This window comes from Roseococcus sp. YIM B11640 (assembly GCF_049727625.1).
In the GTDB taxonomy this organism is placed as follows: domain Bacteria; phylum Pseudomonadota; class Alphaproteobacteria; order Acetobacterales; family Acetobacteraceae; genus Roseococcus.
Genome location: NZ_JBBJOZ010000005.1, coordinates 113,768 through 222,387 on the forward strand (window position 1 = coordinate 113,768; position 108,620 = coordinate 222,387).

Consider the following 108,620-nt stretch of genomic DNA (forward strand, 5'->3'; position numbering starts at 1 on the left):
CAGCATCAGCTCGCGCGCATTGCCGTAGCGGACGGTGGTGTTGCCGCCCGCATTGGTGGAAAGCAGGCCGCCGATCATGGCCGTCCCCTCGGCGCCGAGGCTGAGGGGGAAGAGCGCGCCGTGCTCGGCCGCCACCTGCTGCGCGCGCGCCAGGACCAGCCCGGCCTCGACCGTCATGGTCATGTCGGCCGTATCCACATCCAACACGCGGTTCATGCGCGCGAGGCTCAGGATGACCTGGTTCGGCTTCGCCTCGGGCGTCGCGCCGCCGACCATGGAGGTGTTGCCGCCCTGGGGAATGATGGTGATCCCGCGCTCGGCGCAGAGCTTCACGCAGGCCGAGACCTCCTCCGTGCTCGCGGGCCGCAGCACGGCCATGGCCTCGCCGCGATAGAGCGCGCGCCAATCGGCGAGATACGGTTCGAGGTCCGAGGCCTCGGTCAGCAGACCATGGGGGCCGAGAATCTGGCGCAATGCATCGAGCAGGCCAGGATGCGGACCAGGGGAGCGGAGATCGTCGGGCATGGCGTTTTATAGCCGGGCGCGGGGATAGCTCCATCCTCCCCGTGCGCCGGGCATCAGATTACTGATTTGCGGTATCGCAACGGCTTGCTAAAAACATGTCCGGCACATCAATTTCGGAACATCGCGCCCATGTCTCTTGGCCGCCTCCTCGGCATGATCGTCCTTGTCGTGATCTTCGCGGCCGGCGGTTTCGCGGTCGTGAACTGGTGGCAGAAGCCCCGCGTGGCGACCGGTTCCGGCAGCCAGGAGGTGGCCGCCGGCTCCTCGGGAGTCGTCATCAACCGGCTCGAGGGCTGCGAGGGCTTCAACCAGTCTCTGGACGAGGCCATCGCCCTGCAGAACCGCATCGGCCACACCCATAATTCCGAGCGCCTGCGCGGCCTGAAGCGCGACTGCCGCGGCGAGCGCCAGGAAGAATACCGCGCGGCGCCGAGATAATTCCGCCCTCGGGCGCCGGCCGCGCTAGCCCCTCGGGGCGGCGGCCCGGTCCAGGCGGTCGCGGATGGCCGGGCCGAGGCCCTCGCCCGGAATGGGCATGGCGGCGATACCCCGCAGGCCGGGGCGGTCCAGCGCCCTGAGCCCCGAGAAGAGCCGTGCCGCCGCCTCACGTAAATCGCGAGTTTCCGACAATTGGTAGACTTGCGCCGCGCCCGGCAAGGGCGACCCGAAGGCGAGCAGCGCCTCGTCCGGCGCCACCTCCACCGCGTCCAGCCGGAGCGGCAGGCTCGGCGCGTAGTGGGAAAGCATCAGGCCGGGGCTCCGCAGGGTGGGTTCCGGCGCCGCGCTGATGGGCAGGGCGCGGCCCACCGGGCCGATGACGGCCTCGATCGCCTCCACCGGCACGCCGCCGGGGCGCAGCAGCGCCGCCCCCCCGGCCGCGAGGTCCAGCACGGTGGATTCCACACCCACCTCGCAATCTCCGCCCTCCAGTACCGCCGCTATGCGGCCGGACAGCTCCTCCAGCACATGAGCGGTCGTGGTGGGGCTCACCCGGCCGGAGCGGTTGGCGGAGGGCGCCGCGACCGGTGTTCCCGCCAGCCGCAGCAGCTCCAGCGCGCCTGGATGGCCGGGCACGCGCACCGCCAGCGTATCCAGCCCGGCGCCGGCCAGCAGGTCCACCCGGCAATCCGCCCGGCGGGGCAGTACGAGCGTCAGGGGGCCGGGCCAGAAGGCGGCAGCCAGCTTCCGCGCGCGCTCGTCCGGCCGCACCTCGGCCCAGGCGGCCTCGGCATCGGGGAAATGGCAGATCAGCGGGTTGAAGTGCGGCCGCCCCTTGGCCTCGAAGATGCCCGCGACGGCCCGGCCGTTCCGCGCATCCGCCCCCAGGCCGTAGACCGTCTCGGTGGCGAAGGCGACCAGTTCGCCCGCCCGCAGCAGCGCCGCGGCGTCGGCCGGATCGTCGAGCAGGATGGTCATGTGCCGCCCCAGGCGACGAAGCCCGGGTTGCGATAGCCCGGCTTGCCGTAGGTGAGCGGCGCGCCCTTGGCGTCCAGCACCCGCCCGCCCGCGGCCTCCAGCACGGCCTGCCCCGCCGCCGTGTCCCATTCCATGATGGTGCTCGACAGGCGCGGCATCACATCCGCCCGGCCCGCCGCGATCCATCCGAATTTGAGTGCCGAGCCCATGCGCGTCGTTTCCGCGACCCGAAGGTCCGCGCAGAAGCTCGCCGTGGCCGCGCCGTCGCGATGGGACTGGCTGTCGAGCACATGGACACCTCCGGCCGGCAGCGGCCGCACGGCGATGGGACGGCGCTGCCCGTCCTTCTCCATCCAGGCGCCCTCGCCCACGATGCCGGCATAGATCTCCCCATGCGCGGGCGCGTCGAGCACGCCCAGGATGGGGCGGCCGTTCTCGATCAGGGCGATGCAGGCCACGTAGTCGTCGCGGCCGGCGGCGAATTCGCGGGTGCCGTCCAGCGGGTCCACCAGCCAGAAGCGCTCCGTCGGCGCGGGGATGCGGCCATCGGCGCAGGCTTCCTCGGCCACCACGGGCCAATCCGGCGTCGCCTCGCGCAGCCCCTCGGTGATGATGCCCTCGGCGAGGCGGTCGGCGGCGGTCACGGGGCTCGCATCGCCCTTGCGTTCCACCGCGAAGCCCGCGCGCCGCACGGCCTGGATGGCATCGCCCGCCTCCCGCGCGAGCCGCACGGCGAGGTCGAGCAGTTCGGCCCTGGTCATGGCTCCGGGTCTATGCCCGGCGCCGGGATGACGCAAGGCGAGGCAGCGCCTATTCTCCGGGCAACATCACACGCACGGGACCGTCATGCTCGACATCAGCTTCGCCAAATCCGCCCTGCCCAAATCCGGTGCCGTCGTGATCCTGGCGGGCGAGGGCGCCCTCGGCGGCCTCGCGGCGGAGCTGGACACGGCGATGCAGGGCGGCCTCGCCCGCGCGCTGGAGGCCGCGGGCTTCAAGGGCCGGGCGGGCCAGTCCGCCGCACTCTGGGCGCCTTTGCCGGGACTGACGAAGGTGCTGGTGCTGGGCACCGGCCCGACCCTGGACGCCGAGAAGCTCGGCGGCGGCCTCGTGCCGCAGCTGTCCAAGGAAGCGGAGTGCACCGTGCTCGCCGATGCGCTGAGCGCGGGCCAGGCCGCCAGCTTGGCCATGGGGGCCACGCTGCGGAGCTACCGCTTCGACCGCTACCGCACCACGGAGAAGGCCGAGGACAAGCCGAAGCTGAAGAAGCTCAGCATCGCCACGGCCGACGCCTCCGCCGCCAAGGCTGCCTTCGCGCCGATGAAGGCGGTGGCGCAGGGCGTCTTCCTGACGCGCGACCTCGTCTCCGAGCCCGCGAACATCCTCAACCCCGCCGAATTCGCCGACCGCTGCAAGGAGCTGACCAAGCTCGGGCTGGACGTGGACGTGCTGGGCCCCAAGGAGATGAAGAAGCTCGGCTTCGGCGCGCTGCTGGGCGTGGCGCAGGGCAGTGCGAACGAGCCGCGCATGGTGGTGATGCGCTGGAACGGGCTGAGCGGCGGCAAGAAGAAGGCCGACAAGCCCGTGTGCTTCATCGGCAAGGGCGTGACCTTCGACACCGGCGGCATCTCCATCAAGCCCGCGGGCGGCATGGAGGACATGAAGTGGGACATGGCGGGCGCGGGCACGGTGACGGGCCTCATGGCCGCGCTCGCGGGGCGCAAGGCGAAGGTGGACGCGGTCGGCATCATCGGCCTCGTCGAGAACATGCCGGGCGACAATGCGCAGCGCCCCGGCGACGTCGTGACCTCCGCCTCCGGCCAGACCATCGAGGTGATCAACACCGATGCGGAAGGCCGCCTCGTGCTGGCGGACGTGATCCACTACGCGATCGAGAAGTTCGACCCGAAATTCATGGTGGACCTCGCGACGCTGACGGGCGCCATCATCATCGCCCTCGGCCACGAGCATGCGGGCCTGTTCAGCAATGACGACGAGCTGGCGGCGCGGATCGCGGCGGCGGGCGTCTCCACCGGAGAGCTCGCCTGGCGCATGCCGCTGGGCGATGCCTACGACAAGCAGATCAAGTCCGACATTGCGGACATGAAGAATGTCGGCGGCCGGCCCGGCGGCTCCATCACCGCCGCGCAGTTCATCCAGCGCTTCGTGCAGGGCAAGCCCTGGGCGCATCTCGACATCGCCGGCACTGCCTGGAGCGGCAAGGACACGGCCACCGTCCCCAAGGGCGCCACGGCCTATGGCGTGCGCCTGCTCGACCGCCTCGTGGCCGAGCACTACGAGGGCTGAGCTTGCTCAAGCTCCGGCGTGAGCCACCCCGGGGCGCGGTCATCCTGCGCCCCGTGCCGGAGGGCGCCTCCCACGCCTCGGGCTTCGCCGGGCATCTCGGCGAGGTGTTCGACCTTTCGCCCTCCGAACGCTGGGTCGGCGCCGGCCATGCCGCGGGCGCGACCGAGTGGGAGCGCATCGGCGTCGCCTGCACCGCGGCCGCCGGCGCTGCGCCGCGCGTCGCGATCGATGCGCGCGGCCTTTCGGCCCAGGCCGCCGTGGCGCTGGGCTTCGGCGCCGTGCTGCGCGCCTGGCGCTTCGAGCGGCTGAAGTCGATCCGCTCGCCCGGGCCGCGGCACATCGCCCTGGTCCATGAGGCGCCGGATGCGCTCCGTCCGCTCTGGACGCGCGCCGAAGCGAGCCTCGCCGGTATCCTCCTGGCGCGGGAGCTGGTGGCCGAGCCCGCCAACCGCCTCACGCCCCGCGAATTCGCCCACCGCCTGCGCGAGCTGGAGCGCGAGGGCATCGAGGTCGAGGAGCTGGGGCGCGGCGCGCTGCGCAAGCTGGGTGCGGGCGGCATCCTGGCCGTGGGCGCGGGCAGCGCCGTCCCGCCGCGCATCGTGATCCTGCGCTGGAAGGGCGGCTTCGCCGCGCCGCCCGTCGCCTTCGTGGGCAAGGGCATCTGCTTCGACACGGGCGGCATCTCCATCAAGCCCGCCGCGGGCATGGAGGCGATGCGCGCCGACATGGCGGGCGCCGCCGCCTGCGCGGGCGCCATGCTCGCCCTGGCGCGGCGGAACTCCCCCTGCCCCGCCGTCGCCGTGCTCGCCATCGCCGAGAACGCGACGGGCGCGGCCAGCTACCGCCCCGGCGACGTGCTGCGGATGATGAGCGGCCGCACGGTGGAGGTGGTGGATACCGACGCCGAAGGGCGGCTCGTGCTGGCCGATGCGCTGCACCTCGCCGCCACGCACTTCCGGCCCCAGGCGGTGATCGACCTCGCGACACTCACCGGCAGCGTCATCACCGCGCTCGGCCATCACCGGGCGGGGCTCTTCGGCAATGACGCGGCGCTGGGCGCCGCCATCGCCGCGGCGGGCGAGGCGGTGGCCGAGCGGCTCTGGCCGCTGCCCATCGGCACGCGGCATCGCGAGGATCTGAAGAGCGACATCGCCGATCTCCGCCAATGCATGCCGGCCGGAACGCGCCTCGTCTCCGACGCTTGCCACGCGGCGGCCTTCCTGCGCGAATTCGTCGGCACGCTGCCCTGGGCGCATCTGGACATCGCGGGCGTGGAAACGGCCGAAAGCCCCGAGCTGCCCGCCGCGCGCGGCGTTCCCACCGGCTTCGGCGCCCGCCTGCTGGACGCGCTGGTGGAACGGCATTTCGAGGATCCGCACCGGATCTGATACCGAGGGAGGCTGCCATGAAGGCCATCTGGTACGAGCGCAACGGCCCCGCGCGCGATGTGCTCGTCCTCGGCGAGATGCCGAAGCCCGAGCCCGCGACCGGCGAAGTGCTGGTGCGCCTCCATGCCTCGGGCGTGAACCCGTCCGATTGGAAGACGCGCTCCGGCTCGCGCCCGATGGTCGCGCCGCGCGTCATCCCGCACAGCGACGGCGCGGGCGTGATCGAGGCGGTGGGCGCGGGCGTCGATGCGTCGCGCATCGGCGAGCGCGTCTGGATCTGGAACGGCGCCTGGAAGCGCCCCTTCGGCACCGCCGCCGAATACATCGCGCTCCCCTCCCCCCAGGCCGTGACGCTGCCGGAGGCGGTGAGCTTCGAGGCCGGCGCCTGCTTTGGCATCCCGGCGCTGACCGCGCTGCGCGCCGTCTCCTGCGATGGCGGCGTCGCGGGGAAATCGGTGCTGGTGGCGGGAGGCGCGGGCTCGGTCGGGCACTATGCCATCCAGTTCGCCAAGCGCCTCGGCGCCAGCCAGGTGATCGCGACCGTCAGCTCCGGCGCCAAGGCCGAGCACGCCCGCGCCGCCGGGGCCGACGCCGCCATCGACTACCGACAGGAGGACGTCGCCGCGCGCGTGAAGGAGCTGACCGGCGGGCGCGGCGTGGACCGCGTGGTGGAGGTGGATCTCTCCGCCAATATCGAGCTGCTGCCGAAGCTGCTGGCGACGGACGGCATCTGCGTCGCCTACGGCTCGACCGAGCGCGAGGTCGATGTGGATTTCGGCGCCATGCTGCTGCTGGGCGGCGCCATCCGCTTCTTCATCGTCTACGAGCTCTCGGCCGCCGCACGCGCGGAATGCGAGGTGCTGCTGGCGCGCTTCCTCGGCGACGGCACGCTGATCCACAAGGTGGCGCTCACCATGCCGCTGGAGGAATGCGCCGCGGCGCATGACCTGGTCCAGTCGGGCCAGGTCATGGGCAATGTGGTACTCTCCATCGGGTGAGGAGGCCGCCATGCACCGCCTGATCGCCCTGCTGTTGCTCCTTCTGCCCGGCCTCGCCGCCGCGCAGGGCGCGGTCACGTGCGAGCGCATCGAGGGCACCGAGCGTTCCAACATCATTCCCGCGACGCGCCACGAGGCGGTGATCGAGGGCGGCAGCGTACGCCGCATCATGCTGACGCTGACCAATGGCCGGCAGACGACGACCGAGCTGACGCCCATGCAGGGCGGCGTTTCCGTGCGCCTGACCACCTTCGCCGACCCACGCGACGCGGCGCAGGTGACGGCGGTCTTCAACCGCGCCGTGCTCGGCGCCGATGGCGTGGTGCTGCTGGAGACCTGGCTGCGCCGCACCGGCGAGACGGAGCCCAGCTACAACTTCTACCGCATGCGCTGCGGCGCCTCCGGCGGAACCGCGAAGCAGCGCCTGTGACCGAGATCGGCTTCTACCACCTGACCCGCAGCACGCTGGAGCAGGCGTTGCCCCGGCTGCTCGGCCGCGTGCTGTCCCTCTCCGAGCGGGCGCAGGTGCTGTGCGCGAGCCCGGAGCGCATGAAGTCGCTGGATGATGCCCTCTGGATCTGCCCCGACCCGGACTGGCTGCCGCACGGCACGCGCGACCCGGCGGACCAACCCATCTTCCTGACCACGCAGGACACGCCGCCCGCCAATGGCGCGAAGCACCTCTTTCTGACCGAGGGCGCGGAGAGCATGCATCTCCGCGACTTCACGCGCGCCTTCGACCTGTTCGATGGTGGCGACGACAAGGCGGTCGCCGCCGCGCGGGTGCGATGGAAGGCGGCGAAGGAAGCCGGGCACGTGCTGACCTATTGGCAGCAGACGGAACGCGGCTGGGAAAAGAAGGCGTGACGCTTACCGTTTCCCGGCCGCAAGGAAACTAGCTCTCCATCATGATGCCGGTGAGCACCGCCATCTCCTGCCAGCGCCGCACCTCGGCGGCCTGGAAGATGGTGAAATCCGCCGGGCCCATGGGCGCCGCGTTCAGCCCCGCCTGCACCGCACGCGCCGCCACCTCGGGCTGGGACAGCGCATCCAGGAAGGCGGCGGACAGCGCATCCACCCGGGCCGCCTCGACGCCGCGCGGCGCGAAGAGGCCGAACCAGGCATCCACCTGCATGAAGGGCACGCCCGCCTCGCGCACCGTGGGCAGGTCGGGGAAATCGGGCAGGCGGCGGGGCGCGCCGATGGAGAGTGCGCGCAGCCGCCCCTCGCGCACCAGCGAGACCACGCCGGGCCAGGTCGAGACATAGAAGTCCACGACGCCCGCCACCGTATCCGTCGTGGCCGGGCCGCCGCCGCGATAGGGGACGTGCACCGCATCCATGCCGGCGCGCCGCACGAAGGTCTCGGCGATCACATGGCTCGCCGAGCCTGCCTGCGAGGAGGCATAGGAAACACGCCGGCCGCCGCGCCCCATCTCGATCAGCGCGGCCATGCTCCGCGCGCGTGAATTGGCGGGAACCACCGTCGCGTGATGCACCGTCGCCAGCCGCGCCACGGGGGTGAAGCTGTCCACCACATGATAGGGCAGGCCGCGCGCCATGAACTGGTTGGAGGCGTGGGTCTGGTTGTGGCCGAGGATGATGGTCTGCCCATCCGCCGCCGCGCGCGCCGCGGCCTCGGTGCCGATGATGCCGCCGGCGCCGCCGCGATTGTCCACCACCACCGGCTGGTCGAGCAGCGCGCCCGCCCGGTCGAGCAGGATGCGCGCGAGGATGTCGGTGCTGCCCCCCGGCGGCGCGGGCACGATCAGCCGCAACGGCGAGGCCGCGCGCGCGAGCGCTGGGGCGGCGAGAAGGCTGGCGGCAAACAGGCGGCGCTTCATGGCGACGGGCTTCTTCCGGACGGTTCCGCGCGTTCTATAGGAGGAAATCGCGCGCCCGTCAGGACTCCCGCACCGGGGCATAGAAGCGCGCGGCGGGCTCGGCGCCCATCGCCACGGCCTCGCCCAGCAGCAAGAGGATGGGGCCGTCGCCGGCCCAGCCATGCGCCTGCTCCACCACCTCGGCCAGGGAGCCGCGCAATTCCCGCTGGCGCGGCGATCCGCCGCTCTCGATCAGGGCGGCCGGGGTGCGGAGGTCGAAGCCCTCGCGCGCCAGGCCGTCGCGCAACGCCGCCAGCGTGGTGAGGCCCATATAGACCGCGAGCGTCTGCCGGGACCGCGCGAGGGCCGCGAAGTCCAGGTCCAGCCTGCCCTCGCGCGTGTGGCCGGTGACGAAGGTCAGGATCTGGCCCGCGTCCCGATGGGTCAGCGGAATGCCGGCCTGCGCGGCGCAGCCCAGGGCGGCCGTGACGCCGGGCACGACCTCGAAGGGAATGCCGGCGGCGGCGAGCGCCTGCGCCTCCTCGCCGCCCCGGCCGAAGACGAAGGGATCGCCGCCCTTGAGGCGCACGACGCGCAGCCCCTCGCGCGCCAGTTCCACGAGCAGCGTGTTGATGCCCCCCTGCGGCACGCAATGCGCCGAGCGCTTCTTGCCCACGAAGATGCGGCGCGCGTCGCGGCGCGCGAGGTCGAGCACCTCCGCGCTCACCAGGCGGTCATGGACGATGACATCCGCCTCGCCCAGCGCGCGCAGGGCGCGCAGCGTCAGCAGGTCGGCCGCGCCAGGCCCGGCGCCGACGAGCTGGACGAAGCCCACAGGGCGGGCGTCGGCGGCTTCGAGCAGGCTGGCGAAGGCGCTCTCGGCCTCCTGCTGGCGGCCGCTCAGCGCCAGCTCGGCGGGCGTTCCGGTCAGCGCGCGCTCCATGAAGGCGCGGCGGGCCGGCAGGTTGGGCAGGCGGGTGCGGACCGCCTGCTGGAAGCGGCGGCCGAGCGCCGCGACGCGCCCGATGAGCGGCGGCAGCGCGGCCTCCACCCGCTGGCGGATCAGCCGCGCCAGCACGGGCGCGGCGCCCCCGGTGGAGATGCCGATCGTGATGTCCTCGCGGCTCACGATCGCGGGGGTGATGAAGCTGCAGAGCTCCGGCCGGTCCACCACGTTCACAGGGATGCCCCGGCGCAGGCAGGCCGCGTGAAGGGCGCGCAGGTCCTCCTCCGGCGCGCCGGCGGCGACGGCAATCGCGCAGCCGTCCAGCAGCGCCTCCTCGAAGCGCGCGGCCTCGCGCAGCACGGCGCCGGCGTCGCGCAGCAGGGCGGATTTCGCGGCCAGCGCCTCGCCCGCGCCGAGCAGCAGGACGGGCCGGCCCGCGAGGTCCAGGAAGGCGGGAAAGTGGCGCATCAGGCGGCGATTTTCCCCCGCGCGAGCAGCGCGGTCAATTCGGGCTTGCAGGAGCCGCAGCCGGTGCCCGCGCAGGTGGCGGCTCCGATCGCGGCGATATCCGCGGCGCCGGCGGCGATCGCGTCGGCGATGCGCGCGGCGCTGACGCCGTGGCAGACGCAGATGGTGGGCGACGGCGCGGGCCCGTCGGGCAGCACGCCGGCCAGCAGCGCGCGCCGGGCCGCGCTGCCGATGGCCTCCGCGCCGAAGAGCGAGAGCAGCCATTCGCGCGGCGGCAGGCGATGGTCCGGGCCGAGGAAGAGCACCGCGATCAGCTGCCCATCGCGCAGCCAGGCCGCCCGCTCCTCGACCCCCGCCCGGAGGGTGATGGTGGCCGGCCCCTCCCCCAGCGCGGCGGAGAGGAACGCGAAAGGGGCGGCCTCGTCGCCCGCGAATTCGTGGCGCCAGACGCCATCGCCGGCGGGCGCGACGGCGCTCCAATCCGCCAGCGCGGGGCCGAGGTTCTTGCGGGCCAGCAGGAAGCCATGCCAGCGCGGCGCATGGGCGTGCAGCGTGACGGGCGTATGCTTCAGCTCCGGCTGGCCGCTGACGGGATCCACCGCCGGGTTCACCGCGCCGTTCACCCGCGCGGCGGGCGCGAAGCCGTCGGTCCAGTGCATGGGCGCGAAGCAGGTGCCGGACGCGATGCCCGGATCATGCGCCACGCGGAAGATGGCGCTGCCCCAGGCGCTCTCGACGCGGGCCAGCGCGCCTTCCTCCAGCCCCGCCATGGGGTTCACGGTGAGCAAGGGTTCCGGCTGGTGGGACATGAGGCGCGGCACGGGGCCGGTGCGCGTCATGGTATGCCACTGGTCGCGCAGGCGGCCCGTCATCAGGATCATGGCGCCAGGATTCGCCGGCGCGCGATAGGGCGTCGGCACGATGCGCTGGACCGGCGGCGCGATGCGGCCGCCGCGCGCGCCCCCGCGCGGCACCGGCCATTGGGTCGGCGCCATCAGCGCGTATTCCTCGTCGGCCATCTCCGCCAGGCCGGAGATGTCGAAGACGCGCGAGGAGGGCCGTGCCAGCGCCGTGACCGAAGCGTGCTCGCGAAAGATCTCGGCGGGCTTCGCCCAGGCGAAATGCTCGCCCCAGCCCAGGCGCTTCGCCACCTGCGAGACGATCCACCAATCGGGCCTCGCCTCGCCGGGATGGGGCAGGAAGCCGCGCTGGCGGCTGATCATGCGCTCGCTGTTGGTGACGGTGCCGTCCTTCTCGCCCCAGCCGAGGGCGGGCAGCAGCACATGCGCGAACTCGCCCGTGTCGGTGCCCGCATGGCTGTCGGAAAGCGCCAGCATGGGAACGCGGCCCAGCGCGCGCCGCACCTCGCCCGCATCGGGCATGGAGACGGCCGGATTGGTCGCCATCACCCAGAGCGCGCCCATGCGGCCCTCGCCCGCCGCGCGGAACAGATCCACGGCCTTCAGGCCCGGCCTTGTCGCGAGGTTCGGCGCCCGCCAGAAATCCCGCAGCGCCTCGACTTCCGCCGGGTTCTCCGCATCGAGGTGCCCGGCCAGCATGTTCGCCAGCGCGCCCACCTCGCGCCCGCCCATGGCATTGGGCTGGCCGGTGATGCTGAAGGGCCCCATGCCGGGGCGCCCGATGCGGCCGGTGACGAGGTGGCAGTTGATGATGGCATTGGCCTTGTCGGCGCCCGCGCTCGACTGGTTGGCGCCCTGGCTCCACAGCGTCACCACGCGCTCGGTCGCCGCGAAATCCGCGTAGAACCCGGCGAGCGTCGCGGCATCGATGCCGGTGAGCACGGGCACGTCCACCGCGCAAGCCTCGTCCCGCAGATGCGCGAGCAGACCCAGGAACAGCGCCACGTCGCTGCCGGGGCGCAGCGGCAGGTGCAGCTCCGCGCCCTCGCAGCTCGCGGTGCGGCGCGGGTCGACGACGACGATGCGCATCGCGGGCCGCGAGGCCTTCGCGGCCACGAGACGCTGGTACAGGACGGGATGGCACCAGGCGAGGTTGCTGCCCACCAGCACCACGAGATCCGCCTGCTCCAGGTCGTCATAGACGCCGGGCACGATATCCTCGCCGAAGGCGCGGCGATGGCCGGCCACGGCGCTCGCCATGCAGAGGCGCGAATTGCTGTCGATGTTGCCGGTGCCGAGGAAGCCCTTCGCCAGCTTGTTCGCGGCGTAATAGTCCTCGGTCAGCAACTGGCCCGAGACATAGAGCGCGACGCCTTCCGGCCCATGCTGCGCGAGCGCGCGGCGGAAGCCCTCCGCGACCTCGTCCAGCGCGGCCTCCCAGCTGGCGCGCCTGCCGCGCACCATGGGGTGCAGCAGCCGGTTCTCCAGGCCGATGGTCTCGCCCAGCGCGGTGCCCTTGCTGCAGAGGCGCCCCTGGTTCGCGGGGTGCTGCGGGTCGCCGCGCACCTCGCCCTCGGGCGTCGCGAGCACGCCGCAGCCCACGCCGCAATAGGGGCAGGTGGTGCGCGTCGGGCGCTGCATCTCAGTAGACGTCGCGCTGGTAGCGGCCCTGCTTCGCAAGCGCCACGATCCAGTCGCGCGCCTGCTCCGCATCCATGCCGCCTTCGCGCATCGCCACCTGGCGCAGCGCCGCGTCCACATCCTTCGCCATGCGGCTGGCATCGCCGCAGACGTAGAAATGCGCGCCATCCTGCAGCCAGCGCCAGAGGTCCACGGATTCCTCCAGCATGCGGTGCTGCACGTAGTCCTTCGCCTTGCCGTCTCGCGACCAGGCGAGCGAGAGTCGCGCCAGCGTGCCGTCCCGTTTCCAGGCCTCGATCTCGTCGCGGAAGAGGAAGTCCGTCGCCACGTGGCGATCGCCGAAGAAGAGCCAGCTCCGGCCTTTCAGTCCGCGCGCCTCGCGCTCCTGCAGGAAGGCGCGGAAGGGCGCGATGCCGGTGCCCGGGCCCACCATGATGACCGGCGTCTCCGCGCGGTCCGGCAGGCGGAAATGCGACGTCTGGCCGTAGGTCCGCACCGTCTCGGCGCGAAAGGCGAGATGGCAGGAAGCGACGCCGTCGCGGCAGCGCCCGCGGCGTTCCTCGCGCACAACGCCGACGCAGAGCTCCACGCGGCCAGGCGTCGCGCGCGGCGAGGAGGCGATGGAGTAGAGCCGCGGCTTCAGAGTCGGCAGCGAGGCCACGAGATCCGCCACCGGCGGCCGCGCGGAGGGGAAGGCGCGCAGCAGGTCCAGCAGATCGGCGGCATCGGGCTCCGCGCCGTCGTCGCCATCGGCCAGGGCGCGGAGCGCGGCCGCCTGCTTGGGCTCCTTAGCCGCACCGGCCAGCAGGTCGAGCGTGCGATCCAGCGGGCGGGCGATGTCGCGCTCGGCCGAGAGCGTCTCGCGCAGCGCCTCGTCTCCCGTGGCGCCCAGCTCGGCCAGCACCGCCTCCACCAGCGCGGGGTCGTGGCGCACCACGACGCCGAGGGAATCGCCGGGCTCGTAGGCGACGGAAGTGCCGCTGAGGTCGATGACGATGCGGCGCACATCCTTGCCGCTGCCCTCGCCGGTCAGGCGCTCAGAGAGCAGCACGCGCGCGGGCTCGCCCAGCGGCTTCGCCACGGGCGCGGCGGCAGGGGCCGCGTCCGCGGGCTTTTCCGCCATCAGCGCCTTCAGCGCCTCGCGCGTCGGCTTGCCGCCGGGCTGGCAGAGGGCCAGCGAGGCCTCGCTGCCACTGGCCAGCGCCTCCGCGTAGGTCTTGCAGACATAGCCGCACTGCCCGCAGTCGAGCTGCGCCATCGCGGACATCAGGCGGCGCGGCAGCGCGCGCCCCTCGGCCATCGCCAGCCGCTCCGGCAACTCCAGCGAGGGATCGTGCCAGGGGAAATCCTCGGCCGGCGCGGGGGGAGCACCCGAGGCATGGGCAGGCGCCGAGGACGCGCCGCCATAGAGCCCGGCCAGGAAGCCGTTGAGCCAGGCGCGCTGGTCGGCCGTGAAGGGCGCGCTCTCCGGAATCAGCGGGACCGGCGCGGGGCCGAAGCTCTGGGTGATGGCGTTCATGCGTCGAGCATCGCGTTCAGCGCCGCGTCGTCATGGCGCGCGCAGAAGGGCTGGAACCCCTCCCCTTCCTCGCGCAGGCCCAGGTAGCGGCGCAGCAGGTTGAGCAGGAGCGGCGGCACGTCATCCGCCAGCACGGCAGGGCGGATCAGGCGCCCGATCTTCGCATCCGGGCCGGAACCGCCGCCCAGATGCAGGTCGTAGCCGGGCAGCATGTCCTCGCCGCTCTCCACCTTCGCGCCGATCAGCCCGATATCGGCGATGAAGTGCTGCGCGCAGGAATTGTGGCAGCCGGTGAGATGGATGTTCAGCGGCACGTCGAGCGCGATCCGCGATTCCAGATGCGCCAGGATCTCCTGCCCGTTGCGCTTGGTGTCGGCGGCCGCGAACTTGCAGCCCGCACTGCCCGTGCAGGCGACGAGGCCCGCGCGCAGGCTCGACGCATCCGTGGTCAGCCCTAGCTCCGCCAGCGCGGCCTGCGCGGCGGCGGCATCGGCGACATTCGGGATGAGCAGGTTCTGCCACACCGTCAGCCGCAGCTCCCCAGTCCCGTGCCGATCCGCGATGGCGGCGAGGCCGCGCAACTGCGCGGCCGAAAGGCGCGCCGCGGGCACCACCACGCCGAGCCACGACAGCCCCTCCTGCCGCTGCGGCTGCACGCCCAGATGAGCATGGCGGTCGAAGGCGGGCGGGCGTTCCATCTCCGCCGCGTCGAAACGCGGCAGGGGCTTGCCCATCAGCGTCTCGACCTCCTCGAGGAACCGGGCGTGGCCCCATTTGTCGAGCAGGTATTTCAGCCGCGCCTTCTTGCGGTCCGTACGGTCGCCATGCGCGATGAAGACGCGCAGGATCGCGTCGCAGACCTTCACCACCTCGCCGGGCAGCAGGGCGACATCGCTCGCCGTCGCGAAATCCTTGTGGCCCGTGATGCCGCCCAGGCCGAGACGGAAGCGGAACTCCCCGCCGATCCGCACCACGCTGAGCGCGATGTCGTTGGTCTCCTCCAGCACGGCGATCGTGCCGCCCCCGTCGAGGCTGATATTGAACTTGCGCGGCAGGCCGAAGAGGTCGCGCGAGTTCAGGATGTGATGATGCAGCGCCCGCACGATGGGGCGCGTATCCACCCATTCGCGCGGGTCGATGCCGACGGTGGGCGAGGCCGTGATGTTGCGGATGTTGTCCGCGCCCGTGCCGCGCGGCAGCAGGCCGACCTCGCCGAGGCGCATCACCACCTCCGGCCCCTTCGCCGCCGGGATCAGGCGGATCTGCAGGTTGGCGCGCGTCGTCACGTCCACGTAGCCGCCGCCGCATTCCTCCGCGATGCAAGCCACCTCGCGCGCCTGATGCGCGGAGAGGATGCCGCCCGGAATCCGCAGCCGGCACATGAAGGCATCCTGCGCCGGGCCGACGAAGAACAGGCCGTGATAGCGCGAGACGAAGTCGTCGATGGGCTTGGGGAACTGGCCCGCTTCCGCGCGCGCCGTCAGCTCATCCCAGCGGTCGAGCGGATGCTTCTCGCGCTTCGCCTCTTCCTGCGGTACCAGCGTGCCGCCCCCGGCGATGGTGCGGTCCTGCGCGGCGCGCAGCGCGTCCGGCGGCGCGCCGCCCTCGCCTGGCGGCGCCAGCGAGCCGCGCCGCGCTTCCACGCCGGCCATGAAGCCCTTGAGGTAGTTCTGCTGCTCGGGCGAGAAGCCGGGGCCTTCCATCACTCGGCTCCCGCGAAGGCCGGACCCAGCGCCAGCGCCGTGCCCGAGCCCACCTCCCGCCGCGAGGCGATGAGGTCGAGGTAGAAGCCGCTATCCGCCACGTCGCCATAGAGCACCGCGCCCACCAGCCGGCCATCGCGGACCGTCAGGCGGCGATAGGAATCCTCCTCTTCGTCGCGCAGGGTGATGGCCTCGCCCTCGCCGATCTCGCCCGCTGACCAGACGGCCGTGCCCGAGACCTTCAGCGCCGCGACATCCGCCCGCGCCGCCCAGGAGGCGGCCTCGCCCGCCAGCGTCGCGACGGCCGTCTCCGCCTGTTCCAGGGCCGGCGCGACGAGGCCGATGGTGCGCCCGTCTACCTCGGCGCATTCGCCGATGGCGAGGATGCGCGGGTCGGAGCTCCGCATCGAGGCATCCACCACGATGCCGCGGTTGACCGCCAGCCCCGAGGCGGCGGCGAGCGTCGTTTCCGGCCGGATGCCGACCGCCATCACCACGATATCCGCCGGGATGCGCCTGCCATCGGCCAGGCGCACGGCGCTCACGCGCTCCTCGCCCTCGATGGCCGCGAGCTGCGCGGGCATGGCGAAGGCAATCCCGCGCGCGCCCATGCGCCGCGCCACCAGCGCGCCCGCGCCGGCATCGAGCTGGCGTTCCATCACCCAGTCCATGACATGCAGCACCGTGACGTTCATGCCACGCAGCGCGAGGCCGGCCGCGGCTTCCAGCCCCAGCAGCCCGCCGCCCACCACCACCGCGCGCCCGCCCCGGCGCGCGGCGGCGAGCATGGCGCGTACATCCTCCATGCTGCGGTAGGCGAGGACCCCGGGAAGCGCCGCTCCCGCCACCGGAAGGCGCACGGCGCGCGAGCCGGTGGCGATCACCGCGCGGTCGAAGCCGATGCGTTCGCCGCGCGCCGTCACCGCCTGGCCCGCCGCGCCATCGAGCGTGGAGATGGCGGTGGCTGCCCGGAAGCGGATGCCGCGCCCGCGCAGCGCCAGGACGGGATGGGTAATGAGGTCCGGAACCTCCTTCTCGCCGGCCAGCAGGTTCGAGAGGCCCACGCGGTCATAGGGCAGCGCCGCCTCGGCCCCGACGAGCGTGACCTGCGCGCCCGGCAGGCGTTCAGCCGCGCGCCAGGCGCAGCGCGTGCCTGCGGGCCCCGCGCCTATGACCAGGATCCGCATCAGAGCGCCGGCTGCGCGTGCCGCGCATGCAGGAACTCGAGCACCGAGGCGCGGTACTCGATGAAGCGCACGTCGTGCGCCATCTTCAGGCGGTCGCGCGGACGCTCCAAGTCCACCTCCAGGATCTCGCCGATCGTCGCATTGGGGCCGTTCGTCATCATCACGATGCGGTCGGAGAGCAGCACGGCCTCGTCCACGTCATGCGTGATCATGACGATGGTGGTGCCGAGCGCGGCATGGATGCGCATCACCTCGTCCTGCAGATGCGCGCGGGTCAGGGCGTCGAGCGCACCGAAGGGCTCGTCCAGCAGCAGGACCTTGGGCTTCATCGCCAGCGCGCGGGCGATGCCCACGCGCTGCTTCATGCCGCCCGAGATTTCGTTGGGCCGCTTGTCCTTCGCATGGTCCATGCGGACCAGCGAGAGGTTGTGCAGCGTCCAGTCGTGCCGCTCCGCGCGCGTCATGGCCTTGGAGAGCGTCTGGTCCACGGCGAGGCGGATATTCTCGTAGGCCGTGAGCCAGGGGAGCAGCGAGTGGTTCTGGAAGACCACGGCGCGGTCGGGCCCCGGCTCCGTCACCTCGCGGCCCTCCAGCATCACGCCGCCCAGCGTCGCGGGCAGCAGCCCTGCGATGACGTTGAGCAGCGTGGACTTGCCGCAGCCGGAATGGCCGATAACGGAGATGTATTCGCCCTCGCCGATCCGCAGCTCCACGCCGTTCAGCACGGGCAGCGGCGCGCGCGGGAAGGCGACGGAGAGCTGGGAGATCTCGAGGAAGGGGTTGGCGGTCTGCATGGCGGTCTTCCTCAGGCCGCCGCCGTGCCGCGCGTCACCAGCTTGCCCACCACCGCCACCAGGCGGTCGAGCACGAAGCCGGTCACGCCGACATAGATCAGCGCCACGATGATGTCGGAGAGGTTGGAGCTGTTCCAGGCATCCCAGATGAAGAAACCGATGCCCACGCCGCCGATCAGCATCTCGGCCGCCACGATCGCGAGCCAGGAGAGGCCGACGCCGATGCGAAGCCCGGTGAAGATGAAGGGCGCGGCCGCCGGCAGCACGATGCGCAGGAAGTAGGCCGGGCCCTTGAGCCGGATGACGGCCGCGACGTTGCGGTAGTCCTGCGGCACGTTCCGCACGCCGACGGCCGTGTTGATGATGATGGGCCAGACGCTGGTGATGAAGATCACGAAAATCGCCGAGGGCTGCGCCTCGCGGAAGGCGGCCAGCGAGAGCGGCAGCCAGGCCAGCGGCGGCACCGTGCGCAGCACCTGGAAGATCGGATCCAGCCCGCGCATGGCGAGCTGCGAGGTGCCGATCAGAAGCCCCACCAGCACGCCCGCGACGGCAGCGAGCGCGAAGCCCAGCGCCACGCGCGAAAGCGAGGCGGCGAGATGCCAGAACAGCCCCTTGTCGAGGCCGCCATTGTCGAAGAACGGATCGAGGATCAGCTCGCGCGCATCCTCCCACACCCTCGTGGGCGGCGGCAGCGCGGCCCCCGGCATGCTCATCACCACCTGCCAGATCACGCCGAGGCCGAGGATGACGAGGAGCGGCGGCAGTACGTTGCGCGCGGCGCGGGCAAGCGGGCCGTCCTCGCGGATGAGGACGGGCGCCGGACGCGAAACGGCGGGCGGCGCGACGATGGGCTTGGCTCCGGCATTCATGATCATGCTCCACCCATGCGCTTGATGCTCTGGCTCTGCAGGTAGGCTTGCGGGTTCTCTGGGTCGAAGACCTTGCCGTCGAAGAAGGTCTCGCGGCCGCGGCTGGTGCCGCGCGGCATGTCGCCCTGCGCCACGCCGGCGCGCGCCGCCGCCTCGCGCCAGATGGCCTCCTTGTTGACCTGCTGGACGAGCGCCGCGGTGTCCGTGTCCGGCGGCAGCACGCCCCAGCGGATATCCTCCGTGAGGAACCACAGGTCGTGGCTCATGAAGGGGTAGCTGGCATGGTCGCGCCAGAACTTCATGGTCAGGTCGGTGTTGGTGATGGTGCGGCCATCGCCGAAATCGACGATGCCCTGCATGCGCGGCAGGATGTCGGCCGGGGGCACGTTGAACCAGGCGCGGCGGCCCAGGATGGCCGCCAGTTCCGGCTGGTTGGCCGCGACGTCGCACCACTGCGCCGCCTCGATCACCGCCGCCAGCATGGCGCGCGTGGCGTTCGGGTTGCGCTCGACGAAATCGGCGCGCAGCGCGAAGCACTTCTCCGGATGGTCCTTCCAGAGCTCGCCCGTGATCAGCGCGGAATAACCGAGGCGCTGGTTGATGAGCTGCGCGTTCCACGGCTCGCCCACGCAGAAGGCGTCCATGGTGCCGACACGCATGTTCGCCACCATCTGCGGCGGCGGGACCACGATGGTGGAGACGTCGCGGTCCGGATCGATGCCGGCGGCGGCCATCCAGTAGCGAATCCACAGGTCATGCGTGCCGCCGCGGAAGGTCATGGCGACCTTGCTCTCCGGCGTGAAGACCCGGCGCAGCGGCGAGGCATCGAGCCGCGCGCCCAGCGCCTTGTGCTTCTCCGCGACCGAGATCGCCTGCCCGTTGGTGTTGAGCCGCGCCAACAGCGCCATCGGCACCGGCGTGTTGTTCTGCACGATGCGGCCCGTGTGGATGAGGTAGGCCATGGGCGTGAGCAGATGCGCGCCGTCGATGCCGCCGGCGCCGCCGCCCAGCACCAGGTTGTCGCGCGTGGCGCCCCAGCTCGCCTGCTTGGCGACCTCGACATCCGGCATGCCGTACTTGGCGAAGAGACCCTTCTCCTTCGCCACGATCAGCGGCGCGGCGTCGGTGAGCGCGATGTAGCCGAGGGTCGCCTTGCGCACCTCCGGCGTGGTGGAGCCCTGGGCAAAAATGCCGCGAGGCGCTGCGGCCAGCAGGCTGGCGGCCGCGAGGGTGGAACGGCGGGTGACGCTCATGGGAGGGGCTCCAGGGCAGGTTCGGGTTCGTCGACACGGGCGGCAGCGGCCTTCCAGAGGGCGTCGCCAAAGGGTGCGAGGGCCCGCGCGTCGGAAATGGTCGCCGGGATGTGGCCGAGAGCGCGCATCTCGCCGAGCCACCAGGCCGCTTCCTCGCGGCGGGGCATGGTGGCGGCGCGGAAGCGCATGCGATGCATGGCGTCGAAAGCGGAGGCGACGGTGCCGCGGTCCAGGTCCCACATCTCGCGCCGGGAGAGCATGTTCAGCGCCTCCTCCCGGTTCGCGGGCTCGTCCAGCCAGCGGGCGGCGGCGATGACGGCGGCCGTCGCGGCGATCACCTCCTCGCGATGGGCGGCGAGGTAGTCCTCGCCGAAGCCGAAGAGCTTCTCGGGATGGTTCGGCCAGACCTCGGCCGTGCCGGCGACGACGCGGCCCGCGCCCATCATGGTCGCGGCCGCGCCCCAGGGGGCACCCGCGCAGAAGCCGTCGATCTCGCCTTCCTTGAGGCGGGCGGCCATGCCCGGCGGCGGGATCACGGTGAAGCGGACATCGGCCTCGGCATCGACGCCCTGGCCCATCAGCCAGCGCCGCAGCAGGTAGAAATGCGCCGAGTAGGAAAAGACCACCGCAAAGGTCGCCGGCCGGCCGGCCGCGGCCCGGGCCCGCAGCGCGGCGGCGAGGTCGGGCTCGGCGGCCAGCGCATGGGACAGCGTGATCCCGTTGCCGTTGCGCGAGAGGCCGCAGGCAACATGCACCCGCGCCTCCACCCCGCCCAGCCCGGCCGCCAGGGCGATGGGCATGGGGCTCAGCAATTGCGCGCCGTCCAGGGCGCCGAAGGCCAGCTTGTCCCGCACCGCGGCCCAGGAGCGCTCCGGCGCCACGGCCACGCGGACGCCGACGGCATCGAAGAGGCCGAGTTCGTCCGCCACCACCAGCGGCGCGGCGTCGAAGAGCCGCACGAAGCCCAGTCGCATGACGCGGGCGGGGGGGCGAAGCCGCGGGGCGGGGATTTCGGGCTGGGGCAAGCGGGAATCCACGGCTCGGACGGGCCGTCATGGACCGTCGGGAGAGGAGTGGGCTTGCCTGGGATGCGCCATTGCATCCCGCCCGTGGAGCCGAGTTACCCCGATCCCAGGGCGACGATCAAGCTAAATTTTGCATGATGATTAGGCATAAAGAATCGGTTCTGCGATTCAGTTATACCTAATGCCTATTTTCTGTTCAGAAATGCATCGGCAGTCGCGCCCAATTTCAGACGATGCTCCATCGCCATTCTCTGCAGGCGCCGGTGCGCCTCCGGCTCGGAAAGGCCCTCGTCGCGCATCAGCCGGCGCTTGGCGCGGGCGATGAGGTCGCGCTCCTCCAGCGTGGCGCGGGCCTCGGCCAGCTGGCTCCTGAGGGCCTCGTGGGCCCGGAAGCGCCGGATCGCGACCTCCAGCACCGGCCGCACCCGGGCCGGCGCCAGCCCCTCCACCACATAGGCCGCGACACCCGCCTCCAGGGCGGCCTCGATCTGCTCGGGATCACCACGCTCGGCGAAGAGGACGACGGGCCGGGGCTCGTCGCGGTTCAGGGCACGCATGGATTCCAGGGCGTCGCGCTGCGGGTCGTCGAGGTCGCAGACGATGACGTCCGCCTGGCTGGCCCGGACGCGCGCCGTCAGATCCGCCACATCGGGCGCGATCGCCACGACGGTGCAGCCAGCCGCCTCGAGGCCGAGCCGCACCGCTTCCGCGCGCTCCGCCTCGTGATCCACCAACAAGACTCGCAGCGGTCGCTCCCATCCGAAAGCTGGCCGCGACGGCATTCTCCTCGGGGCCCAGCATGCAATGCCGGTGCCAGGGATTGAAGGGGGAGCTACTCCCCGCCCAGCCGGCGCAGTCGGCGGCGAAGCTCGTAGACCTGATCCAGCAGCGAGAGAACGACGGGCAGCGCCTCCTCGTTCACCTGCATGTCGTCGCGCAGCTCCAGGATCAGCCGCACGCGCTCGGCGTCTATCTCCTGGAAGACGAGCTCGCTGCCACGCCGATCCGCGCGGACATGGCCCGCGCAGATCCAGCGCTCCAGATCGCCCTCCGACAACGTGCGGTAGCGGGCGCAGAGGATGTCGATGGTGATCATGCACCGGCCTCCAGCCCCGCGCGCGGGTCGGTCGTGTCCTCCGGCGTCCAGTTGCGCAGGAATTCCTGCAAGGCGGCGTCGGGCTTGCCGACCTGCACGCGCAGCGTCAGGAACAGGTCGCCCGCCTCGCGCTTGCCATGGGCGGCCACGCCCTTGCCGCGCAGGCGGATCACGCGGCCGCTATCGCTGCCGGCCGGCAGATTCACGCGCAGCTTGCCCGAAGGCGTCGGCACCTCGACCGGCCCGCCCAGCACCGCTTCCTTCAGCGTCACCGGAAGCTCCATCCGCAGGTCGTTGCCGTCGCGGTGATAGAGCGGATGCCCCGCCACCTCGACCTCGATCAGCGCGTCGCCGTCCGGCCCGCCATTGCGGCCGGGTTCGCCCTGGCCGCGCAGGCGCAGGACCTGGCCGCTGACCACGCCGGGTGGGATCTTCACGCTGAGCTGCCGGCCATCCGGCAGCGTCAACTGCCGCGTCGCACCCTGAACGGCGTCAAGGAAATCAACGTTCAGCCGATAGGTCTCGTCATGGCCCCGGCGCGGCGCGGATTCGGCACGGCGGCGTGCCTCGAAGATGTCGGCGAAGAGGTCCTCGAAGGCCCCGCTGTCCTGGCCCGCGCCGTAGCGCGCGCCGAAGGGCTCTTCGGCATAGCGGCGATAACCGCCGAAGCCGCTATCCGCCCCCGCACCGGGCCCGGCGCCATAGCCGGGCGGCGCCTTCTCCTGGCCCTCGGCATCGATCTCGCCGCGGTCGAAGCGCCCGCGCTTCTCGGGATCCGAGAGCAGGTCATGCGCCGCCGAGACCGCCTTGAACCTGGCCTCCGCCTCGGGCTTGCCGGGGTTGAGGTCCGGGTGGTGCTGCCGGGCGAGCTTGCGATAGGCCGATTTGATGGCCTCCGGCGTCGCGTCACGCGCGACGCCGAGGACTTTGTAAGGATCTTCAGCCATGCGCCCCCTCAGCCATCCGAGCGAGGCACCCAGGGCAGCCGCGCGACGTCGATGCCGTCGTCGCGCAGGGCCTCGGCCTCCTCGTCGCTGGCCTCGCCGTAGATGCCGCGGGCCTCGGCCTCGCCCTCATGGATGCGGCGGGCCTCCTTGGCGAAGTCCTCGCCCACATAGTCGCAGCTCTTCTCGACCTCGGCGCGCATGCGCTGAAGGAGGGCGATCATCTGCGCGGGCATGGGGCCGGCGGCATGGCGCGGGCCATCGGCAGCCGGCGCGGGGGCCGGCGCCGCCTTGGCGGGGACGGCCGCCTCTGCGCGCCCCTTCACGCCCGGCACCTTCGCCACGGCCGGCGTCATCAGGGCCTTGCTGACATCCGTGCCGCCACAGACCGGGCATTCGACCAGCCCATGCTGGGCCATGCGGTCATAGGCGGCGCTGTCCTTGAACCAGCTGTCGAATTCGTGGTCGTTCTGGCAGCGAAGAGAAAAGCGGATCATTCCTAGGAACCTCGACCGGAACTGCCGGGATGGCAACCGGTCACTCTTCCTTCACATAGGAACCTGGCGGGGCCGTTGCGAGTCCGCCTCAGGCGGCGAGCAGCGCGTCCAGCTTGCCCGCGCGCTCGAGCGCCGCGAGATCGTCCGAGCCGCCGACCGACTGCCCGTTGATGAAGATCTGCGGAACCGTCGTTCGCCCGCCGGACCGCGCGATGGCGTCCTTCCGGGCCTGGCTGCCATTCGGCGCGTCATGCTCGGTGAAGGCAACGCCCTTGCGCTCCAGCAGCGCGCGGGCGCGGTCGCAGAAGGGGCAGAAGGGCTGGGTGTAGATCTCGATCTGGGCCATGGGGGAAATAAGTGGCCGGTGACCGGCCGCGTCAAGGACCGGCTGGGCGCGGCCCTACTCCACGACCCAGGCATAGGCCGCCAGCAACCCCGCCATCAGGAGGAGGGCCAGCAGGCACAGGACCTCGACATGCCGCTCCCGGGCGGGGGGCGGGGCGGGTCTTTCGCGCTCCGGCTGCTGGCCGGGGCGGCGCGGCGGAGGGTTGTCGAACGGCATGGGCAGGCGTCGTGTCCAGGATTCCCCGCTTTCTGGCCCGACGGTCGTTTCCCAAGCGTGAACTCAGGCCGCTTCCAGCCGGGGATCCGGCACGCGCGCCGCCGCCAGCACGCCCACCCAGGCCGCGCCGCCCGCCAGCAGGCAGCGCGCGCAGGCCTCGGCCGTGGCGCCGCTCGTCATCACGTCATCCACCAGCAGGATGCGCCTCCCCGCGATCCGCCTCTCCGCGCCGGGCGCGAGGGCGAAGGCGCCCGCCAGCGCCGCCTCGCGGTCGCGCGCGCCGAGCTCCCCCAGCGGACGGGTGGCGCGGCGGCGGCGCAGCAGCATCGGCTCGAACCGGCAGCCCGAAAGGCGCGCGAGCTCGGCGGCCAGCAGCCCCGCCTGGTTGTGCCGCCGGGCGAAGAGCCGCCAGCGGTGCAGCGGCACGGGCACGAGCATCTCGGCCTCGCGCAGCAGGCCGGCGCCCGCGCGCGCCATGTGCCGGGCCAGCGGCCGGGCGAGCTCCGTCCTGTCGCGATGCTTGAACGGGAGGATGAGCGCCTTGGCGCCCTCGTCGTAGCGCAGCGCGGCTCGGGCCGCGTCGAAGGCGGGGGGGCGGGCGATGCAGCCTTCGCAGCGCAGGCCCTCGGGCACGCGCTGGCCCAGCCCCTCATGCGGGAACGGCACGCCGCAGCGGTCGCAATGCGGCGTGCTGATGAAGGAGAGCCGCGCGAAGCAGGCGGCGCAGAGGGCGCCCTGCTCGCCGACCGCCTCCTCGCAGGTGAGGCAGGCAGGCGGCAGCAGGGCGTCGAGAAGGGAGAGCCCGATCGCCCGGAGGGCTACCAGTTCCCGAAACGCGCGTCGCCGTCGCGCTCCACCTCGTGCACGAGGTCGATCTCCCAGGAGAGGTATTCATGCATCGCCGCCTCGATGCCGGAATTCCGGTCATAGGGGCGGAGGTACCAGTCCACGCAGGCCTCGTCCGGCGGGTTCTGGCGGTCGGCGGCGATGGGCAGGCCGGCGGCCTTCCAGGCGGCCACGCCGCCCTCCAGCACGCGCGCGCCGGGGATCTCCGCCGCCGCGAGCCTCGCCAGGAGCGGGTCCGGCGCGGTCACCACCACGGGCCCGCCGATCTTCGGCACGCGCCCGCGCACCGCCCAGACGGAGCCCGGGATATGCCCGCCGCGGAAGTCGATGGAGCGCGCGAGGTCCACCACGGTCACGCCCTTCTCCGCCGCCAGCGCCTGTGGCGCGATGGAGGGCACGGCGGCCACTTCCGGCGCCTCGGGCTTCCAGGGGCCGGTCGCCAGCGTGCCGTTCAGGGCGCCCTGCACGACATGGACCTCCCAGCCGCCGAGCTGGCGCAGCCAGGCGCCGGTCATGCGCGCGCGCACCGTGTCGTCATCGGCCAGGATCACGCGCGCGCCGCGCACCGCGATCCACTGGTCCGTCGCCTGCACCAGCTGCCCGCCCGGCGCGTGGCGGAAGCCGGGGATGTGGCCCGCCGCGTATTCCTCCGCCGCGCGGACGTCGAGCGCATAGGTGGTGCGGCTGTCATCCGCCAGCATCGCCTCGGCCGCGGCGCGCGTGGTGACGCGCACGCCGTTCTCGGCCGCGAAGGCAGTCGCGCGGCGCAGCGCGAGATCGGCGCTGGAAGGCGTTCCCGGCGCGTAGGTGCGGGTCTGGCCGCGCTCGCAGGTGAAGCCCGCGAGTTCCCAGCCCATGGTGCCGTTGCGCAGCGCGACGATGCGGTTGGGCACGCCCGCGCGGCGCAGGCTCTCGGCGCCCATGATGCTGCGCGTGCGGCCGGCGCAGTTCACGACGATGGTGGTCTCCGGCCGGGGCGCGATGTCGCCGATGCGGTAGGCGAGCTCGCCGCCCGGGACGTTCACGGCGCCCGGGATGGTCATCTTCACGAACTCGTCCATCGGGCGGCTGTCGAGGATGACCATGTCCGTGCCCGCATCCACCAGGGCCTGCAGCTCGGGCGGGTCCAGGCTCTCGGTGCCGTAGTGGTGCTCCACCCATTCGCCGAAGGCCTTGGAGGGAACGTGGACGCCGGTGAAGACGACGTAGCCCGCCGCCTTCCAGGCCGGCGTGCCGCCCTTCAGCACATGCACGTCGCCATAGCCGATGCCGGCCAGGTACTGCGCGAGCTTCTCGGCATGGCCTTCGCCGCCATCGACGCAGACCACGCGCGTCTCCCGGCGCGGCAGCAGCGCGCGGGCGCGCAGCTCCTTCTTCGAGAGCGGGCAGGGAACCGCCCAGAAGAGGTGGCCGTGCCCGAACTCGCCTTCCTCGCGCGCGTCGAGGATGGCGAGCTCGCGGCCCGCGGAAATCCAGGCCTTGAGGTCGGCCGCAGAGACGAGGCGCATCAGCGGTCGGCGCCGGCCGTCGGCTTCATGAAGTTCTTGTTGTAGTAGGAGACGATGCCGGTCTGGTCGTCGAAGGCGCGGCGGGCATCGAGCTTCTCCAGCGCCAGGCCGTACATGTGCAGATGCCGCGTCGGCTTCGTGCCCATGGTATGGATGGAGTGGATGTCATCCGGCATCAGGCAGATGCCGCGGCCGGGCTCGACCATGACCTCCTCGGCCACGCGCATCTCGCAGCGCTCGGGGTCCGAGCCGTCGTCCATGCGCTCGTAGACCTTGTTCAGCTCCTGCCCGTCGACGGCGACGACCACGGCCCAGGTGGTGTGGTCGTGCGGCTTGGTCGAATTGCCGGGGTTGAGCGAGTTCAGGTAGAGCGCGAAGCGGTTGTCGGCGTCCTCGCGCAGCAGGTAGCGGTGGCTGCCCTTCTCGCCATTCGGCGGCGGCGGGAACTCGCCGGCCGGGAAGAGGTGTTCCTGCGCGGCCAGCGCCATCAGCTCGTCGCGGATCTTCTCGAGCGCCGGGCGGGTCACGCCCATGCTGGTCTCGATCTCGCGGATGCGGTCGATCGTGGCGGCGACGGCGGCCGTGCGGGCGGCCTTCACATCGATCGTGTTCATGGCAGAGGCTCCTCCTGATCCGCCAGACGATAGAGAAGCTTGCGCCGGGGCGCCACCGGCCGCAGATGAAGCCCGTGCAAACCCCACCCGACATCTTCGACCGCGCCCTGGTGGCCCTGAGGCGCGAGCGCGCCGCCTCCCGGGTCGAGCAGGTCGCGCCCATCCTGGACGCCGCCGCCGCGGCCGTGCTGGACCGGCTGGACGACACCACCCGCCGCTTCACCCGCGCGCTGGACCTGGGCGGGCGCGGCGCCGTGGCGCCGGCTCTCCGCGCGCGCGGCATTCCCTTCGTGGTCTCCATGGACCTCGCCCCCGGCATGGCCGCGCGCGCGGGCGGCATGCCCGTCGCGGGCGACGAGGAATGGCTGCCCTTCGCCCCCGGCAGCTTCGACCTGATCGTCGCCAGCCTCAGCCTGCACTGGGTGAACGACCTGCCCGGGGCGCTGATCCAGATGCGCCAGGCGCTGGCGCCGGACGGGCTGTTCCTGGCCTCGCTGCCCGGCCTGGGCACGCTGCAGGAGCTGCGCGAGGCATTGGGCGCGGCCGAATCCGAGACGCGCGGGGGCATCTCCCCCCGCGTCTCGCCCTTCCCGGAGCTGCGGGACCTCGCGGGCCTGCTGCAGCGGGCGGGCTTCGCCCTGCCCGTGGCGGACCATGCGCGCCTGCCGCTGGCCTATCGCACGCCGATGGGCCTGATCCGGGACCTGCGCGCGGCGGGAGAGAGCAATGCGGTCCGCGCAAGGGACCGGCGCGTCCCCCCGCGCGACCTCTTTCCCCTCGCCTTCGCCCGCCTTCCCCTGGAAACCGAGCTTCGACTGATGGTCATGACCGGCTGGGCCCCGCATGAGAGCCAGCAGAAACCGGCCCGCCCGGGCAGCGCCACGGCCAGGCTGGCGGACGCGCTCGGGACCACCGAGCTCAAGGCCGGGGACAAAGCGGGTTGAACCCGCCGTTCTCCGCGCGCATCTTGGGGTTGCACCTTTTCACGACTGACGCGCCGGACCCGAGGACAGATGGATAAGCAGGGCGGCGAATCCCGCCGGATCATTCTTCACACGCCCGAGGATTTCGAGGGCATGCGCCGCGCGGGCGCCCTCGCCGCGGCTTGTCTCGACATGATCACCGAGCATGTGAGGCCGGGCGTGACCACGGGTCACCTCGACCAGCTCTGCCATGACTTCATGGTGGAGCGCGGCGCCGTGCCCGCGACGCTCGGCTATCGCGGCTACACCAAGTCCTCCTGCATCTCGATCAACCATGTCGTCTGCCACGGCATCCCGGGCGAGCGCGTGCTGCTGGACGGCGACATCCTGAACATCGACGTGACCGCGCTGCTCGACGGCTGGCACGGCGATTCAAGCCGCATGTACGTGGCGGGCACGCCCAGCACCAAGGCGCGGCTGCTGATGGACGTGACCTACGAGTCGCTGATGCGCGGCATCGCCATGGCGAAGCCCGGCAACACCTTCGGCGACATCGGCCACGCCATCCAGACCTATGTCGAGAAGCACCGCTTCACCGTGGTGCGCGACTTCTGCGGCCACGGCATCGGCCGCAAGTTCCACGCGCCGCCGAACGTGCTGCATTTCGGCCGCCCCGGCGAAGGCGCGAAGCTGGCGCCGGGCATGTTCTTCACCATCGAGCCGATGGTGAATGCCGGCCGCTACGAGGTGAAGATCCTCGACGACGGCTGGACCGCCGTGACGCGCGACCGCAGCCTCTCCGCGCAGTTCGAGCACATGATCGGCATCACCGAGACGGGTTGCGAGATCTTCACCCTCTCGCCCGCCGGCCTGCACAAGCCGCCCTACGCGGCCTGACCGTGCGGCCCAAGGGTCTGTCCGAGGCGTCGGCGCTCTTTCCCGTCGAGACCGGCGGCCGCAGCGCACCGGCCGCGCCCGTCGGGGCCGAGGGCCATCGCGGGCGGATGCGGCAGAAGCTGCTGGAGGCCGGGCCCGACGGCGTCACGCTGACCGACCGCGACCTGATCGAGATGGTGCTGTTCCTCGCCCTGCCCCGGCGCGACACGCGGTCCATCGCCCTCGCGCTGCTGAACCGCTTCGGCAGCTTCGCCGAGGCGCTGAGCGCGCCGGCGCAGGAACTCCGTCAGGTCGAAGGCATGGGCGATGCCGCGATCGCCGCGCTCAGGACCGTGCAGGTCGCGGCCATCCGCCTCGCCGCGGCCCCCGTCCGCAACCAGGAGGTCCTGAACAGCTGGGCGAAGCTGATGGACTACCTGAACACGCTCCTGGCCCGCGAGCGGGTGGAGCATTTCCGCGTGCTGTTCCTTGATTCGAAGAACCGCCTCATCGCCGACGAGCAGCAGGGGAAGGGCACGGTGAACCACACGCCCGCCTATCCGCGCGAGATCGTGAAGCGCGCGCTGGAGCTGCATGCGACCGCGGTGATCCTGGTGCACAACCACCCCTCCGGCGATCCGCAGCCCTCACGCGGGGATATCGAGATGACGGCGGAGGTGCGCGCGGCCGCGCAGGCGCTGGGCATCACCCTGCACGACCACCTCATCATCGGGCGCGGCGAGCCCTATTCCTTCCGCCGCGAGGGGCTGATCTAGCCCGCCTGCGCGGGCCTCGCGCCCAGGATATGCGCGATGGCGTAGGTCAGGTCGGCGCGGTTCAGCGTGTAGAAGTGGAACTCGTCCACGCCGTTGGCCTGCAGGATGCGGACCTGTTCCGCCGCCACGGTGGCAGCCACCAGCCGGCGCGTCGCCTCGTCCTCGTCCAGCCCCTCGAACAGGCTCTCCAGCCAGGACGGCACCGAGGCACCGCACATGGCCGAGAAGCGCTTCACGCTCGCGAAGTTCGTCACCGGCATGATCCCGGGCACGATCGGCAGCGTGATACCCGCCGCGTGGCAGCGGTCGAGGAAGCGCAGGTAGACGTCGGTGTCGAAGAAGTACTGCGTGATGGCGCGGTTCGCGCCCGCATCCATCTTGCGCTTGAGGAAATCCAGGTCCGCCTGGGGCGAGAGGGCGGCCGGATGCGTCTCGGGGTAGGCGCCGACGCTGATGTCGAAATCGCCGATCCTCCGCAGGCCCCGCACCAGGTCCTCGGCCTGGGCGTAGCCGCCCGGATGCGGCTCGTAGACCGAGGCGCCGGCCGGGGGGTCGCCGCGCAGCGCCACGATATGGCGGACGCCCGCGTCCCAATAGGCGCGGGCCACCTCGTCCACTTCCTCCCGGGTGGCGCCCACGCAGGTCAGGTGGGCGGCCGGGGTCAGGGTGGTTTCGCCGGCCAGCCTTGCCACTGTGTCATGGGTACGCGCGCGGGTGGACCCGCCAGCGCCGTACGTCACCGAAACGAAGCGCGGGGCCAGAGGCTCCAGCCGGCGGATGCAGGCCCAGAGGTCGGCTTCGAGCTTTTCGTTCTTGGGCGGGAAAAACTCGAAGGAGAGCTTCGGCGCAGGCAGGCTCGCAGGCGAAGGCAGGCTGCCGACACGCGGCCCCGTCAGCCAGCGTTCGAGCGTGTTGGGGGAGGGCTGGTCCATGCCGACTCCTTTGGCGTCTCGGTCCGTCCGAGGCAAGTGGTTACAAGTTTCTTGCCTCGCGAAACCTTGCTGGATCACGGATAAATGTGCATCTACTTGAAACGGCACCCCTTCGCTGACGTTCCGGCGTTGCTCAGAAAGGTTATATTCGCCCATGCGCCTCGCTCCTGTCCTGGCCGCCGCCGTTATGCTCGTCGGCTTGGCCGGATGCGCGACACGACCGCCCGCGTCGGACCCTGAGGCGCTGGAGGAATTCCGGCAGAACAACGACCCCATCGAGCCGTTCAACCGCGCCATGTATTCGGTGAACGACGCGATCGACACCGTGGCCCTGCGCCCCGCCGCCCAGGTCTATCGCTTCGTGCTGCCGCCGCCCGTCCGCACCGGTGTCCGCAACGCGCTGGGCAACCTGCGCGCGCCCACCATCTTCATGAACGACGTGCTGCAGGGCAACGTGACGCTGGCGGCCCGCACCGCGACGCGCTTCGTCATCAATTCCACCGCCGGCATCGGCGGCCTCATCGACGTCGCGGAATGGCAGTTCGGCATTCCCGGGCACAGCGAGGATTTCGGCCAGACCCTCGCCGTCTGGGGCCTGGGCGAAGGGCCCTTCCTCTTCCTGCCCGTCCTCGGCCCGACCAACCCGCGCGACCTGGTGGGCTATGGCGTGGACGCGGTGGCGAGCCCCTGGTTCTGGTTCGGCCAGGGTGACGTCGTCGAGGCGCTGCGCTGGGCGCATGCGGGAATCACCCTCATCGACACGCGCGAAGGCGTTCTGGACGCGCTGGACGAGCTCAACCGCGGCTCGCTCGACCCCTACACCACGCTGCGCAGCGCCTATCGCCAGCGCCGCGCCGCCGAAATCGGCAATAGCGGCATCGTCGCGCCGGATGCCGCGCGCGGTACCGGTTATGGCGTGGGCGTCGGCGTCCCCGTCCCGCGCCTCGATGAGAATCAGCCGGCCCGATAGAGATAGCCACATGCACATCATTCCCTCCCCGGTCCGCCTCCAGCGCCGGTCCTTCCTGGCCCTCCTGGCCGCGCTCCCCCTCGCCGCGCCGGCTGTGGCGCGCGCGCAGATGGATCCGGGCCGCGCCACGGCCTTCATCCAGGCGACGGGCGACCAGCTCGTGGCCATCATCAACAATGCCAGCCTCTCCCCGGCCCAGAAGCGGGAGCGCGTGGGCGCCATCCTGCGCCAGGCCGTGGACATGGAGGGCACGGGCCGCTTCATCCTGGGCCGTTGGTGGCGCGCCGCCTCGCCGGCCGAGCAGCAGGAGTATCTGCGCCTTTTCGAGGAGACGCTGACCCGCAACCTCGCCGGCCGCTTCGGCGAGTTCCAGGGCGTCCGCTTCTCGCTGGGCCGCAGCCAGCAGCGCACCGAGGACGACGCGCTCGTCACCACCATCGTGGAACGCCCGGGCACCGCGCCGCTGAACCTCGACTGGCGCGTGGCCGATGTGGGTGGCCAGCCCCGTATCGTGGACCTGGTGGCCGAGGGCACGTCGCTCCGGCTGACGCAGCGCAGCGAATACAGCGCGGTCGTCCAGCGCGGCGGCAACCAGGTCTCGGCCCTGCTGACCGCCATGCGCGGCCAGCTGCAGCAGATGCAGGCGCAGCAGCGCTGATCAGCGCGGGGCGGCCTCGCTCCGCGCCAGATCCCAGAACCGGCTGGCGGGCAGGCGCGCCAGCTCGCGCCGCCGCGCCAGGTAGAGGCGCAGCGGCCCAACCGTCGCCAGCCGCCGCGTGACGCGGCCCGACTGCCGCGCCGCCTCCCCCGCCGCCCAGCCGAAGAGCGCGAGGATGAGGTCGGGCTCCGGGCTGTCCCGCATTGGGCGGAAATCCATGATGTCCGGCACCTCCACCAGCACGCCCCCCGCCGCCGCGATGGGCGCGAAGAGCGCCTGCGAAAGCTCGGGATTCAGGCCGTGGGTGAAGACAGCGACACGGCGCCCGGCCAGCGCCGCCGGGGAAACCTCCGCCAGCGCGGCGAGCGGGTCGGCGGGGTCGAGCACCAGCTCCTGCCGCGTGACGCTGACGGGTAGCGCCTCCAGCCCCGCGGGCGGGCTCAGGCCCGTGACGAAGGCCAGGTCCACCAGCCCCTGGCGCACGCGTTCCGCCAGAACCGGCGTCCAGCCGATGTCCAGCTCCACGCTCGTGCCGGGCCAGCGCGCGCGGAACGCCTCGACCAGCCGGTTCGTCTCGGGGATGTAGGAGCCATAGGGGGGCGTGCCCAGGCGCAGCCGGCCCCCGCCCCCGCGCAGGCTCCGCGCCAGCTCCTCGACATCGGCGGCGCCCTGGATGATGGGCCGGGCACGGTCCAGCAGCGCGCGGCCTTCCTCGGTCAGCTCCACGCGGCGGGTGCTGCGCAGCAGCAGCGGCACGCCGAGCTGGGATTCGAGTTGCCGGATGCGGGTGGAGAGCCAGGGCTGGGGAACGCCGAGCCGCGCGGCGGCGGCCGTGAAGGAAAGCTCCTCCGCCACCACCGCGAATTGCAGCACCAGGCGAATGTCCACGCCCAACCACGCCCCTCCGTCTATACGATTTTCGTCATAATACCCCCGAAGGCGTATTGGACAAGGCGCACGCGGCCCGCTTGCATCGGCGGGCACCAGACGATCCAGAAGGATCGCGGGAGGGAAACGGGTATGACCATTCAACGCCGCCAGATTCTGGCGACCGGCGCAGGTGCTGCGCTTCTCACGCCCCGGCGCGGCCGTGCACAGGCGCAGGCGCCCATACGCCTCGGGGTGCTGGGGGATTTCTCGGGCCCCTATCGCCACCTCTCCGGCCCGACCAATGTCGCCTGCGTGCGCCAGGCGGTGCAGGATTCCGGCCTGCTGGACCGCGGCATCGCGGTCGAGGTCGTGCAGGCGGATCATCTCCAGCGCGCCGATACCGGCGCCGCCATCACGCGCGAATGGTTCGATCGCGGCGGGGTGGACGTGATCCTGGAGGTGAACAACTCCTCCATCGCGCTGGCCGTGAACGGCATCGTGCGCGAGAAGGACAAGGTCCACCTCAACACCGGGGCCGCGAGCACCGAGCTGACGGGCCCCGGCTGCAGCCCCAATACCATCCACTGGACCTACGACACCTACATGGCCGCACGTTCCTCGGGCGTGGCCACGGTGCGCTCGGGCGCCGACAGCTTCTACTTCATCACCGCCGACATGGCCTTCGGCCACCAGATGGAGCGCGACCTGACTCGGTTCATCGAGGAAGGCAACGGCCGCGTCGCGGGCCGCGTGCGCTATCCCTTCCCCGGCACCTCCGATTTCTCCGCCTTCCTGCTGCAGGCGCAGGCGAGCCGCGCGAAGGTCATCGCCTTCCTCAACGCGGGCGCGGACCTCATCAACTGCGTGAAGCAGGCGAACGAGTTCGGCATCACGCGGCGCGGGCAGAAGCTGCTCGGCATCATCAGCTTCGTGAACGACATCCACTCGCTGGGCCTGCAGACGGCGCAGGGCTTCCTGCTCACCGAATGCTTCTACTGGGACCTGAACGACCGCACGCGCGCCTTCACGCGGCGCGTGCTGCCTCGGACGCCCGACAACTACCCGAACCAGTGCCAGGGCGGCGCCTATTCGGCCGCGCTGCACTACCTCAAGGCCGTGGGCGAGATGGGCCCGGCCCGGGCCAAGGCCTCGGGCCGCGAGGTGGTGGAGCTCATGAAGCGCATGCCGACGGATGACGACGTCTTCGGCCCCGGCCGCATCCGCCCCGATGGGCGCAAGCTGCACCCTGTCCATCTCTTCGAAGTGAAGCGCCCCTCCGAATCCACGGGGCCCTGGGACCTGATGAAGCTCGTGCAGACCACCCCGGCGGAAGAAGGCTTCCGCCCCCTCGCCGAGGGCGGTTGTCCGCTCGCCAGCTGAGCAAGGAGACGATCCATGCGGAATACGGAACACTTCGACGTCGTGGTCGTGGGCGCGGGCTTCGCCGGCCTCTATCTGCTGCACAAGCTGCGCGGGATGGGGCTTTCGGCCGTCGCGCTGGAGGCGGCGGATGGCGTGGGCGGCACCTGGTACTGGAACCGCTATCCCGGCGCGCGCTGCGACGTGGAGAGCATGCAGTACTCCTACTCCTTCGACGAGGCGCTGCAGCAGGAATGGCGCTGGTCCGAGCGTTTCGCGACGCAGCCCGAGATCCTGCGCTACGCGAACCACGTCGCCGACCGCTTCGACCTGCGGCGCGACATCCGCTTCGAAACGCGCGTCACCGGCGCCGAGTTCGACGCGGCGCGCGACCTCTGGACGGCGCGGACCGAGAAGGGCGCGAGTTTCACCGGCCGCTTCTGCGTGATGGCGACGGGCTGCCTATCCAGCGCGCGCCTGCCCGACTTCAAGGGCATGGCGAGCTTCAAGGGCCCGAGCTACCACACCGGCCACTGGCCGCATGAGGGGGTGGATTTCACCGGACTGCGCGTGGGCGTGATCGGCACCGGCTCCTCGGCGATCCAGGCGATCCCGGTCATCGCGGCGCAGGCGAAGCACGTCACCATCTTCCAGCGCACGCCCAATTTCAGCATCCCCGCGCACAACCGCCCGATGGACCCGGCCTACGAGCAATCCTGGAAAGGCGACTATCCCGCGCGCCGCCAGAAGGCGCGGGAGATGCGGACGGGCATCGACTATCCCATCAACCCCGTATCCGCGCTCGAGGTGGACGAGGCCGAGCGCGAGCGTACCTATGAGGACCGCTGGCAGGCCGGCAGCACCGCCTTCATGGCGGCCTTCGGTGACCTCATCCTGGACAAGGCGGCGAACGACACGGCGGCGGAATTCGTGCGCCGCAAGATCCGCTCCATCGTCGAGGATGCCGAGACGGCCGAGCTTCTCTGCCCGCACAACCACCCGATCGGCACCAAGCGCATCTGCGTGGACACCGGTTATTTCGAGACCTTCAACCGCGACAACGTGACGCTCGTGGATGTCCGCAAGGCGCCGATCGAGGAGATCACGCCCCAGGGCGTCCGCACCGCGGAGCGCGAGTACGAGGTCGACGCCATCGTCTTCGCCACGGGCTTCGACGCCATGACCGGCACGCTGCTGGCGATGGACATCCGGGGCCGCGACGGGCTGACGCTCGCGCGGAAATGGGAGGCGGGGCCCGTCACCTATCTCGGGCTGATGGTCGCGGGCTTCCCCAACATGTTCCTGGTGACGGGGCCCGGCAGCCCCTCGGTGCTCAGCAACATGATCGTCTCCATCGAACAGCATGTGGACTGGATCACGGCGGCCATGGGGCGTTTGCGCCAGCAGGGCGTGACGCGCATCGAGGCGACGGAGGCGGCCGAAACCGAATGGGTGCGCCACGCCAACGAGGTCGCGCACCGCACGCTCTATCCGCAGGCCAACTCCTGGTACATGGGCGTGAACGTGCCAGGGAAGCCGCAGGTCTTCATGCCCTATATCGGCGGCGTGGGCGCCTACCGGCAGATCTGCGACGAGGTGGCAGCCGAGGGCTATCGCGGCTTCGCCCTTTCCAGCCGGGCGCAGGCGGCGGCGGCGGAGTGAGCGCGGGCCTTCTCGCGGGCAAGGCCGCGCTGATCACGGGCGCGGCCTCGGGCATCGGCCGCGCCACCGCCCTCGCCTTCGCGCGCGAAGGCGCGCGCGTCGCCGTCGCGGATCTCTCGGCCGATCGCGCCGGGGAAGTCGCGGCCGGGCTGCGCGCCGGGGGCGCGGAGGCCATCGCGCTCGCCGTCGATGTCGCGGACGACGCGGCGGTGGCGCAGATGGTGCGCGCCACGGTCGCGGCGTTCGGGCAGCTCGACTGCGCCTTCAACAATGCGGGCATCGCGACAGCGGCCGTGGGCGCGGGCGGCGTGAAGATCGCCGATATCGACCCCGCCGCCTGGCGCCGCATCCTGGAGATCAACCTCGACGGCGTCTGGTACTGCCTGCGCCACGAAGTCGCGCAGATGCGCCGCCAGGGCGGCGGCGCCATCGTCAACACCGCCTCCATCGGCGGGCTGGTGGGGCTGCCGGCCTCCTCGGCCTATGGCGCGTCCAAGCATGGCGTGGTGGGGCTGACGCGGGTCGCGGCGCTGGACCATGGCGGCGAGGGCATCCGCGTGAACGCCGTCTGCCCGGGCTATGTCGAGACCCCGATGACCGTGGAGGCACTGGGCCGGCGCGGCAGCGACATCCTGCGCCGCGTGCCCCTCGCACGCCACGCGCAGCCGGAGGAGATCGCGGAGGCCGTGGTCTTCCTGTGCTCCGACCGCGCGTCCTTCGTCACGGGCGCGGCCTGGACGGTGGATGGAGGCTACACGGCCGTCTGACAACGGCTGTATTCCGCCCTCGGAGGCCAGGCGGCGGGATCCGCCGCCTTGGCTTCGCGCCGTCGGACGGCGCGCCGCCGGGGCTGGTGGTTCGGGCGCTTCGCGCTCCGAACCCTACTTCAACTGGCTGTCCTTGCTACCGCGCCGGTTGAACCCGATCTGCGGCTTGTTCCGGTCACGCTCTTCCTGGCATTCCACGCAGGTCCGCACGCCGGGAAGGGCGCGGCGGCGCGGCTCGGGGATATCCTCGCCGCATTCGACGCAGGCGAGCGTCCCCTCGCCCACGGGCATCGAGGCCCGCGCGCAGGACGGCGTCCGTCACCGTGTCGTCGATCTGATCCTGAACCGCCCCGTCCGGGGCCCATCCATTCGCCATCGGCAAGAGATGGTGATGCCGGCCTCAGCCCTCAAGCCACTTCGCGAGGCGCCCGGGCGCCTCCGCCATCGCGGCCTCGGCGCCGCAATAGCTGAAGCGCAGGAAGCGGGAGCCGCGCGTGCGGTCGAAATCCACGCCCGGCGTCGCCGCGATCCCCGCACCGTCCAGCATGCGCGCGGTGAAGCCGGTGGCGTCGTTGGTCAGGTGGCCCACGTCGCACCAGAGGTAGAAGGCGCCATCGGCGGCCGCGATCCGGGTGAAGCCCGCGCGCGGCAGCCCCTCCAGCAGCAGGGCGCGGCTGCGGGCATAGCCGGCCTTGCGCGCCTCCAGCTCCTCGCCGCAATCCATCGCGGCGGCGGCGGCGATCTGCGCCACATGCGGCGCGCTGATGAACATGTTCTGCGCCAGGCATTCCACCGGGCGGATCAGGTCCTCCGGCAACAGCAGCCAGCCGATGCGCCAGCCGGTCATGCACCAGTACTTGCTGAAGCTGTTCACCACCACCGCGCTCGGGCTGAAGGCGGCGGCCGTGCTCTCCTCCACCGTGCCCCAGGAGAGGCCGTGGTAGATCTCGTCGGAGACAAGGCGGACACCCTTCTCGTGGCACCAGCGCGCGATGGCCGCGAGCTCCTCCGGCGGCAGCATGGTGCCGGCCGGGTTGCAGGGGCTGGCGACGATCAGCCCGTCGGGCAGCGGGTCGAGCCGCTCCAGCAGGGCCAGCGTCGGCTGGAAGCGCGTCTCCTCGCCGCATTCCAGCAGCACGGGCTCCATGCCCAGCGCCGTCAGGATATTAGCGTAGGGCGGGTAGAAGGGTGCGGCCATGGCGACCCGGTCGCCCCGGTCGAAGGCGGCCAGGAAGGCCAGCGGGAAGGCACCGGAAGCCCCCACCGTCACCGCGATGCGCGCGGGCGAGACCGCGAGCCCGTAATGGTCCTGGTAATGACGCGCGATGCGCTCGCGCAGCACGGACAGGCCAAAGGCCTCGGTGTAGCCGAGCGGCGCGCCGGAACGCAGCGCGGCCTCGGCGGCGCGGATCGCGCCCTCGGGCGCGCCGGCGCCGGGCTGGCCGACCTCCATGCGGAGAATGCCCGGCGCGCCGAGCGGCAACGCCGCGGCGCGCGCATTGGCCGCCGCGATCACGTCCATGACGATGAAGGGAGGCGCCTCGGCCCCCCTCCCGGTCTTGAGCGTCACCGGTCCGTGGCGCCCAGCGCCACGCCCGCGCCGCGCGGGTCGCTCAGCGTGGTGCAGACCTGCTGCCAGCCCGGCAGGTAGCGCGGGCATTGGCCGAGCTGCACGCGGCCCGGCTCCGGCACGGAAGCCGCGGCATCCTGGGCCGAGGCGTTGCGCAGGAGCTGCGCGGCGAGCGGCGCGGCGACGGCCATCGGCGCCGCCTCCTGGCCCGAGCCCGCCACGGCCATGCGGAAGGCGCGCAGGTTGGGGCTCCAGGCGATGGCGGCGGAGAGCAGCGGCGGCTGCACGCGGCCGACGCCCGGCGCGGCGGCGCCCAGGAAGCCCATGCCCGGCATCATCCGGCCCGTGCCGAAGAGGTTGTTCATGGTGAAGGCGCAGGTCACGGCCGCGCCTGTGCGGTCGAAGACGATGAAACCGGCGCTGGCGGGCAGCAGGCCCAGGGAGCCCGCCGGCAGGTCCGTCGCGGCGAGCATCGCGGCAGCGTCGCCGCCGCGCGTGCGGATGCCCTGCGCGACCGCGAGCGAGCGCGCCATGGCCTGGTCCGGCGTCTGGCCGGCCTGCAGCGCCTGGAAGGCGGCGGCGGCGGCGAGGCCCCCATCGGCCGGCGGCGGCAGGAAGGCAATCTGGTCGCCGCCCCGGGCGCCGACGATGACCGGGCGCAGGAGCTGCGGCAGGGCCGCGCGCATCTCGGCCACCGTGATGGTGCCGGCGCCCGCATGGCCGGAGGCTTCCTCGAGCCGGCGCGCGAGCGCGCCCTGGTAGAGATCGCCCACGCCGGTCACGCGCAGCGTCGAGAGCGTGCCGCCCAGGGCCGGGTTGCGGAAGCGGTCGCCCACCGCGATCGGCCGGCCCGAGGCGTCGGCAAAGACCGCGCGCGCCTCGGCATCGGCGAAGAGCGGGCCCTGCACGGCCGCGAGATCGGTCGACAGCGCGCGGGACATGGGCACGCCGAAGCGCGCGAGCTGCTCGGCCGGCGCGACCAGCTCCTCGAAGGGGCGGCCGTTGGGCAGGCGCGTGTGCAGGGCGAAGAGGCCGCGGGCCATCATGGGCACGGCGGCGGGCCGGTCGGCGCGGGCGGGGAGGCTGGTGCGGGCACCGGGCAGGAAGACGATGGCCTCGGGCTCGCCGCGCCGGGGCTGGTAGACGAGGCAGGCGCCGCCGCCGCCGATGCCGACGCGGGAGGGCATGGTGACCGTGAGCGCGAAGCCCGCCGCCACGGCCGCGTCGGCCGCGTTGCCGCCGGCCGAGAGCACGTCGCGCGCGATGGACGCGGAGATCGGCTCCTCCGAGGCGACGCCGCCCAGGAAGCCGGCGACGTAGCCGGGCTGGCCGGCCTGGATGCTGGTGCCGAGCACGGCGTTGGAGATGCTGCCGGCCGTCTCGCAGGCGGTGAGGGCAAGGCTGGAGACCAGGAGGGCGGCCGCGGCACGCCAGGAAGGCTGGCGGACGGAATTGACGCTCTTCATCATGCGGCTGTCGCTGTGCCTCCGGTTTCCCCCGGCCCTCCGGCCGGTCGAGCGGGCTTAGACGCCTTCCGCCGACCCGGCAACCAAGATGGGGTAACCGGATAGGGGAATTGCGCCGGGTGCCGTGGCATGGTTCCTGGCGCCCAGGAGAACCGATGATGAAGCGACGCACCCTCGCGGCCCTGGCCGCCACGCTGCTGCCCGTGCCCGCGCTGGCCCAGGCGCTGAGCGCCGAGCAGCGCGCCGAGGTGCTGCAGATCCTGCGCCAGGCGCTGCGCGACGACCCGACCATCCTGCGCGAGGCGCTGGCCGGAATGGAGCAGGCCGACCAGGCCGAGCGCGCGAATGCCACCGGCCGCGCCATCGCCGCCAATGCCGAGCTGCTGTTCCGCGATGCGAACGACCCGGTGAAGGGCAATCCGCAGGGGCGGATCACGATCGTCGAGTTCTTCGACGCGCGCTGCGGCTACTGCAAGCGGCTGCACCCGACGATGGAGCAGCTGCTGGCGCGGGAGCGGGACGTGCGCGTCGTGATGAAGGACCTGCCGATCCTGGGCCCGAACTCCGTGCTCGCGACGCGCGCGCTGCTGGCCGCGCAGCGCCAGGGCCAGTACGTGCCGCTCTACGACGCCCTGATGCGGCTGCGCGAGGATGCGAACGAGGCCGTGATCCGGCGCGAGGCCGAGCGCCTGCGCCTCGACTGGGCGCGGATGCGGCGGGAGATGGAGGATGCCGCGATCACCGGGCGGATCCAGCGGAACCTGGAGCTGGCGCGCGCTCTGGACATCCAGGGCACGCCCGCGCTGGTCATCGGCAACACGCTGGTCCCGGGCGCGGTGGAACTCGACGCGCTGCAGCGGCTGACGGCCGAGCAGCGGGGCTGAAAATCTGGACTTTTGAGGGAGTTGCGGCTATGAGAATGGCCGCCAACGCCGGCATGGCGCCCGGCGCCGCGTGAACGGGTAAGATAGTAAGATAGTAAGGCGCCGCCCCGGCCGTCCGGCCCAGGGCGAGGCACCCCGCCAAGGCCGCGGATACGGCCGCCCGGCGTCTCAGGGAAAAATACAGCTAGAAGACCGGGCGTTCCGCCCTGGCTTCAGCGCGGCCCGCGGCGGCGGTTGAGCGCCAGTTCCTCGGGGGTCAGCTGGAAGCCGACCATGATCTTGTAATCCTGCGCGCGGCGCCCCTGGCCGACCGGGAAGCTGATGTCCACGGGGCGGGAGGAGACGACGCCGCGGCTGGAATTCGCGCCGAACTGGGCCGGCAGGACGAAGCTCATGCGGTTGACGACCTGATCGGTCTCGGCGTCGAGCACCGCGATGAACCAGGGAAGCTGCGCCGCGCGCGTGGTCGCGGCCGGGCCGCGATCCATCTGGAAGCGCACGGAAAGTTCGGCGTCGACGGTCGCGTCGCCGCGCCCGCGCTTGCAGCGGCCGTCCACGGCGGTGATGCGTGCATCGAGCACCAGGGCCGAAAGGTCCGGCGGGCTGCCCGGGGTATAGCGGGTGAGGTCGGCCACATCGGCCGGCAGCGTCAGGGTGGGGCAGGAAATGAGCAGGTCGTCGATGCGCTGGGGCGAGCACCCCGACAGACCCACCGCCGCCAGAACGGCTGTAACACCGAGCGCCAAACGCATGCGAACCCCCTTCTGATGCGCTCCGTCTGGCACCGATCGGCGCAAAGGGATAGTCTGCGCTGACGTATCTGGCGCTGGGATTCTGCACCGCATGGCCGAAAAGCCTCTTCTTCAAGTCTATCTGGCGGGGCCTCGGGGCTTCTGCGCTGGCGTGGACCGGGCCATCAAGATCGTCGAGGAGGCGCTGAAGCGCTACGGCTCGCCGGTCTATGTGCGGCATGAGATCGTCCATAACCGCTTCGTGGTGGAAGCTCTGGAGCGCCAGGGCGCCGTCTTCGTCGAGGAGCTGGACGAGATCCCCGACGACGGCCAGCCCGTCGTCTTCTCGGCGCACGGCGTTCCCAAGGCGATCCCGCACGAGGCCGAGCGGCGGGAGATGTTCTTCCTCGACGCCACCTGCCCGCTGGTGAGCAAGGTCCATCGCGAGGCCGAGCACCACTTCGCCCGCGACCGCCACCTGATCCTGATCGGCCATGCCCGCCACCCGGAGGTGATCGGCACCATGGGCCAGCTTCCCCCCGGCGCGGTGACGCTGGTGGAGGACGAGGAGCAGGCGCGCAGCGTGCAGCCGCCCGCCGGCCGGCCGCTGGCCTTCATCACGCAGACCACGCTTTCCGTGGACGACACCGCGGGCATCGTCGCCATCCTGCAGCAGCGCTTCCCCGACATCGCGGCACCGGCAAAGGAAGACATCTGCTACGCGACCACGAACCGCCAGGCCGCGGTGAAGGAGATCGCTCCCAAGGTCGAGATGATGATCGTGGTGGGCGCGCCCAACTCCTCCAACTCGGTGCGTCTGGTTGAGGTCGCGGGCCGGGCCAGCAGCGCAAAGGCGGTGATGGTACAGCGCGGCCGCGACCTGGATCTCGCCCTGGTGGACGGCATCCAGCGCGTCGGCATCACGGCCGGCGCCAGCGCGCCGGAAGTGCTGGTCGAGGAAGTCCTCGCCCGCCTGCGGGAGCGCTACGAACTCGCCATCGAGGAGATCGTGGTGGCGGAGGAGAAGATCATCTTCAAGCTGCCCGCCGCCCTGGCCCAGCCCGCCGCGGTGTAGTCTTGGCCGTCTATACCGAAGTCACCGACGAGGCGCTGCGCGCGTTCCTCGCCGGATACCCCTTGGGCGAACTCCTGGCCTTCCGCGGCATCGCGGAAGGGGTGGAGAATTCGAACTACGCGCTGAAGACCACGAAGGGCGACTTCGTCCTGACGCTCTACGAACGCCGCGTGGACCCGGCGGAACTGCCCTGGTTCCTCGGCCTCATGCGCCACCTCGTCGCGCGCGGGATCTCCGCGCCGCAGCCGGTGGCGGGGCATGACGGCGAGGCGCTGCGCGAGCTCGCGGGCCGGCCGGCGGCGATCTGCACCTTCCTGCCCGGGGTCTGGCCCCGCCGCATCCGGCCCGAGCATTGCGGCCCGCTGGGCGATGCGCTGGCCGCGCTTCATGTCGCGGGCGAGGGCTTCGGCGCGCGCCGCCCGAACGGCCTCGGCCCCGGCGCCTGGGCGCCGCTGCTCGACGCCTGCCGCGCCGATGGCGAGGGGGTGCAGCCGGGGCTGATTGCGGAGCTCGACAGGGCGCTGGCGGGCATCATCGCGCAATGGCCGGCGGCCGGCGCGCTGCCGGAGGGGCAGATCCACGCGGATCTCTTCCCCGACAACGTCTTCTTCCTGGAGGAGGGCGGCGCGCCGCATGTCTCCGGGCTGATCGACTTCTACTTCGCCTGCACGGATCTCCTCGCCTACGATGTCGCGGTCTGCCTCAACGCCTGGTGCTTCGAGCCTGATCGCAGCTTCAACGTGACCAAGGCGCGCGCCCTCCTGCGCGCCTATTCGGCGCGGCGGCCGCTCAGCGGGGCGGAGCGCGCCGCGCTGCCGGTGCTCTGCCGGGGGGCAGCGATCCGCTTCCTGCTGACGCGCCTCTACGACTGGGTGAACACGCCAAAGGACGCGATGGTGACGCGCAAGGACCCGCTGGAATACCTGCACAAGCTCCGCTTCTTCATGCTGGCCTCGGGGCCGGAGGCGCTCGGTGGCTGAGGTTCCGGATTTCGTCGAGGTTTTCACGGATGGCGGCTGCAAGCCCAATCCGGGCCCGGGCGGCTGGGCCGCGATCCTGCGCTTCGGCTCGACCGAGAAGGAAATCTCGGGCGCCGAGCCGGCGACGACCAACAACCGCATGGAGCTGACGGCCGCCTGCGCCGCGCTGGAGGCGCTGAAGCGCCCCTGCCGCGTGAAGCTGCACACGGACAGCGAGTACGTCCGCAACGGCATGGAGCGCTGGGTCAAGGGTTGGGTCCGCAACAACTGGCGAAATGCCCAGCGGGAGCCGGTGAAGAACTACGAGCTATGGCAGCGCCTGCTGGCCGCGGCCAAGCCGCATGAGGTGGAATGGCTCTGGGTGCGCGGGCATTCCGGGCATCCGGAGAACGAGCGAGTGGATGTGCTCGCGACGCGGGCGCGCGAGGCCTTACGCTAAGGTTCAGCCCGACGAAGGATCATGACGGCCTCGCGGCAGGGCCAGGGGTTAATCCGCGCTTGTGTTTTTACATGCAAAATGTAAAAACCAGTCATGCCTCAGCCCAAAGCCATCGTCTTCGACCTTCTCACCGCCGTCCTGGACAGCTGGTCCGTCTGGGACGCGGCCGCCGGCAGCCAGGAGGATGGGCGCCGCTGGCGGGCCCGCTACCTCGAGCTGACTTATGGATGCGGCGCCTACCGCCCCTACGAAACGCTGGTCGCCGAGGCGGCGCGCGACGCGGGCCTCCCGGCCTCGGCCCCGGCGGCGCTCCACGCTGGGTGGGACACTCTTCAGCCTTGGCCTGAGGTCCCCACGGTCCTGCGGGGACTGAAGGCGCGAGGCCTTCGCCTCGGCGTCGCCACGAACTGCTCCGTCGAGCTCGGGCGCCGCGCCGCGGCGCGCTGCGGCGCTCCGTTCGATGCGGTCGTCACCTCCGAGGAGGCTGGCTTCTACAAGCCCCGGCCCGAACCCTACCGCGCCGTGCTCGCAGCGCTGGGGGTGGAGCCCGCGGAGGCCCTCTTCGTCGCGGGCAGCAGCGCCGATGTTCCTGGCGCGGCCGGGGTCGGCATGGCCGTGGTCTGGCACAACCGCGTCGGCCTGGCCGCGCGGCCCGGCCCTGCCCCGCTCCGGGAGGCGCGGACCCTCGACGCGGCGCTGGACGGCCTGGCGTGACCGCGACGCCGCGCCTTCTGCTCGACCGCCCACGGCTGGAGCGTAACGCCGCCCGGTTGCGCGCCCGTTGCGCGGAACTCGGCATCGCCTTCCGCCCGCACCTCAAGACCGCCAAATGCGCCGAGGTGGCACGCATCGGCCACGAGGGAAGGACAGGACCCGTCACGGTCTCCACCCTGCGGGAGGCGGAGTTCCTGGCCGAGGACGGGTTCACGGATTTCCTCCTGGCGACGGCGGTGACGCCCGATCGCCTGCCGCGCGTGGCAGCGCTCCAGGAGCGGGGCGCGCGGATCACCGTCGTCGCGGACGACCCGGCCATGATCCGCCTCCTCGGGGAGGCCGCGTCCCGGCCGCTGGACCTTCTGCTGGAGGTGGATTGCGGCGAGCACCGCTCCGGAACCGACCCTGACGGGGCCGCTCTCCTCGCCGCCGCCGAGGCAGCCTCACGTCACCCTTTCCTGCGCCTCCAGGGCGTGCTGACCCATGCCGGGCACTCGTACGGCACGGGCGATCCGGCTCGCCTCGCCGAAATCGCGGAGGCGGAGCGGGTTGCGGCCGTGCACGCGGCAGGGCGGCTCCGCGTGCGCGGCCACGACTGCGCCGTCATCTCCATCGGCTCCACGCCCACCCTTCTCTACGCCCGCCACCTGGAAGGCGTCACGGAGGTGCGGGCGGGCGTGTCGCTCTTCTGGGACCTGGCGCAGCTGTCGCGCGGCATGTGCGGTTGGGACGACCTCGCCCTCTCGGTGGAGGCTTCCGTCATCGGGCACCAGCGCACCTTTCCCGGCGCCGCCGGGGCGCTGGTGCTGGACGCCGGCGCGCTCGCGATGAGCAAGGACACCGGCGCCAACGCCTTCATGCCCGAGGCCCGCTTCGGGATCCTGGCGGACGCGGCCACGGGCGAGCGCCTGCCGCTCTCGGTCGCGGTGCTGCACCAGGAGCACGGCACCGTGCCGGTGCCGGACGCGCTCTGGTTCGGCCGGCTTCCGCTCGGCTCCCGGGTTCGCGTGCTGCCGAACCACGCCTGCCTGACCGCCGCCGGCGGTCATGGCGGCTACGACGTGCACCTGGGCGACGGAATACCGGCGGCGCGCTGGATGCGCTGCGACGGCTGGTGAGCATGCAGGCGATCCCTGCCCCGGACCTGCCGTCACCGGCCGGCCACTACGCCCATGCGGTACGCGCTGGAGGCTTGCTCTTCGTCTCCGGCCTGCTGGGCGTTCGGCCGGAGGAGCCAGGGGATCGGCTGCTCGGCGCTGGCGCCAGGCCGCCGGCGTGCTCGGCCGCCTGGACCGGGTACTGGCCGCGGCGGGGCTGGAGGTCCGCCATGTGGCCCGCTTGGCGTCTACATCACCGACGTCGCGCATTGGCCGGAAGTGGATGCCGCCTGCGCCGCGCATTTCGGCCCTCACCGTCCCGCCCGGACGATCCTGACCTGCCCCAGCCTGCATCACGACTCCCTCGTCGAGATCGACGCCATCGCCGCCTTCCCGGAGCCCGCCCCATGACCCTCAGCCGCCGCGGCCTGCTTGCCTCTCCACTGGCCCTGCCTGCTCTGGCACGGGCCCAATCCCCCTATCCCAGCCGCCCCATCCGGCTCGTCGTCCCCTTCGCCCCGGGTGGACCTTCGGACACGCTCGCCCGAACCTTCGCCGAGCGCCTCTCGGCCATCCTCGGCCAGCCCATGCCGGTCGAGAACCGCTCCGGCGCCGGTAGCACGGTGGGCAGCGACGCTGTCGCGAAGGCGGCGCCGGACGGCTACTCGCTCCTGTTCAACAATATCAGCCAGGCGACCAACCCCGCCTTCTTCGTCCGCCTGCCTTTCGACCCCCTGAAGGACTTCGCCCCGGTCGGCCTGCTGGCCGAGAGCCCGGTGGTGCTGCTCGGCGCGCCGAACCTGCCCGCCGACGATCTGCGTTCCTTCCTCGCCCTCGTGCGCGACAATCCCGGCCGTTACGACTACGGCAGCGCCGGGAACGGCACGGCGGCCCATCTGGCCGTCGCCAAGCTCCTGGGTTCCGCTGGACTCTCCATGAACCACATCCCCTACCGAGGCGTGGCGCCCGCCACGAACGACCTGATGGCCGGGAGCATCGCCCTGGTCGGGGACACAGCCACGACCGGCCTGGGCCAGGCGCGCGGCGGAACGCTCAAGGGCCTGGCAGTCACCTCCGCGCGCCGCCTGCCCCAGGCCCCGGAGATTCCGACGGTGGCCGAAAGCGGCTTTCCGGGCCTGGCCGACTACACGATGACTTCCTGGAACGTGCTGCTCGCCCCGGCACGCACGCCGGACCCCTTGGTCGCGCGGCTGAACGTGGCCGTGCGGCAGGCCAAGGCGGACCCCGCGTTCCGGGCGCGGCTGGAGATGCTCGGCAACACGCCGATGGACGATGCGCCGCCCGATGCCATCCTCGGCTTCCTGGCAGCCGAGCAGGCGCGCTGGGGCGAGGTGCTGCGGGCGGCGGGCATCCGGCCGGACGGGTAGGCCGCTTGCCGGACGCCGTGGCGTGCCCGACATAAGGCGGATGACGACCCGCTCCAGGATCACGGACGATCCGCTTCCTTCCATCGGTCCCGCGCGGGTGGTCGACGAAACGGTCGCTGCCCTGCGGCAGGCGATCCTCTCTGGCGATCTGAAGCCCGGCCAGAAGCTTTCCGTTCCCGCCCTCGCCCTCCGCATGGGGATCTCCCGCTCGCCGGTGCGGGAGGCCGTCCTGGCCCTGACCGCCGAGGGCCTGGCCGTGGAGAGCCCGCGCCGCGGCGTCGTCGTCACCGCGCTCGGCCCGAAGGAGACGGATGCCATCCATGAGGCGCGAGGCCCTCTGGAAGGCTTCGCGGCGCGCCTCGCGGCCGAACGGGGCCCCTCCGACCTCGGCGGGCGGCTGGATGCCATACTGGCCGAGCAGGCCAAGGCGGTGGCGGCGGGCGACGAGGACGCCTACTTCCGCACGAATGCCGCCTTCCACAGCGCGATCGCGGCGGCCTGCGACAACGCCGAGATCCACCGCATCCTCGTCTCGCTGGAGGGGCGGATGGCGCTGGCGCTCCGGCACGTCGCCGCCCGGCCGGGGCACCGGGAAAGCGGCGTCGAGGAGCACCGCCGGGTCGTCGCCGCCATCAAGGCCCGCGACGGAAGCAGCGCGGAAGCGGCCATGCGCGCGCACCTCGCGGCTACCCGCCGAAGGGTGGCGAACACGCCGTCGGCAGAAGGCGCATCGACGGAAGAGGCGAGCGCAGCCGAGTAGGGCGGAAAGCGTCCCTGGCCGACGATCGCCGCCGAGCGGGGGGCCGATCCATACTTCCGGTCTTTCCGCGGGTGTGGCCGTTCCTGAGGCCGGCCGGCTTTTGCCAAGGGTCTCCTGTAGTCCTCCGCCGCGACTTAGCTGCGCGGCACCTTATGGGCCATCCGACAGGGCCGCCGCCGCCCAGTCCAGCATGGCGCCCACGGCCGCGGGACGGTAGCGATTAGGCGTGGTCAGCGCGAAGATCCGGTCCGGCAGGCCGCGCAGGGCATGGCCCGGTAGCACCTCCACCAACGCGCCGCTGCCCAGCGCGTCGGCGACCGCATAGTCCGGCAGCGCGCCGAAGCCGGTGCCGGCCAGGAGCGCGGCGAGGAGGAAGTTGAAATCCTCCGACGCGATGCGCGGCACCAGGCCCAGGGTCTCTGCCGGCTCCGCCCCGCGCGCGAGCGTCAGCGCGTAGCGCCGGCCATCCGTCGGCGGCGGCGCGATCAGGTCATGCGCGAGGAGGTCGGCCGGCGCCGCGATCGCGCGTCCCGCGAGGTAGGCCGGAGCCGCGACCAGGCGCCACCGCACCTGGCCCAGCCGCCGCGCCACGTAGTCCGCGGGCGGCTCGGCAATCACGCGGATCGCGATGTCGATCTGCGCGCCCACCAGGTCCGGCACGCGGTTGCTGAAAGCCACGCGCAGCGTCACCTGCGGATGCGCCTTGGCGAAGCCCAGCATCGCCGGTCCGAGCAACATCCGCCCCAGGCCGGTCGGGAGGCTGACACGCAGATTGCCGCGCAGCGTACTGCCGAGGCCTTCCACCGAGGCGCGCGCGGCTTCGGCCTCGCGCAGCATGTTCTGCGCGTGCTCCAGGAAGACCTGCCCGGCGGAAGTAAGCTCCAGCCGGCGCGTCGTGCGGCGCAGAAGCTGCGTGCCCAGCCCGCGCTCCAGCTGCTGCAGTCCCCGGCTGACCGCCGAGCGGGACATGGCGAGCCGGCGCGCGGCCTCGGCGAGACCCTGAGCCTCCACGATCTCGGCGAAGAGCCGGACGAGGTTGAGGTCCATTGTCCCGAGCATAGCAACATAATGTCGCTGATCTGGCGGATTGTCGAATGCATCGCCCGAATGCAGGCTGGCCGCAATCGATCAACGGGAAGCGTCCATGTTCCAGAGCGACCTCTTCAAGGGGCAGCACGTCCTTGTCACCGGCGGCGGCACCGGGCTGGGGCGCGCCATGGCCGAGCGGCTGCTTTCGCTCGGCGCCACCGTGGAGATCTGGGGGCGCCGAGCGCAGGTGCTGGAGCAGGCAGCCGCGGGGATGGGCGAGCGCTGCTTCTGGCGCGAAGTGGACATCCGCGACGCCGAGGCCATCGAGGCCGCCGTTGAGGCCAGCTGGCAGGCGGGCCGCCCCTACACGCGCCTCGTCAACAACGCGGCCGGCAACTTCATCAGCCGCACGGAGGACCTTTCGCACCGCGCCTTCCGCGCCATCGCGGAGATCGTCTTCCACGGGACGTTCCAGGTGACGAACGCGGTCGGCAAGCGATGGATCGCGGAGAAGACCGGCGGCGCCGTGCTCTCCATCGTGGTGACCTGGGTCTGGACCGGATCGCCCTTCGTGGTGCCCTCCGCCATGTCCAAGGCAGGCGTGGATGCGATGACCAAGTCGCTCGCCGTGGAATGGGGGCGCTACGGCATCCGGCTGAACGGCATCGCGCCCGGCGTCATCCCGACCGAGGGCGCGAGCTCCCGCCTGCGGCCCGGCGATACGCAGCATAGCGAGCCCGCCCAGCGCAACCCGATGGGCCGCGTCGGCCAGCTCTCGGAGATCGGCGATCTCGCGGCCTTCCTCCTGGCGCCACAGACCGGCTGGATCAACGGCCAGACCGTGGCGCTGGACGGCGGCGACTGGCTGGCCAACGGTGCCTACTTCACCGACTACCTGCGTTGGAGCGACGAGGATTGGAAGGCTGCACGCGAGCGCATCCGCGCCCGCGACGCCTCCGACCGCGCGCAACGAAGCTGAGGAAACGAACCAGAATGATCAAACGCCGCACGGCCCTGGCGCTCGGCGCCACGCTCGCCGCCCCCGCCGTCCACGCGCAGGACAACTGGCCGAGCCGCACGCTGCGCCTCGTGGTGCCCTATGCACCCGGGGGCGTCACCGACCAGCTCGGCCGCTTCATCGCGGAGCGGCTGTCGCAGGAGCTCGGGCAGACCGTCGTCGTGGAGAACCGCGCGGGCGGCAACACGGTGATCGGCACGCAGGCGGTGGCGCAGGCACAGGGCGATGGCTACACGCTGCTCATGGCCTCCGGCGCCAGCATGGTGCTGAATCCCATGCTCTACCGCCGGCTGCCCTACAACCCGGACCGGGAGCTGACGCTGCTCGCCGCCATGGTGGAGACGCCGCTGCTGATGGTGGTGCCGCCCTCGCTGCCTGCGCGCAACCTCCAGGAATTCGTGGCGCTGGCGAAGCAGCGCGACATCAACGTGGCGTCGGTCGGTGTCGGAAATCCCATCCACCTCGCGGCCGAACTGTTCCGCAGCGCGGCCGGGATCGAGATGCAGAACGTGGTGTTCCAGGGCAGCGCGCCGGCGCTGACCTCGCTCATGGCCGGCGACGTGCAGGTCATGTTCGACGTGATCCTGACCGCGCTGCCCTTCGCGCAGAGCGGGCGGCTCCGCGCGCTCGCCGTCACGACGAAGACCCGTGTGCCCGTGCTGCCCGATGTGCCGACCGTCGCCGAGCAGGGTTTCCCCGACTACGAGGCGACGACCTGGTTCGGTGTCGCCTCGCCGCAATCCACGCCCGCGCCGGTCAAGGCGCGGCTGCGCACGGCGCTGGCGGCCGTGCAGCGGGACTCTGCTTTCCAGGAGCGGTTCGGAGGATTGGGCCTGCTTATCCAGCCCGTGCGTGACGAGGCCGCGCTGAACACGATGGTCGAGGCGGAGCGCCGCCGCTGGTCGGAGGTCATCCGCGCCAGGAACATCGTGCTGGATTGAGGCGAGGGGCCGCTTGCTCGGCCCCTCGCATTCCGCTCACGCCGCGGCGACGGCGCTCAGCGTCGGGTAGTCGTTGTAGCCCGTCTCGTCGGGGCTGTAGATCGTCTGGCTATTGAGCGGGTTCAGCGCGGCCTTCGCGCGGAACCGCTCCACCAGGTCCGGGTTGGCGATGTAGAGCCGCCCAAAGGACGCCGCATCGGCCTGGCCGCTCTCGATCGCCGCTTCCGCGACTTCCTGCGTCAGCCCATCGTTCACGATGTAGGCGCCCTTGAAGATCTTCCGCACGACCGGCCCGATGGCGGCATCGCCGCGATCGAGCGACTCGCGCCCGAAGATGAAGGCGATCTTCCTGTCGTTCAGCTGCTCGGCCACATAGGCGAAGAGCGCCCGCGGATCGCTGTCCGACATCGAATGCGAGTTCGACATCAGGTTCAGGTGCACGCCCACGCGATCGGCCGGCCAGACCTCGAGGATCGCGTCCACCGCCTCGAGCAGGAAGCGGGCGCGGTTCTCGATCGAGCCGCCGTAGCGGTCGGTGCGCTTGTTGGAGCCGTCATGCAGGAACTGATCGAAGAGGTAGCCGTTCGCGCCGTGCAACTCCACGCCGTCGAAGCCGGCGCGCTTGGCGTTCTCCGCGCCCTTGCGGACATCGGCCAGAATGCCGGGAAGCTCCGCCGTCTCCAGCGCGCGCGGCACGGGGAAGGGGCGCTGCGGGCGCAGCACGCTGACATGGCCCTCCGCCGCGATGGCGCTGGGCGCGACCGGAGGCTCGCCATTGTGGAAGCTGGGGTCGGAGATGCGGCCGACATGCCAGAGCTGGGAGACGATGCGGCCGCCCGCCGCATGCACGGCGGCGGTGACCTCCTTCCAGCCCTCGACCTGCTTCTCGGACCAGATGCCGGGCGTGTTGGGATAGCCGACGCCCTGCGGGCTCACCGAGGTGGCCTCGGTGAGGATCAGGCCCGCGCTGGCGCGCTGGGCATAGTGCTGGGCCTGCATGGCGCCTGCGGTGCGCTCGTCGAAGGCCCGCATGCGGGTGAGGGGCGCCATGACGATGCGGTTGGGCAGATGGAGCGCGCCGATCTGCACGGGGTCGAAGAGAGTGGGCATGGGTAGTCTCCGTCGGGAAATATCGGAATGGATCAGTCGATGAGGGTCAGGGGCGGGCCGGGAGGTCCCTGCGCATGCTGGCGCCCCCAGGCGTCGAAGGCCTGGAGCACGGGCGCGAAGTCGCGGCCGGCGGGCGTCAGCACATATTCATGGCGCGGCGGCTTTTCGCAGTAGGGGCGCCGCTCAAGCAGCCCCTGCTCCACGAGCCAGTTGAGCCGGCGCGTCAGCGTGTTGCTGCCGATGCCCAGGCTTTTCTCGAACTCGTCGAAGCGGGTCATGCCCTGATGCGCATGGGCCAGGATGAGGATGCTCCACCACTCCCCCACCTTCTCCAGGCCGCGGGCGATCGGGCAGGGCATCTCCTTGAAGCACTTGCGGTGCATCAGTCGGCCTGGGCGGGAAGAGTAGCTTCCATGATGGAAGTAAATGGGGTGGCGATGGCCCCACCGCAAGGTCATCCCAGAATCAGAATCTTCAGGCCGCCGGGTCGACCCCGCTGGCCAGGTAGGCGGTGTTGGCCTTCTCGCCGTGCAGGCTGGCGAGGAACGCCGCCGCGGCCTCGCGCTGGGTGGAGGACGTCATGGTCGCGGCCGAAAAGGAGGAGACCTGCTGCAACTCCTCCGGATACTTGCCCACCACCTCGATGCCTTGGACCACCAGAAGCTCGCTCACCTGCTGCACGGCCAGGTCGGCCTCGCCGGTGACCAGCTTCTCCGCCGTGAAGCCCGCCGGGATCACCGTGGCCTTGGCGCGCACCTCGTCCGCGATGCCGAGCTTCGCGATGATGGATTCGAAGTGGATGCCGCTGGCGCCCGCGCGCGAATAGGCGACGGAGCGCGCACCCAACAGGGCCGCGCGGAACTCCTCGACCGTACCGACCGGCGGGTGCTTCGCGCCGCGCGGCACGGCCACGCCGAGGCGCGAATGCGCCACCTCCACCCGCGAGGCCGGATCCACCTTCCCCTGCGCGACCAGCCTGTCCATCGCGTCGCGGATGATGACCAGCACGTCCGCCTGCTCACCAGCCGCGACCTGCTCCATGATGAGCGTCGTGGGCACCCAGGCCACGTCCACCTTGTTGCCGGTGCGCGCCTCGTAGTCCTGGATGATGCCGCCCTCGAAGGCGCCGCGCACCGCCAGGCCGGAGAGAATCCGGAGCGTCGTGGTTTGGGCCATGTACCTGTTCCTCCGAGGATGTGGCGCCCGACGATCCACACGCGCTCGCATCGGTCAAGCGGGGCGCTTCCGGGGCGTGGGGAATGGCGGCATAAGATCAGGCAAACGTCCCAAGGCCGCCGCCATGCCCCGCATCGTGCTTCTCCACGCGACGCCTGTCGCCATGCAGCCAATCCAGACCGCCTTCGCCGAGCGCTGGCCCGAGGCGGAGACCGTGAACCTGCTGGATGACGGCCTCTCGCTGGACCGCGCGCGTGAGCCGGAGCTGACGGAGGCGATGATCGACCGCTTCGTCGCCTTCGGCACCTATGGCTACCGCATGGGCGCGGACGGCATCCTCGTCACCTGTTCCGCCTTCGGCCCCGCCATCGACCGGATGATCGCGGAGCTCCCGATCCCCGTGCTGAAGCCCAACGAGGCCATGTTCCAGGCCGCCATCGCGCAGGGCACGCGCGTCGGCATGCTGGCCACCTTTGGTCCCTCGGTCGGCACCATGACCGACGAGTTCGACGAATTCGTCGCCCGCAGCGGCAAGCCCGCGACGCTGGACACCGTGCTGGTCGCGGATGCCATCGACCTGTTGAAGAAGGGCGACGCGGAATCGCACAACCGCCTCGTCGCCGCACGCGCGCCCGAGCTCGGCGGGCACGACGCCATCATGCTCGCGCATTTCTCGACCTCGCGCGCGGCGGAGGCGGTGCGCGCGGTGGTGAAGGTACCGGTGCTGACCGCGCCGCACGCGGCTGTGGACCGCATGCGCGAGATGGTGGGCGCGCGGGTGATGGCATAGCCTTACCAGCCGGCGGGGCTTTCTCAGTCCAGCGTCTGCCGGTAGCGCAGCATCGCCAGCACCGAGACGGCGAGCAGGAAGGCCAGCATCGGCCAGATGTCCGGCCAGGCGTCGGCGATGCCAATCCCCTTCAGCATGACGCCCCGGATCACGCGCAGGAAATGCGTGAGCGGCAGCGCCTCGCCGATCACCTGCGCCCAGCCGGGCATGCCGCGGAACGGGAACATGAAGCCCGACATCAGGATGGACGGCAGGAAGAAGAAGAAGCTCATCTGCATGGCCTGCAGCTGGTTCTTCGCGATGGTGGAGAAGAGGAAGCCGACCGCGAGGTTCGCGACGATGAAGAGCAGCAGCCCCACCGCCAGCACCCAGGGCTGGCCGATCATCGGCACGTGGAAGAGCAGCCGCGCGGCCCCCAGGATCACCGCCACCTGCACCATGCCCACGCCGATGAAGGGCGTGAGCTTGCCGAGCATCACCTCCAGCGGCCGCACCGGCATGGCGAGGAGGTTCTCCATCGTGCCGCGCTCGCGCTCCCGCGTCATGGCGAGCGACGTCATGATGATCATGGTCATGGTGAGGATGGTGCCCATGAGCCCGGGCACGATGTTGTACTGGGTGATGCCCTCGGGGTTGTAGCGGCGATGGATGCGCACCTCGGCCGCCGGCGCCCCGGGCTCCAGCGCAGAAAGCGTCCCCTCCAGCAACGGAGCCAGCGCGCTGTTCACGATAGTCTGCAAGGCCGCGACGGCCGGGCCCGTGGCGGAAGGGTCCGTGGCATCGGCGGCGAGAAGCAGCGCGGGCATCTCGCCGCGCAGCACGTCCCGCTCGAAGGTGGAGGGCACCTCGACCGCGAATTGCACCCGCCCGCGCGCGAGCAGCCGGTCGATTTCCGCGGGGCTTTCCGCGACGATGGTGATGCGGAAATAGGTGCTGTTGCGCATCCCCGCGAGGATGGCGCGCGTGAAAGGCCCGGACTGCGGCGCATAGACCGCCGTCGGCAATTGCCGCGGATCGGAATTGATGGCGTAGCCGAAGAGCATCAGCTGCAGGATCGGGATGCCGACCATCATGGCGAAGGTAAGCCGGTCGCGCTTCATCTGGATGAACTCCTTCAGCAGCACGGCGAACATGCGGCGGAAGGAGAAGCGCGCCGCGATCATGTGGGCGCCTTCGCGAAATTGTCCTCGGCGCCTTCCATCAGGTGGATGAAGGCATCCTCCAGCGAGGGCTCGCCCTCGCTCCAGCTCAGCTCCGCCTCGGCGCGGTAGGGCGCGATCGCGGCTTCGAGCCTGGCGGCGTCGGAGCCGCTGACATGCAGCGTGGCGCCGAAGGGCGCCACCATCTCCACGCCATCCCTGGCCGAGAGGTTATGCGCGAGCGCCGCGATGCGGCGGGGCGGGCCCGAGACGTGCCAGGTGGTGAGCCCGGCGCCCTTCACCACCTCCTCCACCGTGCCGTCGGCCATCAGCTTGCCGTAGGCGAGGTAGGCGATGCGGTGGCAGCGCTCGGCCTCGTCCATGTAGTGCGTGCTGACGAGCACCGTCATGCCGCCGGAGGCAAGCATGTGGATCTCGTCCCAGAAGGCACGGCGGGCCTTGGGATCCACGCCGGCAGTGGGTTCGTCCAGCAGCAGCAGGTCGGGCTCGTGCAGGATGCAGGCGGCGAGCGCGAGGCGCTGCTTCCACCCGCCGGAAAGCGATCCCGCGAGCTGGTTGCGCCGGTCCGCGAGGCCGAGGCGCGTCAGCGCCCCGTCAACGCGCCGCCCGCGATCCCGCAGCGCGTAGAGCCGTGCCACGAAGTCCAGGTTCTCGGCGATGGTGAGGTCTTCGTAGAAGCTAAAGCGCTGCGTCATGTAGCCGACGCGCTGCTTGATGGCCCAGCTCTGCGTGCGGATATCCTGGCCGAGGCAGGTGCCCTCCCCCTCATCCGGCACCAGCAGCCCGCAGAGCATGCGGATGGTCGTGGTCTTGCCGCTGCCATTGGGGCCGAGGAAGCCGTAGATCTGCCCGCGGCGCACCGTCAGGTCCACATGGTCCACCACCGTGCGGCTGCCGAAGCGCTTGGTCAGCCCGCGCACGGAGATGACAGGCGCGTCGTCGCTCACGGGCGGGGCCGCGCCGTGATGGGCTGGCCGGGCAGCGGCGCGCCCTCGCGCGGCTCCAGCAGCGCCTCGATGCGGAAGACCAGCTTCTCCCGCGTCTCGCGGCTGAAGATGACGGGAGGGGTGAACTCCGCCTCGCTCGCGACGCGGCTGACGCGCGCCGTGACGTCCGGCGGGCAGCCGGTGCAGGAGAGCGCGACATTCATGCCCGGGCGGATCTCGGCGCGGCGCGCCTCCGGCACGAAGAAGACGGCGCGGATGGCGCCGGGCGGCAGCAGGCTCACCACCACGCCATTGGCCGGCACCCATTCGCCGGGGCGGCGCACCACGTCGTCCACCAGCCCTTCGGCCGGGCTCGCGATGCGCCGCTGGTCGAGGCGCCACCGCGCCTGCTCCACGGCCTGGCGCGCGGCATCCACCGTCGCCTCGGCGGCGCGGATGCGGTCGGGCCGGGAGGGCAGCCGCGCGGTGGCGAGCTGCGCCTCGATATGGCGCACCTGCGCCGTGGCCTGCTCCTGCGCCGTCCGGGCGTCGTCGTAGCGCGTCTGGGGGACCGCGCGCGTCCGCACCAGTTCCGCCTGGCGGGTCAGAGTGAGCTCGGCGAGATGGAGCGTGGCCTGCGCCTCGTTGAGCTGGGCTTCGATGGCCGCGATCTCGTCGGGCCGGGCGCCGAGGCGCATGTCGGCCAGTTCGCTTTCCGCCTGGGCCTGCTGCGCCTGCGCCTGGGCCAGCGCTGCCTGCTCGCGCACCGGATCGAGCGTGAAGAGCAATGTGCCGGCCGCGATGCGCGCGCCGCGCGCCACATCGATGCTCGCGATCCAGCCGCTATCGGGCGCGGCGATGCGGCGGTACTCGCCCTCCAGATAGCCCTCGTAGCCCTGGTCGGCCCCGTCGTCGCCGCAGGCGGCGAGCGCCAGCAGGGCGAGGAGAAGAAGGCGCCTCATGTCGGGCCATCCGGCGCGGCGATCGCGCCCAGGAAGAGGTCGAGGTGCAGCGCGATCAGCGAGGCCGGGGGAACCGGCGCCTCCTCGATCGGCGCGAAGCTGGTCTGCCAGAGGGCGGAAAGAATCATCGGGGCCACGAAGAGCCGGGCGGTCAGCTCGGGGTCGAGCGCGCGAAGCTCGCCGCCGTCCATGCCCCGGCGCAGGATGCCCTGGACGAGGGCAAGGCCGCGCCCCACCACCTCGTTCCGGTAGAAGCGCGCCATCTCGGGGAAGTTCCCCGCCTCGGAGAGCACCAGCTTCGGGACGGCGGCGATGCGCGGATCGGCGGTCGCCTCGGCCATCAGCTCCAGCAGGCGGCGGAGCTGGACGGCGGCCGGCAGGCCCGAGGCCCGCAGCGCGGCTTCGGCGGCCTCCAGCCGCGGGATGATGTTGCGCCGGACCAGCGCCTCGAAGATCGCCTCCTTCGACGTGTAGTAGAGGTAGATCGTGCCCTTGGAGACGCCGGCGCGCTCGGCAATGTCACCCATGCGCGCAGCGGCGAAGCCTCGTTCGACGAAGGTATCGAGGGCAGCGTCGAGGAGCTCGGCGGGGCGGTCCGCCTTGCGGCGGGAGCGGGTTGTGGAGGCCTTGGGCATGTGGCGCCACCTTTACTGACCGACTGGTCAGTCATTATCTAGACCAAGCGTTCCGCCCCTGCAAGAATTTCAATCGGGTGCGCTGGCCTCCTCGACGAGCAGGGTCGCCCCCTGGTGGCCGACCACGACGATGGCCGCCCCATCGGGGATCGCCTCGTTCCCCAGGGCGCGCGCCGCCCAGCTCCCATCCGCGACCGTCACACGGCCGGTGGGGGCGATCGGGCCCATCGCCGTTCCGCGCAGGCCCAGCAGCACGCCGGCGGGGTCCGACACGTCGCGCGGCGGGGGCGGACGGCGACGGCGGCGGATGAAGTACATGGCGATGCTGCCAGCGGTCCCGATCAGGAAGACGAGCACCTGCCCAGGCCATGCCACGCCGAGATGCGAGGCCAGCGATGCCGCCCCGACGCCGATCCCCATCCAGAGGAAGACCGTGAAGGGAACGAGCATCTCCAGCCCCAGCAGGATCAGGGCGACAACCGCGAGTATCTCCCAGGACACCGCGCGCTACCTCGGCGCGAAGGGGCCGGCGCTGGGCACCTGGGGCCCGCCGGCTGGGCTCGTGGCCGAGAGCGCCGCCATGGCTTGCGCGATGGTCCCCGCCATGGAGGCGGATTCCACCGGGATGACCAGCGTCTTGGCCGAGGGGTTCGAGGCGATGCCCTTCAGCGCCGCCATGTACTTGTCCGCGATGAAGTAGCTGAGCGCGGCCCCCCCTGCCCCGGCCCCCGCGCGCGCCACGACCTCGACCGCCTTGGCTTCCGCCTCGGCCAGGCGCTCGCGGGCGCGGGCGTCCATCTCGGCCGCCTCCATGCGGCCGCGCGCCTCCAGCACCTGCGCCTCGCGCTTGCCGTCGGCCTCGGCGACGACCGCGCGGCGGCGGCGCTCGGCCGTCATCTGCAGGTTCATCGCCTCGATGAGGTTCTGCGGCGGCTCGACCTTGCGGAGCTCGACGCGCGTCACCTTCACGCCCCAGGGATCCGTCGCGGCGTCGAGCACGGTCATGAGCTGCTGGGAGATCTCCTCGCGCTTGCTCAGCGTTTCGTCGAAGGTCATGGAGCCGATGACGCTGCGGAGGTTGGTCATGGCCAGGGCTTCCAGCGCCTTGCCGAGCTCGGCCACCTGGTAGGCTGCCTTCACCACGTCCATCACGCGGTAATAGACGATGCCATCGACCAGCACGGCCGCGTTGTCCTTGGTGATGACCGCCTGCTCGGGGATGTCGAGCACCGTCTCCTGGATGGAGATGCGATGGCCGACCCGGTCCACGACCGGCACGATCAGGCTCAGCCCGGGCTCCAGCGTGCGGACGAAGCGGCCGAAGCGCTCCACTGTCCAGATCTGGCCCTGCGGCACCGTGCGCACGCCCTGGAAGACAGCGATGACGGCGACGACGATGATCGCGAGCAGCACGAATTCCATGGCTCTTCCCCCTCGCACCCATCCTCGCATTCCATGCCAGGGCAGGCGAGCGATTCCGTCAGCGGCCGGGCCCAGCCCCCGATGAGATGGCCGCCCCGATCGGCTGGCCCCGCATGCCGGGGGGCCTAGGCCCTGGCGCGCGCCGCGACCAGGAAGCTCGCCGCGCCCAGGGCCGCGACGATGGCCAGCAGCCAGGGCACCGCCCCGTAGCCATGCCCCCATTCCCAGGTCAGCGCGATCAGGAAGGGCGCGGCCGTGCGCGGCGCCAGGCCGATCAGACCGAGCGCGCCCGTCACGGCCCCATATCCCTCACGCCCGAGGATTTCGGCCGTGCCGGCGGCGCGGACGATCGTCATGAGGCCGTCCGAAGCTGCCCAGAGCACCACGAAGGGCATCAGCCCCCAGACCGACGGTGGCGCCACCGCAAGCCAGCCCAGCGCCAGGGCGAGGGTCGGTGCCGCGAGCAGGCCCACCACTCGCATGGAGGCCCTGGTTCCGAGCAGGAACAGCACCGCGCGTGCCGCGACCTGGAAGGGGCCATGAAGCGCGACGAGGAGGATCACATAGGCCTCGGGCAAGCCGCGCTCGCGCAGCAGCGGCACCAGATGCGTGCCCAGGCCGACGCCGATGAAGACATGCGCGGCGAAGCACAACGCCAGCCCCCAGAAGGCCGCGCGACGCATCGCGCGCCCCAAGGCCCCGCGATGCGCGGAGGTGTGGGTGGGTGCCGGGGCTTCGACGCCGCGGAACTGCCACCATGCCGTCAGGGCTGGCAGGAGCTGCATCGCGGCAAGGACGAGCAGCGCGCCGCGCCAGCCGAAACGCTCGGTCAGCATGGCGATGAGCGGCACGAAAACCGTGCCTGTGAAGCCCGTCACGAAAGTGATGGCCGTGATGGCCTTGGCCGGCTGCTTCGAGAGCGCGACCACCACCGCCATGGCGGGCACCCAGAGCGCCATGGCATGGGCCGCGCCCATCGCCACCCAGATGACGTAGAACACCCACAGTTGCTCCACCGTCGCCCAGGCCGCGAGCATCGCCGCGCCCAACAGCGCGCCCAGCGCCAGCGGGATGCGCCCGCCGTGCCGGTCGACCCAGCGCCCCACGGGAATACCCAGCAAGCCAGACACCAGCAGACCGAGCGTGAAGGCGCCGTTGATCTCCGCACGGCTCCAGCCGAGCTCCGCCTCCATGGGCTGCAGCACCAGGGCGAAGGGGATGAACAGCGTGCCCCAGCCGATGGACTGTGTGAGCGCCGTTCCCCAGATCAGCCCTTTTTCGGACGCGGCGTTCATGATGATCAGGCGGGGATGAAGATGCCGCGATCGGCGTGGTAACGGGCAAAATCCTGATGCGTCAGCCGCGCGTCGCGCCGCGTCTCCGGGCTATGGCCAGAAGGGTTGTGGAAGCGCCACCGCCCCTCCTCGTCACGGCCGAAGACCAGCACGAGATGCCCCCCGCGATGCGGCGGGTCGAGCTCCGGCGTTCGGATGCGGGGATGGACGGAGGCGATGTAGAGATCGCCGGGTCCGAGCTCGGGCATCGGCTCGTCCAGCACGATGCGCGCCGCGATACCGCGCGCGTTCAGCCAGGCCACCGCGCCTGCGTAGATCAGGCCGCGGATGGCATCGCCGCCCTGGTCCACATAGCCGCCCAGTGCCTCCACCTCACGGCGCAACGCGTGGATGGACTGCACCTCGCCACGCGCCGCCATGGCCATGCGCAGGCAGGCCATACCGCAGAGGTGATGCGCCCAGCGGGCGTACTCCGCGACATCCGCCGCGCCGCTGCCGGCCCAAAGGGGGTCGGTCGCCGCCGCGCGCCCGGCGAGGAACTCCGGGACGAGTTCCTCGGCCTCCCATTGCGCGAAATAGGGTGGCGGCGTCACGCCTCAGCCATTGAGGTGGCAGGCGCTCAGGTGCCCGGCGGCGACTTCCTTCAGCGCCGGCACCTCGACCTTGCAGCGCTCCATCGCGTGCGGGCAGCGCGGGTGGAAGTGGCAGCCCGAGGGTGGGTTCAGGGGCGAGGGAATCTCCCCCTTCACCGTCGCGAAGGCCCGCTTCCGCGCCTCGATCCGCGGCACCGACTCGAGCAGCGAGATGGTGTAGGGGTGGTTGGCGCGCGCGAAGATGTCCTCCGCATTCGCCTGCTCCACCACCCGTCCCAGATACATGATCACGACGCGGTCGGAGAGATGCTCCACGACGCCGAGGTCATGGCTGATGAAGAGGTAGGTGAGGTCCAGCTCGGACCGCAGCTTCATGAACAGGTTCAGGATCTGCGCCTGGATCGAGACGTCCAGCGCCGCGACGGATTCGTCGCAGACCAGGAACTCCGGCTGCACGGCCAGCGCGCGGGCGATCCCGATGCGTTGCCGCTGCCCGCCCGAGAACTGGTGCGGGTAGCGCTTCTTCAGCGAGGGATCGAGGCCCGCGCGGCGCATCTGCTCATCGACATAGGCGTCGAACTGCCCGCGCGAGGTGATGGCGTGGACCAGCGGCGCCTCGCCCACGATGTCCTGCACCTTCATGCGCGGATTCAGCGAGGCGTAGGGATCCTGGAAGATCATCTGGGCGCGCAGCTTGGCCTCGCGCGCCTCCGCGCCATGCAGGCCTGCGCGGTCACGGCCGCGCCACAGCACCTCGCCATCGGAGGGCGGCATGATGCCGGCCACCACGCGGCCGAGGGTGGACTTGCCGCAGCCGGACTCACCGACGAGGCCCACGACCTCGCCCTTGCGGATGGTGAGGTTGACGTTGTCCACCGCGTGGACCGTCTCCTCCCGCACCGGGGCGCCGAGCTTCTGCGCGAGCTTGCCGACGAAATCGAGCTTTTTCTCGAAGCGCTTGCTGATGCCGATGAGCTCGATGATCGGCGCCTCATGCGCCGGGGCGGCGCCCTGGGTCTGCTTCATCGCCGCGCTCATGCCGGCACCGCCTCGAGATGCGGGTGCACGCAGCGGGCGCGCCTGTCGGGCAGCAGTTCCCGCAGCTCGACCGGCGCTTCGCAGGCGGCGTCGGCGCGCGGGCAGCGGGTGCGGAAGGCGCAGCCGGCAGGGAGCTTCAGGAGGGAGGGCGTCATGCCCGGGATCTGGCGCAACGGCTCGCCCCGCTTGTTGCGGCTCGGCACGCTGCCGATAAGTCCGTGGGTATAGGGATGCAGCGGTTTGTCGAGCACGGCTGAGACCGGGCCGTCCTCCACCACCCTGCCCGCGTACATGACCGCGATGTCGTCCGCGAGCCCGGCGACGACCGAGAGGTCATGCGTCACCCAGATCATGGCCGTGCCCGTCTCGGCGCAGAGCTTCTGCACCTCCGCGAGGATCTGGCCCTGGATGGTGACGTCGAGCGCGGTCGTCGGCTCGTCCGCGATGATGAGCTCGGGCCGGTGCAGCAGCGCGATGGCGATGGCCACGCGCTGGCGCATGCCGCCCGAGAACTGGTGCGGATAGGATTTCAGCCGCTCCTCCGGGGAGGGGATGCCGACCATGCCGAGCGCGTCGCGGCAGCGCTGCCGCGCCTCCTCCTTCGAGACCTTGGTATGCGCCAGCACCGTCTCGATCATCTGCGTATCGACGCGCAGGACCGGGTTGAGCGTCATCATCGGGTCCTGGAAGATCATGGCGATACGGTTGCCGCGCAGCTGCCGCATCTCCTCCTCGCTGATCTTCGCCAGATCCTGTCCGTGGAAGAGGATCTGCCCCTCCGTGATGCGCCCCGGCGGGTCGACGAGGCCGATGATGGAGAAGCCCGTCACCGTCTTGCCCGAGCCCGACTCGCCGACGAGGCCCATGATCTTGCCGCGGCCGACCGAGAAGCTCACGCCGTCGACCGCCTTCACCACGCCGGCGCGGGTGAAGAAGTGGGTGTGGAGGTTCCTGACCTCGAGAGTGGCAGTCATTACTTCTTCAGCCTCGGGTTCAGGACGTCGCGCAGATGGTCGCCCATCAGGTTGATGGAGACGATGGTCACGAGCAGCGCGATGCCGGGGTAAAAGCTGATCCAGTACTTGCCGCTCAGCATGTACTCGTAGCCGTTGGCGATCAGCAGGCCGAGCGAAGGCTCGGTGATCGGCACGCCGAGGCCGAGGAAGGAGAGCGTCGCCTCCAGCGCGATGGCGCGGGCCACCTGGATGGTGCCCACCACGATGAGCGGCGGGAGGCAATTCGGCAGCAGGTGCCGGAACAGGATGCGGCGCGTCGGCAGCGCCAGGCACTGCGCGGCCTCGATATACTCCCGCCGCCGCTCGACGAGGGCCGAGCCGCGGACGGTGCGCGCGTAATAGGCCCATTCGACGATCACGAGCGCGATCACGACATTGCCAACGCCCTTGCCCAGGAAGGCTAGGATCATCAGCGCGGCGAGGATGGTCGGGAAGGAGAGCTGCAGGTCCACGAGGCGCATGATCACGCTGTCGGTCCGCCCGCCGCCATAGGCCGCCAGCAGGCCGAGCGAAGCGCCCACGATGCTCGCGATGAAGGCCGAGCCGATGCCGACCGTCAGAGAGATGCGCAGGCCGTAGATGATGCCGGACAGCATGTCGCGGCCCTGGTCGTCCGTGCCGAGCCAGTAGGTGATGCCCGAGCCGCCGACCGAGCCGGGCTCGAGCCGCCCGTCCATGATGTCGAGCTGCGCGAGGTCGTAGGGATTCTGCGGCGCGATCCAGGGCGCGAAGATCGCGAGCAGGGCAATGATCGTGAAGACGATCAGCCCCCCTGTCGCGATCTTGCTCGCGAAGAACTCCGCGACGAAGCGCCGGAACGGCGTCTCTTCCCGTGCCGTCGGGGCGGCGACGGGAGCGGCGTTGGCCGTGATGTCGCTCATGCCTTGCCCTCCAGCCGCACGCGCGGATCCAGTGCCGAATAGAGAAGGTCCACGGCCAGATTGATGATGATGAACATGAAGACGATGATCATGAGGTAGGCCACGATGACGGGCCGGTCGAGCACGTTGATGCTGTCGATGATCAGCTTGCCCATGCCCGGCCAGGCGAAGACGCTCTCCGTCACCACCGAGAAGGCGATGGTGGAGCCGAGCTCCAGCCCGACGACGGTCACGACCGGGATCAGGATGTTCTTGAAGACATGGACATAGGTGACGCGCGCGGGCGAGAGCCCCTTGGCGCGCGCGAACTTCACATAATCCATCAGCATGGTCTCCCGCACGCCGGAGCGGGTGAGGCGGATCACGAGGCTGATCTTGAAGAGCGAGAGGTTGATCGCGGGCATCACGAGGTGCGCGAGCCCGTCGCGCGTCAGGAAGGACCAGCGCAGGCCCAGGAACTCCGCCGTCTCGCCGCGCCCCGTACTCGGCAGCCAGCCGAGTTGGACGGCGAAGACCATGATGAGCATGAGGCCGACCCAGAAGGTCGGCAGCGAGAAGCCGAGGATGCTCCCCGCCATGATGGTCTTGGAGCCGACACTGTCCGGCTTCAACCCGGCATAAAGGCCCAGCGGCAGGCCGATGAGCAGCGCCAGCACCGTGGCGCCGATCGCCAGTTCCAGCGTCGCGGGCATCTTCTGCAGGATGAGCTGCAGCGCCGGCTCGTTGAAGACGAAGCTGCGGCCCAGGTCGCCCTGTACCGCCCGCACGAGGAAGGTCAGGTACTGCTGCCAAAGCGGCAGGTCGAGACCGAGCGCCCGGATGGCGCGCTCGCGCTCCATCTGGTCGGCATCCGGCGAGATGAGGATCTCGACCGGATCGCCGATGGCATAGACGCCGACGAAGACGATGACGCTCATGGCGAGCATCACCAGCATGGCCTGAAGCAGGCGACGGAGAAGATAGACAGTCATTTCCTTACCGGGTCGCGGCCGGGCGCACATCCTGCGCCCGGGTCAATTCATCGGCGCGCGGCGTGACGGTGAAGCCGCGGCGGGTGGCCCAGATATTCGTCTGGATGTGAAGGGGGATCAGCGCCACGTCGTCCAGCGCCATCCGCTCGAGGGCGACCAGGCGTTCCTGCCGCTGCGCTTCGTCCAGCATCTGGGAAGATTCCTCGAGCCCCCGGTCCAGCGCCGCGTTGCAGTAGCGGCCGCGATTGGACGCGCCGAGACCGGTCTCGCGGTTCGGGCAGGCGATCAGGTTACGCAGCGGGTGGCTGCCATCCGGGTTCATGCCCCAGCCCACCAGGAAGGCCGAGAGTTCGGCACGGCTCGCGCGGCCGATGAAGGTGGTCCAGGTTTGGGCGTCGACGGCGGTGCGGATGCCGATGCGCGTCCACATCTGGCCCACGGCCTGGATGATGCGGCCGTCATTGGGATAGCGGTCGTTGGGGCCGTGCAGGGTGATGCGGAAACCCTGCGGGAAGCCGGCCTCGGCCAGCAGGCGGCGGGCGCCCTCGGGGTCGAAGCGCGGCACCGGGTAGCCTGGGATGTGGCTGGTCACGCCCTCGGCCAGGAACTGGCCGGTCGGCGTCGCCGCGCCCTCCATGACACGCTCCACCATGTTGGCGCGGTCGATCGCCATGGACAGCGCCTGGCGGACGCGCAGGTCCTTCAGCGGGTTGCGGGCGATGGGCCGGCCGTCATTGTCGGTCACGAAGGGCGTCGCATCCTCGCGCGAGTGGTCGAGCGAGAGGAAGATGAGGCGCAGGCCGGTCGTCTCGTTCAGCGAGACCCGGTTGTCCCGCCGGAGGCGGGAAAGATCGGCCGTCGGCACCTGGTCGATCACGTCCACATCGCCCGCCAGCAGCGCCGCGGTGCGTGCCGCGTCGTTGGTGATCATACGGTAGGTCACGCGCTGGAAGGCCGGCCGCTCGCCGAAATACTGGTCGTTGCGCTCCAGCTCGATCCGGTCGCCATTGGCGTGCCGCAGCACGCGGAAGGGACCGGTGCCGATGGCCAGCTCGCCGCTGTTGAAGCGCTCGGTCGTGGCCCCCTCATGCGTCTCCTTGTCCAGGATGAAGATGTTGGTGAGGTCCATCGGCAGCAGCGGATAGGGCGTGCGCGTGTGCAGGCGGATGGTCAGCGGATCGATGATCTCCACCCGCGTGATCGGCCGCACGAAGAGGGTGAAGGAGGCCGGGCTGTTCGGGACATTGGGAACGCGGGCGATGGTGAAGGCCACGTCCTCGGCGGTGAACTCGCGTCCGTTGTGGAAACGCACGCCGGGGCGGAGCTTCAGCTCCCACACCGTCGGCTCGACTGCCGTCCAGCTTTCCGCCAGGCCCGGGACGTTGCGGGCGCGGTCATCCGTCTCGATCAGACGGCTGAAGATCATGCTGGCCGCGGCGTTGTTCGGGGACAACTGATGGTAGTGGGGGTCGAGGCTGGTCACGGGGGCGCCCACGGCCATGGTCAGGTTCTGCGCCTGGGCCACGACCGGGGCGAGCCCAAGCGTAGCGGCGATCACGGCAGCGCGGAGTGCTCGACCCATCATTTGTCCCCCTGGAGGCGAAAGAGCGGCTTTTATAGGGACGCTAGCGGATAGGCCAGGGCGGGTTAACTGCAATCCATTCATTTGCCGGAAAGCCGCCGTTCAACCGCCACGCCTTCGCCGCGTTCCCATGGCGTCCAAGTGGCGGTCTCACTCGCCGCGTGGAATCCCGGAACCTGCCATGCATGGGAGGAATCGGGGGCCTCCGCCTCATTTTTTATGATAGATGCCGCCCCATGTCCGAACCCGTGCAGCCCGTCGATGCCCCGGTGATCCCGCCGCGGCCGCAAGCGGCCCCCCAGGCCAAAGCGCCGAAACCCCCTCGCATGAAGCCGCCTTTCCGGCTCTTCGGGGGTTTCCTGCGGACCCTCTTCCTCATCGGCGTGGTGTGCGTTCTGGGCGGCGCAGTGGCGGGCTACGGCCTGTACGGGAAGCTTGAGTCCGATCTGCCGGACTACCGGTGGCTCGCGGACTACCAGCCCCAGCAGATGAGCCGGATCTATGCCGCGGACAGCCGCCTGATGGCGGAACTGGCGGCCGAACGCCGCGTCTTCGTGCCCATCGAGGCGATCCCCCGGCGGCTGCAGCAGGCCTTCATCTCGGCCGAGGACCAGAATTTCGAGAGCCACCAGGGCGTGGATCCGGTGGCGCTGCTCCGGGCGGTCATTACCAATGTGGAGCAGTACGGCAGCGGCCGGCGCATGGTCGGTGCCTCGACCATCACCCAGCAGGTCGCGAAGAACATGCTGGTGGGCAGCGACCGCACCATCCTGCGCAAGGCGCGCGAGGCGCTGCTGGCCATCCGGCTCGAGAACGCGCTGCCCAAGTCCCGCATCCTGGAGATCTATCTGAACGAGATCTTCCTGGGTGCCCAGGCCTATGGCGTGGCCGCCGCCGCCCATGCCTATTTCAACAAGTCGCTGGACGAGCTGACGCTGGCCGAGACCGCTTTCCTGGCCGCGCTCCCCAAGGCGCCGAACAACTACAACCCCCAGCGCTATGCCGACGCCGCCCGCGCCCGCCGCGACTGGGTGATCGACCGCATGGTCGAGGACCGCGTCGTCACCGCCGCCGAAGCCCAGGCCGCCAAGGCCGAGGGCGTCGTCGCACGGCCGACGCGCCGGCCCGACATGGTCACCGTCGGCGGCCACTTCACCGAGGAGGTCCGGCGCGAGCTGATCCAGCGCTTCGGGCAGGAGCAGACCCAGGGGGGCGGCCTCGTGGTCCGCACCAGCCTGGATCCCGCACTCCAGGCCGCGACCGAGGTGGCGCTGCGCAACGGCTTGATGGCCTATGACCGTCGCCGGGGCGGCTGGCGCGGGCCGGTGGGGCACATCACCTTCTCGCCGACCGAATGGCTGCCGGCGCTGGAGGCGGTGCCGCGCCCGCCGGGCATCCTGGCCGAATGGCGCCACGCCGTGGTGCTGGAGGTCCGTGACCGCGAGGCCCGCCTGGGCTGGTTCGAGCGCGCCAACCCCCGGGCCCCCGCCGAACCCAAGACCGGCTACGTCTATCTGGAGGATCTGGCCTGGGCCCGCCCGGCCCTGCCCTCCTCCGGCAACCAGGCGGTGCGCCTTGGCAACCAGCCGCGCCGCATGTCCGAGGTGCTCACGGCCGGCGACGTGGTGATGGTCGAGCCCGATCCGAGCCGCCCCGGCCCCGCCCCCGTCGCGGCACGAGGCGCGCCCGCCCCCACCGGCCCCCGGCCCGAGCGCCTGCAGCTTCGGCAGATTCCGGAGGTGGAGGGCGCCATCGTCGCTCTCGACCCCAATAACGGCCGCGTCCTGGCCATGTCCGGCGGCTGGAGCTTCGACCGCAGCCAGTTCAACCGTGCGACCCAGGCGCAGCGGCAGCCTGGCTCCTCCTTCAAGCCCTATGTCTACCTGACGGCGTTGGAGCAAGGCATCCCGCCCAACCAGCGCTTCCTGGACGGGCCGATCGAGGTGGCGACCCCGCAGGGCGTCTGGCGGCCCGGGAACTACGGCGGCAGCCTGAGCGGCGGCTACGTCACCATGCGCGCGGCGCTGCAGCGCAGCCTCAACCTCGTCACCGTGCGCATCGCGCAGGAAGTCGGCATGGACCGGGTGGCGGAGACGGCGGCGCGCTTCGGCGTGATCGACAACATGCCGCGTTACCTGTCCATGAGCCTCGGCGCCGGCGAGACCACGGTGCTGCGGCAGGCGGCGGGCTATGCGGCCTTCGTGAATGGCGGCCGCCGCGTGGAGCCGAGCTTCATCGACAGCGTGCAGGACCAGCGCGGCCGCGTGGTGTGGCGCAGCCAGGGCCGCGAATGCACGGGCTGCGACGCGCAGACCCCCGATGCCGGCCCCCCCAGCATCTCCGACAACCGCCGCCAGATCGCGGACCCGATCGCGGCCTACCAGATCGTCAGCCTGCTCCAGGGCGCCGTGCAGTTCGGCACCGGCAGCCGGGCCGGCCAGGGGCTGAACCGCCCCGTCGCAGGCAAGACAGGCACGACCGACGACTACAAGGACAACTGGTTCGTCGGCTTCACGCCGGACATCGTGATCGCCGTCTGGGTCGGCTATGACGACCCGCGCACCTTGGGCAATGGCGAGACGGGCGGCGGCAATGCCGCGCCGATCTTCCGCGAGGTCGCGGCCGCCGCGCTGCAGGGCAGCCCGGCCGTGCCCTTCCGCGCGCCCCCCGGCGTCGCGCTGGTCCGCATCACGACGGATAACGGCCAGAGCATCCTGGAAGCCTTCCGCCCCGGTACGGAAAATTCCGCGACGGCGCCGACGGAGATGGGCTCGGGCGCGGCCGCCCGAGTGGACAGCGGGCTCGGCGGGCTCTACTGAACGCCCATCATGCGCGCCGACGCCACACAGCTGCACGAGCAGATCACCGCTTCGGTGTCCCTGCTGAGGAGGCATCTTTGACTGGGATGCCTCCCTCATCCGCCTCGCGGAACTGAACGCCCGCTCCGAGGACCCAAATCTCTGGAATGACGCCGCCGAGGCCGGCAAGGTGATGCGCGAGCGCAATCGCCTGGCAGGGCAGATCGAGGGTGTGCAGAAGCTGGAGCAGGGCGTCGCCGACGCCATGGAGCTCATCGAGCTCGCCGAGGCCGAGAACGACACCGGCACGGCTGACGCCGCGGTGGCCGACCTCGTTGCCTATGCCGATGAGGCCAAGCGCCGCGAGATCGAGAGCCTGCTCTCCGGCGAGGCCGACCAGAACGACGCCTATCTGGAAGTGAATGCCGGGGCCGGCGGTACCGAGGCCCAGGACTGGGCCGAGATGCTCATGCGCATGTACATGCGCTGGGCCGAGGCGCGCGGCTACAAGGTCACGCTCACCGAGCAGTCCGAAGGCGAACAGGCGGGCATCAAGTCCGCCACGCTGCAGATCACCGGCGACAATGCCTATGGCTGGCTCAAGACCGAATCGGGCGTGCACCGGCTCGTGCGTATCAGCCCCTTCGACGCCGCCGCGCGGCGCCAGACCAGCTTCGCCAGCGTCTATGTCTATCCGGTGATCGACGACAAGATCGAGATCGAGATCAATCCGGCCGACCTCAAGACCGACACCTTCCGCGCTTCCGGCGCCGGCGGACAGCACGTCAACAAGACGGAATCGGGCGTGCGCTTCACGCATATCCCGACCGGCATCGTCGCCGCCTCCACGCAGGACCGCTCGCAGCACCGCAACCGCGTGATCGCGATGGATATGCTGAAGGCCCGCCTTTACGAGCTGGAGCTGCGCAAACGCGAGGCGATCAACGACGCCACCGAGGCCGGCAAGACCGATATCGGCTGGGGCCACCAGATCCGTTCCTACGTCCTGGCTCCGTACCAGATGGTGAAGGACCTGCGGACGGGCGTGGAGAAGGGCAATCCGGACGCCGTGCTCGATGGCGACCTGGACGATTTCATGGCCGCGGCGCTCGCCGCGCGCGTGGGCGCGACCCGCTCCGACGCCAGCGCGAATGCGCAGTAACGCGTGAAGTGGCTAAGGGCGCCCGCCAAGCTGCCCGTCGGCACCCGCGTCTACGCCATCGGCGACGTGCATGGCTGCGCGGATAAGCTCCGCGCGCTGCATGACGCGATCCGCGCGGACCTGAAGGAGAACCCGACCTCCGGCGCCAGCCTCGTGCATCTGGGCGACTTCATCGACCGCGGGCCGGACAGCGCGGGCGCGATCGACCTCGCCATGGGCTTCAAGGCCTGTCCCGTCGTGAACCTGCGCGGCAACCACGAGGACACGCTGCTGGCCGCGCTCGACGGCGACGGGCCGAGTGCCACCGACTGGATGTATTACGGCGGCGGCCAGGCGCTGCAGAGCTGGGGCCTCGACCCCTTTGCCCAGCGCGACACCTGGGCCACGGGAATTCCCGCCCCGCACATCGCCTTCCTGCGCGGGTTGAAGCTGCATCACCGCGTCGGCCCCTATCTCTTCGTGCATGCCGGCATCCGCCCAGGCGTGGCCTTCGAGGACCAGAGCAGCGAGGATCTGCTGCGCATCCGCGGCGCCTTCCTCGACAGCGAGGCGGACCACGGGATGATCGTCGTGCACGGCCACACGCCGGTGCGCGAGCGCGAGATGGATCTGCGCGAGAACCGCGTGAACCTCGACACCGGCGCCGTCTTCGGCGGCCCGCTGACCTGCGGCGTCTTCGAGGAAGACCGGATCGGCGTTATCACCGCCTGAGCGGTCAGCCCCTCACCTGCCCCCGCAGCACGTGCTTCTGGATCTTGCCCGTGCTGGTCTTGGGCAGTTCCGAGAAGACGACGCGCTTCGGCGTCTTGAATCCCGCCAGCATGCCGCGGACATGGGCGATGAGCTCGGCTTCCGTGACGCTGGCGCCGGGCTTCAGCTCGACGAAGGCGCAGGGCACCTCGCCCCACTTCTCGTCCGGCTGCGCGACCACGGCGGCGAGGGCGACGGCCGGATGCTTGAACAGCGCGTCCTCGACCTCGATGGAGGAGATGTTCTCGCCGCCCGAGATGATGATGTCCTTCGAGCGGTCGCGCAGCTGGATGTAGCCGTCCGGGTGCTTCACCGCGAGGTCGCCCGTATGGAACCAGCCATGGGCGAAGGCGGAATCCGTGGCCGCCTTGTCCTTCAGATAGCCCTTCATGACGCTGTTGCCCTGCATCATGACCTCGCCCATCGCCACGCCATCGGCGGCGACCGGCACCATCGTCTCCGGGTCCATCACATCGAGCCCCTCGAGCGCGACGTAGCGCACGCCCTGCCGCGCCATGAGCCGCGCCCGGTCGGCATCCGGCAGGCTGTTCCAATCTCGGTGCCACTCATTCGTGACCGACGGCCCGTAGCATTCGGTCAGCCCATAGACATGCAGCACGCCGAAGCCCGCGGCACCCATCGCGGCCAGCACGGCCTCGGGCGGCGGCGCGCCGGCGACGACGAAGGTGATGGGGCCCGGCAGGGCGCGCTTCTCGGCCTCGGGCGTCGCGAGCAGCGTGCCCATCACGATGGGTGCGCCGCACATATGCGTCACGCCATGCTCGGCGATGAGCGACCACATGGCCGGGCCGCGCACCGCCCGCAGGCAGACATGGGTGCCGGCCATCGCCGTGATGGTCCAGGGGAAGCACCAGCCGTTGCAATGGAACATGGGCAGCGTCCAGAGATAGACCGGATGCCGCCCCATCCCCGCCGAAAGCACATTGCCCACCGCCAGAAGCTGCGCGCCGCGATGGTGGTAGACCACGCCCTTCGGCTTGCCGGTCGTGCCGGAGGTGTAGTTGAGGGCGATGGCGTCCCATTCGTCGCGCGGCAGGGGCCAGACGAAATCGGTGCTGCCTTCCTCCAGCAGCGCCTCGTAATCCTGGCCGCCCAGCGTCTCGTCGGAGGGCGCTTCGCTGTCGTTGACCTCGATGATTACGGGGCGGTTCGTCGCCTGTGCCAGCGCCGCGCGCAGCACGGGGATGAATTCCCGGTCCACAATGAGAAGGCGCGCCTCGCCGTGGTCGAGGATATAGGCGATGGTCGCGGCATCCAGCCGCGTGTTGATGCTGTTCAGCACGCATCCGGCCATGGGCACGCCGTAATGGCATTCCAGCATGGCCGGCGTATTGGGCAGCAGCGCCGCCACCGTGTCGCCGCGCCCCAGCCCGCGCAGCGTGAGCGCATGCGCGAGCTTCACGCAGCGCGCGCGCAGCTCGGCATAGCTGCGGCGGAGCGCGCCGTGCGCCACGGCCAGGTGATCAGGAAACACCGCCGCGCTGCGCTCCAGGAAGAGCAGCGGCGTCAGCGGCTGGTGGTTCGCGGTGTTGCGCGGAAGCGCGTCGTAGTCGGAAGCGGCCATCAGCGATCCTGCCATTGCGGGGCACGCTTGCCGAGGAAGGCCCCGATGCCCTCCTCCGCGTCGGCGGCCATCATGTTCTCCACCATCACCGCGCTCGCGGCGTCATAGGCCTCGGCGAGCGGCATGGCCGCCTGCGCGAGGAACCCACGCTTGCCCATGCGGATCGTAAGGCCCGAGCGCGCGGCGATCTGCTGCGCGAGCTCAAGCGCCCCGGTGCGCGCATCCTCGGCGACGCGGTTGATGAGGCCGATCTCGCGCGCCTCCTCGGCACCCAACATGCGGCCTGTCAGCAGCATCTCCATCGCCGCCTTGCGGGGCACCGCGCGCGCCACGGCAACGGCGGGCGTCGAGCAGAAGAGGCCGATATCCACCCCCGGCGTGCAGAAGCGCGAGTGCGGCGTGGCCACGGCGAGGTCGCAGCTCGCGACCAGTTGGCAGCCGGCAGCGGTGGCCACGCCCTCCACGGCGGCGATCACTGGCACGGGATGGTTGACCACCTGCTGCATGACGCGGCTGCAGAGCGCCATGGTGCGTGCGTAGAATTCCCTGCCGCCATCGGCCTCGGCGCGGGCGGCCGTCAGCTCGCGCAGGTCGTGCCCCGCTGAGAAGGCGGGGCCGTTGGCCGCCAGCACCACGCAGCGCGCATCCTCGGCCCGGAGCAGGGCCGCGGAGAGCGCGTCCAGCATCGCGATGCTCAACGCATTGCGCGCGGGCGCCCGGTCCAGCGTGATCAGCGCCACGCCGTCATTGCGCCGTTCCTCCAGGATCATTCCGTCACTCCAGCTTCGAACAGCACGCGAGGCAAGCTGTATTGCCGCTGCCAGGCAGGCCAGGCCGGCGTCGCGGGCGCGATGGCATACTGCTCCACTTTCCACCCTCCTGGGAGGCGGCGCCACAACACCTGCGTGAGCCCATCCTCGAAGCCGGGCTCCGCGACACGGCCGCGCAGACTGGTCTGCGACCAGTCGATGGGCTGCCGTTCCGGCCGGCGCGGCTCGAGGATCCCGAAGGCGAAGTCCCCGAAGCGCCGCAGCTCCCGCACACCGAAATGCACCGGCCCATCCGTCAGGCGCATGAGGGTCGGGCGGATCGCATCCAGTAGTGGCCGCCGGTCCGGATCGCCGCGCGGCACGTCCAGCGCGTGCTGCTGCGCCATCGCCGGCACCGCGAGCAGCAGGAACGGCAGCGCGCGGCGGAGCATCATCGGCCGAGCACGCCCGCGATCTCCTCCAGGATCATCGGATCGTCGATAGTGGGCGGCACGGAATAGCGCTCCCCATCGGCGATCTTGCGGATCGTCCCGCGCAGGATCTTGCCCGAGCGCGTCTTAGGAAGCCGCGCCACCACGCGCGCCTCCTTGAAGGCGGCGACAGGCCCGATGCGCTCGCGCACCAGGGCCACGAGCTCCCGAGCCACATCGCTCTCCTCGCGCTGCGCACCGGCCTTCAGCACCACGAGGCCGAGCGGTGCCTGGCCCTTCAGCGTGTCCGCGATGCCGACGACCGCGCATTCCGCGACATCCGGATGCGCGGCCAGCACCTCCTCCATCGCACCGGTCGAAAGCCGATGGCCCGCCACGTTGATGATGTCGTCGGTGCGGCCCATCACCCACACGAAGCCCTCCTCATCCACCATCCCGGCATCGGAGGTGTCGTAATATCCGGGGAATGTGGAGAGATAGGCCTCGCGGAAGCGCTTCTCGGCGTTCCACAAGGTCGGCGCGCAGCCGGGCGGCAGCGGCAGGCGGATCACCAGCGCGCCCTGCTCGCCGCGCTTCACCTCGCGCCCCTCGGCATCGAGCGCGCGCACGTCGTAGCCCGGCGAGGGCTTGCCGCCGGAGCCGGGGCGCGGGTCGAAAAGCCCAAGCCCCCGGAAGCCCGCCGTGATGGGCCAGCCCGTCTCGGTCTGCCACCAATGATCCACGACCGGCACGCCGAGCTTCTGGGCGGACCATAGCGCCGTCGGCGGGTCGCAGCGCTCGCCCGCGAGGTAGAGCGCCTCCAGCTTGGAGAGATCGTGCCGCTTCATCAGCGCGCCCTCCGGGTCCTCCTTGCGGATGGCGCGGATGGCCGTGGGCGCGGTGAAGAGGACGCGCACGCCATGATCGGCGCAGACGCGCCAGAAGGTGCCGGCATCGGGCGTACCCACCGGCTTGCCCTCGAAAAGCACCGAGGTCAGCCCCGCCAGCAGCGGCGCGTAGACGATGTAGGAATGTCCTACGACCCAGCCGACATCGCTCGCCGTCCAGAAGACGTCGCCGGGCCTCAGCCCATAGATCATGTGGATGCTGTTGTGCAGCGCAACGGCATGGCCGCCATGGTCGCGCACGATACCCTTGGGCTTTCCGGTCGTGCCGCTGGTGTAGAGGATGTAGAGCGGGTCCGTCGCCTCCACCTCCACGCAGGCATGCGGGGCGCCGGCGGCCTCGGCTTCAGCGTAGTCGACGTCGCGCCCGGCCAGCATGCCGCAGGGCTGCTGCTCGCGCTGCAGGATCAGGCAGAATTCCGGCTTGTGGGAGGACAGCGCGATGGCCGCGTCCAGCAGCGGCTTGTAGGCGACCACGCGCCCCGGCTCGATCCCGCAGCTCGCGGAGATGATGGCGCGCGGCGTCGCGTCCTCGATGCGCGCTGCCACCTCGGCCGCCGCGAAGCCGCCGAAGACGACGGAATGGATGGCGCCCAGCCGGGCGCACGCCAGCATGGCGATGGCGGCCTCGGGCACCATGGGCATGTAGATGATGACGCGGTCGCCCTTGCCCACGCCCCGCGCGGCCAGTGCGCCAGCCAGGCGGCTCACGCGGTCGAGCATGGTGGCGTAGGTCAGGCGCTCCACCTTCCCGGCCACGGGGCTGTCGTAGAGGATCGCGACCTGCTCGCCCCTCCCGGCCGCCACGTGCCGGTCGAGCGCGTTATGGCAGGTGTTCAGCCGGCCGCCGGGAAACCATCGACCGTAGAGCCCTTGGGCCGCATCGAAGGCGCGGCTGGGCGGCACGGACCAGTCGAGCCCGCGCGCCGCCTCCAGCCAATAGGCTTCGGGATCGGCCCGCCATGTCGCGACGGCGGCGTCATAACCCGTCATGGTTCGTTATCCTCCTGGCAGAAAGTTGCCGCCCCGGGCGTTGCTTCGCAAGCGTGGCGGCAGCATACCCTCGGGCGATGATGACGCGCTTCGCGGCGCTGCCCGGCAACCTGCGCGGCGCGATCCTGATGGCCATCGGCGCCCTGCTCTTCGCCACGGAGGCGTTGTTCATCCGCTGGATGAACGATCGCGGCGTGCCGGTGACGACGCAGCTCTTCGTCCGCTCCATGGGCCAGCTCGTCTGGGTGCTGCCGCTGATCGCGACGGGAGGCCTGGCCGTCTTCCGCACCGCGCGGCCCGGCATGCACCTGCTGCGCGGCTTCTGCTCGACCGCGACCTGGGGCCTCTACTTCCTCTCCTTCGCCTTCCTGGACCTCGCCACCGCGACGGTCCTTTCCTTCACCAACGTCATGTTCACGACACTCCTGGCCGGGCCATTGCTGCGCGAGCGCGTGGACGCCGCCCGCTGGGCGGGCACCATCGCCGGGCTGCTGGGCGTCGCGGTGATGCTGCGCCCCGGCGCCGATGTCTCCGCCATCGGCGCGGCGGCGGCGCTGGCGGCGGCGCTGTCCTGGTGCGGCATCACGCTAACCTCGCGCAGCCTCTCGCGCACCGAGCGGACCGAGACGGTGCTGGCCTGGGTCGGGCTCGTGACCACCGCCTGCACGCTACCGCTGGCCATCTGGAACTGGGTGCCGTTGGGCGCGGCGGATGCGATGATCCTGATGGTCTTCGGGCTTTTCACGCCGGGCATCATCTGGCTGGTCACGGAAGCGCTGCGCGCGGGTGAGGCCAGCGCGGTCGCGCCCTTCCAGTATCTGCGCCTCGTCGTCATCTCGGGTTTCGGCTGGCTCCTCTTCGGCGAGGTGCCCGATGCCTGGACCTGGCTGGGCGCGGGCATCATTCTGGGCGGCGCCGTGGTCATCACGCTCAGCGAGGCCCGGCGGCGATGATCCTCGCGCTCCAGGCCGCGCCACTCCTGCTGCTGCTGGCGCTGCTCGCCAGCGGAAGGGCGAACCCCATCCAGGCCTGCGCCCTCGCGCTCGCGGCTGCGATCCCGGCCGTCCTCGTCACGCTGCGGGACGGTGTGGCGTTGCCGGGCTTCCTGCTGGAGGAAACGCTGCGCGCGGCCTTCCTGGCCGTGCAGCCCATCGCGGTGGTGGCGGGCGGGCTGCTCTTCCACGCGGCGGTCGAGCGCCCGTCGGGCGACGCGCATCGCCCGGCCACGCCCGCGCGGGTCTTCGCGGCGGCGCTGCCGATGGGCCTGTTCCTGGAAAGCGTCACCGGCTTCGGGGTGGGCTCGGTCTTCGCCCTCTCGGCCTTGCGGGGCATGGGCATCCGCGGCGCCGTCGCGGTGGCGCTCGCCGCCCAGGCGCAGCTCATGGTGCCCTGGGGCGCACTGGGCCCCGGCTCCTCGATCGGCGCCGCGCTGGCCCATGTTCCGGCGCAGGACATGGTGGCGCTGGTCGCCTGGCCGAACGCGCTCTGGATCGTCGCCCTCGCGCCCGTGATCTGGCACCTGCAGGCACGCGCCGGCGTGTCCGTGCCGCCGGGCGAGAAGGCGATGCAGGCGGTGATGCTCGCCGTGATGGCCGCCCTGCTCATCGCGCTGCATCTCGTCCTGCCTTTCGAGACGGTGGGCATGGTGGCGAGCGGCATCGTCGCCGTCTGGGCGCTCTGGCGCTCCGACCCGCCGCGCGACCTCGGAACGGCGCTCCGGGCCGCCTGGCCCTACCTGCTGCTGACGGCCTGCCTCCTGGCCGCGCGCGGCGTGCCCAACCCGCCCGCCTGGCGACCCTTCCCCGAACTGCCCGCCCTGCCGCTGACGCATGTGGCGGCGGTTCTCTGGATCGTCGGCCTCGGCATCCTGGTGAGCCGGACGAACGGGCTCGCGCATGCGGCGGCGGCCCTGCGCCGGGCGAAGCGCCCCGCGATCTCCATGGTGCTCTACGTCACGCTCGGCCGCTGGCTCGCGGGCAGCGGCGTGGCGCTGGCCCTCGCCCAGGCTCTGATCGGCGGCAAGGGCGCGCTGGCGGCCTATGCCATCGCGCCCATGGCCTTCCTGGGCGGCTTCATCACCGGCAGCAATGTCGGCGGAAATGCCGCGCTGATGCCGATGCAGGTCGCGCTCGGCGAGGCGCTGGGCCTGCCCACGCTGCTGGCGCCCGCGCTGCAGAACTTCGCCGGCGGCGCCGGCGCGGGCATGAGCATCGCGGCCACCGCCATGCTGTGCCTGCTGCTCGGCGACGGGACGCGGCCCGTGCAGGTCTGGCGGCAGCTCTGGCCCTCCATGGCGCTGGTGCTGTCGATCGGCACAATGACACTGCTTTTCCTGAGGTAATCATGGCCGACTGGCTGGCTGCCGAACGCAGGCTTCTTCGCGACAAGACCCTCCGCCCCCTCATCAAGCGCGTAGGCCCCTGCGCGCTGGAGCCCGTGCTGCGGGATCCCTACGAGGCGCTGGTCAGCGCCATCGCGCACCAGCAGGTGCATGCGCGCGCGGCCGAGGCGATCCTGGGCCGCTTCACCGCGCTCTATCAGCTGGAGGGCTTCCCCTCCCCGCGCTTCGTGCTGGATCTGCCGCCCGAGGCGCTGCGCGGCTGCGGCTTCTCCGGCAGCAAGGTCGCCGCCATCCGCGACATCGCGGAGAAGACCGTGGGCGGCCTCGTGCCGACACTGGAGGAAGCCGCCGACATCCCCGACGACAAGCTGATCGAGCGGCTCGTCGCCATTCGCGGCGTCGGGCGCTGGACGGTGGAGATGCTGCTGATCTTCACGCTCGGCCGCACGGACATTCTGCCCGTCGATGATTTCGGCGTGCGCGACGGGTGGAAGCTGATCACCGGCGCCGAGGAGCAACTCAAGCCCAAGGAGCTCGCCGCGATCGGCGAGGCCTGGAAGCCCTGGCGGAGCATCGCCGCCTGGTATCTGTGGCGGGCCTCGGACGAGGGGAAGAAGGTGAAGGCGAAGACGGTGGGCGCCTAGGCACCCACCGTTCCCGGACTCAGCGCGGGGGCATCCCCGGCGGTTCCACACTCGCCCAGCCATGGGAGTGGACGAGGCCCTCGTCATGCTCCCATTCCATCGGGCGGATCACCTGGCGCCTGGGGCCCGGCGGATGCGGCGCCTCGCGCGCCCAGCCGTGGTCATGCACAAGCCCGTCGTCGTGCCGCTCTTCCATGATCGTTTCCTCCCTTACTTGGCCATGGCGGGCTGCGGCGCCGCGCCATGCGTGTCGAACTGCGCGGTCTCGGTCGAATGGGCCATCGCCGTGGTGCTCGACCTGCCGCCGCTCGCCGCCATCGCGACCGCGTCGAAGTAGCCGACGCCCACCTCGCGCTGGTGGCGCACGGCCGTGAAGCCCTCGGACTCGGCTGCGAATTCGCGCTGCTGCAATTCGCTGTAGGCGCCCATGCCGCGCGACGCGTAGCCCCGCGCCAGATCGAACATCGAGAGGTTCAGGCTGTGGAACCCCGCGAGCGTGACGAACTGGAACTTGTAGCCCATGGCGCCGAGCTCGCGCTGGAAGCGCGCCGCGGCCTCGACGCCCATCTTCCGCTGCCAGTTGAAGGAGGGCGAGCAGTTGTAGGCGAGCATCTTGCCCGGGAACTCGCGATGGATCGCCTCGGCGAAGTCGCGCGCGTCGTCGAGGTCGGGCTCGCTCGTTTCCCACCACAGCAGGTCGGCATAGGGCGCGTAGGCCAGGCTGCGCGCGATGGCGTAGGCCTTGCCCATGCCGGGCGTGATGCGGAAGAAGCCCTCCGGCGTGCGCTCGCCGCTGAGGAAGGGCCGGTCGCGCTCGTCGATATCGGCGGTGAGGAGCTGCGCGCTCTCGGCATCGGTGCGGCAGAGGAGGACCGTGGGGACGCCCTCCACATCGGCCGCCAGGCGCGCGGCGTTCAGCGTGCGGATGTGCTGGCTGATCGGCACCAGCACCTTGCCGCCGAGATGCCCGCACTTCTTCTCGCTGGCGAGCTGATCCTCGAAATGCACGCCCGCCGCGCCGGCCTCGATCATGGCGCGCATGAGCTCATAGGCGTTGAGAGCACCGCCGAAGCCGGCCTCCGCATCGGCCACGATGGGCGCCATGTAGTGCGTGCGATCGTCGCCCTTGCCCTCGGCGCGCTCGAGCGTCGCGATCTGGTCGGCGCGGCGCAGAGCGTTGTTGATGCGGCGGATCACCGTCGGCACCGAATCCACGGGATAGAGCGACTGGTCGGGGTACATGGTCGCCGCGCTGTTGGCGTCCGCCGCGACCTGCCACCCGGAGAGGTAGATGGCCTTCAGCCCGGCCTTCACCTGCTGCAGCGCCTGCATGCCGGTGAGCGCGCCGAGCGTGGTCACCTGCGGTTCCGTTCGCAGCAGCTGCCAGAGCCGGCGCGCGCCGTTCTCGGCCAGCGTGTGCCGGACCCGGAAAGAGCCGGCGAGGCGCGCGACATCGGCATCGGAATAGTCGCGGCGGATGCCGGCAAAACGGTGCGGATCGGAGCCCGTGGCGGAGCCGTCAGGGGAAAAGCAGGGGGTGTAGGTCGGGCGCATCTGAATTCTCCAAAGGAATATCTGTGAAGAATTCACATTGCGCGGGCCCTTTGCATCCGCGAAAATGGCTCCCACCCCGCAAGAACGTGGTGATTTTCACAAGTTTTCAGACAAATCAGTAAAGGTTGTAAAGAAATGGCGAGGCCGCTCATCGGACGCACCGTGCGCCGGCTGCGGATGGAAAAGGGGCTGACGCAGCAGGCGCTCGCCGTGCGGCTGGGCATCTCCGCCTCCTACCTCAACCTCATCGAGCACGATCAGCGTGCGGTGACGGCGGCGCTGCTGCTCAAGCTCGCGCAGGTTTTGGAGGCGGATCTCGCCGCCCTCTCCGGCCGTACGGAACGCCAGCTCGAGAGCGGCCTGCGAGAAGTACTGTCCGACCCCATGCTCGGCCTGGACGCGATTCCCGAGGAGGAGGTCGTGGCGATGGCGGGCTCCGCGCCCAATGCGGCCCGCGCCATGCTGGCGCTCTACCGCGCCTGGCGGGTGGCGCGCGAGGACGCCTCGGGCCTCGCCTTGCCCAGCGGCCGCCGCATCCTGCTGCCGACCGAGGAGACCCGCGACTTCTTCCACGAGCGCGCCAACCACTTCCCCGCACTGGAGGAGGCCGCCGAGGCCATCGGGCGTGAGCTCGGCGCGCATCCGGCGGAGCTCAACCACGCCATCGCCGAGCGGCTGCGGCGCGTGCACGGCCTGGCCGTCGCGGTGCAGCCGATGGAGCAGGCGCTACGCCGCTACGATGCCGCGACGCGGAGCCTGCTGCTCTCCGAGAGCCTGCCGCGCGAAAGCCGCGGCTTCCACATGGCCTTCCAGCTCATGCTGCTGGAGGCGCGCGACGCCACCGAGGCGGCGATGGCGGGCGCCGAGCCCTCTTCGCCCGAAGCCGTGGCCATGATCCGAATCGGGCTGCTGAACTACGCCGCCGCCGCGCTGCTCATGCCCTATGCGCCCTATCTCTCGGCCGCGCAGACGCTGCGCTACGACGTGGAGGGCCTCGCCGCGCGCTTCGGCGTCAGCTACGAGCAGGCCTGCCAGCGGCTCTCGACCTTGCAGCGGGACGGCGCGCGCGGCGTGCCCTGCTTCTTCCTGCGCGCCGACCCGGCGGGGAATGTGGACAAGCGCTTCTCGGCGGCGGGCTTCCCCTTCTCGCGCTTCGGGGGGACCTGCCCGAAATGGATCGTGCACCACGCCTTCGCGACGCCCGGCTCGACCCGCGTGCAGGTGGCGACGCTGCCGGATGGCGCGAGCTTCCTCTGCGTGGCGCGTACCGTCCGCGCACCCGCCGCCCGCTGGGGCGAGCCGCCGCCCCTTCACGTGATTGCCATCGGCTGCGACCTCTCCCGCGCGCGGGAGATGGTCTATGCGGACGGGCTGGATTTCGAGGCCGCGCAGGTGGGCATCGGCCTCTCCTGCCGGCTCTGCGACCGCGCGGATTGCCGCAGCCGCGCCTTCCCGCCGCTCGAACATCGCCTGGCCCTCGACCCCCTGGTCGAAGGCGCGGCGCCGTACAGGTTCGAGCCGGCCGCCCGCGCCTGAAGCGCGGCGCCCGGGTCAGGCGTCCTTACTTGCCGTAGTAGCCCTGCCCATAGCCCGGCGGAGGCGCGCGGTAGCCATAGGCCGGGGGCGGAGGCGGCGTGGGCGTCGTCGCGGCCCCGATCGCCGCACCGCCGGCGCCACCGACCAGCGCGCCAATGGCCGCGCCTTGGCCGCCGCCGGCAATGCCGCCGATAGCCGCGCCGCTCAGGGCGCCGATACCTGCACCGCCCAGGGCTCGCTGGCCTGGATCATAGGGGTTGGTGCAGCCCGCCCCCAGAAGAGCCACGCCAGCCAGCAGGGTCACCGTCGTCATTCGCATCGTATGCTGCTCCAGAGCGCGTCCGTCGGCCGGACGCTAACATTCCAATTCCCGGCGCCCCAAAGAGTTTCGGCGCGACGATGTCAGACGGAATCAACCCGCATTCTGCGGCTGGATCCCGGCGGCACGAGCGGCCGCGCCCCACTTCTCCATCTCGGAAATGGCAAAATCGCGGCTTTGCTCGGGCGTCAGCGTCGCGACCTCGGCGCCCAGGGTGCGGTGGCGGTCCAGCACTTCGGGACGGCTCAGCGCCGCCACGGCTTCCCGGTGCATGCGCGTGACGATGGGCTCCGGGATATTGGCGGGGCCGATGATCATGCCCCAGGTGGAGGCCTCGAAGCCTGGCAGGAACTCGGCCATGGTCGGCGTGTCGGGCAGCTGCGGCGCGCGCTGGGCGCCCGTCGTGGCCAGCGCCTTCAGCGTGCCCGCCTGGATGTGCGGCAGCGCCGCCGGCACCGTGTCGAACATCACGTCCACCCGGCCCGCGATGAGGTCCGGATGCGCCTGGGTGCTGCCGCGATAGGGCACGTAGGTGAGCTGGGTGCCGGTCTGCTGGGCGAAGAGGAGCGGCGCCAGCCGCACCACGCCAGCTGTCCCGGCGAAGGTGAAGTGGCCGGGCGGGTTGCGCTTGGCGAGGTCCACGAACTCGCGCGGCGTGCTGGCCGCGAAACCCTTGGCCGCGCACATGACGAGCGGCGTGCGCGTCGTCAGCGTCAGGAAGGTGAAGTCCCGGATGGTGTCGAAGGGCAGCCGGTAGAAGGCGGCATTCACAGGATGCCCGACGGAGACGAGACCCCAGGTGGCCCCGTCCGGCGCCGCCTTGGCGATGACATCGGTGCCGATCACGCCATCAGCCCCTGCGCGGTTCTCGACCGGAACCGGCTGGCCCAGCGCGGCCGCCATAGGTTCGGCGATCAGCCGGGCCGTGATGTCGGAGACGCCACCCGGCGTATAGGGGACGATCATCCGGATCGGGCGTGACGGAAAAGCCTGCGCGCGCAGGGGCTTGGTGCCCAGGACCAGGGCAGGCGCGGCCAGCAGGGCCGCGCGGCGGGGCAGATGCATCGAACGTTTCTCCAGCCGGGATTGCTCCCCGGTCATGGGCGCATGCTGCGGCATGTCCGGCCCCGCGTGAAGCGAAAGCTGGCCTGCCCGGATACGCGCTTTCGCTTCGGCCTCTTTGGCCCTATCTCCCGCCCATGACCGAGACTCCGCTGCCTCTGATCCGCAACTTCTCCATCGTCGCGCATATCGACCACGGGAAGTCCACGCTGGCCGACCGACTGATCCAGTCCACCGGCACGGTGGCGGCCCGCGACATGAAGGAGCAGCTGCTGGACAGCATGGAGCTGGAACGCGAGCGCGGCATCACCATCAAGGCGCAGACGGTCCGCATCCGCTACCCGGCCAAGGACGGCAACACCTACACGCTGAACCTCATGGACACGCCGGGCCATGTGGACTTCGCCTACGAGGTGAGCCGCTCGCTCGCCGCCTGCGAGGGCTCGCTGCTCGTGGTCGACGCCTCCCAGGGCGTGGAGGCGCAGACGCTGGCGAACGTCTACCAGGCCATCGAGGCGGGCCACGAGATCGTCCCCGTCCTCAACAAGATCGACCTGCCCGCCGCCGAGCCCGAGCGCGTGAAGCAGCAGATCGAGGATGTGATCGGCCTCGACGCCTCCGACGCCGTGGAGATCAGCGCCAAGACCGGCCTCAACATCGAGGGCGTGCTGGAGGCGATCGTCACCCGCCTGCCCGCACCCACGGGCGATGCGGGTGCGCCGACCAAGGCGCTGCTGGTGGACAGCTGGTACGACAGCTACCTCGGCGTCGTCGTGCTCGTGCGCGTGAAGGACGGCCATCTGCGGAAGGGCCAGAAGATCCGCATGATGTCCAACGGCGCCACGCACACGGTGGACCAGGTCGGCTACTTCACGCCGAAGATGATCCCGGCCGACAGCCTCGGCCCGGGCGAGATGGGCTACCTCACCGCCGGCGTGAAGACCGTTGCGGACACCAGCGTGGGCGACACCATCACCGACGACCGCGTCCCCGCCACCGAGGCGCTGGCGGGCTTCAAACCCTCCATCCCCGTGGTGTGGTGCGGCCTCTACCCCATCGATGCCGATGACTTCGACAAGCTGCGCGAGGCGCTTGGCAAGCTGCGCCTCAACGACAGCAGCTTCCACTTCGAGCAGGAGACCTCGCTGGCGCTCGGCCTCGGCTACCGCTGCGGCTTCCTCGGCCTGCTGCACCTCGAGATCGTGCAGGAGCGACTGTCGCGCGAGTTCGACCTGGACCTGATCGCGACGGCGCCCTCGGTCGTCTACAAGCTGCGCAAGAACGACGGCGTGGTCGAGGAGCTGCACAACCCGGCCGACATGCCGGACCCGACGCTCATCGACGCCATCGAGGAGCCCTGGATCAAGGCGACGATCATGGTGCCGGACGAGCATCTCGGCGCCATCCTGACCCTCTGCAACGAGCGTCGCGGCCAGCAGGTGGAGCTCACCTATGTCGGCACGCGCGCCATGGCCGTCTACCGCCTGCCGCTGAACGAGGTGGTCTTCGACTTCTACGACCGCCTCAAAAGCGTCAGCCGCGGCTATGCCAGCTTCGACTACCAGATGGACGGCTATGCCGAGGGCGACCTCGTGCGCATCTCCATCCTCGTGAACAACGAGCCGGTGGACGCGCTCTCCTTCATGGCGCACCGCTCGCAAGCCGAGCGGCGCGGGCGCAGCATCTGCGAGAAGCTGAAGGAGCTCATCCCCCGGCAGCTCTTCAAGATCCCCATCCAGGCCGCCATCGGCGGGCGCGTCATCGCGCGCGAGACCATCTCCGCCATGTCCAAGGACGTGACGGCGAAGTGCTACGGCGGCGACATCAGCCGCAAGCGCAAGCTCCTCGACAAGCAGAAGGAGGGCAAGAAGCGCATGCGGCAGTTCGGCAAGGTGGAGATCCCGCAGAGCGCGTTCATCGCGGCGCTCAAGATGGACGCGTGACCTTGCCGGCGCGCTGAACCGGGACCACTCTCCGCCCTCGAAACGAAGGGGGCGGGCGATGGAACAGCGGCAACTCGGCGACAGCGGACTTCTGGTTTCGAGCATCGGGCTCGGCTGCAACAATTTCGGCGGCCGGCTGGACCTGGAAGGCACGCGCAAGGTCATCCACGCCGCCTTCGACCACGGGATCACCCTCTTCGACACGGCCGATGTCTACGGCAACCAGGGCGGCTCCGAGGACCTGATGGGCCAGGTGCTGGGCGCCCGCCGCAAGGACATCGTCCTCGCCAGCAAGTTCGGCCTGCCCATGGATGGCGGGAGCGGCCGGCTGCGCGGCGGTTCGCGCCGCTACATTATGTCCGCCGTCGAAGCGAGCCTCAGGCGCCTCCGCACCGACTGGCTGGACCTCTACCAGTACCATCGCCCCGACGGCATCACGCCGACCGAGGAGACGCTGCGCGCGCTGGACGACCTCGTGCGGCAGGGGAAGGTCCGCTACCTCGGCTGCTCCAACATGCCGGCCTGGCAGGTGGTCGAGGCGCAATGGACCTCGAAGCACGAAGGGCTGAACCGCTTCATCTCCTGCCAGGACGAGTACTCGCTGCTGGTGCGCGGCATCGAGCAGGAGCTGACGCCCGTCGCCGCGCGCTACGGGATGGGCCTGCTACCCTACTTCCCGCTGGCGAGCGGCATGCTCACCGGCAAGTACAAGCGCGGCGCGCCGCCGCCCGAGGGCACGCGCATGGCCGGGACCGACCGCTACGCGCGCTACCAGACCGAGGCGCGGTTCGACGTGGTGGAGAAGCTGGAAGCCTTCGCCAAGGCGCGCGGCCATTCGCTGGTGGAGCTGGCCTTCTCCTGGCTTCTGGCCAAAACGCCGGTCAGCAGCGTGATCGCGGGCGCGACGAAGCCGGAGCAGATCGCGGAGAATGTGAAGGCCGGCGACTGGAAGCTGACGCCGGCGGAACTCGCGGAGATCGAGGCTCTGAGCGGCTGAATCACCACTTCGGCAATTCGCCGAATCGGATCGGGCGCTATCGCCGCGCCAGCGTGACCACGTAGCGGCAGGGCGCGTCCGACGCATTCGCGTATTCCCGATCCATCGGCACCGAGAAGTCGAAGGCCAGGCAGTCGCCCGGCCGCATCTCGGTGGCCGTGGCCCCCTCGCGAATCGTCAGGCGGCCGGCGATCAGCCAGACCGAATGCCCGCGCATGAAGGCATAGGACGCGGCTGGATAGGCGACGCGCGCGCCGGGCGGCAGGTCCACATGCACCATCTCGATCTCGGCGCCGGGCGGCGAGAGCTGGCGGCGGACATAGCCGGTCTCCGGATCGGTCCAGACCGGCTGGTCCGCCGCGCGCGCCAGCCGCCCGCCGCCGCCATCCGCCTCGGCCCGCGCCAGCAGCGCCGAGACCGTGAGGCCGAGCGCGCCCGACAGGCGTCCGAGCAGCGAAGCCGTCGGGCTCGCCTCCGCGCGCTCCACCTTGCTGATCATGGCGCGCGAGACGCCCGACGCCTCGGCCAGCTCGGCGATGGACCAGCCGCGCGCCTCTCGCTCGCGCCGGATACGGCCGGCGAGGAGGGATTGCAGGGGGTCATCCACGATCATGGACATATGATCACTTTAGTGGAAAGCTGCCCGCATGATCAAGCCTGCCGGAATCGGACATAATGGTGGTCCGCCCCTGGACCCCGACGCTTCCTGGCGCGGCTATGTCTGGCGCCGGGCCCACAAGAAGGCCTGGAAGACGCCGCCGCGCGAGATCGCGCTCCGCCGCCTCGCCCGCGCCGAGGAACTGGGCATGACCTACAAGGAATACACGCTCGAGATCCTGGAGCGCGGCAAGTACCTCTAGCGCGCCCGAACGGCGGCGGGCGCGCGAGCCGGCCGGGAGAAAAGCGTCAGCAAGGGCCCGGTCATGATCGTGGTGATCACGGCCATCATCACCAGCACCGTGAAGATCATGGGCGACAGGATGCCCATGTCGTAGCCGATGTTGAGCGCGATCAGCTCCATCAGCCCCCGCGTGTTCATCAGCGCGCCCACCTGCAGCGCCTGCCGGAGCTCCATTCCGGCCAGGCGGGCCGCGACGGCGCTGGCGCCGAGCTTGCCGGCGGTCGCCACCGCGACCACGACGAGGCAGAGGAGCCAGCCATCGGTGTCGCCCAGCAGGTCCATGCGCGTCCGCAGGCCCGTGAATGCGAAGAAGAGGGGCAGGAGCATCACGCTCGAGAAGCTCTCCACCCGAAGCCCGATCCGGTGACGGAACCCCTTGACGCTGGGCATGACCGCGCCCGCGAGGAAAGCCCCGAAGAGCGCGTGGATCCCGATCAGCTCCGTCATCAGCGAGCCCGTGGTGACCAGCAGGACCACCAGCGCCAGCACCCCGGTCTGCGGCTCCTCGGCGGCGAGGGCGCGCTCGCCGATCAGGCGCGGCAGGAGCGGGCGCACGACCAGCAGCATCGCCGCGACGAAGAGGCCGGCCAGCGCCAGCGTCACCACCGCGCCGCCGAGCCCGGTCGCACCGGCGATGGCGACGACGAAGGCCATGATGCTCCAGGCCGTGATGTCGTCCACGGCGGCGCAAGCGATGGCCATCTGGCCGAGCGGCGTCCGGGACAGGCCGCGCTCCTGCAGGATCCGCACCAGCACCGGGAAGGCGGTGATGCACATGGAGATGCCCATGAAAAGCGCGAAGCTCGTGAAGCTGGCCGAAGGGCCGGCGTAGTCCTGGAAGAGGAAGAGGGCCAGCCCCACGCCGAAGGCGTAGGGCACCACGATACTCGCGTGGCTGACGGCGACCACCGCACGGGCGCGATTGCGAAGGTGGGCGAGGTCCAGGTCCATCCCGACCGCGAACATGAAGAGGCAGATGCCGACCTGGCTCAGGAGCCGCAGCGTCCCCAGCGAATCTGCGGGAAAGATGGCGGCGAACAGGCCCGGCGCGACCAGCCCGAAGAGGGAGGGGCCGAGGAGGATGCCAGCCGTCATCTCGCCCACCACCGCCGGCAGGCCCATCCGGCGGAAGACGAGCCCGGCGAGCCGGGCCGCGGCGATGATGACGATGATCTGGAGGAAGAGGCGCGCGAGCGGCGAGTCCAGACGGCTCAGGAGGGGGGCGAAGGGGTCCGCCGCGGTCGCGCCGACCGCCGCCGGTCCCTCCCATCCGGTCCCAACGTGCATCACGCCGATGATCGCCAGGAGACCGAGAACCACCGTGGAGACGTAGAAGGCGGTCAGCTTCATCGGGTATTCGTCTCCGGGCGCGATCGCCCCAGAATGCCCAAGCGCCCCTCCTTCGACAAACCGCACGAAAAAGCCCCGGGAAGCACGCTTCCCGGGGCTATTCACGCCTGCCGCGCCAGAGCGCGTCAGGTCAGGTTCAGATGTAGTGCTCGGCCAGGGGCTCGAAGCCGTTGAACTTCTGGCTGGCATAGGTCGTCACATAGGCGCCCGTCGCCAGGAGCTCCACGCGGTCGCCAGGCTGCAGCGCCACGGGAAGCCGGTAGTTGGACTTCTCGTAGAGCGTATCCGTGCTGTCGCAGGTCGGGCCGGCGATGGTCACGGGGCCTTCCGCCGTGCCGTCATGCGGCGTGCGGAAGGCGTACTTGATCGCCTCGCCCTCGGTCTCGGCCAGACCGCCGAAGCGGCCGATATCCAGATAGACCCAGCGGACGGGGTCGTCCTTGCCCTTGCGGCTCACGAGCACGACCTCGGCCTGGACCACGCCGGCATCGGCCACCAGGAAGCGGCCGGGCTCGATCACGATCTCGGGCAGGGCATTGCCGAAATGCTCGACCATGGCGCCCATGATCGCGGAGCCGAACTCGTCGATCTCCGGCACCTCGGCCTTGTAGCGGACCGGGTAGCCACCGCCGAGGTTGACCATGCGGACCTTCACGCCGGCATCCACCAGGTCGGTGAACAGCATGGCGACCTTGGCGATCGCGGCCTCATAGGCCGCGGTGCGGGTCTGCTGGCTGCCGACATGGAAGGACAGGCCAAAGGGATCGAGGCCCAGCTGGCCCGCCTTGACCATCAGCTCCTTCGCCATCTCGACCTCGCAGCCGAACTTGCGGCTGAGCGGCCATTCGGCGCCGTCATTGCCCACCAGGATGCGGCAATAGACGCGGCTGCCCGGCGCGGAGCGGGCGAGCTTCTCCAGCTCCGCCTCGCTGTCGAAGGCGAACATCCGCACGCCGCGCGCATAGGCGGCCACGATGTCGCGCTCGCGCTTGATGGTGTTGCCATAGGAGATCGCGTCCGGCTCTGCCCCGGCTTCCAGGCACATCGAGACCTCCTGGAAGGAGGCGGCGTCGAAATGCGAGCCGAGGCCGACCAGCCGCTCCAGCACCGGATGGGCCGGGTTGGCCTTCACGGCATAGTAGATGCGGGCGAGGGGAAGCGCGTCCCGCAGGCGACGGAAATTCGTCTCCACGCGATCCACGTCCAGCACCAGGCACGGCGTCGCCGGCTGGTTGTCAGCAAGGAAGCGAGCGACCTTAGGGGTCATCGCACCACCCTCCACAAACCATGTGGAACCAGCCCCATCCTCGGGGGCGGCCCCAGATTGACGAAACGGTCGAACGAACCAGCGACCAGAAGAAAACCGGATGGTTGCCCATCCGGGGTTGCCAGAACGCTTGACGTCGTTGCGTAAACCTTGCGCCGCGGTGGCAAGCCTGAAGTTCGGCTCAGCTCCGTGGGCCTGGGGCCAGAGGCACGTGCGTACTGCGTCTTGTGACGCGCACTTAGGACCCATCGACGCGCGATGCAAGCAGCTTCGGGCGTCAGGGCGGATTTTTTTCGTCTCTACCCGGCAGGGCCGGAAAACGCCTCCGAAGCTACGCAGGGCCTCAGGGGGAAACGCCGGAAAAGCCGGGGGGAACGCCGGAGCGTTTCCGGCGCGTGTCAGCCATGTGTATGGCGCATCCGTTACAGCGTGCCCGGATAGGAACCGCCGTCGAGCAGGATGCTCTGGCCCGTCGTGAATCCGGCATGGACGGAGCAGAGGAAGGCCGCGAAGGCGCCAAATTCCTCGGCCGTTCCGAGGCGCCCGGCCGGGATGGCCTTGACCGCCTGCTTCTCCAGCTCGTCCACCGCTGCGCCGCCCTGGGCGGCCACCTGCCGCCAGTTGCCACGCACGCGATCCGTGTCGAAAGGCCCGGGAAGCAGGTGATTGATGGTCACGTTGTTCACCGCCACCCGCCGCGACAGCGAGGCCAGGGCGCCCGTCAGCCCCGCCCGCGCGCCGTTGGAAAGCTCCAGCCGGGCGATGGGCGCCTTCACCGAATAGCTGGTGATGTTCAGCACCCGGCCGAATTTGCGCTCGATCATCTTGGGCAGCACGGCTTTGATCAGGGCAATGGGCGTCAGCATGTTGGCCTCGACCGCACGGCGCCAGTCGTCCAGCTCGAAGCCCGAGAATTCGCCCTGCGGCGGGCCGCCGGCATTGGTGATGAGGATGTCCGGGTCTGGCAGCGCGGCGAGGACGGCGGCGCGCCCGGCCTCGGTGGTGATGTCGCCCTGGACCGTCGCGACCTTGATGCCCGTCTCGTCGCGGATGGCTTTCGCGGTGGCTTCCAGCGCCTCGCCGCCCCGGGCGGTGATGACCAGTTCCACCCCTTCGCGGGCCAGCGCGGCGGCGCAGCCGCGGCCCAGCCCCTTCGAGCCGGCGCAGACGATCGCGCGGCGCCCCTTGATTCCGAGATCCATCGATCTTCCTCCCAGATTGAACCTCCGCGATCCTGCCGCGGCGCCGCCGTGGCGGCTAGGCTGCCGGACGGGTGGCCAGGGAGGGACACATGGCGACGGCAGACGAGCTCATAGGGACTTGGCGCATGTTGTCCTGGACGCGGAAGGCCGTCCGGACGGGCGAGGTCACGGACGCGATGGGCCCGGACCCCAACGGCTACATCTCCTACCACGCGGATGGCCGGATGATGGCCCTGGTCTTGAACCGCCATCGCCCGCCGCTGAAGGGCGCGACGCCCACGGAGGGGGAGAAGGCGGCGCTCTTCGACTCCATGCTCGCCTATTCGGCCCGCTACCGGCTGGAGGGCGACCGGGTGATCCACATGGTCGACGCCAGCTGGAACCCGGCCTGGGGCGTCACCGAGCTGATCCGCCCCTTCACGCTGGAAGGCGACAAGCTCGTCATCAGCGGCGCGCCCGGCACAGACCCGAAGACGGGCGATGAGGTCGTCTACCGGATGGAGTTCCGGAAGGTTCCTCCCCTGCTCGCCGCGTCGAGCTAGCGGATAAGCCCGCTCATCGGGCTCGACGCATCCGCGCGGTAGTCGCGCGGCATGCGACCGGCGAGATAAGCCTGCCGGCCCGCGATGACCGCATGCTTCATGGCGACCGCCATCTTCACGGGATCCTGGGCATGGGCGATGGCGCTGTTCAGCAGCACCGCGTCGCAGCCGAGCTCCATGGCGAAGGCGGCCTCGCTGGCCGTGCCGATGCCTGCATCCACCAGCACAGGCACCTTCGCGTTCTGCTTGATGCTGCGGATCATATAGGGGTTCACCACCCCCATGCCCGAGCCGATGGGCGCGCCGAGCGGCATGATGGCGACGCAGCCCATCTCCTCCAGCCGCTTCGCCGCAACGGGGTCGTCGGCGCAATAGACCATCACCTCGAAATTGTCGGCCAGCAGGGCGGCGGCCGCCTCGAAGGTGCCGGCCATGTCCGGGTAGAGGTAGGGCGGCGGGCCGAGCACCTCCAGCTTCACGAGGTTCCAGCCCCCCGCCTCGCGCGCCAGGCGCAGGGTTCGGACGGCCTCCTGCGCCGTGTGGCAGCCGGCCGTGTTGGGCAAATAGGTGTAGTCCTGCGGCGAGACGAAATCCTGCAGCATGGGCGCCGTGGCGTCGCTGAGGTTCACGCGGCGGACGGCGACGGTCACGATCTCCGCGCCGCTGGCACGGATGCTCTCGCCGGTCTGCTCCAGCGTCTTGTACCGGCCGGTGCCGACGATCAGGCGGGACTGGAAGCGGCGCCCGGCCACCTCCCAGGAATCGTCGACCTCGATGGGCGTGCGGATGTCATCGGGCATGGTCAGCCCCCTCCGATGAAATGGACGATCTCGATCGCGTCGCCGGCGGAGAGCATCGTCGTGGCGTATTGCGAGCGCGGGACGATCTCGAGATTGCGTTCCACCGCCACCTTGCGCTCGGCCAGGCCGATGCCGGCGAGCAGCGTGGCGACGGAGGTACCGGGCGGCACCTCGCGGGGCTCGCCATTCACCGTCAGCGCCATCAGGGCGGTCGGCATGGAGGTATCGGGCATCTCTCGCTTCGTCCCACAATCGATTCGAAGGAAAGGGTGCGGCCCGTGGCCCTGTTCCCATCCCTTCGCCGGCATGACCCGGATCAGGTTCTAAGGATTCACCGCGTCCTTCGCGGAATCTCAGCCCTGCTTCAAGGGCTCTCCTTGGTACCCGCATGCTGCGCCCCTGGGGTCCGGGCGTCAATCTCGGGTTGCGGGCCATAGGCCGCGCGGGTCGTCGCCATCGAGCGGAACTTGTTGTCCCGCCTATCCGCTTGCGTCAGCGTTTCGCTGCGGGAACGGGAGAAAGAAGATGCGGGCGGTCAAGAAAACGGCCGTGGCAGCCCTGGCGCTGACCGTCGCGGGCAGCGGCCTGGCGCGGGCCCAGTCCGACACCTGCGAGGGCGTGGTGAGCGCCAATGCGATCATGACAAGCGGACGTGCCCGCGCGGACGGGACCTACAACTACACCATCTACGTCCAGAACCGGCAGGCCCGCCGGATCGTGGTGACCTTCGTGATGGGCAACTTCCCCGCCAACGTGACGCTGGACCTCTCGCCCATCCAGAACTTCGTGATGAACGCCAATTTCACGACGGGCTTCCGCCTGGGCACGGGCCGGAACAGCGACATCAACAACCGCACGGTGGACTTCATCTATCGGGGCACCAGTTCCAAGGCCTATGTCCGGATGCAGGATTGCCGCCCCTACTGACCGGCACCCCGGATGCACCCTGCTTGCCTCCTGCCTCCCTCCCGGGGCCCGGCGCGCTTGCCCCTGCCGCGCCCCTCATGCTAGCCCGCCCCCTCCGCGACACCGCACCCCCCGGGAATCGGCATGAACCTGATCGCCGTGCTCAACGGCCCCAACCTCAACATGCTCGGCACGCGCGAGCCGGAGAAATACGGCACCGCGACGCTGGACGATGTGGAGAACCTCTGCGCCGAGGCGGCGGAGGAGCTTGGGCTGGCCATCGATTTCCGGCAGTCCAACGTCGAGGGCGAGCTGGTCTCCTGGATCCAGGAGTGCCGGGGCCGCGCGGCTGGCATCGTGATCAACCCCGCGGGCTACACCACCACCTCGGTCGCCATCCTGGACGCGCTGCTCGCGGCCGGGCTGCCGGTGATCGAGGTCCACATCACCAATATCCATCGGCGCGAGGAGTTCCGGCATCACAGCCTGGTCTCCAAGGCCGCGACCGGCGTCATCGCCGGCCTGGGCGTGGCGGGCTACGCGCTCGCGCTCCAGGCCATGGCGGGGCTGATCGGCGCGAACGAGGACGAAGACGAATGACCAGCGGCATCCAGTTCGACCCGGAGGCGATCCGCAAGCTCGCCGACATCCTGCGCGAGACGGACCTGACCGAGATCGAGCTCTCGGAGAAGGATTCCCGTATCCGCGTGGCGCGTATCCTGCCCGCGCCGGCGGTGGCCGCCGCCGCCCCGGCGCCGGTCCTGGCCGCGCCCGTCCTGGCCGCGCCCGTGGCCGTCGCGCCTCCGGCCGCCGCTCCTGCCGAAGGCGGCGGGCTGGACCTGAAGAACCCGGGCCTCGTGACCTCTCCAATGGTCGGCGTGGCCTATCTGGCACCGGAGCCCGGCGCCGCCCCCTTCGTGCAGCTCGGCGCGAAGGTCAGCCAGGGGCAGACCCTGCTGCTGATCGAGGCGATGAAGACCTTCAACCAGATCAAGGCGCCGCGCGCCGGCACGGTGACCCGGATCCTCATCGAGTCCGGCACCCCGGTCGAATACGGCGAGCCGCTGGTCCTGGTGGAGTAGGCGGGATGGCGAACGCCGTCCCCAACCTCTGGGCCCAGAGCCTGCTCGGCCGCCCGGCCGAGGAAGCCGAGCAGCCGGACAACCTCCTGCCCGACATCGAGCTTCCCCACGAGTATCCGGCCGCGACCCCAGCCGGCGCCGCCCACCCCACTTGCCGGCCCGGTGCCGCTGCCGCGCGGCGAAGCCAAGGCCGCGGAGCGGCCGCCCGGCGTCTGAGGGCATAAATCATGTTCAAGAAGATCCTGATCGCCAATCGCGGCGAGATCGCGCTGCGGGTGCATCGCGCCTGCCAGGAGATGGGCATTCGCACCGTCGCCGTGCACAGCACCGCCGATGCGTCCGCCATGCATGTCCGCCTCGCCGACGAAAGCGTGTGCATCGGCCCGCCCTCGGCCCGCGAGAGCTACCTGAACGTCGCGGCCATCCTCTCCGCCGCCACCATCACGGGAGCAGAGGCGATCCACCCCGGCTACGGCTTCCTCTCGGAGAACGCCCGCTTCGCCGAGATGGTGGAGGCGCACGGCCTCGCCTTCATCGGCCCGACGGCGGACCACATCCGCATGATGGGCGACAAGATCACCGCCAAGGACACGATGCGCCAGCTCGGCGTGCCGCTGGTCCCGGGTTCCGACGGCGCGCTGGAGACGCTCGAGGAGGCCCGCGAGGTCGCGGAGAAGATCAAGTATCCCGTGCTGATCAAGGCCGCCGCCGGCGGTGGTGGGCGCGGCATGAAGGTCGCACAGCACGAGGGCGAGCTGGAGGAGGCCTGGCGCGTGGCCCGCGCCGAGGCCAAGGCCGCCTTCGGCGACGACGCGGTCTACATGGAGAAGTATCTCGACCGGCCGCGTCATATCGAGCTGCAGATCCTGGCCGACAACCACGGCAACGTCGTGCATTTCGGCGAGCGCGATTGCTCGCTGCAGCGCCGCCACCAGAAGCTGGTGGAGGAGGCGGGCTCGCCCGCGCTCGACGCCGCCGCGCGCGACGCGATCGGCGCGCAGGTGACGGCCGGGCTGTCCAAGATCGGCTACCGCAATGCCGGCACGCTGGAGTTCCTCTGGCAGGACGGCCAGTTCTCCTTCATCGAGATGAACACCCGCCTGCAGGTGGAGCATCCGGTGACGGAGATGGTCTGCGGGGTGGACCTCGTGCGCGAGCAGATCCGCATCGCGGCGGGCGAGAAGCTGGGCTACGGCCAATCCGACGTGCGATTCAGCGGGCATGCCATCGAGTGCCGCGTCACGGCGGAGAACCCGGTGACCTTCGCGCCCTCACCCGGCAAGGTGAACACCTACCACGCGCCCGGCGGCCTGGGCGTGCGCGTCGATAGCGCGCTCTACTCGGGCTATTCGGTGCCGCCGCACTACGACAGCCTGGTCGCGAAGCTGGTGGTCCATGCGCCGACGCGCGCGGAGGCCATCGCCCGCATGCGCCGCGCGCTGGAGGAGATGGTGGTGGACGGAATCAGTACCACGCTGCCCCTGCACCACCGCATCATGGCCGACCCGGAGTTCCAGGCCGGCGATTACACCATCCATTGGCTCGAGCGTTTCGTGGCGCGCCAGTCCGAAGCGGGGGCATAACTTCCCCCGGGCCGCGTCGTGTCGGGCACCGTCGTGAAGGTGAAGGGCTGCGCGACGCAATCCTGAAGCAGGGACATGAAGCTCCGGGTATGGATCGCGCAGAGATGCGCGATCGTGGCCATCGGGCCGTCCCAGCGCTCCATGGTCGTCACCACGTCGCCATCCGTGATCGAACGGTAGAAGTCGAAGGAGAGGCAGCCCGGCTCGTTCCGGGAGGCGTCGACGAAATACGGGACCGAAGGCGCCAGCCGTTCGAATTCCCCCGGCTTCAGCCGGGCCGTCAAAATCACCAGCAGCGCGTTGCTCATCCCATCACCCATGCCCTGAGTGGGGGCTACGCGGCGGGCCTTGGACCAGATGCGAGCCGCGCCAAAAAAATTCCGCGGCCGCGGTGCTCAATCAATCATTCCGGCGCACTCGAATCTCCGTCTAGGATGAGGCGGTGAAGACCTCGGCCCGAGCGGACCGCCTGCCGCCCCCCCGCCCTTCCCGGCGCGGCTGAGGTCATCCGGCATGTCCCGCCGCCAGATGGAGATCACGCCCGAGCTCATGCTCCGGGCCTATCGCATCGGCCTCTTCCCCATGGCCGAGAGCCGGGAAGCGCGCACCCTCTACTGGCTGGACCCGGAGCAGCGGGGCGTCATCCCGCTGGACGGCTTCCACATCCCGCGCCGCCTGGCGCGGCGGATGCGCCAGGCGCCCTATCGCATCACGGCCAACCAGGCCTTCGCACGCGTCATCGACGAATGCGCGGCCCCCCGGCCCAGCTCGCCGGACAGCTGGATCAACGAGGAGATCCGCGGCCTTTTCGTCGCGCTCTACGAGCAGGGCCACGCCCATTCCATCGAGGCCTGGCAGGGCGAGGCGCTGGTCGGCGGGCTCTACGGCGTGGCGCTGGGCGGCGCCTTCTTCGGCGAGAGCATGTTCAGCCGCGCCGACGATGCCTCCAAGATCAGCCTCGTGAACCTGGTGGCGCGACTGCGGATCGGGGGGTTTACCCTGCTGGACGCCCAGTTCCAGACCAGCCACCTCGCCCAGTTCGGCACGCAGGAGGTGCCGCGCGCCTACTACAAGCGCCTGCTGTCGGAGGCAGTGGAGATGCCCGCCTATTTCCCGACCGACCTGGCCGAAGGCGTGCTGGAGGCCGAGATCGCGAAGCTGCGGCAGCTGGACCAAACCGGTTCCGAGAGCCGCCCCTAGGCGATTTCCTGACCGGAAGCTCGAGTCCCACCCCCGGCGCTGCACTGCGCCGGGGCCGATACCGCAAGGCAAGAACCTACTGAGCGGCGTGGACGGCGTTCGTCGCGAACATGGGGGGCAACGGGAGCGACCATGCGTCCGCCCGGATTCGCTGAAACTCCATCCTTACAGCGGCATGACGCTGTACATAAGCGAACAGCAACGGACGGGCCTCCTGTTCGGACTTGCCCTCGATACTCATCTCCAGCGCATTGATGGCGGTAATGAGCTGCTCGTTGATCCGGGTCAGATGCCCGACAGTGGTCTGGAGCCTGTTCGACGCCGTGATCGAGGCAACGACACCACCGAGCCCCATGGCCAGAGCGAGGCTCAGGCTGACGATACGCCACCTGTTGAGACCGTTACTGGCGAATGCTCCTGCAATCGCGACGATCATCGCGCAGACCAGGACGGACAGGGAGACGTAAGGGATGAACCTGTTCCAGAACTCGATGTCGCTATCGACCGCCTGGATCAAAGCCATCGCCTCGTAGCTACTCTTGCACTCCGTCGTAGCTGGAGCAGCTACCGAAATGACTGAGTTGCTCATCATTTCCTCGGTTAGAGGCTCGAGCGTGATTGCTCAAGCATTGAAAGAACGCGCCAAATAGATGGCAAATTTCCTGCCGGAATCTGTCGACGATAAGGTAAATTCCTGAATATTCATCTATATGGATCAAATAGACCTAAGGTCAGACGATCCCCTCCGCTCCCCGCAGCTCACGCACCAGCTTGCGCGCGATGGCTTCCGCGAAATCCGTGTAGTCGGCGCATTCCATGACGAAGCTGCCGGGGCCGCCGATCACCTCCGCGCGGTAGTGCTCCACGAGGTCGGCCTCCTCGTTCACCACCGCGAGCCCGTTGATGATGGCGCCGCCCGCCACGCCTACGTCGCGGATCGGGCCCGGCGGGCGCCCCCGGTTGCTGGCGCCGTCGCCCGAGACATCCACGATCAGCCGCGTGGCGGAGGCCGGGCAGCGTGCGAGCAAAGCCAGCGCCGCCACCAGCCCCTCGCCCAGGGCGGTGGCGCCGGGGCGCGGCAGGCGGGGCGCGCCCTCGAGCGCCTCGGCGATGCGGGCGCCGTCCTCGACGGCAGCGACGCGATGCCAGGGCACCGCGAGTTCCTGCCCATCGGACCAGAAGAGAGCGGACACGGCGGCGGCCCGACGCGGCCCGCCGGTCGCTGCGGCGATGACGTCCGGGTTGAGAAAGGCCGTGCCCAGCCCGCCCACCATCAGCGCGAACTCGTCGAAATCGACGCTGGCCGAGACGTCGATGGCGAGGACGAGCGCGACATCCACAGGTTCCATGTCGAGAAGGTCGCGGCTTGTGCCATGCTTTTCCAGTCCCCCGGAGAATCGCCATGCAGCGTCGCCACCTCATTGCGCTCGGCAGCCTGGCTGCCCCGCCACTGGCCGCGCCCACCGTGCACGCGCAGCCCGCCTGGCCCGGACGCGGGCCCATCCGCGTCATCGTGCCCTTCACGCCCGGCGGCGCCACGGACGGCATGGCCCGCGTGACGGTCGGCAAGCTGCAAGAGAAGCTGGGCCAGACCTTCGTGGTGGAGAACCGGGCCGGCGCCAATGGCGCGGTGGGCGGCCAGGCCGTCGCCCAGGCGACACCGGATGGCTACACCTTCTGCTTCTCGGCCTCGATCCAGATCCTGGCGCGGCTGGTCATGCGCAACCCGAACTACGATCCCGTGGCGGACCTCACGCCCGTGATCCGCACGGGCCAGGGGCCGCTGCTGCTGATCATGCACAAGGCCCGCCCCGAGAACACGCTGGCCGAGGCCTTGGCCTCCTGCCGCGCCAATCCGCGCGACTGGTCCTTCGCCGTCTCCTCGCTCGGCGCCGCCGGGCATCTCGCGACCATCGAATTCGTGCGTCAGGCGGGCGTGGACATCGTGCAGGTGCCCTATCGCGGCACGGCGCCCGCGATCACGGACGTGGTGGCGGGCAATGCGAAGCTGATGTTCGACCCCATCCTCGCGACGCTGCCGCAGCACCGTAGCGGCGCGGTGAAGACGCTGGCCATCACGGCCGCCCAGCGCTCCCCCGCCGCGCCGGATATCCCGACGGCGCAGGAGGCCGGCATGCCCGGCCTCGACATCCAGAGCTGGTGGGGCCTCTGGGGCCCGCGCGGCCTGCCGGCGGAGATCTCGGCGCGTATCGGCGAGGTGATGCGGACGGGCATGTTCGAGGCGGATGTGCGCGCCCGCGTAGCGACGCTGGGCATCGAACCGCTGGCCGAGACCGCGAGCGACTTCGCCGCCTTCATCCAGCGCGACTTCACCCGCTCGCAGGAGCTGCTGCGGATCGCGAACTTCCAGCCGGAGTAGCGGCTTCATCCTTCCTCAACCCGGATGCGATCACATGCGCGAGGCATCGGGAGAGGATGGATGGCGAAGGTCTGGGTCTATTGCTGGGACCATGTGCGTGGCGGGCGGAACGCCTCCTGGGGCCATTCTTCCGTGCAGATCGAAGGCGGTGCGTATATTTCCTGGTGGCCCTCCGAGGACGAGGACCGGAACTATCTGGTGGACAAGGACAAGAGCCCCCGCCTGGCCTCCTTCCTCGAGCGCGTCATCGGCACCTCGAACGTCTACAAGGTGAAGCACCGCTGCAACCCGAGCTACCAGCACGACGTGATGGACGAGGGCCGCGGCGCGGACGAGACCTGCGAGATCGCGCCGGGCGTTCTCGATACGGACGCCATCTCGAAGTGGTGGAAGGGCTACGCCTATGAGAGCGCCAGCTACCACACCATCAAGAAGAACTGCTCCACCACGGTGATCCGCGCGCTGCGTGCCGGCGGCTCGGACCAGCACGTCTCGGTGACGAAGCTCGGCCGGCGGGGACGGATCCCCCGGATCGACTTCCTCTCCAAGCAGACGGGATGGGAGCCGACCGACATCACCTCCTATCTCCGGCTTCTGAACCGCGCGCTCGGGGATGCGAAGGTGAATCTGACGGCGTCGAAATCCGGAGGCATCGGCAACAAGCCGGTGGAATCGACCGGCGTGCGGATGTGCGAGGCGCACGGCCAGCCGCTGCTGACCTGCAACATGTGCTGATCAGGGGCGGGAGACGCGGCTGACCCAGCGCGCGAAGATGATCATCCCCGCGGCGGCGATCCCGAAGGCCCAGCGATACCCGCCGGTCGCGATCACGCCCGCGAAGACCAGCGAGCCCGCCGTCTGCCCGAGGAAGAGCGACATGGCGAAGGCCGAGACGGAGGTGCCGCGCGCCTCGGGCATCGCCTCGGTCGCGCGCGCCTGCAGCACGCCGTGGAAGCTGTAGAAGCAGAAGCCCAGCAGTAGCTGCACCGCCAGCACCAACCCCCAGAAGGGCGCCGCGGCCGTCGCCGCCAGGCCGAGCGCGAGGCCGATCCCGCCCCAGAGCAGCAGCCCCGTCTCGCCGAACCGACCCACCATGCGCCGCGCGAGCCGGGTGTAGGCCAGCGCCCCCAGGCCGAAGCAGGCGACCACCAGCCCCGCCTCGCCCGCCTCCAGCGAGAATTCCTCGATGAGATAGGAGGCAATGAAGGGAAAGGCGCCGCCGAAGAGCAACGCGCCGTCGAGGAAGGCGCCCAGCAGCAGCTTGCGCGCCGACGGGTTCCTCAGCAGCCGCGCATAGGCGAGGAAGCCGCTCTGCCCTCGCCCGCCGCCGGGCGCCTTTTGCCACATCTGCGGGCCGAGCCGCACGGCCACGGTCAGTCCGACGCCGATGGTGAAGATGCCGAAGCAGAGGTAGCTCGCCTGCCAGCCGAAATGCTGTCCGATCACGCCCGAGATGGGGCCCGTGACGAGCTGCGCCATCACATTGCCGATGAGGAACTGGCCGATCACTGCCTGGCGGTCGGAATAGGGCACCGTGTCGCCGATATGCGCCAGCAGCAGCGGGATGATCGCCCCCGCCACCAGGCCGCTGCAGGCGCGCAGGATGGTGAGCTGCGTGACGCTCGTGGAGAGCTGCGCGAGTACCGTGAAGCTGCCGAAGAGCAGCAGCGCGCAGCCCGCGACGCGCAGCTTGCCGAGCCGGTCGCCCAGGGGCCCCGTCGCCACCTGGCCGCTGCCGTAGAAGAGCATGAAGGCCGCGACGATGACCGCGATGGAGGAGACGGTGACGCCGAAATCCGCCGCCACCAGGGGCATCAGCGGATCCATGATGCGCATGCCGGCGGCCGAGGCGAAGCTCGCCAGGGCGAGCAGCCAGATGCCGACGGGGCGTGCTGGCGGTTGCGCCTCGCTCACGCCGCCGGCTTGCGGCGCAAGCGTTCGCTCTCCGTCTTGAGCTGGCCGCAGGCGGCGAGGATATCGCGCCCGCGCGGACGGCGGATCGGGCTGGAATAGCCCGCATCGTTCAGGATCGCCGCGAAGCGCCGGACGGCCTCGGGCGTCGAGGTCTGGTAGGCGCTGCCGGGCCAGGGGTTGAAGGGGATCAGGTTCACCTTGGCCGGCAGGTCCCGCAGCAGGCGCACCAGCTCATGCGCCTCGGCCTCGCTGTCGTTCACGCCGCGCAGCATCACGTATTCGAAGGTGATGCGCCGCGCGTTGGACGCGCCCGGATAGCGCCGGCAGGCGGCCAGGAGCTCGGCGATCGGGTATTTGCGGTTCAGCGGCACCAGCTCGTCGCGCAGATCGTCGCGGACGGCATGCAGCGAGACGGCGAGGTTCACGCCCAGCTCCTCGCCGCACTTGTCCATCATGGGCACGACGCCGGAAGTGCTGAGCGTGATCCGCCGGCGAGAGAGCGCGATGCCCTCGTGGTCCATCACGATGTTCAGCGCGCGCGCTGTCGCCTCGTAATTGTAGAGCGGTTCGCCCATGCCCATGACGACGATGTTGGAAACGCGCCGCCCTTCCTCGCCCTTGGGCGTCGGCCATTCGCCGTAGCTGTCGCGCGCGGCCATGAACTGGCCGACGATCTCGGCCGTGCCGAGGTTGCGCACGAGCTTCTGCGTGCCCGTGTGGCAGAACGAGCAGCTGAGCGTGCAGCCCACCTGCGTCGAGATGCACAGCGCACCCCGGTCGTCGTCGGGGATGTAGACGGTCTCGACCTCCTGGCCATCGCGCCATTTGAACAGCCACTTGCGCGTGCCGTCCGTGGAGGTCTGCTCGGTGCTGATGCCCGGACGGCCGATGGTGAAGCGCTCGGCCAGCTTCGCCTGCAGCGGCTTGGCGATGCTGTTCATCACCGCGAAGTCGCGCACGCCCTGGTGGTAGATCCAGTGCCAGAGTTGCTTGGCGCGGAAAGGCTTCTCGCCGATCGCGGCCATTTCCTCCGCCAGCTCCTCGCGCGTCAGGCCCACGAGGTCGCGCCGGCCTTCCGCATCCACCATCGGCGGCGGCGCGAAATGGGCGGATTTGGCGAGGATGCGGACGCGCTCCGCCTCCGTGAGCCCGTCCACGGGCTGGGCGACGCGGTTCGCGGGGGGGAAGGCCTTGTTCACCTGCGGGGCGCCGGGCATTCGCGCGAGATCGCGTCATAGGCCTGGGCGAAGCCGTTCAGGCCGAAGGTGTCGGTCGCCTGGCCGCGGCCGTTGGGGCCGGGGCCGCGCGCCAGCGCCTCGCGGCCGTTGCGCAGCGCGGCCACCACGGCGCGGCCGTCGCGCGCGAAGGAGGTCTCGCCGGAGGTGTAGAACTCGAACTCGCTCTGCCCGACGAAGAGCTTCGAGGCGGCGTTGCGGGCATAGGGGTAGGAGGCGCGGAAGGCCACCTGGTCCCGTCCGCCGGGGCGGTGGGTGACCATGAGCATGACATTGCCGGCCTCGCGGCCGGGCACGCCGTCGATGGAACGGGCGCGGGTGAAGGCATAGCAGACCTTCTGCCCGCCCTCCATGTGCGAGGCCGCGGTCCAGGCCTGGAACTCGCCGAGACGCGAGGGCGCGGGCCGCGCGGCGGCCGCAGGTGCCCGCTGCTGCGCCTGAGCGACAGGAATGACGAGGGTCAGGAGGGAAGCAAGAACGAGACCGCGCATGCCGCGTTGATACGAGTGCGGGGGACGTATCGCAACCGCGATGGGGGCAGGTCAGCCCGGACTCAGGGGCGTCGGAGCCGCCCAGGCGCGCAGCCTGCACAAGCCGGGCGCACCAACCCGGGACCCGGCCGCGAATAGCGGCCGCGCCGCCTTAAGCCCACGCCCCCAGGCGAGCCCGAGGCGCGGCGAAGCCAGGCGCGCGGAGGGCGCGCCCGGCGCCTGAGGGCGAAAAGAAGGCCCTCAGCCCTCTTCTTCGCGATCCGTCTCGACCTCGATCTCTTCGCCGATCGCGTCGTCCTCGTCCTCGAGCTCGTCCGCGTCGTCGGGGACCGCGTCGCCCTCGACGTCCTCCAGTTCGATATCGTCGGTATCGGCCTCAGCCGGGCCGGCCGCGCGCTTCTTCAGCTTGTCATCGGGCACGACATTGGCGGAACGACGGGGGCGCGGCTGCTCGGCCGGCTGCTCCGTGCCGCATTTCGGGCAAATGGCAGGCTGCTTCATCATGTCGTAGAACTTCGCGCCGCAGGCGACGCAGGTGCGCTTCAGACCGAGTTCCGGCTTTGCCATGGAGACCTCTGATTCCTTCTGCCCAGTCCGGCAGGCCGCGCGCATTGCCACGGCCCGCGCGTCGGTGTCAAACGGCCGTCCCATGTCCGCCCATCCGAATCCCACCCCGCTGCGCTCCTCCCCCGCCCGCCAGGGCCTGTCCGGGAGCCTTTCCGTGCCTGGCGACAAGTCCATCAGCCACCGGGCGCTGATGTTCGGCGCCCTCGCGGTCGGCACCACCGAGATCGAGGGCCTGCTGGAAGGCGAGGACGTGCTGCGCACGGCCCAGGCCATGCGCCTGCTGGGTGCCAGCGTCGAGCATCTGGGCCCGGGGCGCTGGCGCGTCGCCGGGCGGGGCATCGGCGGCCTGACCGAGCCCGCGGACGTCCTCGACATGGGCAATTCCGGCACCGCCGCCCGGCTGATCTGCGGGCTGCTGGCCGGCCACCCCCTCTTCGCGGTCATGACGGGCGACGCCAGCCTGCGCGGCCGCCCCATGAAGCGCGTGACCGTCCCCCTGGCCGCCACCGGCGCCCGCTTCCTCTCGCGCGAGGGCGGGCGGCTGCCGCTGGCCATCGAGGGCGCCAGGAACCCCCTGCCGCTGGACTACACGCTGCCCGTCGCCTCCGCCCAGGTGAAGAGCGCTTGTCTGCTGGCGGGCCTCTGCGCCCCGGGCGTGACCCGCGTGGTGGAGCCCGAGGCGACGCGCGACCACTCCGAGAACATGCTCCGCCACTTCGGCGCGACGGTGCATGTCGCGACCCAGGGCCATGGCCGGATCATCGAGCTGACGGGCCAGCCGGAGCTCGTGGCCGCCCCGGTGAAGGTGCCCGGCGACCCGTCCTCGGCGGGCTTCTTCCTCGTGGCGGCGCTGATCGTGCCCGGCTCCAGGCTCACCATCGCCAATGTGGGGCTGAACCCGCTGCGGACCGGGCTCTTCGACTCGCTGCGGGAGATGGGCGCCAGGCTCACCGTCGGCGCGCCGCGTGTGGAGGGTGGCGAGGCGGTGGGCGACCTGACCGTGGAATTCTCGAACCTCCAGGCCGTGGACGTCCCGGCCGAGCGCGCGCCGAGCATGATCGACGAATACCCCATCCTGGCCGTGGCCGCCGCCTGCGCGCGGGGCACCAGCCGCTTCCGGGGCCTCGCCGAGCTGCGCGTGAAGGAGAGCGACCGCCTGACCGGCACCGCCGCCCTGCTGCGCGAGGCCGGCGTCGCTTGCGAGATCGACGGCGACGACCTGCTGGTCCATGGCTGCGGCGGCCCGCCCCCGGGCGGCGGCCTGGTCGCGACCCAGATGGACCACCGCCTGGCCATGAGTGCGCTGGTGCTCGGCCTCGCCTGCCAGAAGCCGCTGTCCATCGACGACGGCAGCTTCATCGCGACCAGCTTCCCGAACTTCCTGCCGCTCATGGAAGCGGCCGGGGCGGGCGGATGCATGGTCCCAGCATGAGCCCCGCGCCCCTCGTCATCGCGGTCGATGGACCGGCGGCGGCGGGCAAGGGGACGCTGGCGCGCCGCCTCGCGGCGGAGCTCGGCCTGCCCTACCTCGATACCGGCCTGCTCTACCGCGCCACCGGGCGCCGGGTGCTCGACGCCCAGGCCGACCCCGCCGACCCCGCCGCGGCCGAGGCGGCGGCCCGCGCCCTGACGCCCGCGGATTTCGCCCGGACCGACCTGCGCGGCCCCGAGGCCGATGCGGCGGCCAGCAAGGTCGCGGCCATCCCCGCCGTCCGCGCGGCGCTGCTCGACTTCCAGCGCGGCTTCGGCGCCACCCATGGCGCGGTGCTGGACGGGCGGGACATCGGCACCGTCGTCTTCCCCCAGGCCCAGGTGAAGCTCTTCATCACCGCCAGCGCGGAGGAGCGCGCCCGCCGCCGCCATGCCGAGCTGCTGGGCCGAGGGACTGCGACGGAGCTGGCCCTGGTCGCCAGCGAGATGGCGGCCCGGGACGCGCGGGATTCCGCCCGCGACGTGGCCCCGCTGGCCGCCGCGGCGGATGCGGTGACCATCGACACCACCGCGCTCGACGCCGAAGCCGCCTTCCAGGCGGCCCTGCGAATCGTCAAATCCTCACAAAGCAAGTGATTTCCGCTTGACGTTGGGCACATCCAGGCAGATGTAACGCGCGTCATGCGTGCATGGCCGGATCGGGGTGGACCGTCACGCACCCCAGAGAACCCGGCGGTGATCCTTTTGAGGACCCGCAAGCCGTGATCCTCCGCAAGGCGGCGGATGGCGCAAGACCCGGACTGCGGGGCCGTCTGCCCCGTGCTTCACTCAGGACAACATCGCCACATGGCATCTGCCAACAGCCCCGCCACGAGCGGCGGCTCCGAAGACTTCGCCACGCTTCTCGACGAGATGCTGGGCGCCAACACCGGCTTCGCCGGCTCCGTCGTCACCGGCAAGATCATCCGCATCGATGATGACTTCGCCGTCGTGGACGTGGGCCTCAAGAGCGAAGGCCGCGTCCCCCTCAAGGAATTCGCCCCCGCCGGCGCCAAGCCCGAAGTGAAGCCCGGCGACGTCGTCGACCTCTTCGTGGAGCGCTACGAGGACAAGGAAGGCGCCATCGTCCTTTCGCGCGAGAAGGCTCGCCGCGAAGAGGCCTGGACCAATCTCGAGAAGGCCTTCGCCGCCAACCAGCGCGTGAACGGCGTGCTGTTCGGCCGCGTGAAGGGTGGCTTCACGGTCGACCTCGGCGGCGCCGTGGCCTTCCTGCCCGGCTCCCAGGTGGACATCCGCCCGGTTCGCGACGTCGGCCCGCTCATGGGTCAGGCGCAGCCTTTCCAGATCCTCAAGATGGATCGCGCCCGCGGCAACATCGTCGTCTCCCGCCGCGCCGTGCTGGAAGAGACCCGCGCCGAGCAGCGCGCCGAGCTCGTCCAGGGCCTGAAGGAGGGCATGGTGCTCGACGGCGTGGTCAAGAACATCACCGACTACGGTGCGTTCGTTGACCTCGGCGGCGTCGACGGCCTGCTGCACGTGACGGACATCGCCTGGCGCCGCATCAACCACCCGAGCGAGGCCCTGACGATCGGCCAGCAGGTGAAGGTGCAGGTGATCCGCTTCAACAGCGACACGCAGCGCATCAGCCTCGGCATGAAGCAGCTGATGTCCGACCCCTGGGACGGCGTGGCGCTCAAGTACCCGGTCAACGCCCGCTTCTCGGGCCGCGTGACCAACATCACCGACTACGGCGCCTTCGTGGAGCTGGAGCCGGGCGTCGAGGGCCTCGTGCACGTCAGCGAGATGTCCTGGACGAAGAAGAACGTCCATCCGGGCAAGATCGTCTCCACCTCCGAGCAGGTGGACGTGATGATCCTGGACGTGGACGAGCCGAAGCGCCGCATCTCGCTCGGCCTGAAGCAGGCTCAGGGCAACCCCTGGGATGTCTTCGTCGAGGCCCATCCGCTGGGCAGCGAGATCGAGGGCGAGATCCGCAACATCACCGAGTTCGGCCTGTTCATCGGCGTCGGCCCGGATGTGGACGGCATGGTGCACCTCTCCGACCTCAGCTGGGATCTCCCGGGCGAGCAGGCCATCACCGCCTACAAGAAGGGCGACGTGGTCAAGGCGAAGGTTCTCGACGTGGATGTCGAGAAGGAGCGCATCTCGCTCGGCATCAAGCAGCTCGAGGCCGATCCGGCCGCCGAGGTGCTGGACCGCGTGAAGAAGGGCGACATCGTCACCACCACCGTCACCAAGATCGAGGCCAATGGCATCGAGGTGAAGGTGGACGACGTGCTGACCGGCTTCATCCGCCGCGCCGAGCTCGCCCGCGACCGTCAGGACCAGCGTCCCGACAAGTTCGCGGTGGGTGAGAAGGTGGACGCCAAGATCACGGGCGTGGACCGTGCGGCGCGCCGCCTGACCCTGACCGTGAAGGGCAAGGAGATCGAGGAGGAGCGCGAGGCCGTTCGCGAGTACGGCACCGCCGACAGCGGCGCCTCGCTCGGCGACATCCTGGGCGCGGCGATCCGCCGCCGCCGCGAGATGGCCGGCGAGGAGTAAGATCCCGCACCGACCGTCAGGTCGGCCGGAATTCGAGGGGGCGCATCCGCAAGGTGCGCCCCTTTTTCGTTGCGCCCCTTGGACCACTGGATCAGGGCTGTCGCGTTTCGCGCGGCATCAGGTTCAGATTTGAGACACGCCGCCCCGAATCTTCGCAGTTCTTCAAGAATCTCAAGCTACTCGGACCAAGCCGCCCGGACGGGCTCAGCAGTCACAAGGTTTTCGAAAGACCGTCGCTTTTATCGATGTTCATCTTTTTTAATACACATAAATTGATGAATCACTCTTGGTCACCACACGCTTAAGTGGTATTTATCCACACGCAAAACGTGTGGAGAGCCAGAATGCGTATCCTTTTGGTGGAGGATGACCGAACCGCCGCTCGCGGCGTGGTGTTCTATCTGCAGCAGAGCCGCATGGTCGTGGACATCGCCGATTGCGGCGCCGAGGCCCTGGAGCTCGCCAAGCTCTACGATTACGACGCCGTGGTGATGGACCTGAACCTTCCCGACATGGAGGGCTTCGAGGTCATCACCCGCCTGCGGGCCGCCCGCATCGAGGCTCCGGTCCTCATGCTCTCCGCCATCTCACGCACTCAGGCCAAGGTCCGCGCCCTCTCCGTCGGCGCCGACGACTATGTCGCCAAGCCCTTCGAGGCGGAGGAGCTGACGGCCCGCCTGCAGGCGATGGTCCGCCGCTCCAAGGGCTTCAGCCAACCGCGCATCCAGCTCGGCGCGCTCTCCCTCGACCTCGGCGCGAAGGAGGTCGCGGTCCAGGGCCGGGCAGTCCATCTCACCGGCAAGGAATACGCGATCCTGGAGTTGCTGCTCATGCGCCGCGGCTCGGTCCTCTCGAAGGAGAACTTCCTGGACCACCTCTACGGCGGCATGGACGAGCCCGACAGCAAGATCATCGACGTCTTCGTCTGCAAGCTGCGCAAGAAGCTGCAGCAGGCCGGTGCGGAGAACGTGATCGGCACCGTCTGGGGCCGCGGCTACATCATCCGCGACGCCATGCCACCCGCCTTCCGCGCCGCCGCGGCCGAAGCCCAGCTGACCGCGGTCTGATCGTGCTCTTTCAGGCTGCGCTCTGGGTCGCTTTCGGAGAGGACAGGTGCACGCCCCCCGCCCGCAGGGCGGCTTGCAACTCGCCTACCGGGACCGCCCGCGGCGCCACTCCGCGTGCCACGGCGATGGCGGCCG

The 108,620-nt window shown here is 70.6% G+C and carries 115 protein-coding genes, 1 pseudogene and 1 riboswitch (2 of these 117 running past the window's edge); of the genes and pseudogenes, 49 read left to right on the forward strand and 67 right to left on the reverse strand.

All coding sequences use genetic code 11. The annotated features are described in order from the left end of the window. Positions 1-525, reverse strand: partial view of an FAD-binding oxidoreductase gene (locus WJM96_RS19095; protein ID WP_424814134.1) — the 5' end (the start) only. Its footprint begins 915 nt before the window's first position; the window shows 525 of its 1,440 coding nt (coding positions 1-525); its start codon is at positions 523-525; its stop codon lies beyond the left edge, outside the window. Positions 526-654: 129 nt separating this feature from the next. On the opposite strand from WJM96_RS19095, the gene WJM96_RS19100 reads away from it, so the two are divergent. After that, a complete protein-coding gene (locus tag WJM96_RS19100; protein WP_424814135.1) occupies positions 655-963 on the forward strand; it encodes a hypothetical protein in 309 nt (102 codons plus the stop codon). A 24-nt stretch (positions 964-987) separates the two neighbouring features. Here WJM96_RS19100 and WJM96_RS19105 read toward each other — a convergent pair whose 3' ends face one another. Both WJM96_RS19105 and cysQ read right to left on the reverse strand, forming a co-directional pair. Continuing rightward, positions 988-1,941, reverse strand: coding sequence for an L-threonylcarbamoyladenylate synthase (locus WJM96_RS19105; protein WP_424814136.1), 954 nt, complete (start codon positions 1,939-1,941; stop codon positions 988-990). Then, complete coding sequence (gene cysQ / locus WJM96_RS19110) at positions 1,938-2,702, reverse strand: 3'(2'),5'-bisphosphate nucleotidase CysQ (RefSeq protein ID WP_424814137.1); 765 nt, start codon at positions 2,700-2,702, stop codon at positions 1,938-1,940. The genes WJM96_RS19105 and cysQ overlap by 4 nt, the downstream gene beginning before the upstream one ends. 85 nt (positions 2,703-2,787) lie before the next feature. Between cysQ and WJM96_RS19115 the strand changes: the two genes are divergently transcribed. Genes WJM96_RS19115 through WJM96_RS19135 form a run of 5 tightly spaced genes read left to right on the forward strand, consistent with a single transcriptional unit; the run spans position 2,788 to position 7,501 of the window. Continuing rightward, positions 2,788-4,248, forward strand: a complete 1,461-nt coding sequence (locus tag WJM96_RS19115) for a leucyl aminopeptidase (RefSeq protein WP_424814138.1) — start codon at positions 2,788-2,790, stop codon at positions 4,246-4,248. 2 nt (positions 4,249-4,250) lie between these two features. Then, positions 4,251-5,636, forward strand: a complete 1,386-nt coding sequence (locus WJM96_RS19120) for a leucyl aminopeptidase family protein (RefSeq protein WP_424814139.1) — start codon at positions 4,251-4,253, stop codon at positions 5,634-5,636. A gap of 17 nt (positions 5,637-5,653) precedes the next feature. Further along, positions 5,654-6,634: an NADPH:quinone reductase gene (locus tag WJM96_RS19125; RefSeq protein WP_424814140.1), complete on the forward strand. Its 981-nt coding sequence runs from the start codon at positions 5,654-5,656 to the stop codon at positions 6,632-6,634. A gap of 10 nt (positions 6,635-6,644) precedes the next feature. After that, positions 6,645-7,064: a hypothetical protein gene (locus tag WJM96_RS19130; protein WP_424814141.1), complete on the forward strand. Its 420-nt coding sequence runs from the start codon at positions 6,645-6,647 to the stop codon at positions 7,062-7,064. Continuing rightward, a complete protein-coding gene (locus WJM96_RS19135) occupies positions 7,061-7,501 on the forward strand; it encodes a DNA polymerase III subunit chi (protein ID WP_424814142.1) in 441 nt (146 codons plus the stop codon). The genes WJM96_RS19130 and WJM96_RS19135 overlap by 4 nt, the downstream gene beginning before the upstream one ends. Positions 7,502-7,529: 28 nt before the next feature. Here WJM96_RS19135 and WJM96_RS19140 read toward each other — a convergent pair whose 3' ends face one another. The 19 genes from WJM96_RS19140 to WJM96_RS19230 all read right to left on the reverse strand — a co-directional run bounded on the left by WJM96_RS19140 (position 7,530) and on the right by WJM96_RS19230 (position 26,791). After that, positions 7,530-8,477 carry a Bug family tripartite tricarboxylate transporter substrate binding protein gene (locus WJM96_RS19140; protein ID WP_424814144.1) on the reverse strand — a complete coding sequence of 316 codons (948 nt, stop codon included), beginning with the start codon at positions 8,475-8,477 and terminating at the stop codon, positions 7,530-7,532. Positions 8,478-8,535: 58 nt separating this feature from the next. Further along, complete coding sequence (cysG, locus tag WJM96_RS19145) at positions 8,536-9,870, reverse strand: siroheme synthase CysG (RefSeq protein WP_424814145.1); 1,335 nt, start codon at positions 9,868-9,870, stop codon at positions 8,536-8,538. Then, a complete protein-coding gene (locus tag WJM96_RS19150) occupies positions 9,870-12,371 on the reverse strand; it encodes a molybdopterin-dependent oxidoreductase (RefSeq protein ID WP_424814146.1) in 2,502 nt (833 codons plus the stop codon). Before WJM96_RS19150 ends, cysG begins: the two co-directional genes overlap by 1 nt. Before the next feature lies 1 nt (position 12,372). Continuing rightward, positions 12,373-13,890, reverse strand: coding sequence for a sulfite reductase subunit alpha (locus WJM96_RS19155; RefSeq protein WP_424814147.1), 1,518 nt, complete (start codon positions 13,888-13,890; stop codon positions 12,373-12,375). After that, positions 13,887-15,593 (reverse strand): NirA family protein, encoded by a 1,707-nt coding sequence (locus tag WJM96_RS19160; RefSeq protein ID WP_424814148.1) that lies wholly within the window; start codon positions 15,591-15,593, stop codon positions 13,887-13,889. Before WJM96_RS19160 ends, WJM96_RS19155 begins: the two co-directional genes overlap by 4 nt. Next, positions 15,593-16,780: an NAD(P)/FAD-dependent oxidoreductase gene (locus tag WJM96_RS19165; RefSeq protein ID WP_424814149.1), complete on the reverse strand. Its 1,188-nt coding sequence runs from the start codon at positions 16,778-16,780 to the stop codon at positions 15,593-15,595. Before WJM96_RS19165 ends, WJM96_RS19160 begins: the two co-directional genes overlap by 1 nt. Then, complete coding sequence (locus tag WJM96_RS19170; protein WP_424814150.1) at positions 16,780-17,574, reverse strand: ABC transporter ATP-binding protein; 795 nt, start codon at positions 17,572-17,574, stop codon at positions 16,780-16,782. Before WJM96_RS19170 ends, WJM96_RS19165 begins: the two co-directional genes overlap by 1 nt. Positions 17,575-17,585: 11 nt before the next feature. Then, on the reverse strand, positions 17,586-18,446 hold the full coding sequence (gene ntrB, locus WJM96_RS19175) for a nitrate ABC transporter permease (RefSeq protein ID WP_424814151.1): 861 nt from the start codon (positions 18,444-18,446) through the stop codon (positions 17,586-17,588). A 2-nt stretch (positions 18,447-18,448) separates the two neighbouring features. Continuing rightward, complete coding sequence (locus WJM96_RS19180; RefSeq protein WP_424814152.1) at positions 18,449-19,699, reverse strand: CmpA/NrtA family ABC transporter substrate-binding protein; 1,251 nt, start codon at positions 19,697-19,699, stop codon at positions 18,449-18,451. Further along, complete coding sequence (locus WJM96_RS19185; RefSeq protein WP_424814153.1) at positions 19,696-20,724, reverse strand: CmpA/NrtA family ABC transporter substrate-binding protein; 1,029 nt, start codon at positions 20,722-20,724, stop codon at positions 19,696-19,698. Before WJM96_RS19185 ends, WJM96_RS19180 begins: the two co-directional genes overlap by 4 nt. 185 nt (positions 20,725-20,909) lie before the next feature. After that, complete coding sequence (locus tag WJM96_RS19190) at positions 20,910-21,455, reverse strand: ANTAR domain-containing response regulator (RefSeq protein WP_424814154.1); 546 nt, start codon at positions 21,453-21,455, stop codon at positions 20,910-20,912. 101 nt (positions 21,456-21,556) lie between these two features. Further along, the gene (locus WJM96_RS19195) at positions 21,557-21,820 is read right to left on the reverse strand and encodes a chaperone modulator CbpM (protein ID WP_424814155.1); all 264 of its coding nucleotides are present in this window, start codon (positions 21,818-21,820) and stop codon (positions 21,557-21,559) included. Continuing rightward, positions 21,817-22,767 (reverse strand): DnaJ C-terminal domain-containing protein, encoded by a 951-nt coding sequence (locus WJM96_RS19200; RefSeq protein WP_424814156.1) that lies wholly within the window; start codon positions 22,765-22,767, stop codon positions 21,817-21,819. The genes WJM96_RS19195 and WJM96_RS19200 overlap by 4 nt, the downstream gene beginning before the upstream one ends. 8 nt (positions 22,768-22,775) lie before the next feature. Then, complete coding sequence (locus tag WJM96_RS19205; protein ID WP_424814157.1) at positions 22,776-23,261, reverse strand: DUF1178 family protein; 486 nt, start codon at positions 23,259-23,261, stop codon at positions 22,776-22,778. Positions 23,262-23,349: 88 nt separating this feature from the next. Next, entirely contained in the window at positions 23,350-23,607 is a 258-nt protein-coding gene (gene grxC, locus WJM96_RS19210; protein WP_424814158.1) for a glutaredoxin 3, read from the reverse strand. Between the two features lie 54 nt (positions 23,608-23,661). Then, positions 23,662-23,823 carry a hypothetical protein gene (locus tag WJM96_RS19215; RefSeq protein WP_424814159.1) on the reverse strand — a complete coding sequence of 54 codons (162 nt, stop codon included), beginning with the start codon at positions 23,821-23,823 and terminating at the stop codon, positions 23,662-23,664. A gap of 63 nt (positions 23,824-23,886) precedes the next feature. Further along, positions 23,887-24,648 (reverse strand): ComF family protein, encoded by a 762-nt coding sequence (locus WJM96_RS19220; RefSeq protein ID WP_424814320.1) that lies wholly within the window; start codon positions 24,646-24,648, stop codon positions 23,887-23,889. Then, positions 24,642-26,177 carry a rhodanese-like domain-containing protein gene (locus tag WJM96_RS19225; RefSeq protein ID WP_424814160.1) on the reverse strand — a complete coding sequence of 512 codons (1,536 nt, stop codon included), beginning with the start codon at positions 26,175-26,177 and terminating at the stop codon, positions 24,642-24,644. The genes WJM96_RS19220 and WJM96_RS19225 overlap by 7 nt, the downstream gene beginning before the upstream one ends. Further along, positions 26,177-26,791 carry a cysteine dioxygenase gene (locus WJM96_RS19230; RefSeq protein ID WP_424814161.1) on the reverse strand — a complete coding sequence of 205 codons (615 nt, stop codon included), beginning with the start codon at positions 26,789-26,791 and terminating at the stop codon, positions 26,177-26,179. The genes WJM96_RS19225 and WJM96_RS19230 overlap by 1 nt, the downstream gene beginning before the upstream one ends. 65 nt (positions 26,792-26,856) lie before the next feature. Between WJM96_RS19230 and WJM96_RS19235 the strand changes: the two genes are divergently transcribed. From WJM96_RS19235 to radC, 3 genes are all read left to right on the forward strand, one after another. Further along, positions 26,857-27,735 carry a methyltransferase domain-containing protein gene (locus tag WJM96_RS19235; protein WP_424814162.1) on the forward strand — a complete coding sequence of 293 codons (879 nt, stop codon included), beginning with the start codon at positions 26,857-26,859 and terminating at the stop codon, positions 27,733-27,735. Positions 27,736-27,804: 69 nt separating this feature from the next. After that, the gene (gene map / locus WJM96_RS19240; protein WP_424814163.1) at positions 27,805-28,611 is read left to right on the forward strand and encodes a type I methionyl aminopeptidase; all 807 of its coding nucleotides are present in this window, start codon (positions 27,805-27,807) and stop codon (positions 28,609-28,611) included. A gap of 2 nt (positions 28,612-28,613) precedes the next feature. Further along, positions 28,614-29,366, forward strand: a complete 753-nt coding sequence (gene radC, locus WJM96_RS19245) for a RadC family protein (protein ID WP_424814164.1) — start codon at positions 28,614-28,616, stop codon at positions 29,364-29,366. Here radC and metF read toward each other — a convergent pair. After that, positions 29,363-30,298, reverse strand: a complete 936-nt coding sequence (gene metF / locus WJM96_RS19250; protein WP_424814165.1) for a methylenetetrahydrofolate reductase [NAD(P)H] — start codon at positions 30,296-30,298, stop codon at positions 29,363-29,365. The genes radC and metF overlap by 4 nt on opposite strands. Before the next feature lie 154 nt (positions 30,299-30,452). Between metF and WJM96_RS19255 the strand changes: the two genes are divergently transcribed. After that, positions 30,453-31,268, forward strand: coding sequence for an MlaA family lipoprotein (locus tag WJM96_RS19255; RefSeq protein ID WP_424814166.1), 816 nt, complete (start codon positions 30,453-30,455; stop codon positions 31,266-31,268). A gap of 10 nt (positions 31,269-31,278) precedes the next feature. Next, positions 31,279-31,926 (forward strand): MlaC/ttg2D family ABC transporter substrate-binding protein, encoded by a 648-nt coding sequence (locus WJM96_RS19260; protein ID WP_424814167.1) that lies wholly within the window; start codon positions 31,279-31,281, stop codon positions 31,924-31,926. Here the strand turns inward: WJM96_RS19260 and WJM96_RS19265 are convergent, their stop codons facing one another. Further along, positions 31,927-32,814, reverse strand: a complete 888-nt coding sequence (locus WJM96_RS19265; RefSeq protein WP_424814168.1) for a LysR family transcriptional regulator — start codon at positions 32,812-32,814, stop codon at positions 31,927-31,929. A gap of 132 nt (positions 32,815-32,946) precedes the next feature. Here WJM96_RS19265 and WJM96_RS19270 point away from each other — a divergent pair, with 132 nt between their 5' ends. Genes WJM96_RS19270 through WJM96_RS19280 form a run of 3 tightly spaced genes read left to right on the forward strand, consistent with a single transcriptional unit; the run spans position 32,947 to position 36,584 of the window. Further along, entirely contained in the window at positions 32,947-34,176 is a 1,230-nt protein-coding gene (locus WJM96_RS19270) for an ABC transporter substrate-binding protein (RefSeq protein ID WP_424814169.1), read from the forward strand. Between the two features lie 15 nt (positions 34,177-34,191). Then, positions 34,192-35,817, forward strand: a complete 1,626-nt coding sequence (locus tag WJM96_RS19275; protein WP_424814170.1) for a flavin-containing monooxygenase — start codon at positions 34,192-34,194, stop codon at positions 35,815-35,817. Continuing rightward, positions 35,814-36,584 carry an SDR family NAD(P)-dependent oxidoreductase gene (locus WJM96_RS19280; protein WP_424814171.1) on the forward strand — a complete coding sequence of 257 codons (771 nt, stop codon included), beginning with the start codon at positions 35,814-35,816 and terminating at the stop codon, positions 36,582-36,584. The genes WJM96_RS19275 and WJM96_RS19280 overlap by 4 nt, the downstream gene beginning before the upstream one ends. Before the next feature lie 114 nt (positions 36,585-36,698). On the opposite strand, the pseudogene WJM96_RS19285 reads toward WJM96_RS19280, so the two are convergent. From WJM96_RS19285 to WJM96_RS19295, 3 genes and pseudogenes are all read right to left on the reverse strand, one after another. Beyond that, a pseudogene (locus WJM96_RS19285) lies at positions 36,699-36,960 on the reverse strand (DksA/TraR family C4-type zinc finger protein). Positions 36,961-36,984: 24 nt separating this feature from the next. Further along, entirely contained in the window at positions 36,985-38,154 is a 1,170-nt protein-coding gene (locus WJM96_RS19290; RefSeq protein ID WP_424814172.1) for a pyridoxal phosphate-dependent aminotransferase, read from the reverse strand. Next, positions 38,151-39,623 carry a gamma-glutamyltransferase gene (locus tag WJM96_RS19295; protein WP_424814173.1) on the reverse strand — a complete coding sequence of 491 codons (1,473 nt, stop codon included), beginning with the start codon at positions 39,621-39,623 and terminating at the stop codon, positions 38,151-38,153. The genes WJM96_RS19290 and WJM96_RS19295 overlap by 4 nt, the downstream gene beginning before the upstream one ends. A gap of 152 nt (positions 39,624-39,775) precedes the next feature. Between WJM96_RS19295 and WJM96_RS19300 the strand changes: the two genes are divergently transcribed. Further along, on the forward strand, positions 39,776-40,504 hold the full coding sequence (locus tag WJM96_RS19300) for a DsbA family protein (protein WP_424814174.1): 729 nt from the start codon (positions 39,776-39,778) through the stop codon (positions 40,502-40,504). Positions 40,505-40,716: 212 nt separating this feature from the next. Here WJM96_RS19300 and WJM96_RS19305 read toward each other — a convergent pair whose 3' ends face one another. Then, positions 40,717-41,256, reverse strand: coding sequence for a hypothetical protein (locus tag WJM96_RS19305; RefSeq protein ID WP_424814175.1), 540 nt, complete (start codon positions 41,254-41,256; stop codon positions 40,717-40,719). Positions 41,257-41,347: 91 nt separating this feature from the next. Between WJM96_RS19305 and ispH the strand changes: the two genes are divergently transcribed. From ispH to WJM96_RS19345, 8 genes are all read left to right on the forward strand, one after another. Continuing rightward, positions 41,348-42,310 (forward strand): 4-hydroxy-3-methylbut-2-enyl diphosphate reductase, encoded by a 963-nt coding sequence (ispH, locus tag WJM96_RS19310; RefSeq protein WP_424814176.1) that lies wholly within the window; start codon positions 41,348-41,350, stop codon positions 42,308-42,310. A gap of 2 nt (positions 42,311-42,312) precedes the next feature. Then, positions 42,313-43,290 carry a homoserine kinase gene (locus tag WJM96_RS19315; protein ID WP_424814177.1) on the forward strand — a complete coding sequence of 326 codons (978 nt, stop codon included), beginning with the start codon at positions 42,313-42,315 and terminating at the stop codon, positions 43,288-43,290. Then, positions 43,283-43,729 carry a ribonuclease HI gene (gene rnhA, locus WJM96_RS19320; protein WP_424814178.1) on the forward strand — a complete coding sequence of 149 codons (447 nt, stop codon included), beginning with the start codon at positions 43,283-43,285 and terminating at the stop codon, positions 43,727-43,729. Before WJM96_RS19315 ends, rnhA begins: the two co-directional genes overlap by 8 nt. A gap of 93 nt (positions 43,730-43,822) precedes the next feature. Next, positions 43,823-44,443 (forward strand): HAD family hydrolase, encoded by a 621-nt coding sequence (locus tag WJM96_RS19325; RefSeq protein ID WP_424814179.1) that lies wholly within the window; start codon positions 43,823-43,825, stop codon positions 44,441-44,443. Next, positions 44,440-45,561 (forward strand): alanine racemase, encoded by a 1,122-nt coding sequence (locus WJM96_RS19330; RefSeq protein WP_424814180.1) that lies wholly within the window; start codon positions 44,440-44,442, stop codon positions 45,559-45,561. Before WJM96_RS19325 ends, WJM96_RS19330 begins: the two co-directional genes overlap by 4 nt. A 54-nt stretch (positions 45,562-45,615) precedes the next feature. Beyond that, positions 45,616-45,951 (forward strand): RidA family protein, encoded by a 336-nt coding sequence (locus tag WJM96_RS19335; RefSeq protein ID WP_424814181.1) that lies wholly within the window; start codon positions 45,616-45,618, stop codon positions 45,949-45,951. Continuing rightward, positions 45,948-46,928, forward strand: coding sequence for a Bug family tripartite tricarboxylate transporter substrate binding protein (locus WJM96_RS19340; RefSeq protein ID WP_424814182.1), 981 nt, complete (start codon positions 45,948-45,950; stop codon positions 46,926-46,928). Before WJM96_RS19335 ends, WJM96_RS19340 begins: the two co-directional genes overlap by 4 nt. A 40-nt stretch (positions 46,929-46,968) precedes the next feature. After that, the gene (locus WJM96_RS19345; RefSeq protein ID WP_424814183.1) at positions 46,969-47,688 is read left to right on the forward strand and encodes a GntR family transcriptional regulator; all 720 of its coding nucleotides are present in this window, start codon (positions 46,969-46,971) and stop codon (positions 47,686-47,688) included. Positions 47,689-47,838: 150 nt separating this feature from the next. Here WJM96_RS19345 and WJM96_RS19350 read toward each other — a convergent pair whose 3' ends face one another. Further along, positions 47,839-48,735 carry a LysR family transcriptional regulator gene (locus WJM96_RS19350; RefSeq protein WP_424814184.1) on the reverse strand — a complete coding sequence of 299 codons (897 nt, stop codon included), beginning with the start codon at positions 48,733-48,735 and terminating at the stop codon, positions 47,839-47,841. Between the two features lie 97 nt (positions 48,736-48,832). Here WJM96_RS19350 and WJM96_RS19355 point away from each other — a divergent pair, with 97 nt between their 5' ends. Next, positions 48,833-49,696, forward strand: coding sequence for an SDR family oxidoreductase (locus tag WJM96_RS19355; protein ID WP_424814185.1), 864 nt, complete (start codon positions 48,833-48,835; stop codon positions 49,694-49,696). A 14-nt stretch (positions 49,697-49,710) separates the two neighbouring features. Next, on the forward strand, positions 49,711-50,676 hold the full coding sequence (locus WJM96_RS19360) for a Bug family tripartite tricarboxylate transporter substrate binding protein (protein ID WP_424814186.1): 966 nt from the start codon (positions 49,711-49,713) through the stop codon (positions 50,674-50,676). A 36-nt stretch (positions 50,677-50,712) separates the two neighbouring features. On the opposite strand, the gene WJM96_RS19365 is transcribed toward WJM96_RS19360, so the two are convergent. From WJM96_RS19365 to WJM96_RS19375, 3 genes are all read right to left on the reverse strand, one after another. Beyond that, positions 50,713-51,786: an alkene reductase gene (locus WJM96_RS19365; RefSeq protein ID WP_424814187.1), complete on the reverse strand. Its 1,074-nt coding sequence runs from the start codon at positions 51,784-51,786 to the stop codon at positions 50,713-50,715. 32 nt (positions 51,787-51,818) lie between these two features. Beyond that, the gene (locus tag WJM96_RS19370) at positions 51,819-52,169 is read right to left on the reverse strand and encodes a winged helix-turn-helix transcriptional regulator (RefSeq protein WP_424814188.1); all 351 of its coding nucleotides are present in this window, start codon (positions 52,167-52,169) and stop codon (positions 51,819-51,821) included. 91 nt (positions 52,170-52,260) lie between these two features. Beyond that, the gene (locus WJM96_RS19375; RefSeq protein WP_424814189.1) at positions 52,261-52,962 is read right to left on the reverse strand and encodes a substrate-binding domain-containing protein; all 702 of its coding nucleotides are present in this window, start codon (positions 52,960-52,962) and stop codon (positions 52,261-52,263) included. A 124-nt stretch (positions 52,963-53,086) separates the two neighbouring features. On the opposite strand from WJM96_RS19375, the gene WJM96_RS19380 reads away from it, so the two are divergent. Then, a complete protein-coding gene (locus WJM96_RS19380; protein WP_424814190.1) occupies positions 53,087-53,752 on the forward strand; it encodes an aspartate/glutamate racemase family protein in 666 nt (221 codons plus the stop codon). Positions 53,753-53,775: 23 nt separating this feature from the next. On the opposite strand, the gene WJM96_RS19385 is transcribed toward WJM96_RS19380, so the two are convergent. The 13 genes from WJM96_RS19385 to WJM96_RS19445 all read right to left on the reverse strand — a co-directional run bounded on the left by WJM96_RS19385 (position 53,776) and on the right by WJM96_RS19445 (position 66,236). After that, positions 53,776-54,915, reverse strand: a complete 1,140-nt coding sequence (locus WJM96_RS19385) for an ABC transporter permease (RefSeq protein ID WP_424814191.1) — start codon at positions 54,913-54,915, stop codon at positions 53,776-53,778. Further along, positions 54,912-55,859, reverse strand: a complete 948-nt coding sequence (locus WJM96_RS19390) for an ABC transporter ATP-binding protein (RefSeq protein ID WP_424814192.1) — start codon at positions 55,857-55,859, stop codon at positions 54,912-54,914. Before WJM96_RS19390 ends, WJM96_RS19385 begins: the two co-directional genes overlap by 4 nt. Next, positions 55,856-56,800, reverse strand: coding sequence for an HlyD family secretion protein (locus WJM96_RS19395; RefSeq protein ID WP_424814193.1), 945 nt, complete (start codon positions 56,798-56,800; stop codon positions 55,856-55,858). The genes WJM96_RS19390 and WJM96_RS19395 overlap by 4 nt, the downstream gene beginning before the upstream one ends. After that, positions 56,797-57,435, reverse strand: coding sequence for a TetR/AcrR family transcriptional regulator (locus WJM96_RS19400; RefSeq protein WP_424814194.1), 639 nt, complete (start codon positions 57,433-57,435; stop codon positions 56,797-56,799). The genes WJM96_RS19395 and WJM96_RS19400 overlap by 4 nt, the downstream gene beginning before the upstream one ends. Positions 57,436-57,504: 69 nt before the next feature. Further along, positions 57,505-57,936 carry an NfeD family protein gene (locus WJM96_RS19405; RefSeq protein WP_424814195.1) on the reverse strand — a complete coding sequence of 144 codons (432 nt, stop codon included), beginning with the start codon at positions 57,934-57,936 and terminating at the stop codon, positions 57,505-57,507. 6 nt (positions 57,937-57,942) lie between these two features. Then, entirely contained in the window at positions 57,943-58,857 is a 915-nt protein-coding gene (locus WJM96_RS19410) for an SPFH domain-containing protein (RefSeq protein WP_424814196.1), read from the reverse strand. A gap of 125 nt (positions 58,858-58,982) precedes the next feature. After that, positions 58,983-60,152 (reverse strand): MFS transporter, encoded by a 1,170-nt coding sequence (locus tag WJM96_RS19415; RefSeq protein ID WP_424814197.1) that lies wholly within the window; start codon positions 60,150-60,152, stop codon positions 58,983-58,985. 5 nt (positions 60,153-60,157) lie between these two features. Then, positions 60,158-60,745 (reverse strand): hypothetical protein, encoded by a 588-nt coding sequence (locus WJM96_RS19420; RefSeq protein WP_424814198.1) that lies wholly within the window; start codon positions 60,743-60,745, stop codon positions 60,158-60,160. A 3-nt stretch (positions 60,746-60,748) separates the two neighbouring features. Beyond that, complete coding sequence (locus tag WJM96_RS19425) at positions 60,749-61,783, reverse strand: ABC transporter ATP-binding protein (RefSeq protein ID WP_424814199.1); 1,035 nt, start codon at positions 61,781-61,783, stop codon at positions 60,749-60,751. Further along, positions 61,780-62,757, reverse strand: coding sequence for an ABC transporter ATP-binding protein (locus WJM96_RS19430; RefSeq protein WP_424814200.1), 978 nt, complete (start codon positions 62,755-62,757; stop codon positions 61,780-61,782). The genes WJM96_RS19425 and WJM96_RS19430 overlap by 4 nt, the downstream gene beginning before the upstream one ends. Next, a complete protein-coding gene (locus tag WJM96_RS19435) occupies positions 62,757-63,680 on the reverse strand; it encodes an ABC transporter permease (RefSeq protein ID WP_424814201.1) in 924 nt (307 codons plus the stop codon). Before WJM96_RS19435 ends, WJM96_RS19430 begins: the two co-directional genes overlap by 1 nt. Continuing rightward, positions 63,677-64,651, reverse strand: a complete 975-nt coding sequence (locus tag WJM96_RS19440; RefSeq protein WP_424814202.1) for an ABC transporter permease — start codon at positions 64,649-64,651, stop codon at positions 63,677-63,679. The genes WJM96_RS19435 and WJM96_RS19440 overlap by 4 nt, the downstream gene beginning before the upstream one ends. A 4-nt stretch (positions 64,652-64,655) precedes the next feature. After that, on the reverse strand, positions 64,656-66,236 hold the full coding sequence (locus tag WJM96_RS19445) for an ABC transporter substrate-binding protein (RefSeq protein WP_424814203.1): 1,581 nt from the start codon (positions 66,234-66,236) through the stop codon (positions 64,656-64,658). Between the two features lie 323 nt (positions 66,237-66,559). Here WJM96_RS19445 and WJM96_RS19450 point away from each other — a divergent pair, with 323 nt between their 5' ends. The 3 genes from WJM96_RS19450 (at position 66,560) to WJM96_RS19460 (ending at position 70,904) form a co-directional block, all read left to right on the forward strand. Further along, positions 66,560-69,052 (forward strand): penicillin-binding protein 1A, encoded by a 2,493-nt coding sequence (locus WJM96_RS19450; RefSeq protein WP_424814204.1) that lies wholly within the window; start codon positions 66,560-66,562, stop codon positions 69,050-69,052. Between the two features lie 9 nt (positions 69,053-69,061). Next, a protein-coding gene (gene prfB / locus WJM96_RS19455; protein ID WP_424814205.1) for a peptide chain release factor 2 occupies positions 69,062-70,193 on the forward strand; the annotation gives its coding sequence in 2 pieces (ribosomal slippage) (positions 69,062-69,130 and positions 69,132-70,193; 1,131 coding nt in all). A 3-nt stretch (positions 70,194-70,196) separates the two neighbouring features. Then, the gene (locus tag WJM96_RS19460; protein ID WP_424814206.1) at positions 70,197-70,904 is read left to right on the forward strand and encodes a metallophosphoesterase family protein; all 708 of its coding nucleotides are present in this window, start codon (positions 70,197-70,199) and stop codon (positions 70,902-70,904) included. Between the two features lie 4 nt (positions 70,905-70,908). On the opposite strand, the gene WJM96_RS19465 is transcribed toward WJM96_RS19460, so the two are convergent. The 4 genes from WJM96_RS19465 to WJM96_RS19480 are packed head-to-tail and all read right to left on the reverse strand — an operon-like array spanning position 70,909 to position 75,606. Next, positions 70,909-72,528 carry an acyl-CoA synthetase gene (locus WJM96_RS19465; RefSeq protein WP_424814207.1) on the reverse strand — a complete coding sequence of 540 codons (1,620 nt, stop codon included), beginning with the start codon at positions 72,526-72,528 and terminating at the stop codon, positions 70,909-70,911. Further along, complete coding sequence (locus WJM96_RS19470) at positions 72,528-73,298, reverse strand: enoyl-CoA hydratase (RefSeq protein ID WP_424814208.1); 771 nt, start codon at positions 73,296-73,298, stop codon at positions 72,528-72,530. The genes WJM96_RS19465 and WJM96_RS19470 overlap by 1 nt, the downstream gene beginning before the upstream one ends. Further along, the gene (locus tag WJM96_RS19475; RefSeq protein ID WP_424814209.1) at positions 73,295-73,732 is read right to left on the reverse strand and encodes a hypothetical protein; all 438 of its coding nucleotides are present in this window, start codon (positions 73,730-73,732) and stop codon (positions 73,295-73,297) included. Before WJM96_RS19475 ends, WJM96_RS19470 begins: the two co-directional genes overlap by 4 nt. After that, complete coding sequence (locus WJM96_RS19480) at positions 73,729-75,606, reverse strand: propionyl-CoA synthetase (protein WP_424814210.1); 1,878 nt, start codon at positions 75,604-75,606, stop codon at positions 73,729-73,731. The genes WJM96_RS19475 and WJM96_RS19480 overlap by 4 nt, the downstream gene beginning before the upstream one ends. 77 nt (positions 75,607-75,683) lie before the next feature. On the opposite strand from WJM96_RS19480, the gene WJM96_RS19485 reads away from it, so the two are divergent. The 3 genes from WJM96_RS19485 to WJM96_RS19495 are packed head-to-tail and all read left to right on the forward strand — an operon-like array spanning position 75,684 to position 78,591. Next, positions 75,684-76,559 (forward strand): DMT family transporter, encoded by an 876-nt coding sequence (locus tag WJM96_RS19485; RefSeq protein ID WP_424814211.1) that lies wholly within the window; start codon positions 75,684-75,686, stop codon positions 76,557-76,559. Further along, positions 76,556-77,947 carry an L-lactate permease gene (locus WJM96_RS19490; protein WP_424814212.1) on the forward strand — a complete coding sequence of 464 codons (1,392 nt, stop codon included), beginning with the start codon at positions 76,556-76,558 and terminating at the stop codon, positions 77,945-77,947. Before WJM96_RS19485 ends, WJM96_RS19490 begins: the two co-directional genes overlap by 4 nt. Before the next feature lie 2 nt (positions 77,948-77,949). Then, complete coding sequence (locus WJM96_RS19495; protein WP_424814213.1) at positions 77,950-78,591, forward strand: DNA-3-methyladenine glycosylase family protein; 642 nt, start codon at positions 77,950-77,952, stop codon at positions 78,589-78,591. 19 nt (positions 78,592-78,610) lie between these two features. On the opposite strand, the gene WJM96_RS19500 is transcribed toward WJM96_RS19495, so the two are convergent. Next, a complete protein-coding gene (locus tag WJM96_RS19500; protein ID WP_424814214.1) occupies positions 78,611-78,787 on the reverse strand; it encodes a hypothetical protein in 177 nt (58 codons plus the stop codon). 14 nt (positions 78,788-78,801) lie between these two features. Then, the gene (gene aceA, locus WJM96_RS19505) at positions 78,802-80,145 is read right to left on the reverse strand and encodes an isocitrate lyase (RefSeq protein ID WP_424814215.1); all 1,344 of its coding nucleotides are present in this window, start codon (positions 80,143-80,145) and stop codon (positions 78,802-78,804) included. Between the two features lie 135 nt (positions 80,146-80,280). Between aceA and WJM96_RS19510 the strand changes: the two genes are divergently transcribed. Next, the gene (locus tag WJM96_RS19510; protein WP_424814216.1) at positions 80,281-81,681 is read left to right on the forward strand and encodes a helix-turn-helix domain-containing protein; all 1,401 of its coding nucleotides are present in this window, start codon (positions 80,281-80,283) and stop codon (positions 81,679-81,681) included. Positions 81,682-81,706: 25 nt separating this feature from the next. On the opposite strand, the gene WJM96_RS19515 is transcribed toward WJM96_RS19510, so the two are convergent. After that, entirely contained in the window at positions 81,707-81,994 is a 288-nt protein-coding gene (locus WJM96_RS19515; RefSeq protein ID WP_424814217.1) for a cell envelope biogenesis protein OmpA, read from the reverse strand. Between the two features lie 99 nt (positions 81,995-82,093). Continuing rightward, positions 82,094-83,065 carry a tripartite tricarboxylate transporter substrate-binding protein gene (locus tag WJM96_RS19520; RefSeq protein WP_424814218.1) on the reverse strand — a complete coding sequence of 324 codons (972 nt, stop codon included), beginning with the start codon at positions 83,063-83,065 and terminating at the stop codon, positions 82,094-82,096. Between the two features lie 134 nt (positions 83,066-83,199). Here WJM96_RS19520 and lepA point away from each other — a divergent pair, with 134 nt between their 5' ends. Together lepA and WJM96_RS19530 are read left to right on the forward strand one after the other, a co-directional pair. Next, a complete protein-coding gene (gene lepA, locus WJM96_RS19525; protein ID WP_424814219.1) occupies positions 83,200-85,005 on the forward strand; it encodes a translation elongation factor 4 in 1,806 nt (601 codons plus the stop codon). Between the two features lie 58 nt (positions 85,006-85,063). After that, entirely contained in the window at positions 85,064-86,002 is a 939-nt protein-coding gene (locus tag WJM96_RS19530; protein ID WP_424814220.1) for an aldo/keto reductase, read from the forward strand. Between the two features lie 37 nt (positions 86,003-86,039). Here WJM96_RS19530 and WJM96_RS19535 read toward each other — a convergent pair whose 3' ends face one another. Then, positions 86,040-86,621 (reverse strand): helix-turn-helix domain-containing protein, encoded by a 582-nt coding sequence (locus WJM96_RS19535; protein WP_424814221.1) that lies wholly within the window; start codon positions 86,619-86,621, stop codon positions 86,040-86,042. Between the two features lie 28 nt (positions 86,622-86,649). Here WJM96_RS19535 and WJM96_RS19540 point away from each other — a divergent pair, with 28 nt between their 5' ends. After that, the gene (locus WJM96_RS19540; RefSeq protein ID WP_424814222.1) at positions 86,650-86,862 is read left to right on the forward strand and encodes a hypothetical protein; all 213 of its coding nucleotides are present in this window, start codon (positions 86,650-86,652) and stop codon (positions 86,860-86,862) included. On the opposite strand, the gene WJM96_RS19545 is transcribed toward WJM96_RS19540, so the two are convergent. The 3 genes from WJM96_RS19545 to WJM96_RS19555 form a co-directional block, all read right to left on the reverse strand. Then, entirely contained in the window at positions 86,859-88,253 is a 1,395-nt protein-coding gene (locus WJM96_RS19545) for a cation:proton antiporter (RefSeq protein ID WP_424814223.1), read from the reverse strand. The two genes, WJM96_RS19540 and WJM96_RS19545, sit on opposite strands and share 4 nt — an antisense overlap. Before the next feature lie 136 nt (positions 88,254-88,389). Continuing rightward, positions 88,390-89,520: a type III PLP-dependent enzyme gene (locus tag WJM96_RS19550; protein ID WP_424814224.1), complete on the reverse strand. Its 1,131-nt coding sequence runs from the start codon at positions 89,518-89,520 to the stop codon at positions 88,390-88,392. Between the two features lie 422 nt (positions 89,521-89,942). Next, positions 89,943-90,722 (reverse strand): SDR family oxidoreductase, encoded by a 780-nt coding sequence (locus WJM96_RS19555; RefSeq protein WP_424814225.1) that lies wholly within the window; start codon positions 90,720-90,722, stop codon positions 89,943-89,945. An 89-nt stretch (positions 90,723-90,811) separates the two neighbouring features. Here WJM96_RS19555 and WJM96_RS19560 point away from each other — a divergent pair, with 89 nt between their 5' ends. Continuing rightward, positions 90,812-91,264 (forward strand): lipocalin-like domain-containing protein, encoded by a 453-nt coding sequence (locus WJM96_RS19560; RefSeq protein WP_424814226.1) that lies wholly within the window; start codon positions 90,812-90,814, stop codon positions 91,262-91,264. Here the strand turns inward: WJM96_RS19560 and WJM96_RS19565 are convergent. Together WJM96_RS19565 and thiS are read right to left on the reverse strand one after the other, a co-directional pair. Beyond that, positions 91,261-92,064 carry a thiazole synthase gene (locus WJM96_RS19565; protein ID WP_424814227.1) on the reverse strand — a complete coding sequence of 268 codons (804 nt, stop codon included), beginning with the start codon at positions 92,062-92,064 and terminating at the stop codon, positions 91,261-91,263. The genes WJM96_RS19560 and WJM96_RS19565 overlap by 4 nt on opposite strands. A 2-nt stretch (positions 92,065-92,066) precedes the next feature. Then, entirely contained in the window at positions 92,067-92,297 is a 231-nt protein-coding gene (thiS, locus tag WJM96_RS19570; RefSeq protein WP_424814228.1) for a sulfur carrier protein ThiS, read from the reverse strand. A 43-nt stretch (positions 92,298-92,340) separates the two neighbouring features. Beyond that, a riboswitch (TPP riboswitch) is annotated at positions 92,341-92,452 on the reverse strand. A 137-nt stretch (positions 92,453-92,589) separates the two neighbouring features. Here thiS and WJM96_RS19575 point away from each other — a divergent pair. The 5 genes from WJM96_RS19575 to accC all read left to right on the forward strand — a co-directional run bounded on the left by WJM96_RS19575 (position 92,590) and on the right by accC (position 95,635). Continuing rightward, positions 92,590-92,991, forward strand: coding sequence for a hypothetical protein (locus tag WJM96_RS19575; protein ID WP_424814229.1), 402 nt, complete (start codon positions 92,590-92,592; stop codon positions 92,989-92,991). A gap of 123 nt (positions 92,992-93,114) precedes the next feature. Continuing rightward, complete coding sequence (gene aroQ / locus WJM96_RS19580) at positions 93,115-93,570, forward strand: type II 3-dehydroquinate dehydratase (RefSeq protein ID WP_424814230.1); 456 nt, start codon at positions 93,115-93,117, stop codon at positions 93,568-93,570. Then, positions 93,567-94,052, forward strand: a complete 486-nt coding sequence (gene accB, locus WJM96_RS19585; RefSeq protein WP_424814231.1) for an acetyl-CoA carboxylase biotin carboxyl carrier protein — start codon at positions 93,567-93,569, stop codon at positions 94,050-94,052. Before aroQ ends, accB begins: the two co-directional genes overlap by 4 nt. 5 nt (positions 94,053-94,057) lie before the next feature. Beyond that, a complete protein-coding gene (locus WJM96_RS19590; protein ID WP_424814232.1) occupies positions 94,058-94,276 on the forward strand; it encodes a hypothetical protein in 219 nt (72 codons plus the stop codon). A gap of 3 nt (positions 94,277-94,279) precedes the next feature. Then, on the forward strand, positions 94,280-95,635 hold the full coding sequence (gene accC, locus WJM96_RS19595) for an acetyl-CoA carboxylase biotin carboxylase subunit (RefSeq protein WP_424814233.1): 1,356 nt from the start codon (positions 94,280-94,282) through the stop codon (positions 95,633-95,635). Here accC and WJM96_RS19600 read toward each other — a convergent pair. Then, positions 95,578-95,955 carry a putative quinol monooxygenase gene (locus WJM96_RS19600; RefSeq protein ID WP_424814234.1) on the reverse strand — a complete coding sequence of 126 codons (378 nt, stop codon included), beginning with the start codon at positions 95,953-95,955 and terminating at the stop codon, positions 95,578-95,580. The two genes, accC and WJM96_RS19600, sit on opposite strands and share 58 nt — an antisense overlap. Before the next feature lie 193 nt (positions 95,956-96,148). Between WJM96_RS19600 and aat the strand changes: the two genes are divergently transcribed. Continuing rightward, the gene (aat, locus tag WJM96_RS19605; protein ID WP_424814235.1) at positions 96,149-96,835 is read left to right on the forward strand and encodes a leucyl/phenylalanyl-tRNA--protein transferase; all 687 of its coding nucleotides are present in this window, start codon (positions 96,149-96,151) and stop codon (positions 96,833-96,835) included. A gap of 76 nt (positions 96,836-96,911) precedes the next feature. On the opposite strand, the gene WJM96_RS19610 is transcribed toward aat, so the two are convergent. Continuing rightward, complete coding sequence (locus tag WJM96_RS19610) at positions 96,912-97,427, reverse strand: hypothetical protein (RefSeq protein ID WP_424814236.1); 516 nt, start codon at positions 97,425-97,427, stop codon at positions 96,912-96,914. Between the two features lie 139 nt (positions 97,428-97,566). Then, positions 97,567-98,184 carry a DUF1194 domain-containing protein gene (locus tag WJM96_RS19615; RefSeq protein ID WP_424814237.1) on the reverse strand — a complete coding sequence of 206 codons (618 nt, stop codon included), beginning with the start codon at positions 98,182-98,184 and terminating at the stop codon, positions 97,567-97,569. Between the two features lie 53 nt (positions 98,185-98,237). On the opposite strand from WJM96_RS19615, the gene WJM96_RS19620 reads away from it, so the two are divergent. Then, positions 98,238-99,215: a Bug family tripartite tricarboxylate transporter substrate binding protein gene (locus WJM96_RS19620; protein ID WP_424814238.1), complete on the forward strand. Its 978-nt coding sequence runs from the start codon at positions 98,238-98,240 to the stop codon at positions 99,213-99,215. Between the two features lie 60 nt (positions 99,216-99,275). Further along, on the forward strand, positions 99,276-99,950 hold the full coding sequence (locus WJM96_RS19625) for a hypothetical protein (protein WP_424814239.1): 675 nt from the start codon (positions 99,276-99,278) through the stop codon (positions 99,948-99,950). On the opposite strand, the gene WJM96_RS19630 is transcribed toward WJM96_RS19625, so the two are convergent. The 4 genes from WJM96_RS19630 to WJM96_RS19645 all read right to left on the reverse strand — a co-directional run bounded on the left by WJM96_RS19630 (position 99,951) and on the right by WJM96_RS19645 (position 103,422). Beyond that, entirely contained in the window at positions 99,951-101,129 is a 1,179-nt protein-coding gene (locus WJM96_RS19630) for an MFS transporter (protein ID WP_424814240.1), read from the reverse strand. Next, a complete protein-coding gene (gene rlmN, locus WJM96_RS19635) occupies positions 101,126-102,346 on the reverse strand; it encodes a 23S rRNA (adenine(2503)-C(2))-methyltransferase RlmN (protein ID WP_424814241.1) in 1,221 nt (406 codons plus the stop codon). The genes WJM96_RS19630 and rlmN overlap by 4 nt, the downstream gene beginning before the upstream one ends. Then, a complete protein-coding gene (locus tag WJM96_RS19640) occupies positions 102,325-102,855 on the reverse strand; it encodes a hypothetical protein (RefSeq protein ID WP_424814242.1) in 531 nt (176 codons plus the stop codon). Before WJM96_RS19640 ends, rlmN begins: the two co-directional genes overlap by 22 nt. Positions 102,856-103,095: 240 nt before the next feature. Next, positions 103,096-103,422, reverse strand: coding sequence for a TIGR02300 family protein (locus tag WJM96_RS19645; RefSeq protein ID WP_424814243.1), 327 nt, complete (start codon positions 103,420-103,422; stop codon positions 103,096-103,098). A gap of 82 nt (positions 103,423-103,504) precedes the next feature. Between WJM96_RS19645 and aroA the strand changes: the two genes are divergently transcribed. The 4 genes from aroA (at position 103,505) to WJM96_RS19665 (ending at position 108,485) form a co-directional block, all read left to right on the forward strand. Further along, positions 103,505-104,854, forward strand: coding sequence for a 3-phosphoshikimate 1-carboxyvinyltransferase (aroA, locus tag WJM96_RS19650; RefSeq protein WP_424814244.1), 1,350 nt, complete (start codon positions 103,505-103,507; stop codon positions 104,852-104,854). Beyond that, positions 104,851-105,489 (forward strand): (d)CMP kinase, encoded by a 639-nt coding sequence (gene cmk, locus WJM96_RS19655; protein WP_424814245.1) that lies wholly within the window; start codon positions 104,851-104,853, stop codon positions 105,487-105,489. Before aroA ends, cmk begins: the two co-directional genes overlap by 4 nt. Positions 105,490-105,699: 210 nt before the next feature. Further along, the gene (rpsA, locus tag WJM96_RS19660; protein ID WP_424814246.1) at positions 105,700-107,418 is read left to right on the forward strand and encodes a 30S ribosomal protein S1; all 1,719 of its coding nucleotides are present in this window, start codon (positions 105,700-105,702) and stop codon (positions 107,416-107,418) included. A gap of 344 nt (positions 107,419-107,762) precedes the next feature. Then, positions 107,763-108,485 carry a response regulator transcription factor gene (locus WJM96_RS19665; protein WP_424814247.1) on the forward strand — a complete coding sequence of 241 codons (723 nt, stop codon included), beginning with the start codon at positions 107,763-107,765 and terminating at the stop codon, positions 108,483-108,485. Between the two features lie 10 nt (positions 108,486-108,495). On the opposite strand, the gene WJM96_RS19670 is transcribed toward WJM96_RS19665, so the two are convergent. Further along, a protein-coding gene (locus tag WJM96_RS19670) for an FAD-dependent oxidoreductase (RefSeq protein ID WP_424814248.1) crosses the window boundary here: on the reverse strand, positions 108,496-108,620 show its final stretch. 1,357 nt of this gene lie beyond the right edge of the window; the window shows 125 of its 1,482 coding nt (coding positions 1,358-1,482); the start codon falls outside the window, past its right edge; it ends in the stop codon at positions 108,496-108,498.

Excerpts from the sequence above, each read along its gene's own strand:
- WJM96_RS19100 (WP_424814135.1), top strand. The coding sequence starts at position 655 with ATGTCTCTTGGCCGCCTCCTCGGCATGATCGTCCTTGTCGTGATCTTC.
- WJM96_RS19105 (WP_424814136.1), bottom strand. The coding sequence starts at position 1,941 with ATGACCATCCTGCTCGACGATCCGGCCGACGCCGCGGCGCTGCTGCGG.
- cysQ (WP_424814137.1), bottom strand. The coding sequence starts at position 2,702 with ATGACCAGGGCCGAACTGCTCGACCTCGCCGTGCGGCTCGCGCGGGAG.
- WJM96_RS19115 (WP_424814138.1), top strand. The coding sequence starts at position 2,788 with ATGCTCGACATCAGCTTCGCCAAATCCGCCCTGCCCAAATCCGGTGCC.
- WJM96_RS19125 (WP_424814140.1), top strand. The coding sequence starts at position 5,654 with ATGAAGGCCATCTGGTACGAGCGCAACGGCCCCGCGCGCGATGTGCTC.
- WJM96_RS19130 (WP_424814141.1), top strand. The coding sequence starts at position 6,645 with ATGCACCGCCTGATCGCCCTGCTGTTGCTCCTTCTGCCCGGCCTCGCC.
- WJM96_RS19140 (WP_424814144.1), bottom strand. The coding sequence starts at position 8,477 with ATGAAGCGCCGCCTGTTTGCCGCCAGCCTTCTCGCCGCCCCAGCGCTC.
- cysG (WP_424814145.1), bottom strand. The coding sequence starts at position 9,870 with ATGCGCCACTTTCCCGCCTTCCTGGACCTCGCGGGCCGGCCCGTCCTG.
- WJM96_RS19150 (WP_424814146.1), bottom strand. The coding sequence starts at position 12,371 with ATGCAGCGCCCGACGCGCACCACCTGCCCCTATTGCGGCGTGGGCTGC.
- WJM96_RS19155 (WP_424814147.1), bottom strand. The coding sequence starts at position 13,890 with ATGAACGCCATCACCCAGAGCTTCGGCCCCGCGCCGGTCCCGCTGATT.
- WJM96_RS19160 (WP_424814148.1), bottom strand. The coding sequence starts at position 15,593 with ATGGAAGGCCCCGGCTTCTCGCCCGAGCAGCAGAACTACCTCAAGGGC.
- WJM96_RS19165 (WP_424814149.1), bottom strand. The coding sequence starts at position 16,780 with ATGCGGATCCTGGTCATAGGCGCGGGGCCCGCAGGCACGCGCTGCGCC.
- WJM96_RS19170 (WP_424814150.1), bottom strand. The coding sequence starts at position 17,574 with ATGCAGACCGCCAACCCCTTCCTCGAGATCTCCCAGCTCTCCGTCGCC.
- ntrB (WP_424814151.1), bottom strand. The coding sequence starts at position 18,446 with ATGAATGCCGGAGCCAAGCCCATCGTCGCGCCGCCCGCCGTTTCGCGT.
- WJM96_RS19180 (WP_424814152.1), bottom strand. The coding sequence starts at position 19,699 with ATGAGCGTCACCCGCCGTTCCACCCTCGCGGCCGCCAGCCTGCTGGCC.
- WJM96_RS19195 (WP_424814155.1), bottom strand. The coding sequence starts at position 21,820 with ATGATCACCATCGACATCCTCTGCGCCCGCTACCGCACGTTGTCGGAG.
- WJM96_RS19200 (WP_424814156.1), bottom strand. The coding sequence starts at position 22,767 with ATGGCTGAAGATCCTTACAAAGTCCTCGGCGTCGCGCGTGACGCGACG.
- WJM96_RS19205 (WP_424814157.1), bottom strand. The coding sequence starts at position 23,261 with ATGATCCGCTTTTCTCTTCGCTGCCAGAACGACCACGAATTCGACAGC.
- grxC (WP_424814158.1), bottom strand. The coding sequence starts at position 23,607 with ATGGCCCAGATCGAGATCTACACCCAGCCCTTCTGCCCCTTCTGCGAC.
- WJM96_RS19215 (WP_424814159.1), bottom strand. The coding sequence starts at position 23,823 with ATGCCGTTCGACAACCCTCCGCCGCGCCGCCCCGGCCAGCAGCCGGAG.
- WJM96_RS19225 (WP_424814160.1), bottom strand. The coding sequence starts at position 26,177 with ATGCGCCTCGTCTCTGCGGCCGACCTCAAGGCCTGGATTTCCGCGGGC.
- WJM96_RS19230 (WP_424814161.1), bottom strand. The coding sequence starts at position 26,791 with ATGAACACGATCGATGTGAAGGCCGCCCGCACGGCCGCCGTCGCCGCC.
- WJM96_RS19235 (WP_424814162.1), top strand. The coding sequence starts at position 26,857 with ATGAAGCCCGTGCAAACCCCACCCGACATCTTCGACCGCGCCCTGGTG.
- map (WP_424814163.1), top strand. The coding sequence starts at position 27,805 with ATGGATAAGCAGGGCGGCGAATCCCGCCGGATCATTCTTCACACGCCC.
- metF (WP_424814165.1), bottom strand. The coding sequence starts at position 30,298 with ATGGACCAGCCCTCCCCCAACACGCTCGAACGCTGGCTGACGGGGCCG.
- WJM96_RS19255 (WP_424814166.1), top strand. The coding sequence starts at position 30,453 with ATGCGCCTCGCTCCTGTCCTGGCCGCCGCCGTTATGCTCGTCGGCTTG.
- WJM96_RS19260 (WP_424814167.1), top strand. The coding sequence starts at position 31,279 with ATGCACATCATTCCCTCCCCGGTCCGCCTCCAGCGCCGGTCCTTCCTG.
- WJM96_RS19270 (WP_424814169.1), top strand. The coding sequence starts at position 32,947 with ATGACCATTCAACGCCGCCAGATTCTGGCGACCGGCGCAGGTGCTGCG.
- WJM96_RS19275 (WP_424814170.1), top strand. The coding sequence starts at position 34,192 with ATGCGGAATACGGAACACTTCGACGTCGTGGTCGTGGGCGCGGGCTTC.
- WJM96_RS19295 (WP_424814173.1), bottom strand. The coding sequence starts at position 39,623 with ATGATGAAGAGCGTCAATTCCGTCCGCCAGCCTTCCTGGCGTGCCGCG.
- WJM96_RS19300 (WP_424814174.1), top strand. The coding sequence starts at position 39,776 with ATGATGAAGCGACGCACCCTCGCGGCCCTGGCCGCCACGCTGCTGCCC.
- WJM96_RS19305 (WP_424814175.1), bottom strand. The coding sequence starts at position 41,256 with ATGCGTTTGGCGCTCGGTGTTACAGCCGTTCTGGCGGCGGTGGGTCTG.
- ispH (WP_424814176.1), top strand. The coding sequence starts at position 41,348 with ATGGCCGAAAAGCCTCTTCTTCAAGTCTATCTGGCGGGGCCTCGGGGC.
- WJM96_RS19325 (WP_424814179.1), top strand. The coding sequence starts at position 43,823 with ATGCCTCAGCCCAAAGCCATCGTCTTCGACCTTCTCACCGCCGTCCTG.
- WJM96_RS19335 (WP_424814181.1), top strand. The coding sequence starts at position 45,616 with ATGCGGTACGCGCTGGAGGCTTGCTCTTCGTCTCCGGCCTGCTGGGCG.
- WJM96_RS19340 (WP_424814182.1), top strand. The coding sequence starts at position 45,948 with ATGACCCTCAGCCGCCGCGGCCTGCTTGCCTCTCCACTGGCCCTGCCT.
- WJM96_RS19345 (WP_424814183.1), top strand. The coding sequence starts at position 46,969 with ATGACGACCCGCTCCAGGATCACGGACGATCCGCTTCCTTCCATCGGT.
- WJM96_RS19350 (WP_424814184.1), bottom strand. The coding sequence starts at position 48,735 with ATGGACCTCAACCTCGTCCGGCTCTTCGCCGAGATCGTGGAGGCTCAG.
- WJM96_RS19355 (WP_424814185.1), top strand. The coding sequence starts at position 48,833 with ATGTTCCAGAGCGACCTCTTCAAGGGGCAGCACGTCCTTGTCACCGGC.
- WJM96_RS19360 (WP_424814186.1), top strand. The coding sequence starts at position 49,711 with ATGATCAAACGCCGCACGGCCCTGGCGCTCGGCGCCACGCTCGCCGCC.
- WJM96_RS19365 (WP_424814187.1), bottom strand. The coding sequence starts at position 51,786 with ATGCCCACTCTCTTCGACCCCGTGCAGATCGGCGCGCTCCATCTGCCC.
- WJM96_RS19370 (WP_424814188.1), bottom strand. The coding sequence starts at position 52,169 with ATGCACCGCAAGTGCTTCAAGGAGATGCCCTGCCCGATCGCCCGCGGC.
- WJM96_RS19375 (WP_424814189.1), bottom strand. The coding sequence starts at position 52,962 with ATGGCCCAAACCACGACGCTCCGGATTCTCTCCGGCCTGGCGGTGCGC.
- WJM96_RS19380 (WP_424814190.1), top strand. The coding sequence starts at position 53,087 with ATGCCCCGCATCGTGCTTCTCCACGCGACGCCTGTCGCCATGCAGCCA.
- WJM96_RS19385 (WP_424814191.1), bottom strand. The coding sequence starts at position 54,915 with ATGATCGCGGCGCGCTTCTCCTTCCGCCGCATGTTCGCCGTGCTGCTG.
- WJM96_RS19395 (WP_424814193.1), bottom strand. The coding sequence starts at position 56,800 with ATGAGGCGCCTTCTTCTCCTCGCCCTGCTGGCGCTCGCCGCCTGCGGC.
- WJM96_RS19400 (WP_424814194.1), bottom strand. The coding sequence starts at position 57,435 with ATGCCCAAGGCCTCCACAACCCGCTCCCGCCGCAAGGCGGACCGCCCC.
- WJM96_RS19410 (WP_424814196.1), bottom strand. The coding sequence starts at position 58,857 with ATGGAATTCGTGCTGCTCGCGATCATCGTCGTCGCCGTCATCGCTGTC.
- WJM96_RS19415 (WP_424814197.1), bottom strand. The coding sequence starts at position 60,152 with ATGAACGCCGCGTCCGAAAAAGGGCTGATCTGGGGAACGGCGCTCACA.
- WJM96_RS19425 (WP_424814199.1), bottom strand. The coding sequence starts at position 61,783 with ATGAGCGCGGCGATGAAGCAGACCCAGGGCGCCGCCCCGGCGCATGAG.
- WJM96_RS19430 (WP_424814200.1), bottom strand. The coding sequence starts at position 62,757 with ATGACTGCCACTCTCGAGGTCAGGAACCTCCACACCCACTTCTTCACC.
- WJM96_RS19435 (WP_424814201.1), bottom strand. The coding sequence starts at position 63,680 with ATGAGCGACATCACGGCCAACGCCGCTCCCGTCGCCGCCCCGACGGCA.
- WJM96_RS19440 (WP_424814202.1), bottom strand. The coding sequence starts at position 64,651 with ATGACTGTCTATCTTCTCCGTCGCCTGCTTCAGGCCATGCTGGTGATG.
- WJM96_RS19445 (WP_424814203.1), bottom strand. The coding sequence starts at position 66,236 with ATGATGGGTCGAGCACTCCGCGCTGCCGTGATCGCCGCTACGCTTGGG.
- WJM96_RS19450 (WP_424814204.1), top strand. The coding sequence starts at position 66,560 with ATGAAGCCGCCTTTCCGGCTCTTCGGGGGTTTCCTGCGGACCCTCTTC.
- WJM96_RS19465 (WP_424814207.1), bottom strand. The coding sequence starts at position 72,528 with ATGGCCGCTTCCGACTACGACGCGCTTCCGCGCAACACCGCGAACCAC.
- WJM96_RS19470 (WP_424814208.1), bottom strand. The coding sequence starts at position 73,298 with ATGATCCTGGAGGAACGGCGCAATGACGGCGTGGCGCTGATCACGCTG.
- WJM96_RS19475 (WP_424814209.1), bottom strand. The coding sequence starts at position 73,732 with ATGATGCTCCGCCGCGCGCTGCCGTTCCTGCTGCTCGCGGTGCCGGCG.
- WJM96_RS19480 (WP_424814210.1), bottom strand. The coding sequence starts at position 75,606 with ATGACGGGTTATGACGCCGCCGTCGCGACATGGCGGGCCGATCCCGAA.
- WJM96_RS19485 (WP_424814211.1), top strand. The coding sequence starts at position 75,684 with ATGATGACGCGCTTCGCGGCGCTGCCCGGCAACCTGCGCGGCGCGATC.
- WJM96_RS19490 (WP_424814212.1), top strand. The coding sequence starts at position 76,556 with ATGATCCTCGCGCTCCAGGCCGCGCCACTCCTGCTGCTGCTGGCGCTG.
- WJM96_RS19495 (WP_424814213.1), top strand. The coding sequence starts at position 77,950 with ATGGCCGACTGGCTGGCTGCCGAACGCAGGCTTCTTCGCGACAAGACC.
- WJM96_RS19500 (WP_424814214.1), bottom strand. The coding sequence starts at position 78,787 with ATGGAAGAGCGGCACGACGACGGGCTTGTGCATGACCACGGCTGGGCG.
- aceA (WP_424814215.1), bottom strand. The coding sequence starts at position 80,145 with ATGCGCCCGACCTACACCCCCTGCTTTTCCCCTGACGGCTCCGCCACG.
- WJM96_RS19510 (WP_424814216.1), top strand. The coding sequence starts at position 80,281 with ATGGCGAGGCCGCTCATCGGACGCACCGTGCGCCGGCTGCGGATGGAA.
- WJM96_RS19515 (WP_424814217.1), bottom strand. The coding sequence starts at position 81,994 with ATGACGACGGTGACCCTGCTGGCTGGCGTGGCTCTTCTGGGGGCGGGC.
- WJM96_RS19520 (WP_424814218.1), bottom strand. The coding sequence starts at position 83,065 with ATGCATCTGCCCCGCCGCGCGGCCCTGCTGGCCGCGCCTGCCCTGGTC.
- lepA (WP_424814219.1), top strand. The coding sequence starts at position 83,200 with ATGACCGAGACTCCGCTGCCTCTGATCCGCAACTTCTCCATCGTCGCG.
- WJM96_RS19530 (WP_424814220.1), top strand. The coding sequence starts at position 85,064 with ATGGAACAGCGGCAACTCGGCGACAGCGGACTTCTGGTTTCGAGCATC.
- WJM96_RS19535 (WP_424814221.1), bottom strand. The coding sequence starts at position 86,621 with ATGTCCATGATCGTGGATGACCCCCTGCAATCCCTCCTCGCCGGCCGT.
- WJM96_RS19540 (WP_424814222.1), top strand. The coding sequence starts at position 86,650 with ATGATCAAGCCTGCCGGAATCGGACATAATGGTGGTCCGCCCCTGGAC.
- WJM96_RS19545 (WP_424814223.1), bottom strand. The coding sequence starts at position 88,253 with ATGAAGCTGACCGCCTTCTACGTCTCCACGGTGGTTCTCGGTCTCCTG.
- WJM96_RS19550 (WP_424814224.1), bottom strand. The coding sequence starts at position 89,520 with ATGACCCCTAAGGTCGCTCGCTTCCTTGCTGACAACCAGCCGGCGACG.
- WJM96_RS19555 (WP_424814225.1), bottom strand. The coding sequence starts at position 90,722 with ATGGATCTCGGAATCAAGGGGCGCCGCGCGATCGTCTGCGCCGGCTCG.
- WJM96_RS19560 (WP_424814226.1), top strand. The coding sequence starts at position 90,812 with ATGGCGACGGCAGACGAGCTCATAGGGACTTGGCGCATGTTGTCCTGG.
- WJM96_RS19565 (WP_424814227.1), bottom strand. The coding sequence starts at position 92,064 with ATGCCCGATGACATCCGCACGCCCATCGAGGTCGACGATTCCTGGGAG.
- thiS (WP_424814228.1), bottom strand. The coding sequence starts at position 92,297 with ATGCCCGATACCTCCATGCCGACCGCCCTGATGGCGCTGACGGTGAAT.
- WJM96_RS19575 (WP_424814229.1), top strand. The coding sequence starts at position 92,590 with ATGCGGGCGGTCAAGAAAACGGCCGTGGCAGCCCTGGCGCTGACCGTC.
- aroQ (WP_424814230.1), top strand. The coding sequence starts at position 93,115 with ATGAACCTGATCGCCGTGCTCAACGGCCCCAACCTCAACATGCTCGGC.
- accB (WP_424814231.1), top strand. The coding sequence starts at position 93,567 with ATGACCAGCGGCATCCAGTTCGACCCGGAGGCGATCCGCAAGCTCGCC.
- WJM96_RS19590 (WP_424814232.1), top strand. The coding sequence starts at position 94,058 with ATGGCGAACGCCGTCCCCAACCTCTGGGCCCAGAGCCTGCTCGGCCGC.
- accC (WP_424814233.1), top strand. The coding sequence starts at position 94,280 with ATGTTCAAGAAGATCCTGATCGCCAATCGCGGCGAGATCGCGCTGCGG.
- WJM96_RS19600 (WP_424814234.1), bottom strand. The coding sequence starts at position 95,955 with ATGGGTGATGGGATGAGCAACGCGCTGCTGGTGATTTTGACGGCCCGG.
- aat (WP_424814235.1), top strand. The coding sequence starts at position 96,149 with ATGTCCCGCCGCCAGATGGAGATCACGCCCGAGCTCATGCTCCGGGCC.
- WJM96_RS19610 (WP_424814236.1), bottom strand. The coding sequence starts at position 97,427 with ATGATGAGCAACTCAGTCATTTCGGTAGCTGCTCCAGCTACGACGGAG.
- WJM96_RS19615 (WP_424814237.1), bottom strand. The coding sequence starts at position 98,184 with ATGGAACCTGTGGATGTCGCGCTCGTCCTCGCCATCGACGTCTCGGCC.
- WJM96_RS19620 (WP_424814238.1), top strand. The coding sequence starts at position 98,238 with ATGCAGCGTCGCCACCTCATTGCGCTCGGCAGCCTGGCTGCCCCGCCA.
- WJM96_RS19625 (WP_424814239.1), top strand. The coding sequence starts at position 99,276 with ATGGCGAAGGTCTGGGTCTATTGCTGGGACCATGTGCGTGGCGGGCGG.
- rlmN (WP_424814241.1), bottom strand. The coding sequence starts at position 102,346 with ATGCCCGGCGCCCCGCAGGTGAACAAGGCCTTCCCCCCCGCGAACCGC.
- WJM96_RS19640 (WP_424814242.1), bottom strand. The coding sequence starts at position 102,855 with ATGCGCGGTCTCGTTCTTGCTTCCCTCCTGACCCTCGTCATTCCTGTC.
- WJM96_RS19645 (WP_424814243.1), bottom strand. The coding sequence starts at position 103,422 with ATGGCAAAGCCGGAACTCGGTCTGAAGCGCACCTGCGTCGCCTGCGGC.
- aroA (WP_424814244.1), top strand. The coding sequence starts at position 103,505 with ATGTCCGCCCATCCGAATCCCACCCCGCTGCGCTCCTCCCCCGCCCGC.
- cmk (WP_424814245.1), top strand. The coding sequence starts at position 104,851 with ATGAGCCCCGCGCCCCTCGTCATCGCGGTCGATGGACCGGCGGCGGCG.
- rpsA (WP_424814246.1), top strand. The coding sequence starts at position 105,700 with ATGGCATCTGCCAACAGCCCCGCCACGAGCGGCGGCTCCGAAGACTTC.
- WJM96_RS19665 (WP_424814247.1), top strand. The coding sequence starts at position 107,763 with ATGCGTATCCTTTTGGTGGAGGATGACCGAACCGCCGCTCGCGGCGTG.